Annotated in this window: 90 protein-coding genes and 16 pseudogenes; 54 read left to right on the forward strand and 52 right to left on the reverse strand. The window is 54.5% G+C overall.

What is annotated here, in order from left to right; all coding sequences use genetic code 11:
- A partial coding sequence (locus tag LDL28_RS14785) for an integrase core domain-containing protein (RefSeq protein WP_233059441.1) occupies positions 1 to 320 on the forward strand: 320 nt, incomplete at its 5' end.
- Positions 321 to 786: 466 nt separating this feature from the next.
- Positions 787 to 2,955, forward strand: coding sequence for a glycosyltransferase (locus LDL28_RS15755; protein ID WP_233059442.1), 2,169 nt, complete (start codon positions 787 to 789; stop codon positions 2,953 to 2,955).
- A gap of 374 nt (positions 2,956 to 3,329) precedes the next feature.
- Here the strand turns inward: LDL28_RS15755 and LDL28_RS14795 are convergent.
- Positions 3,330 to 3,829: pseudogene (locus LDL28_RS14795) on the reverse strand (IS3 family transposase); the annotation flags it as partial.
- A gap of 111 nt (positions 3,830 to 3,940) precedes the next feature.
- A complete protein-coding gene (locus LDL28_RS14800) occupies positions 3,941 to 5,089 on the reverse strand; it encodes a Gfo/Idh/MocA family protein (RefSeq protein ID WP_233059443.1) in 1,149 nt (382 codons plus the stop codon).
- Between the two features lie 463 nt (positions 5,090 to 5,552).
- On the opposite strand from LDL28_RS14800, the gene LDL28_RS14805 reads away from it, so the two are divergent.
- On the forward strand, positions 5,553 to 6,578 hold the full coding sequence (locus LDL28_RS14805) for an AAA family ATPase (RefSeq protein WP_233059444.1): 1,026 nt from the start codon (positions 5,553 to 5,555) through the stop codon (positions 6,576 to 6,578).
- A gap of 4 nt (positions 6,579 to 6,582) precedes the next feature.
- On the forward strand, positions 6,583 to 7,479 hold the full coding sequence (locus LDL28_RS14810; RefSeq protein WP_233059445.1) for a ParB/RepB/Spo0J family partition protein: 897 nt from the start codon (positions 6,583 to 6,585) through the stop codon (positions 7,477 to 7,479).
- A gap of 250 nt (positions 7,480 to 7,729) precedes the next feature.
- On the opposite strand, the pseudogene LDL28_RS14815 reads toward LDL28_RS14810, so the two are convergent.
- The 3 genes and pseudogenes from LDL28_RS14815 to LDL28_RS14825 all read right to left on the reverse strand — a co-directional run bounded on the left by LDL28_RS14815 (position 7,730) and on the right by LDL28_RS14825 (position 11,467).
- Positions 7,730 to 8,759 (reverse strand): annotated as a pseudogene (locus LDL28_RS14815) (IS3 family transposase).
- A gap of 127 nt (positions 8,760 to 8,886) precedes the next feature.
- Positions 8,887 to 9,225, reverse strand: a pseudogene (locus LDL28_RS14820) (IS701 family transposase); the annotation flags it as partial.
- 109 nt (positions 9,226 to 9,334) lie between these two features.
- The gene (locus tag LDL28_RS14825; protein ID WP_233059446.1) at positions 9,335 to 11,467 is read right to left on the reverse strand and encodes an HAD-IIIC family phosphatase; all 2,133 of its coding nucleotides are present in this window, start codon (positions 11,465 to 11,467) and stop codon (positions 9,335 to 9,337) included.
- A gap of 134 nt (positions 11,468 to 11,601) precedes the next feature.
- Between LDL28_RS14825 and LDL28_RS14830 the strand changes: the two are divergent.
- Positions 11,602 to 11,811 (forward strand): annotated as a pseudogene (locus tag LDL28_RS14830) (transposase); the annotation flags it as partial.
- An 11-nt stretch (positions 11,812 to 11,822) separates the two neighbouring features.
- On the opposite strand, the gene LDL28_RS14835 reads toward LDL28_RS14830, so the two are convergent.
- A protein-coding gene (locus LDL28_RS14835) for an IS5 family transposase (RefSeq protein WP_233059519.1) occupies positions 11,823 to 12,601 on the reverse strand; the annotation gives its coding sequence in 2 pieces (ribosomal slippage) (positions 11,823 to 12,247 and positions 12,247 to 12,601; 780 coding nt in all).
- A gap of 59 nt (positions 12,602 to 12,660) precedes the next feature.
- Between LDL28_RS14835 and LDL28_RS14840 the strand changes: the two are divergent.
- A pseudogene (locus LDL28_RS14840) lies at positions 12,661 to 12,792 on the forward strand (integrase core domain-containing protein); the annotation flags it as partial.
- 72 nt (positions 12,793 to 12,864) lie between these two features.
- Entirely contained in the window at positions 12,865 to 13,842 is a 978-nt protein-coding gene (rfaD, locus tag LDL28_RS14845) for an ADP-glyceromanno-heptose 6-epimerase (protein WP_233059447.1), read from the forward strand.
- A gap of 106 nt (positions 13,843 to 13,948) precedes the next feature.
- On the opposite strand, the gene LDL28_RS14850 is transcribed toward rfaD, so the two are convergent.
- The 3 genes and pseudogenes from LDL28_RS14850 to LDL28_RS14860 form a co-directional block, all read right to left on the reverse strand.
- Positions 13,949 to 14,071, reverse strand: coding sequence for an integrase core domain-containing protein (locus LDL28_RS14850; protein WP_370636414.1), 123 nt, complete (start codon positions 14,069 to 14,071; stop codon positions 13,949 to 13,951).
- Positions 14,072 to 14,087: 16 nt separating this feature from the next.
- Positions 14,088 to 14,250 (reverse strand): annotated as a pseudogene (locus LDL28_RS14855) (transposase); the annotation flags it as partial.
- 107 nt (positions 14,251 to 14,357) lie between these two features.
- Complete coding sequence (locus LDL28_RS14860; RefSeq protein WP_233059448.1) at positions 14,358 to 15,551, reverse strand: lipopolysaccharide biosynthesis protein; 1,194 nt, start codon at positions 15,549 to 15,551, stop codon at positions 14,358 to 14,360.
- 656 nt (positions 15,552 to 16,207) lie between these two features.
- Here LDL28_RS14860 and LDL28_RS14865 point away from each other — a divergent pair.
- The 4 genes and pseudogenes from LDL28_RS14865 (at position 16,208) to LDL28_RS14880 (ending at position 19,860) form a co-directional block, all read left to right on the forward strand.
- Positions 16,208 to 17,290, forward strand: coding sequence for a glycoside hydrolase family 5 protein (locus tag LDL28_RS14865; protein ID WP_233059449.1), 1,083 nt, complete (start codon positions 16,208 to 16,210; stop codon positions 17,288 to 17,290).
- A gap of 24 nt (positions 17,291 to 17,314) precedes the next feature.
- Complete coding sequence (locus LDL28_RS14870; RefSeq protein ID WP_233059450.1) at positions 17,315 to 17,725, forward strand: hypothetical protein; 411 nt, start codon at positions 17,315 to 17,317, stop codon at positions 17,723 to 17,725.
- An 855-nt stretch (positions 17,726 to 18,580) separates the two neighbouring features.
- A pseudogene (locus tag LDL28_RS14875) lies at positions 18,581 to 19,588 on the forward strand (IS3 family transposase).
- A 65-nt stretch (positions 19,589 to 19,653) separates the two neighbouring features.
- Positions 19,654 to 19,860, forward strand: a complete 207-nt coding sequence (locus LDL28_RS14880; protein WP_233059520.1) for a transposase — start codon at positions 19,654 to 19,656, stop codon at positions 19,858 to 19,860.
- Here the strand turns inward: LDL28_RS14880 and LDL28_RS14885 are convergent.
- From LDL28_RS14885 to LDL28_RS14900, 4 genes are all read right to left on the reverse strand, one after another.
- Entirely contained in the window at positions 19,847 to 21,235 is a 1,389-nt protein-coding gene (locus LDL28_RS14885) for a bifunctional cytidylyltransferase/SDR family oxidoreductase (protein ID WP_233059451.1), read from the reverse strand. The genes LDL28_RS14880 and LDL28_RS14885 overlap by 14 nt on opposite strands.
- Before the next feature lie 96 nt (positions 21,236 to 21,331).
- Positions 21,332 to 22,732, reverse strand: a complete 1,401-nt coding sequence (locus LDL28_RS14890; RefSeq protein WP_233059452.1) for a CDP-glycerol glycerophosphotransferase family protein — start codon at positions 22,730 to 22,732, stop codon at positions 21,332 to 21,334.
- A 378-nt stretch (positions 22,733 to 23,110) separates the two neighbouring features.
- Positions 23,111 to 23,623, reverse strand: a complete 513-nt coding sequence (locus LDL28_RS14895; protein ID WP_233059453.1) for a chemotaxis protein CheW — start codon at positions 23,621 to 23,623, stop codon at positions 23,111 to 23,113.
- Positions 23,623 to 25,005, reverse strand: coding sequence for a methyl-accepting chemotaxis protein (locus LDL28_RS14900; protein WP_233059454.1), 1,383 nt, complete (start codon positions 25,003 to 25,005; stop codon positions 23,623 to 23,625). The genes LDL28_RS14895 and LDL28_RS14900 overlap by 1 nt, the downstream gene beginning before the upstream one ends.
- A gap of 405 nt (positions 25,006 to 25,410) precedes the next feature.
- On the opposite strand from LDL28_RS14900, the gene LDL28_RS14905 reads away from it, so the two are divergent.
- Complete coding sequence (locus tag LDL28_RS14905; RefSeq protein WP_233059455.1) at positions 25,411 to 26,094, forward strand: response regulator transcription factor; 684 nt, start codon at positions 25,411 to 25,413, stop codon at positions 26,092 to 26,094.
- Positions 26,095 to 26,230: 136 nt separating this feature from the next.
- On the opposite strand, the gene LDL28_RS14910 is transcribed toward LDL28_RS14905, so the two are convergent.
- The 5 genes from LDL28_RS14910 to LDL28_RS14930 form a co-directional block, all read right to left on the reverse strand.
- Entirely contained in the window at positions 26,231 to 27,976 is a 1,746-nt protein-coding gene (locus LDL28_RS14910; protein WP_233059456.1) for a flagellar hook-basal body complex protein, read from the reverse strand.
- A 313-nt stretch (positions 27,977 to 28,289) separates the two neighbouring features.
- Positions 28,290 to 29,375 (reverse strand): flagellar biosynthesis protein FlhB, encoded by a 1,086-nt coding sequence (locus tag LDL28_RS14915; RefSeq protein ID WP_233059457.1) that lies wholly within the window; start codon positions 29,373 to 29,375, stop codon positions 28,290 to 28,292.
- Between the two features lie 12 nt (positions 29,376 to 29,387).
- Entirely contained in the window at positions 29,388 to 30,200 is an 813-nt protein-coding gene (locus LDL28_RS14920; RefSeq protein ID WP_233059458.1) for a flagellar biosynthetic protein FliR, read from the reverse strand.
- A gap of 34 nt (positions 30,201 to 30,234) precedes the next feature.
- Positions 30,235 to 30,510: a flagellar biosynthetic protein FliQ gene (locus tag LDL28_RS14925; protein WP_233059459.1), complete on the reverse strand. Its 276-nt coding sequence runs from the start codon at positions 30,508 to 30,510 to the stop codon at positions 30,235 to 30,237.
- 9 nt (positions 30,511 to 30,519) lie between these two features.
- The gene (locus LDL28_RS14930; RefSeq protein WP_233059460.1) at positions 30,520 to 30,861 is read right to left on the reverse strand and encodes a flagellar hook-basal body complex protein FliE; all 342 of its coding nucleotides are present in this window, start codon (positions 30,859 to 30,861) and stop codon (positions 30,520 to 30,522) included.
- A gap of 255 nt (positions 30,862 to 31,116) precedes the next feature.
- On the opposite strand from LDL28_RS14930, the gene LDL28_RS14935 reads away from it, so the two are divergent.
- On the forward strand, positions 31,117 to 31,743 hold the full coding sequence (locus LDL28_RS14935) for a hypothetical protein (RefSeq protein ID WP_233059461.1): 627 nt from the start codon (positions 31,117 to 31,119) through the stop codon (positions 31,741 to 31,743).
- Positions 31,744 to 31,987: 244 nt separating this feature from the next.
- Here LDL28_RS14935 and LDL28_RS14940 read toward each other — a convergent pair whose 3' ends face one another.
- The 3 genes from LDL28_RS14940 to LDL28_RS14950 all read right to left on the reverse strand — a co-directional run bounded on the left by LDL28_RS14940 (position 31,988) and on the right by LDL28_RS14950 (position 35,062).
- Positions 31,988 to 32,956, reverse strand: coding sequence for a flagellin (locus LDL28_RS14940; RefSeq protein ID WP_233059462.1), 969 nt, complete (start codon positions 32,954 to 32,956; stop codon positions 31,988 to 31,990).
- Between the two features lie 373 nt (positions 32,957 to 33,329).
- The gene (locus LDL28_RS14945) at positions 33,330 to 34,208 is read right to left on the reverse strand and encodes a MotE family protein (RefSeq protein ID WP_233059463.1); all 879 of its coding nucleotides are present in this window, start codon (positions 34,206 to 34,208) and stop codon (positions 33,330 to 33,332) included.
- 230 nt (positions 34,209 to 34,438) lie between these two features.
- The gene (locus LDL28_RS14950; RefSeq protein WP_233059464.1) at positions 34,439 to 35,062 is read right to left on the reverse strand and encodes a hypothetical protein; all 624 of its coding nucleotides are present in this window, start codon (positions 35,060 to 35,062) and stop codon (positions 34,439 to 34,441) included.
- 621 nt (positions 35,063 to 35,683) lie between these two features.
- Here LDL28_RS14950 and fliF point away from each other — a divergent pair.
- The 6 genes from fliF to fliP all read left to right on the forward strand — a co-directional run bounded on the left by fliF (position 35,684) and on the right by fliP (position 40,675).
- Positions 35,684 to 37,321, forward strand: coding sequence for a flagellar basal-body MS-ring/collar protein FliF (gene fliF, locus LDL28_RS14955; protein WP_233059465.1), 1,638 nt, complete (start codon positions 35,684 to 35,686; stop codon positions 37,319 to 37,321).
- A 2-nt stretch (positions 37,322 to 37,323) separates the two neighbouring features.
- Positions 37,324 to 38,376, forward strand: coding sequence for a flagellar motor switch protein FliG (fliG, locus tag LDL28_RS14960; protein WP_233059466.1), 1,053 nt, complete (start codon positions 37,324 to 37,326; stop codon positions 38,374 to 38,376).
- Entirely contained in the window at positions 38,373 to 39,122 is a 750-nt protein-coding gene (locus tag LDL28_RS14965) for a hypothetical protein (RefSeq protein WP_233059467.1), read from the forward strand. The genes fliG and LDL28_RS14965 overlap by 4 nt, the downstream gene beginning before the upstream one ends.
- 17 nt (positions 39,123 to 39,139) lie before the next feature.
- Positions 39,140 to 39,502 carry a flagellar motor switch protein FliN gene (gene fliN / locus LDL28_RS14970; RefSeq protein WP_233059468.1) on the forward strand — a complete coding sequence of 121 codons (363 nt, stop codon included), beginning with the start codon at positions 39,140 to 39,142 and terminating at the stop codon, positions 39,500 to 39,502.
- A 2-nt stretch (positions 39,503 to 39,504) separates the two neighbouring features.
- The gene (locus LDL28_RS14975) at positions 39,505 to 39,873 is read left to right on the forward strand and encodes a flagellar biosynthetic protein FliO (RefSeq protein WP_233059469.1); all 369 of its coding nucleotides are present in this window, start codon (positions 39,505 to 39,507) and stop codon (positions 39,871 to 39,873) included.
- Between the two features lie 106 nt (positions 39,874 to 39,979).
- On the forward strand, positions 39,980 to 40,675 hold the full coding sequence (gene fliP / locus LDL28_RS14980; protein ID WP_148299251.1) for a flagellar type III secretion system pore protein FliP: 696 nt from the start codon (positions 39,980 to 39,982) through the stop codon (positions 40,673 to 40,675).
- 34 nt (positions 40,676 to 40,709) lie between these two features.
- Here the strand turns inward: fliP and flgH are convergent, their stop codons facing one another.
- Genes flgH through flgG form a run of 3 tightly spaced genes read right to left on the reverse strand, consistent with a single transcriptional unit; the run spans position 40,710 to position 43,278 of the window.
- Positions 40,710 to 41,414 carry a flagellar basal body L-ring protein FlgH gene (gene flgH, locus LDL28_RS14985; RefSeq protein WP_233059521.1) on the reverse strand — a complete coding sequence of 235 codons (705 nt, stop codon included), beginning with the start codon at positions 41,412 to 41,414 and terminating at the stop codon, positions 40,710 to 40,712.
- Positions 41,415 to 41,468: 54 nt separating this feature from the next.
- Entirely contained in the window at positions 41,469 to 42,491 is a 1,023-nt protein-coding gene (flgA, locus tag LDL28_RS14990; protein WP_233059470.1) for a flagellar basal body P-ring formation chaperone FlgA, read from the reverse strand.
- A gap of 1 nt (position 42,492) precedes the next feature.
- A complete protein-coding gene (flgG, locus tag LDL28_RS14995) occupies positions 42,493 to 43,278 on the reverse strand; it encodes a flagellar basal-body rod protein FlgG (RefSeq protein WP_025811490.1) in 786 nt (261 codons plus the stop codon).
- A 367-nt stretch (positions 43,279 to 43,645) separates the two neighbouring features.
- Between flgG and LDL28_RS15000 the strand changes: the two genes are divergently transcribed.
- The 3 genes from LDL28_RS15000 (at position 43,646) to LDL28_RS15010 (ending at position 47,154) form a co-directional block, all read left to right on the forward strand.
- A complete protein-coding gene (locus LDL28_RS15000; protein ID WP_233059471.1) occupies positions 43,646 to 44,389 on the forward strand; it encodes a flagellar hook basal-body protein in 744 nt (247 codons plus the stop codon).
- Positions 44,390 to 44,494: 105 nt separating this feature from the next.
- Positions 44,495 to 46,039 carry a flagellar hook-associated protein FlgK gene (gene flgK, locus LDL28_RS15005; protein ID WP_233059472.1) on the forward strand — a complete coding sequence of 515 codons (1,545 nt, stop codon included), beginning with the start codon at positions 44,495 to 44,497 and terminating at the stop codon, positions 46,037 to 46,039.
- Between the two features lie 20 nt (positions 46,040 to 46,059).
- Positions 46,060 to 47,154 (forward strand): flagellin, encoded by a 1,095-nt coding sequence (locus LDL28_RS15010; RefSeq protein WP_233059473.1) that lies wholly within the window; start codon positions 46,060 to 46,062, stop codon positions 47,152 to 47,154.
- Positions 47,155 to 47,287: 133 nt separating this feature from the next.
- Here the strand turns inward: LDL28_RS15010 and LDL28_RS15015 are convergent, their stop codons facing one another.
- Positions 47,288 to 47,968 carry a hypothetical protein gene (locus LDL28_RS15015; protein WP_233059474.1) on the reverse strand — a complete coding sequence of 227 codons (681 nt, stop codon included), beginning with the start codon at positions 47,966 to 47,968 and terminating at the stop codon, positions 47,288 to 47,290.
- Positions 47,969 to 48,087: 119 nt separating this feature from the next.
- Here LDL28_RS15015 and LDL28_RS15020 point away from each other — a divergent pair, with 119 nt between their 5' ends.
- The 8 genes from LDL28_RS15020 to LDL28_RS15055 all read left to right on the forward strand — a co-directional run bounded on the left by LDL28_RS15020 (position 48,088) and on the right by LDL28_RS15055 (position 56,772).
- Positions 48,088 to 48,921 (forward strand): DUF1217 domain-containing protein, encoded by an 834-nt coding sequence (locus tag LDL28_RS15020; RefSeq protein WP_233059475.1) that lies wholly within the window; start codon positions 48,088 to 48,090, stop codon positions 48,919 to 48,921.
- Positions 48,922 to 49,049: 128 nt separating this feature from the next.
- Complete coding sequence (gene fliI, locus LDL28_RS15025) at positions 49,050 to 50,429, forward strand: flagellar protein export ATPase FliI (protein WP_255663301.1); 1,380 nt, start codon at positions 49,050 to 49,052, stop codon at positions 50,427 to 50,429.
- Positions 50,429 to 50,848, forward strand: coding sequence for a flagellar FliJ family protein (locus LDL28_RS15030; RefSeq protein WP_233059476.1), 420 nt, complete (start codon positions 50,429 to 50,431; stop codon positions 50,846 to 50,848). Before fliI ends, LDL28_RS15030 begins: the two co-directional genes overlap by 1 nt.
- A gap of 176 nt (positions 50,849 to 51,024) precedes the next feature.
- On the forward strand, positions 51,025 to 51,789 hold the full coding sequence (locus tag LDL28_RS15035; protein ID WP_233059477.1) for a hypothetical protein: 765 nt from the start codon (positions 51,025 to 51,027) through the stop codon (positions 51,787 to 51,789).
- Positions 51,790 to 51,807: 18 nt separating this feature from the next.
- Positions 51,808 to 52,923 carry a flagellar motor protein MotB gene (locus tag LDL28_RS15040; RefSeq protein WP_233059478.1) on the forward strand — a complete coding sequence of 372 codons (1,116 nt, stop codon included), beginning with the start codon at positions 51,808 to 51,810 and terminating at the stop codon, positions 52,921 to 52,923.
- Positions 52,924 to 53,055: 132 nt separating this feature from the next.
- On the forward strand, positions 53,056 to 53,937 hold the full coding sequence (gene motA, locus LDL28_RS15045; protein ID WP_233059479.1) for a flagellar motor stator protein MotA: 882 nt from the start codon (positions 53,056 to 53,058) through the stop codon (positions 53,935 to 53,937).
- Positions 53,938 to 53,973: 36 nt separating this feature from the next.
- Positions 53,974 to 55,980, forward strand: a complete 2,007-nt coding sequence (locus LDL28_RS15050; protein ID WP_233059480.1) for a hypothetical protein — start codon at positions 53,974 to 53,976, stop codon at positions 55,978 to 55,980.
- Between the two features lie 39 nt (positions 55,981 to 56,019).
- A complete protein-coding gene (locus LDL28_RS15055) occupies positions 56,020 to 56,772 on the forward strand; it encodes a flagellar hook assembly protein FlgD (RefSeq protein WP_233059481.1) in 753 nt (250 codons plus the stop codon).
- 75 nt (positions 56,773 to 56,847) lie between these two features.
- On the opposite strand, the gene LDL28_RS15060 is transcribed toward LDL28_RS15055, so the two are convergent.
- Complete coding sequence (locus LDL28_RS15060; RefSeq protein ID WP_233059482.1) at positions 56,848 to 57,828, reverse strand: hypothetical protein; 981 nt, start codon at positions 57,826 to 57,828, stop codon at positions 56,848 to 56,850.
- Positions 57,829 to 57,873: 45 nt separating this feature from the next.
- On the reverse strand, positions 57,874 to 59,946 hold the full coding sequence (gene flhA, locus LDL28_RS15065) for a flagellar biosynthesis protein FlhA (protein WP_233059523.1): 2,073 nt from the start codon (positions 59,944 to 59,946) through the stop codon (positions 57,874 to 57,876).
- A gap of 586 nt (positions 59,947 to 60,532) precedes the next feature.
- On the opposite strand from flhA, the gene LDL28_RS15070 reads away from it, so the two are divergent.
- Positions 60,533 to 62,110: a glycosyltransferase gene (locus tag LDL28_RS15070; RefSeq protein ID WP_233059483.1), complete on the forward strand. Its 1,578-nt coding sequence runs from the start codon at positions 60,533 to 60,535 to the stop codon at positions 62,108 to 62,110.
- A 52-nt stretch (positions 62,111 to 62,162) separates the two neighbouring features.
- Here LDL28_RS15070 and LDL28_RS15075 read toward each other — a convergent pair whose 3' ends face one another.
- Positions 62,163 to 62,945 (reverse strand): transglycosylase SLT domain-containing protein, encoded by a 783-nt coding sequence (locus LDL28_RS15075; protein ID WP_233059484.1) that lies wholly within the window; start codon positions 62,943 to 62,945, stop codon positions 62,163 to 62,165.
- Between the two features lie 551 nt (positions 62,946 to 63,496).
- Here LDL28_RS15075 and LDL28_RS15080 point away from each other — a divergent pair.
- The 3 genes from LDL28_RS15080 to LDL28_RS15090 are packed head-to-tail and all read left to right on the forward strand — an operon-like array spanning position 63,497 to position 65,347.
- Positions 63,497 to 64,576 (forward strand): flagellar basal body P-ring protein FlgI, encoded by a 1,080-nt coding sequence (locus LDL28_RS15080; RefSeq protein WP_233059524.1) that lies wholly within the window; start codon positions 63,497 to 63,499, stop codon positions 64,574 to 64,576.
- A 4-nt stretch (positions 64,577 to 64,580) separates the two neighbouring features.
- Positions 64,581 to 64,919 carry a rod-binding protein gene (locus LDL28_RS15085; protein WP_233059485.1) on the forward strand — a complete coding sequence of 113 codons (339 nt, stop codon included), beginning with the start codon at positions 64,581 to 64,583 and terminating at the stop codon, positions 64,917 to 64,919.
- Positions 64,916 to 65,347, forward strand: a complete 432-nt coding sequence (locus LDL28_RS15090) for a hypothetical protein (RefSeq protein WP_233059486.1) — start codon at positions 64,916 to 64,918, stop codon at positions 65,345 to 65,347. The genes LDL28_RS15085 and LDL28_RS15090 overlap by 4 nt, the downstream gene beginning before the upstream one ends.
- A 51-nt stretch (positions 65,348 to 65,398) precedes the next feature.
- Here LDL28_RS15090 and LDL28_RS15095 read toward each other — a convergent pair whose 3' ends face one another.
- Positions 65,399 to 66,106 (reverse strand): response regulator transcription factor, encoded by a 708-nt coding sequence (locus tag LDL28_RS15095; RefSeq protein ID WP_233059487.1) that lies wholly within the window; start codon positions 66,104 to 66,106, stop codon positions 65,399 to 65,401.
- Positions 66,107 to 66,546: 440 nt separating this feature from the next.
- Between LDL28_RS15095 and LDL28_RS15100 the strand changes: the two genes are divergently transcribed.
- A complete protein-coding gene (locus tag LDL28_RS15100; protein WP_233059488.1) occupies positions 66,547 to 66,795 on the forward strand; it encodes a hypothetical protein in 249 nt (82 codons plus the stop codon).
- 197 nt (positions 66,796 to 66,992) lie between these two features.
- A complete protein-coding gene (locus LDL28_RS15105; protein WP_233059489.1) occupies positions 66,993 to 69,581 on the forward strand; it encodes a hypothetical protein in 2,589 nt (862 codons plus the stop codon).
- Between the two features lie 66 nt (positions 69,582 to 69,647).
- Here LDL28_RS15105 and LDL28_RS15110 read toward each other — a convergent pair whose 3' ends face one another.
- Positions 69,648 to 70,436 (reverse strand): A24 family peptidase, encoded by a 789-nt coding sequence (locus LDL28_RS15110; RefSeq protein WP_233059490.1) that lies wholly within the window; start codon positions 70,434 to 70,436, stop codon positions 69,648 to 69,650.
- 244 nt (positions 70,437 to 70,680) lie between these two features.
- Here LDL28_RS15110 and LDL28_RS15115 point away from each other — a divergent pair, with 244 nt between their 5' ends.
- The 5 genes from LDL28_RS15115 to LDL28_RS15135 all read left to right on the forward strand — a co-directional run bounded on the left by LDL28_RS15115 (position 70,681) and on the right by LDL28_RS15135 (position 76,069).
- Entirely contained in the window at positions 70,681 to 71,094 is a 414-nt protein-coding gene (locus LDL28_RS15115) for a flagellar basal body protein (RefSeq protein ID WP_233059491.1), read from the forward strand.
- 15 nt (positions 71,095 to 71,109) lie between these two features.
- The gene (flgC, locus tag LDL28_RS15120; RefSeq protein ID WP_233059492.1) at positions 71,110 to 71,517 is read left to right on the forward strand and encodes a flagellar basal body rod protein FlgC; all 408 of its coding nucleotides are present in this window, start codon (positions 71,110 to 71,112) and stop codon (positions 71,515 to 71,517) included.
- A gap of 246 nt (positions 71,518 to 71,763) precedes the next feature.
- A complete protein-coding gene (locus LDL28_RS15125; protein WP_233059493.1) occupies positions 71,764 to 72,165 on the forward strand; it encodes a flagellar biosynthesis regulator FlaF in 402 nt (133 codons plus the stop codon).
- Positions 72,166 to 72,517: 352 nt separating this feature from the next.
- The gene (locus LDL28_RS15130; protein ID WP_233059494.1) at positions 72,518 to 73,642 is read left to right on the forward strand and encodes a CDP-glycerol glycerophosphotransferase family protein; all 1,125 of its coding nucleotides are present in this window, start codon (positions 72,518 to 72,520) and stop codon (positions 73,640 to 73,642) included.
- Positions 73,643 to 73,957: 315 nt separating this feature from the next.
- Positions 73,958 to 76,069, forward strand: a complete 2,112-nt coding sequence (locus LDL28_RS15135) for a glycosyltransferase family 1 protein (RefSeq protein ID WP_233059495.1) — start codon at positions 73,958 to 73,960, stop codon at positions 76,067 to 76,069.
- 455 nt (positions 76,070 to 76,524) lie between these two features.
- Here LDL28_RS15135 and LDL28_RS15140 read toward each other — a convergent pair whose 3' ends face one another.
- The 11 genes from LDL28_RS15140 to LDL28_RS15190 form a co-directional block, all read right to left on the reverse strand.
- The gene (locus tag LDL28_RS15140; protein ID WP_233059496.1) at positions 76,525 to 76,911 is read right to left on the reverse strand and encodes a hypothetical protein; all 387 of its coding nucleotides are present in this window, start codon (positions 76,909 to 76,911) and stop codon (positions 76,525 to 76,527) included.
- Positions 76,912 to 76,936: 25 nt separating this feature from the next.
- Entirely contained in the window at positions 76,937 to 77,497 is a 561-nt protein-coding gene (locus tag LDL28_RS15145; RefSeq protein WP_233059497.1) for a chemotaxis protein CheD, read from the reverse strand.
- Positions 77,494 to 77,883: a response regulator gene (locus LDL28_RS15150; protein WP_183481928.1), complete on the reverse strand. Its 390-nt coding sequence runs from the start codon at positions 77,881 to 77,883 to the stop codon at positions 77,494 to 77,496. Before LDL28_RS15150 ends, LDL28_RS15145 begins: the two co-directional genes overlap by 4 nt.
- Before the next feature lie 83 nt (positions 77,884 to 77,966).
- Positions 77,967 to 79,022, reverse strand: a complete 1,056-nt coding sequence (locus LDL28_RS15155; RefSeq protein WP_233059498.1) for a chemotaxis response regulator protein-glutamate methylesterase — start codon at positions 79,020 to 79,022, stop codon at positions 77,967 to 77,969.
- Positions 79,023 to 79,025: 3 nt separating this feature from the next.
- Positions 79,026 to 79,868 (reverse strand): protein-glutamate O-methyltransferase CheR, encoded by an 843-nt coding sequence (locus tag LDL28_RS15160; protein ID WP_233059499.1) that lies wholly within the window; start codon positions 79,866 to 79,868, stop codon positions 79,026 to 79,028.
- Positions 79,865 to 80,326 carry a chemotaxis protein CheW gene (locus tag LDL28_RS15165; protein WP_025811411.1) on the reverse strand — a complete coding sequence of 154 codons (462 nt, stop codon included), beginning with the start codon at positions 80,324 to 80,326 and terminating at the stop codon, positions 79,865 to 79,867. The genes LDL28_RS15160 and LDL28_RS15165 overlap by 4 nt, the downstream gene beginning before the upstream one ends.
- A 45-nt stretch (positions 80,327 to 80,371) precedes the next feature.
- Positions 80,372 to 82,582: a chemotaxis protein CheA gene (locus tag LDL28_RS15170; protein WP_233059500.1), complete on the reverse strand. Its 2,211-nt coding sequence runs from the start codon at positions 82,580 to 82,582 to the stop codon at positions 80,372 to 80,374.
- Positions 82,583 to 82,598: 16 nt separating this feature from the next.
- Positions 82,599 to 82,982: a response regulator gene (locus LDL28_RS15175; RefSeq protein WP_233059501.1), complete on the reverse strand. Its 384-nt coding sequence runs from the start codon at positions 82,980 to 82,982 to the stop codon at positions 82,599 to 82,601.
- 2 nt (positions 82,983 to 82,984) lie between these two features.
- Positions 82,985 to 83,317 (reverse strand): hypothetical protein, encoded by a 333-nt coding sequence (locus LDL28_RS15180; protein ID WP_233059502.1) that lies wholly within the window; start codon positions 83,315 to 83,317, stop codon positions 82,985 to 82,987.
- Between the two features lies 1 nt (position 83,318).
- Positions 83,319 to 84,623 carry a methyl-accepting chemotaxis protein gene (locus LDL28_RS15185; protein WP_233059503.1) on the reverse strand — a complete coding sequence of 435 codons (1,305 nt, stop codon included), beginning with the start codon at positions 84,621 to 84,623 and terminating at the stop codon, positions 83,319 to 83,321.
- 753 nt (positions 84,624 to 85,376) lie between these two features.
- Complete coding sequence (locus LDL28_RS15190) at positions 85,377 to 86,336, reverse strand: glycosyltransferase family A protein (RefSeq protein ID WP_255663305.1); 960 nt, start codon at positions 86,334 to 86,336, stop codon at positions 85,377 to 85,379.
- Between the two features lie 105 nt (positions 86,337 to 86,441).
- Here LDL28_RS15190 and LDL28_RS15195 point away from each other — a divergent pair, with 105 nt between their 5' ends.
- Positions 86,442 to 87,791 (forward strand): O-antigen ligase, encoded by a 1,350-nt coding sequence (locus LDL28_RS15195; RefSeq protein ID WP_233059505.1) that lies wholly within the window; start codon positions 86,442 to 86,444, stop codon positions 87,789 to 87,791.
- 14 nt (positions 87,792 to 87,805) lie between these two features.
- Here LDL28_RS15195 and LDL28_RS15760 read toward each other — a convergent pair whose 3' ends face one another.
- Positions 87,806 to 89,005 carry a glycosyltransferase gene (locus LDL28_RS15760; protein WP_233059506.1) on the reverse strand — a complete coding sequence of 400 codons (1,200 nt, stop codon included), beginning with the start codon at positions 89,003 to 89,005 and terminating at the stop codon, positions 87,806 to 87,808.
- 169 nt (positions 89,006 to 89,174) lie between these two features.
- Positions 89,175 to 89,888 (reverse strand): polysaccharide biosynthesis/export family protein, encoded by a 714-nt coding sequence (locus tag LDL28_RS15205; protein WP_233059507.1) that lies wholly within the window; start codon positions 89,886 to 89,888, stop codon positions 89,175 to 89,177.
- Between the two features lie 417 nt (positions 89,889 to 90,305).
- On the opposite strand from LDL28_RS15205, the gene LDL28_RS15210 reads away from it, so the two are divergent.
- The 5 genes from LDL28_RS15210 (at position 90,306) to LDL28_RS15230 (ending at position 95,003) form a co-directional block, all read left to right on the forward strand.
- Positions 90,306 to 91,634 (forward strand): hypothetical protein, encoded by a 1,329-nt coding sequence (locus tag LDL28_RS15210; protein ID WP_233059508.1) that lies wholly within the window; start codon positions 90,306 to 90,308, stop codon positions 91,632 to 91,634.
- Positions 91,634 to 92,302, forward strand: coding sequence for a hypothetical protein (locus tag LDL28_RS15215; RefSeq protein WP_233059509.1), 669 nt, complete (start codon positions 91,634 to 91,636; stop codon positions 92,300 to 92,302). The genes LDL28_RS15210 and LDL28_RS15215 overlap by 1 nt, the downstream gene beginning before the upstream one ends.
- Before the next feature lie 26 nt (positions 92,303 to 92,328).
- Positions 92,329 to 92,910, forward strand: coding sequence for a phosphatase PAP2 family protein (locus LDL28_RS15220; RefSeq protein ID WP_233059510.1), 582 nt, complete (start codon positions 92,329 to 92,331; stop codon positions 92,908 to 92,910).
- Between the two features lie 151 nt (positions 92,911 to 93,061).
- On the forward strand, positions 93,062 to 93,841 hold the full coding sequence (locus LDL28_RS15225; RefSeq protein ID WP_233059511.1) for a WecB/TagA/CpsF family glycosyltransferase: 780 nt from the start codon (positions 93,062 to 93,064) through the stop codon (positions 93,839 to 93,841).
- Position 93,842: 1 nt separating this feature from the next.
- On the forward strand, positions 93,843 to 95,003 hold the full coding sequence (locus LDL28_RS15230) for a sugar transferase (protein WP_233059525.1): 1,161 nt from the start codon (positions 93,843 to 93,845) through the stop codon (positions 95,001 to 95,003).
- Between the two features lie 308 nt (positions 95,004 to 95,311).
- On the opposite strand, the pseudogene LDL28_RS15235 reads toward LDL28_RS15230, so the two are convergent.
- A pseudogene (locus tag LDL28_RS15235) lies at positions 95,312 to 96,330 on the reverse strand (IS3 family transposase).
- A gap of 221 nt (positions 96,331 to 96,551) precedes the next feature.
- Between LDL28_RS15235 and LDL28_RS15240 the strand changes: the two are divergent.
- Positions 96,552 to 97,883 carry a glycosyltransferase family 1 protein gene (locus LDL28_RS15240; RefSeq protein ID WP_233059512.1) on the forward strand — a complete coding sequence of 444 codons (1,332 nt, stop codon included), beginning with the start codon at positions 96,552 to 96,554 and terminating at the stop codon, positions 97,881 to 97,883.
- Between the two features lie 183 nt (positions 97,884 to 98,066).
- Positions 98,067 to 98,208: pseudogene (locus tag LDL28_RS15245) on the forward strand (transposase); the annotation flags it as partial.
- Here the strand turns inward: LDL28_RS15245 and LDL28_RS15250 are convergent.
- The 4 genes and pseudogenes from LDL28_RS15250 to LDL28_RS15265 form a co-directional block, all read right to left on the reverse strand.
- Positions 98,204 to 99,250, reverse strand: a pseudogene (locus tag LDL28_RS15250) (IS3 family transposase). The pseudogenes LDL28_RS15245 and LDL28_RS15250 sit on opposite strands and share 5 nt — an antisense overlap.
- 68 nt (positions 99,251 to 99,318) lie before the next feature.
- Positions 99,319 to 99,486: pseudogene (locus tag LDL28_RS15255) on the reverse strand (IS701 family transposase); the annotation flags it as partial.
- Positions 99,487 to 99,608: 122 nt separating this feature from the next.
- A complete protein-coding gene (locus LDL28_RS15260; protein ID WP_233059513.1) occupies positions 99,609 to 100,397 on the reverse strand; it encodes a hypothetical protein in 789 nt (262 codons plus the stop codon).
- A gap of 447 nt (positions 100,398 to 100,844) precedes the next feature.
- Positions 100,845 to 101,733: pseudogene (locus LDL28_RS15265) on the reverse strand (transposase).
- A gap of 241 nt (positions 101,734 to 101,974) precedes the next feature.
- On the opposite strand from LDL28_RS15265, the gene LDL28_RS15270 reads away from it, so the two are divergent.
- From LDL28_RS15270 to LDL28_RS15280, 3 genes are all read left to right on the forward strand, one after another.
- Positions 101,975 to 102,508 (forward strand): flagellar basal body-associated FliL family protein, encoded by a 534-nt coding sequence (locus LDL28_RS15270; RefSeq protein WP_233059514.1) that lies wholly within the window; start codon positions 101,975 to 101,977, stop codon positions 102,506 to 102,508.
- 49 nt (positions 102,509 to 102,557) lie between these two features.
- On the forward strand, positions 102,558 to 103,748 hold the full coding sequence (fliM, locus tag LDL28_RS15275) for a flagellar motor switch protein FliM (RefSeq protein WP_233059515.1): 1,191 nt from the start codon (positions 102,558 to 102,560) through the stop codon (positions 103,746 to 103,748).
- A gap of 63 nt (positions 103,749 to 103,811) precedes the next feature.
- The gene (locus tag LDL28_RS15280; RefSeq protein ID WP_233059516.1) at positions 103,812 to 104,546 is read left to right on the forward strand and encodes a DUF6468 domain-containing protein; all 735 of its coding nucleotides are present in this window, start codon (positions 103,812 to 103,814) and stop codon (positions 104,544 to 104,546) included.
- 191 nt (positions 104,547 to 104,737) lie between these two features.
- Here LDL28_RS15280 and LDL28_RS15285 read toward each other — a convergent pair whose 3' ends face one another.
- The 3 genes and pseudogenes from LDL28_RS15285 to LDL28_RS15295 form a co-directional block, all read right to left on the reverse strand.
- Positions 104,738 to 105,073 (reverse strand): hypothetical protein, encoded by a 336-nt coding sequence (locus LDL28_RS15285; RefSeq protein WP_233059517.1) that lies wholly within the window; start codon positions 105,071 to 105,073, stop codon positions 104,738 to 104,740.
- A 301-nt stretch (positions 105,074 to 105,374) separates the two neighbouring features.
- Positions 105,375 to 106,191, reverse strand: a pseudogene (locus tag LDL28_RS15290) (IS3 family transposase); the annotation flags it as partial.
- 106 nt (positions 106,192 to 106,297) lie between these two features.
- Positions 106,298 to 107,221 carry a replication protein RepA gene (locus LDL28_RS15295; RefSeq protein ID WP_233059518.1) on the reverse strand — a complete coding sequence of 308 codons (924 nt, stop codon included), beginning with the start codon at positions 107,219 to 107,221 and terminating at the stop codon, positions 106,298 to 106,300.
- A gap of 827 nt (positions 107,222 to 108,048) precedes the next feature.
- Here LDL28_RS15295 and LDL28_RS15300 point away from each other — a divergent pair.
- A pseudogene (locus LDL28_RS15300) lies at positions 108,049 to 108,955 on the forward strand (transposase).
- Positions 108,956 to 109,728: 773 nt separating this feature from the next.
- Here LDL28_RS15300 and LDL28_RS15305 read toward each other — a convergent pair.
- Positions 109,729 to 109,869, reverse strand: a pseudogene (locus LDL28_RS15305) (transposase); the annotation flags it as partial.
- Positions 109,870 to 110,540: 671 nt separating this feature from the next.
- Between LDL28_RS15305 and LDL28_RS15310 the strand changes: the two are divergent.
- Positions 110,541 to 110,712: pseudogene (locus LDL28_RS15310) on the forward strand (DDE-type integrase/transposase/recombinase); the annotation flags it as partial.

The raw sequence follows: 110,712 nt of genomic DNA on the forward strand, positions 1-110,712 counted from the left end.
CCCGCTTCACCAAAGTATTGGAGGAACGCCAGATGCATATCAGCATGGACGGCCGTGGCCGGTGGCTGGACAATGTCTTCATCGAGCGTCTGTGGCGGTCACTGAAATACGAATGCGTCTACCTGCATGCTTTTGAGACCGGCTTAGATCTCCGTGCGGGTCTTGCGAAGTGGATCGCCCATTATAACGGGCAGCGTCCGCATATCGCACTGGGTGGACGCACGCCCGATGAGGCGTATCATACCGCACCAACGCCATCTGGTCCGGGATTAACCCCGGACCAGATGGCCAGCAGCAATGCCGTCAGCATGGCGGTATGACATTAATCGGGTATAGCTTATTCAACCCCCAAAACTCTCCGAACAAACGGGGCGACTTCTAATTACCAATCATCATTCAATTTAATAAATTAATGGGGCCTGATCTGAGACGATTCCCAAGTCGGGAAGGGCAATGCTTCGGTTCCGAATTGCCTCGAGGCTTAAACAGAGTGCAACAGTCATTAAGACGTCCTTTGCAACACCGCGGACGAAGGCACAATGATGTGCCCACTTTCTGCCGTTATTTCATCTAACAGGCCGATAGCCACAGGTCTCATTACAGGCAGAAGGCTTGACATCGTTCCATCATATTGGAGTGACTTTTTGCGTTTCCCTATCGATAGACATCGCAGCCAAGATATGCTCAAAAGATACCAAAGCAGCATCTACCTCTGAGACGGAGACCAAATGCGGAGTTAGGCTTGCGTCTCGATGTGATGGTTGAAAAAACGGTGAGGTTAAATACGTGGCGTTTTCCTTCGGCAACAAAAACCGCTCCCTTGCTCGGGCTGCGAATGCTCAAAGAGACAAGAATAATTGGGATGCAGCAGCTGAACTTTATCGGGAGTATCTTGGCAGAGAAGGAAAAAACGCACAAACTTTCGCATATATAGTTCAACTTGGAAATTGCCTCAAGGAAGCCGGACGATACGAAGAAGCGCTTGTTGCTTACAATGACGCCGAATGCATTGATGGACGTAATGCTGATCTCTATCTTCAGCGTGGCCATCTTTTCAAGCTGATGCAGAATTATCCGGCTGCTGCTTATGCCTATCAGAAAGCCTATAATCTTGATCCAGGCAATGAGTATGCCAAACACGAGATTGAGGCCGGCGGTGCCTTGGCTATCTCCGGTCTTGACTTGCCGGTAGGCGATCAGAACCTGCGTACCATTTGGTTCGACGTTACTGATTTCATTGAATATGCACGCCACAATGTCAGCCTGAGCGGCATCCAGCGCGTTTGCGCAAACCTTGTCCTTTATGTGGAGAAACTGAAGCTTAGTGGGTTTCGGGTCATTCCGGTATTGCCTGATTATGGTCGGAAAGAAGTTCTTTCCGTAACGATGGGTAGTTTCCTAAAGCTGGTCAATGCCTTCGATGAAGAAGTTGTTAATCATGAACGAATTATCAAGGATGTACAGAAGGTAATTGATAGTAGGACGCTCGTCTATCCGACCAAGGGTGATATATTCATGGTTGCGGGCGCTTTCTGGATATTCGATAATTACGATATGATAATGGATATCCGGCGGGATGGGATTAAATTTGGATTGTTTATCCACGATCTTATCCAAATCCGAGACGAAGATTACGTTATGCCGGATGCAAAAGACCGGTTTCAGGTACATTTTTCAGATGCCATAGATGTCTGCGACTTCGTGTTGACCAACTCCCAATATGTTGCGGGAGACGTGGAAAGATACCTGCAGGAGGCAAAAGGGCGCCACATACCTGTTAAGGCAGTTGTCCTGCCAACTGAATTAAAGGTGACGCAAAGCAGGAATATACCTCGGAATAAAAATATAAAATTTATTGGAAATACAGAGTACGTACTTTGTGTTTCAACTATAGAAGTCCGGAAAAACCATTCTCTATTAATATCTGTGTGGGAAAAACTTTTCGAGGAACTGGGCGACAAGACACCTTATCTTGTTCTGGTCGGCAAATGGGGATGGCAGATCGATGAGTTCCGAAAATACATAGAGGAAAAAGGCTATGTTGGAGACTGGCTATTCATATTCAACGGCATTTCAGATGTCGAAATGGAATATCTGTATAGGCATAGCTTATTCACAGTCTATCCAAGTTTCGCGGAAGGCTTCGGGCTGCCGATTGGTGAGAGCTTAGTCTACGGAAAGCCCTGTATCGCTTCGAATACAACGTCCATGCCTGAAGTAGGCGGTGATTTCGTACGCTATATCGACCCTTTCGACTGGAAAGCCGCGTATCCGACTATTCGCCAGCCTATTTTCGACCGGGCTGACCTTAAGCAGTGGACGGAACGTATTCAACAGGAATTCAAACCCAAACGTTGGGCGGATTTCTGTGAGGAATTCTTTCACGCCGTCGTGGATTGTGCCGAAGAGACGGATAATAACGAGGTTTCTTCGCTCGTTCCACTTCCTCCGAATCTGCTCATCAATGGTGGTGACTACGATATTCTCATTGGAGCTTTAGAAAAAAAGCCTCTTATTACTTTCCGTGCTGCGCGCTTTAATAACTGGCATCCATCAGAGCATTGGGGGGTTTGGAGTTCGGATCGCCGCTGTGAGATCTCTTTTCGTTCGCCTTTTTCCGAAGGGGAAACCGCAGATATTTTTTTCCAACTTCGCCGCGCTCCTTCCCAGGATCTCGATCCATTCGTGATTGTCGATGCCGGATTGGGCAAACAAAAAATCACGCTCACAGAACATCCTACCTTTTATCGCTTCACTGGTGTGGTAGGAGAAAATGGGAGCCTGCATATCCGGTTTCTCGCTCGTGGAAAGTTTCCTGCCAATGATGGAAGGGGTATCTATATTGGCTGGAGCGGTCTCGCCTATTGTCGTCACGATGATCCTGCGGCCCAGGCTGTTACTTTGGCCGCTCTTGTACCGTCTGGCACCTCGCTTCAGACGACCAACCTGAACTGATGATATAGAATAGCGTCAGAATTCTATTGCTGATCTCAGGACCTGTTAATTTATTGAACTGAGCGGGCTGTTGTGATTCACAGTCTTACCAATGGAGGTGAGGCTGTGAGTGACGTGTTTTTTCTGTCTGAGAGCCAGATAGAGAAGATCAGATGGTGTTCTCCTCTGGCTATGGGGTTGCGCGCGTGGATGATCGGCGGGTTATGAACGAGATCGTTTATATGATCCAAAACGGGCGATAGGCTCAGGACTTGTCTTATGAAATCCGGGTCGCTGTATGCGATAAAGGCAGCATTCAGGAGCAGGCCACCTCCTGGATGCTGGAGAGAGTGGGTCCAGTCAGGACAGGTCATAATGGACCACTGACCCTGCCCGGTGCCGTTGTTGCTGACGATCATCATGGGAAAGCCGCGATGTTGCCCGATCCGGTCTGGCTCGCGGGCGAGCCGTTCACCCCTGTCAGCACGCGGAAGCGCCGTCCGTTTTCAGGGCGTCCGAGACAAAAGCCAGGCCCCAGCGCTAATTGGGGCTGTCGGGCAGCCGCATTTGCGAGCGGGTGCCCATGCCCGTTTCCGGTCGCGACGCTTGCGGACCGACAACCCTTCCCCGCAATACAGCCGGAACAGCTTCTTGTGGTTCATGGTCACTCCCTCGCGCTCCAGAAGGATGTGCAGGCGCCGGTAAGCCGAACCGGCGTCGTTCGCCCGCAAGATCGCGCAGCCGACCGCACGCCTCGGTATCATCCGGACGGCATGACGCATAGCGCCACATCTTCGGGTGCATGCCGATCAGGCGGCAAGACCGTCGCTGCGAGTCACGGCGTCACGCCGCAAACCGGGCGTCACGAGTTTTTTGCCAGCAGTTCCTTTAGCGTCTGTCTCCAGTGAACAGATCTTACTTCAAACTCATCTCCACTACGGCAGACTACATCAAGGTCTAACAGGCCCTATGAGAAGAAGTAATTTGTAGACATGAAATACCATATTCATGAAGAAAAATCAAAACTGGTTTCAACCAGATAGTCGTGCCTTCCAGCATGTAGGGCCAATAATACCTCAGTCAAATGCAGCAGGACCTGTCCGGAAAAAAACGGTGTCTGACCAGAATGTATTGCCTTGGCCTGCTCCTGCACTCCCGCCATAAAATTAATCTGGGAGGGATAAGCAGGAAGTTTGGGAACCTCCCTGGGAGATGGATAGGATAGTTTTTTTCCTTTGTACAACCGAAACGGAAGTCGACGACCCGCTCGGCTTTCAATCCCGTCCACTATCCTTTGCCATAAGGAGGGCTTATAATGTTTGGAAAGATTTATAGGGGAACTATTATCCCATAAATCTCGTACGGCTATTGCCCCCTTTTCTCCCAAGATTGTCATTGAACGGTCACGTGGTGCCGCCAGTCCACAGGTGAGGCGGGCTACCACTCCGTTACGAAATACCAGACAACCGACAGAAAAATCAGGTGCAAGTTTTACATTGCGCGTTTCTTTTCCTTTGTCAGGAAAGGTAAGAGCAGAAAAAGCTGAAATGTGAGCCACTGGACCAAACAGGCCAATCAACCAGGTCAATGCGTAACCTGCATGCTCCAATGTGCAACCGATTTCAAATTCATGGGCCCCTGGCCAAGGTGCGCCTGACCGACTTCTCCATTTCTGCCAGTTCGCCATAAAAACAGGACCATCCTCCATTTCCGCATACACCAGGGTTGGACGTCCAATCTGTCCTTTCTTGATCTGTTGTTTTGTTAAATGGAAAGCATTACTTAACGCGTTTGCAGGGGCCCCGCAAATTATCAGGCCTTTTTCTTTAGCCAGAGAAATCAATGTTTTTGCATCTTCTACGGATAAGGCCAGAGGTTTCTCGCAATAAACATGCTTATCCGCATCCAGAGCGGCCTTGTTAATTAAAAAATGACTCTCAGGCGTTGTTAAATTGACAACAATATCTATGCTTTTATCATTCAGGATTTCGTGAAGACTATTGCAAGATCTTACTTTATAGAAAGTGCAGAAAACTTTCAGTCTATTTTGGTCCCGGTCCCACGCGCCAACCAGATGTAAGTCTGGATAGTTCTCTAGTGTCCTCATATAATAATCAGAGACATATCCAGTCCCAATAAAGGCGATATTTGTCATGTAATAACCCCTAATGAAATTCATATATATAAGATTTAATCCTGCCTCTCTGGACTTTTGCATATTTTTGTTACGCTTATTAATACAAAAATGCTGTCCAGGATGCAGAAAATATATGTATTTTAGTAACAAATCTCCAAGGCTGCAATAAACTAGGGCCAGTCCCCAGAAAACCCAAAAACTGCTTTTATCCCATAAGAGTTCGTTAAAGCTTCCGGTGCTCCCGTTTCGCGCGGGTTTTCTGATATAATATAGTGCCCGCACATGCAGATATTCCTCGATAAGATCATTATTGGTGTTGGAAGAACAGAGTACCATACCTTCGGGTCAATGTTGATATATCACAGTTCGCGAAATTTCTGGATGTGTTCCCAACCTGATCCGGGCTGTTGAGTGTTGAGTGTTGACTGTTGAGTGTTGATGGTGTGAAGTCGGGTCATTCTCACGGCATGCGAGGCCCTTTATGTTCGCCTTTAAATCCATTCGCACTCAGCTTGGTTTGTCGCAAACCCAGTTAAAAGATCTCCTTAATGAACGGCTTCAGCGCAATTATGATCGCCATACGATTTCGCGATGGGAGAACGGAAAACAAGCCATACCTCAGGATGTCGCAACCGAACTTCAGGCGCTGGCGGAACGCAAGCCTCAGGACACAAGAGTCATAACGTTTGCAAACCAGAAAGGTGGCGTCGGCAAGACAACCAGCGCCCTTAATATCGGATTTGCGCTGACAAGACTGAATTACAGGGTACTTCTCATCGATGCGGATCCGCAGGCCAGTGCGACTTCGGCTCTTATAGGGAATGATATCGTATCCATATATCGCAATGGCCGTACACTGGATGCATCGCTTCTCAAGGACGTTCCCTTTGCTGACGTGATCCTGCCCAAGGGCACCGAACTCTCATCCGGTCGACAGATCCCCTTTGCCTTTGCTCCCAGCCATATAGATTTGGCCGAAGTCGATGTGCGCCGAGAGCCGGGTACGGAAGGTTTGCTGAGAGAAGCTATTTCTTCGGTAAGATCCGCCTATGATTTTATTATAATCGATAGTCCGCCTCATCTGGGGTTTCTCACATGGATGGCCCTGACGGCGGCCCATGCTGTGTACATACCCGTCCGGACAGAACCCTATGATGTAATGGGTGTAAACCTGATTCTGGATACCATTTCCAAAGTTCACCGCCGCTCCAACCCCAGATTACGAATAGGTGGCGTAATTCCTACGCAGTTCTCCCAGACGCAATATGTTGATATCGGCATCGTTACGCATCTTATTGAGGTATTGAAGGGGCGCACGGAAATTCTGGAGCCGGTCCCCAGCAGTACGGCCTATAGTAATGCTGCATGGGCTTCAAAGATACCTGCCGAACTAACCCCGCGTAATCCCGCCATACAGCCGTATATACGTCTTGCTGAGGCGATTGCGAACGGGACAGTCCCGGTCAAGGCATCTGATATTCTATCCACGACGATCGCATCGGAGTAATTCCATGACGCGGCGGTTCAAGGCTCGCGGGGCTTCCCCCTTTCTTACAGCGCAGGCCGGTCTGATGAGTAAGGTTGAAACACCTTTTCTAAACGCCAGCCGGTTCAATCATACTTTTGAGGTTCCGCTGGATAAAGTCTCAGCGGATCCATCTCAGCCAAGAAAGATATTTGACCAACAGGAACTCGACCAACTGGCTGATTCCTTCAGGCTGCATGGACAGCTGCAACCCATTCTTCTGCGCCCGGAACCGGGGAAAGATGGTGAATGGATTATTGTAGCGGGAGAACGGCGCTGGCGTGCTGCCGTCCAGCTTGGATGGCCCGCGCTTCTTGCAATCGAGCACACCGGCGACCATGAGAGCGCCAGTCTGGTCGAAAACCTGTTAAGAGTAGATCTATCCGCAGTAGATGAGGCTCGAGGCTTCAAGAAGCTTATGGACCATAACAACTGGTCACAGAGTGAAATGGCGAGGCAGTTGGGGCTAAGCCAACCGCGGATCAATAGATCCCTACGTATACTCGAGTTGCCTGATGAATTTTTGGAAAAGGCGTCTGAGTTACGGATCCCTGTGAATGTCCTCGTGTCGATTGTAAGGGAGGAGGACAGCAGTCAACAAAATTTACTTATGCAGCAGGCTATGGAAGGAGATCTCACAGTCTCCGCAGCAAATCAGACCCGGAAAATCAAGTCGGGTCCGGCATCACCCAGGGCCGTGGGATCCGTGCCTTCTGAATGGAAGAAAAAGTTAGCTTCTTCCATTAAAGCAATTAAACGGTTTTCTCAGCAATGTAGTGAAATGCCGCATAGATCGATCATCCTGTCACAGAATGATCGAGATACTCTTGAAGCTGCACGGGAAACTATTGACATTTTGCTATCCGGAACCAGACCTGAATGAGGCCGCTTCTGTCATCTGACGGGAGGGGACACCCGCTATGCAACGTTGCATAGCGGGTTTTTATGCATAGAGGACACAGATCTCATCCATAATAAATTAGGTTCAATTTATAATTGCGAATGGTGATCTACCAGATCCTGTTGGGAATTATGCTTTTTTGAAGTCTTTGGATGTGTTCCAAAGGCCGCATGGATTGCCCGGACCGGCAATCCGTGGCGGGACTGACCCTACTCCGAACGTGCCCTCATTTTTAAGTTAGGGTCTGTGGGTTGTTGTATGTCTTATTGGCGTGTTGTGCGAAAGCCTCTGGCGTCATGCCGTTGGGGCTGGTGTGGGGCCTGACGGCATTGTAATCAGCGCTCCAGGTCTCGATGACCGAGCGGGCGTGGGCGAGGTTGCGGAATAGATGCTCGTTGAGGCATTCGCCCCGGAACCAGCCGTTGAAGCTCTCGACGAACCCGCTCTGCTGCGGCCTGCCCGGTGCGATGCAGTGCCACAGCACCGACCCCGTTTTTGCTGCCAGGACAGGATCGCGTTTGAGGCCATCCCGGTGCCGTCGTCGCCGACGATCATCATGGGAAAGCCGCGATGTTCCTCGATCCGGTCTGGCTCGCGGGCGAGCCGTTCATCTGACAACGACGTATCCGCCACCAACGCCAGGCACTCCCGCGTGTAGTTGTCCACTCCTGCCAGCACGCGGAAGCGCCATCCGTTGTTCAGGGCATCTGAGACAAAATCCAGGCTCCAGCGCTGATTGGGGCCGTCGGGCAGCAGCATTGGCGAGCGCGTGCCCATTGCCCGTTTTCCGGCCGCCACGCTTGCGGACCGACAGTCCTTCCTCGCGATACAGCCGGAACAGCTTCTTGTGGTTCATGGTCACTCCCTCGCGCTCCAGAGGATGTGCAGGCGCCAGGCGTCGTTCGCCCGCAAGATCGTGCAGCCAACCGCACGCCCCGGCATCATCCGGACGGCATGACGCATAGCGCCACGTCTCCGGGTCCATGCCGATCAGGCGGCCGGCCCGCCGCTGCGAGTAATCCCGTCGGTCACCGCCCAGGTCACGGTGTCACGCCGCAAACCGGGCGTCACGAGTTTTTTGCCAGCGGGTCCTTCAGCTTCGCGTTCTCTTCTTCAGGAGCCTTGAGCCGCCGCACTGCCGGCACTTCCATCCCGCCGTATTTCGATCGCCACGTGTAGAAGGTCGCATCGCTGACCCCGTACCTGCGGCACAGATCGGCCGCCGTGGCGCCCGCCTGATGCACCTTCAGGATCCCGATGATCTGGTCCTGTTAAAACATGCTTTCTGCATCGTCTGTCTCCAGTGGACAGACCTTACTCCAAATCGAGGGCATGTCAGGGGGCAAGGTCACCCGTATAATACTGTTGCCCCACATCGCAGGACGCCTAGCCTTTCTTCAGAAAACCGGTCTTCTCGATGACCAGCACGCTATCTTCAGTGCCCAGATGCTCGATCACATGGTCCCTGACGACATCTCGAAGGGCATCGGCATCCCATAGCCCGCGACCAAGAGCTGATTGTTGCCGGCATGGAACTCGATCTCCTGCTGCTTCCTCACGCATTCATCCTGTCTTGCGCGGTTCATTGCCAATCAGGACATCGAAAAAGGCACGCGCAGAAGCCGCAACACGCTTCTGCGCATACAGCGGTATAATCCGCTCCTTGGCTACCCGAAGCCCAGACGCCCACAGTTCCAGCGTCTCTTCAATTGACGCCCCGCCATTCATGAAATCCTGAATCTTGGTGACCCATAGCGGCAGAGCTCATCATAAAACGCAACTGTATTCAAGACCTAATAAGACTTGATACTGAGAAAGTTTTCACTATTTAGAATAATCATATAAGCTCTTTAATTATAAGATTAGACGTAACAAAATTATCTTCAGAAAACCACTTCCGAAGTTCGTGAACCATATCAATTTCTACCCGGCATCCGTCCGGTATAATTAAATCCTCTCTTGGTATATAAATTTTAACTTCTTTATACTCATCGGGTAGTAACATCTCAATTTCGCCGACTCGGTTTCCATCCCACAGTATAACAGAACTATTTCTATCACGTATATGATAGGAAATATTAATTGGATATCTGTCTGATGCCCAAATATCATTGCTTGCATTGTGAATAATACAGTCAAGAACTATATTTTTAGATTGAATATAATATTTTTCAACTTTCACGGATCCTGATGTAGAGAAAATGCTCTGAATCCAATCCGGATGAATAGGGGCAACTACTGTCTCAAACCAGCCATTACCACAGTCTTTAAATCCTGATTGTGCAAAATAAGAATGACAGGTGTGGTTTCTACCGGTATCAATAATATTAGCGCGTACGACATTGTGCTGAAGCAAAATATATTTCGTGGCAATGCGTAACATCGCAACTTCCACAGCGAATCCAAACACTCGACATGAAAGAACTATCTGTAATATATTTTCACCACTCACTAACACGCAACCGATCAATCCATTATCGACAAGTCGGTCCACCATAAAGGCACAAATAATAACCCCACCACTTTCAAATAAGTTATTAATTTCACTCGTATTCCATCGTTTTCCTGTCGTATTGAATTGGTTTGTCTTATTTATTAGCTCGACGGCACGATTAAAATTTGGGTGTGTAGACGAATTTATAATGATATGCCGCTGTCGTATATTTAATGAATGGACCCATTCCTCCCGAGACATAGAAGCTTGTTCCTCGCGACGAGCAATCGATGCTTGAACAGTCTGTGTGCGGGTACGGGATTCTGCCGAGATTTTATCAACCTGGGTTTCCGGAGATGTTAAAATTACTCGACGCCAATCATAATGTTGCCGCGACAAGGTTCGAATAGCAGGAAGGATGCGTCGAACCTCTTCAATTTCTCGGGGGTTGTCATCTATAAATAGTGTATTTTCAGGCAAAACATTTACGGATTTAAGTATTGATGTTATATTATTAGACTTACTATCAAAATTAATCGCAACAGCCGCAAAGTCGCTTAGATTTAATTCCCTGCCTATAATATTCTCAAATCTTTCCTTTGTTTCTTGTTCGTTGTTTTTGCTACAGATCGCCAACAATCCACCACGGGCTTTAAATATAAGTAGTGATTCGATTAGCCCCATCGGCCAACCTTCTATATATTCCCATGGTTGTTTGTTACTATCAGCAGCAACCCCACGCCACAATGTATCATCAAGATCAATAATGATTAGCTTAATAGTATCTTTTTTTGAAATAATAGCAAATGCATCTACAATTCTATCTGCAATAATGCTTTGTACCATCGCTGTTGTCTCAACATATGGGTACATGGCACTAGGTGGGGCTGAAATTTGTAAACGCTTTCCATCGTCTTCATAGACAATGAAATCATCAAAGATATATGAAGCGTGCCCTATATGAAAGAGTATGTCATCTTGCGTGGCAATGCGTCCCACCGTATTAAGTGCCTCATTGGTTTCAATGTAATATCCTTGCGGCATTTCCGAAATTGCGGCTTCTAAAACGCGATTAAGTTCTCTTATAAAGAAAACCGGATTATCAAGTGTATAATTTTTTGCTAGGATACCAAGGTAATTCTGTCTTGGTTCAATAAAACTCAAAAAAAAGCAGGGTATTTTATCTGAAATTTTCTGATAGTTTTTTATTTGATCTCTGATATAATCTGCACATGTAGAAAAATATTCATCCATCTCCGGGCGACCGATTAGTTTTGCCCATTTTGTCTCGCCCCCGGAGAAACTAAGTATATGTCGTAAAGTAATTGCAACTATGGCTCCATCATAGGCAGTGAAATCAATTTCTGGAAGCATCGAGGATGGAGTATTTTCCATCAAATGGTGATGGACTTCCCAGCCATCTGGGAACTTATCGCCAAGTGGCCAAACCGAACATTGCCCAAGAAGAAGCAATTTATGAGAAGGCGTTTCTTGATGGAGAGATTCGGCAGATACGCAAGGAAATGGCAAAACCATTATGTCATCACCATGATATTAGATAACAAAAATTGAGATTGTGTGGGGAATCTAGACTGATAGCTCGACTAGGTCTAGGGTCTGTTAGACCTTGAATGACAGAACGGACTGCATAGCTGTTTATGATGAGCATGATGCAGTCTGTCTTTTCTGATGCCGCCTGGTCCGTCTGGGAGCCTTTGATCGAGGAAGTCCGTCCGAAGGGCAAGACCCCACCGAAAAACCTTCGACGGACGATCTCCGCGATTTTCTGGCGCCATCAGAATGGCGCGAAATGGCACGCCCTTCCGCCTGAGTTTGGTCCCTGGTGGATTGCCGCACAATTGTTCATTCGCTGCTCGAAGCTTAGGGCCTGTTAGGCCTTGATATAGTCTGCTGTAGCAGCGATGAGGATGACGGAGAAGAAGGATGCGGCGGTCTTCTCGTATCGGGTCGCGACAGCCCGCCATTCCTTGAGTCTTGCCCAGAGATTTTCGGCCAGATGCCGGTGTCTGTAAGCCCATTTGGGACAGGCGACTTCTGGATCATTCTTCCTTGGCGGAATGACAGGACGAGATCCCCGGTTCCAAAGATACTCACGGAACTTGTGTGAGGCGTAACCACGATCGCAGACGACATAGATCGGTGGGGACGGCAGATCGTCGAGCAGGGCATAAGCGGATGGCAGTTCGTGTGCCTGTTCGGGCGACAGCGTGAAAGACAGTGCCTTGCCATGTCCATCCGCAGCTACGCAGACCTTGGTGCCAAAGCCTCCACGTGAGCGGCCAAGCGCCTCACGATCTCTGTAGCATTCACCGTATCCCCTTTTTTGGCGGCCCCGGCCGCCTTGTGATGGGCACGGATCGTCGTGCCATCGAGAAAGATCATGCCCAATGCCGGGTCCGCGCCTCTTACCTTTTCAAAGAGGCGCTGCCACACACCGAGTTTCGACCATCGAATGAACAGTTGTGCGGCAATCCACCAGGGACCAAACTCAGCCGGAAGGGCGCCCCGTTTCGCGCCGTTCTGATGGCGCCAGAAAATCGCGGAGATCGTCCGTCGAAGGTTTTTCGGTGGGGTCTTGCCCTTCGGACGGACTTCCTCGATCAAAGGCTCCCAGACGGACCAGGCGACATCAGAAAAGGCGGACTGCATCATGCTCATCATAAACAGCTATGCAGTCCGTTCTGTCATTCAAGGTCTAACAGACCCTAGATCTCCGTGCGGGTCTTGCGAAGTGGATCGGCCATTATAACGGGCAGCGTCCGCATACCGCGCTGGGTAGAGGCACGCCCGATGAGGCGTATCATACCGCACCAAAAAAATCAGCGAGGAGTGAGAAATAGAATACTAGTATTAGATAACACAATAGGTGATAATCTGATTTAACTATCATATATTCTCTATGGAATCTTAACATGATCGTTATTACAGGTGGAGCCGGTTTTATCGGTTCATATCTTCAGGCCAAATTTCATGCACTCGGGGAGGAGACTGTTGTTGTGGATTGGCTTGGGCATGAAGGAAAATGGCGCAATCTGCAGTATCATGCACCCTCATGTATTGTTGCTCCCGAAAATCTGGATGCATTCCTAGCATCGGAAACGAACATAAAAGCTGTTTTTCATATGGGTGCAATAAGTGAAACTATTGCCACGGATGGTGATCTAGTCTGGCATACAAATGTTACACTATCCCAGAAACTCTGGTCATGGTGTGCTGAACGGGATATAAGTTTTATTTATGCATCATCTGCAGCAACTTACGGTTCAGCCTCGACGAAAGTAGAATTTTCTGATGATCTGTCGAATCTTGATAAGCTACGCCCTCTCAATCTTTATGGTTGGTCCAAGCATGCATTCGATCTGTGGGTTGCAAAGCAGGTTCAAAAGGGAAGAAAGACACCCAAGCAATGGGTCGGCCTCAAGTTTTTCAATGTTTATGGCCCCAATGAATATCATAAAGGTAAGATGATTTCTGTTATAAAAGTAAAATATGACGATATTGTAAATGGTAGCCCTGCCAAACTCTTTAAGTCAGCTTCCGTATCTATACCGGATGGTCAACAGGCACGTGATTTTATTTGGGTTGGGGATGTAGTAGATGTAATGATATGGCTGTACGAAAATCCGCATGTCAATGGTCTGTTCAATTGTGGAACGGGGGTTGCCCGAACATATCTTGAACTCGCGTATGCCATATGTGATTCTCTTGGAAAGCCCCGGGAGGTTGATTTTATAGATATGCCTGCTAATCTTTTAGGTAATTATCAAAACTTTACCTGTGCTAATATGAATAATATTCGTAAGTGTGGATATGATAAATATTTTACAACACTAGAAGATGGTATAAACACTTACATAGATAAATTTTTAAAAGGTTCCATTTACTTTTGAATATTCCATTTAACCGTATGCCAAATTTATCGATAGAGGTGGTCCCGTTTGTTAGGACAGTTTTTAGGGTTGAATAAGTGACCCTGCTCCGAACGTGCCCTCATTTTTAAGTTAGGGTCTGTGGGTTGTTGTATGCCTTATTGGCGTGTCGGGCGGAAGCTTCTGGCGTTATGCCGTTGAGGCTGGTGTGGGGCCTGACGGCATTGTAGTCAGCGCGCCAGTCCTCAATGACCGAGCGGGCGTGGGCGAGGTTCCGGCACTTCCATCCCGCCGTATTTCGATCGCCACGTGTAGAAGGCCGGCATCGCTGATCCCGTGCCTGCGGCACAGATCGGCCACCGTGGTGCCTGCCTGATGCTCCTTCAGGATCTCAATGATCTGGTCCTGTGTGAAACGCGCTTTCTTTATCGTCTGTCTCCAGTGGACAGACCTTACTCCAAATCGAGGGCCTTTCAGGAGGCAGGGTCATAGGGTCAATTAATTCATTTTCGGTCAGACTCTGACCCTTTTCCATATTATGTCCGGGATGAGCTCCTGAACATACCATAAAAAACCATGGCCAGCGCGATAACCTGCATGGCCTGTCCAGCCATTGTTCCTGCAATTACAAATGGATAAGGTAAGAACAGGATAACGCCTGCCATGGCAACACAGGTGGCAAAAGCACCGAGGATATCTGTGTACGCCAGGGTTCGGAAGCGTCTGGCGGCCAGAAGCGCGCAACTTCCCCCGCTCAGAATACTACCAAGAATAACATTTCCGCCCCATAACAGGATAAAATTGGCTGTGTTGGCATAGTTCCCATGGTACAGAAGCCGTCTTAAAAAATCCCAATTTACGAAGACCAGAATACTCCAGAGAAAGCTTCCGATTACGGGGATCAGCGTCCCGGCAGCAAGAAATTTCCAGAACTGACGGTACCGATTTTCCGCCCACATATGGGCGATGCGTGGCAGGGCGGTCGACGTCCATGCGGCGCTGATCATCCATGCAGGGCGCAGGGCAATCTGTGTGGCGCTCAATACGGCAAGACCATTGGCACCATAATGCCATGCGGTCACGAAACTGAACAGACGGTTGGTTAGTTCGGACGAGGCCGCGCCAAGCAATATCCATCCAGAACTATGTAGATAATGCAAATAGGGCTTCATCTCCTGCCACTTCAGGGGCAGGCAGTGTTTCTTCATGAGACCTATCACAAAAACCAGTGCGCTCCCCCCATAGGCCAGACCGGAAATGAGCAGCCCGTCATTGGCGGTGGGTAAGTGGCCCGTGGTGTGATAGACGCCGATCATTACAAGAGAAAGAAGCAGGGCACAGCCGGTCAGACTGGCCGCCACCATGGTGCGCTGACGTGAAAAGGCAAGAGCCCTGGCATACTGGAACAGAAGGAAACCGGGGACGAATAACACGGCTCCCTCGGCACTGAAGATATTGCCCGCGTATGCCATTCCTTGGGAAAAAAGTTCCGTCAGGCAGGTCAGACCGATGATGAACATAATCTGTATAGTCAGAAAAAACTGTTCAGGCTTTTTGCGCTGTTCCGGATCAATATGGGGCAGGCTCATAAGATGGGAAGTTACAAGCGTTGACTGTGCCGTGCCTGCCATCCAGGCAATGGTCAACCAGAATGCATATACCCCATAGGCTTCGGGATGGCCGTCCCGCGCCATCCATATATTGACCGCGAAAGTGAGCAGAGCACCCATGGCTTGTTCAATGAAGGAAGTTAGGAAGCGCATGGACCATCATAGCTGTGAAAAAGATATGGCATATGGTGCATTATGCCTGTGATCTGCGATAGGGAAAATCTGGGAAGGGATTTACGATAGAAAACGTAAGCCCATAGCGGCAGGCCAGGAAAACATCCATAATGGCACAAAGATGAAGAAATTTCCCTGTTTGGGGTGAGCAGGGCAGATCATGGGTCCGACCTCACGCGAAGCAGGAACCGGAAAAGAGATAACGGCTGGTGAACCGTATTTTTAGCAGAAAACTCCAGATGTTGGGCGGGGCAGTCAGTTTGTGCATGCTGTTATGGAGTTTTCCCCTTCATGCTGATGAGCAGAAATGCGAATGGATATGGAATTGTACAAACGGGCCCTGTCGGCATATTCCCCAGTGCGAGCATAATTATGATATCGTGCCCCCGGAACCCATGGAACTCCCTCCAGTCTCCCCTCTGGATATGGGGTCACAGCCAGCGGCTCTCTACCCTCCTGCGGGCAATGAGACCTGCGTTCCCCAGCATATCTGTGACACGGCAGGAAACTGTGAATGGCAGACAAAATGCTGAATCCCGACCACATCGGGCCTCACCAGTATGGGCATATAGTTAAAAAATTCATGATCGAAGAAAGATAAAATGGTTTTCACGCGCAGGCAGATATTATCCGGAAGTACAGGGGCTGTATTAGCAACTTTTCTGGATAATCGCACAGCATGGGGTCACAGGACAAATACTGGTGACTTTACCTGCGGAATAAATTGTTCTGGTTTGGAAGATATACCCCCCGGCATTCCGACAGCGGCGATGCTCCATTACTATGCCAGCCAGGGTATAAGGCATATCCGTCTGCCGGGGTTATGGGAACATTTCCAGCCAAGACTAGGAGCAGATCTGGATACAGATTACTGCCATATTTACCGTTCTGTCATTGAACAGTGTAACACATTGAAAATAAGTGTAATTTGTGAGCCTTGTCATAATTATGGTCATTATCGGTCTATGGGACAGGATCTCTGTTTTGGGGATGGAAATCTGAAAGCAGCCCTGTTTGCCGATTTTTGGAAGAGATTTATTGAATTTTTTGGCGGTTTTTCCAACATCGCAGGTTGGGATCTCATGGGGGAGCCGTCCAACCTTCCCGGCGCTTCGATAGCGCAGCAAAGCTTTGCATGGCAGGAGGCTGCCCAGACTGCCATTATTGCAGTCAGACAGGCGGGAGATAGAAGACCTGTCTGGGTGGAAGGTTATGGGCACTCCAGTGCAGCATCATGGCCGGTCAATAACCCAACGCTTCATCTGTTACAGGATCCACTCAGGCGGCTGGTATTTTCAGCTCATTGCTATCTGGACCGTGATAATTCGGGCTCTCATTATTACTGGGATGAAGAAGTTTCGATAGGAGACCAGCTTTCAGGCAGCGCATTAACCACGGATATTGGCATAAAACGCCTCACACCATTTCTGGAGTGGCTGCGCACCCATAAACTCAAGGGGAATATTGGTGAGTGTGGGGTCGGGCGACAGGATCACCTGGGCACGCAGGATGATACGGGATGGTTAACTGTTCTGGAAACGACCATACGCTTTTGCTATGATCATAATATTCCATTTTATTACTGGGGAACGGGAAAAGATCTTGGTCCCGCTTATCCGTATGGATTGGAAGTGGATAATGGAAAAACTGCTCCTCAATGGAATATTCTGAAAAAATATCTATAAAATATAACTGAGATTCAACCAGATATGCTTAAGATGTTGAACTTCATGAAGAGTTGTTTTTCGATATCGATCACCGGAATTTTCCTGATTTTCCCGTTGGCATGCTCGGCCCGCTGCCTTGGTCCGGCCCGTTTCCAGACATGCGATGATCCGCAAAGTGGCGCACATATGGATATTTCCCGCTTTGGTCATGAAACGGTTATTTATGGAGTAAGACCAGAAAGTGGGGAGACTTATCAAGAATTTTCCACAGAAATCGGGCATATGACTTATATGGACGGAGTGGATAATCAGGGCCGTCCGCAGTACGAAGTGCTTGAAAACTTCAGTCATAGTTTTACAGATAGTTACGGAACAAATGCTAGCGGAAAGCCATATTCCCATATGGAAGATATGCCTCCAGATGAAAAATCCCGAGAAGAACGTGGTAATTAATATCTTGATTTGTAACGGTTTTATGCCGGTCATCTGAGCGTTTTAAGCTCGTATTAGGAAACCGACGAGGGCATGAAGCATACGGAAGATTTCAAACGCGAGGCCGTGAGGATCGCGTTGAGCAGTGGGCTGTCACGCACGTGCGTTGCGGCCGACCTTCCTGACCGGACGATCGACTGTCAGAGCCCGCTATCGTTCGATATCATCCTGCCAGGGAAGGCGGTCGTCCCCCTCCTTTCCCTAACTGACCCTGCAACTCCGGATGTACCGTTGCGGGGGATGGACCGCAGGCGTCACGTCCCTGGTCGACAGCCTGAGCCGAGGATCTGAAGGCAATCTCCAAGGCCATCCTACTCCAGACTACCTGCCGACGGGGCGCTTCGCCCTCGGCTCCCGGCTGGACAGGCAGGATGCTCCCTCGTCACAGCCTGACGCCCCGCAGGAAGAGCCGACCTGACCCGCATTAACTCTCCCACACGCGATAACCGTAATTATCATTCCTAGGGAATGTCTACTGCTGCATCTATCACGACGTTTTGATCTCTTATCACCTGTATAACTCTGCAAATTTGCCGGTCTCTATTCTGGTTATTATAATCTTGCTTCCCGGCGTGTCCTCTGTGCTGAGTTCGGGTCTGTGGATTGTTGTATGCCTTGTTGGCGTGTCGGGCGAAAGTCTCTGGTGTCAGCATCCAGAAGCGCCGTCCGCTGTTCAATGTGTCCTACACGAAATCGGGACTCCAGCCGCTGGCTTGGACCGTCGGGCTGCATCATCGGCGATGCACACAGGACTTGTAACGGTTTTGTGCCGGTCATCTGAGCGTTTCAAGCTCGTATCAGGAGACCGACGAGGGCATGAAGCATATGGAAGATTTCAAGCGCAAGGCCGTGAGGATTGCGTTGGGCAGTGGGTGTCAGGCATGCGCGTTGCGGCCGACCTGGGTATCGGCAAATCCACTCCGGGCAAATGGATAGTAGATTATCGTCCGACCGGGCCGGCATCCGCGCCTCAGGCTGATCTGGCGCGCGAGAATGAACGTCTTCGGCATAATAGCCAATCGAAAGGCTGTGCCAGGTTTGACGGGTCTCGGCACGGGGTTACCGGGCCTGGACATCCCGACCGACCTGCCAGCGCCAGCGCACCGACCTGAAGGTGCGGGCGCATATCCGTGAACATTATGCCCTGAGCAACGGTTCCTACGGCCGGCCGCGCATGAGCATGGAACTTAGGGAAGCCGGACTTGATGTCGGGGAACGTCGCGTTGGCCGACTGATGAGGGATAACGGGATCCGAGCCGTGCGCACCCGTCGCCACAAGGTCACGACCGACAGTCACCGTCAGTCTGACATTGTGACCAACCTTCTGGATGGTAATTTCCTTGCCAATGGGCCCAACCGGAAATGGGCGGGAGATATCAGTTATATCCGGACTACCGAAGGCTGGCTCTGCCTGGCTGTCGTCATCGATCTGTTCAGTCGTCGCGTGATCGGGTGGGCCGCAAGCGACCGGATGAAAAGGGATCTGCCCTGGATATGGCAGTGCAACTGCGTAACCCGGCGCCCGGATGCATTTTTCACTCTGATCGTGGCAGCCAATATGGCTCTCATGATTTTCAGAAGAAACTGCTGGTCCACGGACTGCTGGCTTCAATGTCCAAAAAGGGAAACTGTTTTGACAACGCCGCCGACGAAACGTTTTTCAAAAGCCTGAAGGCGGAATGGCCCTGAAGGCAGAACTGGCCAACCCGTCGTCAGGCTACCGTCGCTATCTTCCAGTATATCAATGGGTTCTACAATCCACGTCGACGCCATTCATATCTGGGCAGCAGCCGCCCTCCCGCTTTCGAAGCTGGAGTGGCATAATCACTTCCAGACCGGTATAAAACCGTTACAAGTCCAATCTGCTGATCCACGGGATCCTGCCGGTCATTCCATCACGTAAAGGCCGCAGCGCGCCTCAGAAAACAGACTGGCGGCGTTACAGGGACCGTAACTGCATTGAGCGGATGTTCAGCAAGCTCAAGCAGATGCGCCGTATCGCAACCCGCTACGACAAGACCGCCGTGTCCTTCATGAGCTACCTCAACCTTGTCGCCGTAAGGCTGTGGATCATATCTTTTGTCAACGTGACCTAACATCAACTATTAATCCTGATCTATAAAGCAAAGCTGCCTGTAATGTTTTTTGTGCAACAATTTTAGGATCAAGCAGCGTTGACGGTTCTTCATCTCCAAAGTTCTTTGTTCGCATAGGTGTTTGTGTGCGTTCCGGGCAAATACATTGGACCTTGATTCCGTCTACCTCCCATTCTTCTGCCAGAGCCTGTGAGAAATTAACGATCGCGGCTTTGGTCGATGAATACACGGCATAAAATGCACGACCCCTCGTATACGAGCTGGATGAAAAATTTATCAGGCACCCTTTTGATTGAAGCAGATACGGTCGGGCTGCGGTTGCAACGTTAATCACCCCCAGATAATTGGTGGCAATCATCTCTTCAATCTGTTCCAGAGGGGTAGAGGCGAAGGGTTGGCGAAACATCACCCCCGAAGTATTGATAATAATGTCAATACATGTTCCATATTTCGTGATATCTTCTAAAAAACTCGAAATTGTATTGATATGCGAAACATTTACAGAGTTTTCAGAGCGACTGGCTGAGAAAACTTCGGCACCGTAGTCTTTTGCCATATCGCAAATCGATTTACCAATGCCGCATCGTCCCCCAAAAACAACAACTCTCTTTCCGCGCAACAAAGAGAGGTCTAGGTCTACATCCTCGTCAACTCCCATTGCTCCCGACTGAATTAGTTTTTCAGATAAAAATAAATCTATGGGCGTTGTTATTTTTATATTACTATCAGAACCGTCCACAGCTCCTATGGAGATTCCAGGAAGACCAGCCAGCAAAACACTACAATCACATGTAAATGTTTTTCTATTATTCTGTTTTATAATAATATTTTCATATGCTGTCTGCAATATACCAAGACGGAAACCCTGTGGTGTCTGTCCTCGGCGCAGCATGCTACGATCAGGAATATCAGAAACAAGATCTCCTGACACTTTGACTATTGTATCTGCTGACGGAACAACAGTGTCGACTGCCGGGAATATATCGAGAGCCAGCAAACATTCAGATAATATTTTTTGTGTTACGAACGGACGCACCGCATCATGGATAAGCAGTTTTGTGTCAGGCTGGTAGGATGACATAGCGTTCAGAGCCGCCTGCGTCGATTCTATTCTATTTTTACCGCCGACAACGATCTGTTTTAATTTTTTCCAACCACGGCTTTCCGATATATTTCTAATGAAATTAACGTATTCGGATTTAGTGACAATAATAATTTCATCTATATCATAAAAATCTTCAAATACATCAACTGTATATTCCAAGACAGTACGGCCAGCCAGCTTTGTAAATTGTTTTGGGATCGTAGCCCCGAAACGAGTACCATCACCCGCGGCTAGAATTACACCGACGGCACTTGTTAAACGTTCACTCATTGCATATCCTATCATTCCTACAATTATCTGAAACCATAGGGACGATCCTTCTTACATAAGATACAACTGAATATTAAATATTTATATTAATGGAATTCATGATACAGATCCTTCAACTTTTATACCCAATCCATCAGCAATATTTTCAAGTATAATTTCACAGGATGGCTTTGTATCAGGAAACAATATACTTTTCAGATGCTCCCGATCAGGATTATGAGTATCCTTGATAGTTTTGTTTTTGTAACCCAGGGCCGTCTGCTTCATATCTTCAAATGTATATACGGTATCCGCGCATGCTATGGCTAATTTCCCAACACTATTTAGCTCTGCATGTACGCCTGAGTTGAAGAAAATCAATGGCTTATCAAATATGGGATACTCAATGAAAAAAGAAATGCCATCCGTTATCATAAGGTCGGATGCCGCGAAAAGTCCCCCATAACGTTCATTTTCGTAAGCGCAATTGGGAAGACTCAGCCATTCTTTCAGGAAGCCATCAACATCCTCCTGCTGCATGACCTTACGGTTGACGACACTCTTGAACAGTTCTGGATGAGGCTTGAGGACGAATTCTATATCCGGCGTCTCTCGCGCCCATGCAACAAAATCCTGATATATCCGATGGAAGACGCCAAAATTGAGCCATGGGTTATCACTGCTATGATGTGGTGCCCATATGACGCGAAAAGCTTTTTTGTCTTTAGGTTGTGCATCAAACGTCGGCCATGAAGGCGCTTCATTCAGGAGACGTTGTAGTTTTGGATACCCTGAAAGAACAAGTTTTTCCGATGGGGCATGACTGAAAGATTCAAAATACTGCAATGCGTATCTATTTTCACAAAAAATTCGCCAGGCTGCTCTATGATAAGGCGTATCGCAGGAAATCTTATTCACACCCTCCTGCTCGGCTTGCATGCTCATGTATTTTTCCAGAACAATAATGCCATATGGAACAACACATAACTTTGCAAAGCTAAGATAATCAGACGAGAATGCGGGCGGATAAAGGTCATCCCACTGCGATTGACGGAAGATAACATCTGGAGCCAGACCCCGAAGAATATTCAATCCGGTAAACGAATCTTCCATATCAAGGCGAAGATGGGGGATATTTAGCTTGTCCAGACCATCGCTGGCTCTTTTTTCCCCACTAAAATGAGTATCGCCACCGAAACGACGATTTATTGTCGCGACAAATGGCTCAAAAATATCACTTTCCAGCATTGCTTGATAAACATCAAACAATGAGTCCCATAACTCTATGGAATTAACAAGAAAGACAGCTCTAACCTTACGCCCATTAGGCTTTAAATGTGACGCTGAAAGTGCCTGTACAGACGCACGCGTCTGTTTCACCTGCATATGAAGATCGAGTACAACCTGAGACAGGCTTTTTAAGATCTTTTCTGTGTAGGTCTGTCTTTCCAGCAGATTCGATAAGAGTTCTGCTGTCTCACGATTAAGATCTATGGTGTGTTTCTTATTCTCAGACATAAAAGTTCCTTGCTCACCAAATCACCCACCATATCGACCGGCTTTTAATTCTGGCTTCTTTTTTACACGATGATGGAGGCGTAAGACAATGAACAGCGACCTTCAAGAAACCTCTGGGTCAGAGGGTTATATCGTGTTTCCGAACGGGCATTGTCGGGCAGAAAACCAGAGATGACACACATGGGGATATCAGGCGTTCATGGTCGCCAGACCCCACATGGACGGGCTAAAGACGTTCAAGGTCCATATTATTTTAGCTGAGTGAAACGGTGCAGCAAATGATTGCAGCATTTCCGGCGCATAACGAAGAAAAGTGATGCCGCCGCCATCCGGTTGACGATGGGCCTGCTCCTGTCCTGGATGCAGGCCCGATAATCCTTAAGAGAGTACGGCTTCAGAATTGGTCAGGCTGGGTAATTCAATCCATCTGCTGAACGCATCGATATCGAGATGCCCGATAATCCGGTCTTTTATCGTTATGAGACCGCTTAAAATCTTATGGGTTTCCTGTCCCGCCGCCGTGGGAATCGGCTTGATATCATCATAGGTCAGGGTGACGATATCCTGCACTTTATCGACCAGCAGGCCAGCGGGCTCTCCACGCAGTTCAACAATAATCACCGCAGCGGGGACGCCACGCTCATTTTCGGCCTTATGTTCTTTTCCGGTATCGAAAATAACATGCATATCGATGACAGGTATCATCGCGCCCCGCAGATTCATAACCCCCTTGAGATAGGGCGGCGCAGATGGAAGCGGACTGCCTCCCGTCCAGATACGGATTTCCATGACATAGAGAATGGGGAGCGCATAAGCCTCCCCATTCACGATAAAGGTGAGTACCTGCAACGCCTGTTGCTGGTCACCATGCCGATTACTGGAAGCAAGCATCAAAAATCAGCCGCCCACCCATCTAGAGTTTCAGGGACTTTGGCCCCAGCCGAGAGCTTCTTCTGGGAGGTCTGGGGCGCCGCTATGGTTTTTGGCCTGTCGGACGCTCCTCTCATATGGAAGTGACTGACCACCATCATCAGGTTCGAAGCCTGACTTTTGAGATTATGCGCGGCCGCGGCCGTCTCTTCAACCATTGCCGCATTCTGCTGGGTGGTCGTGTCTATATGGGAGACGGTCGTATTGATTTCCTTAAGGCTGGCGGCCTGCTCCCGTGCCACGGTCGCGATTTTCGAGACATGGCCGCTAATGGATTCCACCTGGGATACAACGGTTCTGAGCTCTTTATTGGTCTGTTCAACCAGCTTCACACCATCGGTGACATGGCGCTTGGAAATGCCGATAAGATCGCGGATCTGCTTGGCCGAGTCAGCGGATCTCTGGGCCAGGGAGCGCACCTCGTTGGCGACAACGGCAAAGCCACGCCCGGCTTCCCCCGCGCGGGCTGCTTCCACGCCGGCGTTCAGTGAAAGCAGGTTGGTCTGGAAAGCGATCTCATCAATCATGCCGATAATCGCGGCGACCTTCTCGGAAGATGCCGCGATTTCCTCAATGGCGACCATGGCGTTCTGCATGACGTCGCTTGAGCGCTGGACAGAAGAATGCGCCACATCAGCCGAGCGGTTGGTTTCAAGGGCCGCTGTCGCCGTGTTTGAAACGCCGCCAGTGACATTATTGACGGATGCAGCCGTCTGGCCCAGTGCGGCTGCCTGCCGTTCCGTTCTCTGGGCAAAATCATCCGAAGCCTGAGCGATTTCCACCGCCCCGTTCTGGATGAGCGACGATGCCGATGCAACGCGTGTCATGGCGTCGGACAGAGAGATGAGCGCGTCGTTGAAGTTCAGACGAAGCGGTTCAAATTCCTTGGCGAAGGGCGAAGAGAAATGGAATGTCAGGTCGCCATCCGCCAGGGCCTTGAGGCCACGCCCAAGATCGGCAATCAGAGCATTCTGCTGGATCTCGCGCTGGCGGGTCTGCTCCGTAAGCAGTTCCTGTTCCCGTGCGCTGTCGGCTGCCTGCTTCTGGAGCTCGATCTGGCGCAAAAGTGCGTTGCGGAATGTTGAAAGCGCATTGGCCAGTCGTCCCGCGCAATCGGTCCAGCTCAGGAAAGGTATGTTTTCATTCAATGTGCCCGCCGCGATCCGCTCGGTAAGGCCCGTGATGGTCTCGAATGGCTTGGCGACACGATCGATCAGCACCCAGCGGATGCATACAACCATTACCGAACCGAAGAGAAATTCACCCAAGGTGATAATTCTCTGATTCTCGATGGAGAGCTGAAGCTCAAAGCAGACGACCTGAACAAAGATCTGAAAGATCATGTAGGCCTGAAGACAGGCTGTAACTACGGTGATTTTTTTTCTTAGAGGCGCACGCTCAGTAAACCAATTTAACATGTTACTGTACCATTTATGTTTGTTGCGCGCAGATAAAGCACGGTAATGACGCAGCGCAGCACTGTTCTGATGGGAAAATTATCGGCCAGATATTCTACTATTGGCAACGCATTCAGAGACCATCATCCTATAAGCCCGTTTCTAGATTGCGTCACGCAAATGGAAAAGAGGGCCGTACACATGGCTGCTATTTTAGCAGTCACTTGTCTTGATAGTTTCCCTAATATATTCCGATATTGAGATATATGCGCATCACAGGCTTAGCATCGGACGTTACTACTCTAGGTTGAAAGTAATACACTCATGACGGGAGATGGAACGGATGCTCATGTGCTGCTGGTTGAGGCTGAAAAGACGACCCGTGATCTCTATAACGCCGTTCTGCTTGGCTCCGGGTTCGCAACGGATCTGGCCACCTCGATCCTGGAACTGAAACGGCGTATCCGTTACAGGAAATTCGATATTATCCTGCTTGAATTGCAGCTACCCGATGGCAACGCGCTGGAGACCATAGCCGAGCTACGACGCGATACATCCGCCGGGATTATTGTTGCGACATCATGTTGTACAATGCATGACCGTTTGCGCGGACTGGAAAATGGTGCGGATGATTATCTCGAAAAACCGCTGCATCCACGGGAGCTTGTCGCACGTGTTCGTAATTTGTCGCAACGCCTGAACATGGCGGTCCGGCCAGGTCAGGAAGGGCTGGTTTACCATTTTGCAGGATGGAAGATCGACCTTGCCACCCGCAAGATATGGTTACACAACAATATCGAGATACACCTGACGGAAAACGAATTCCGGCTGCTGGATACCCTGATCCGCAATGCGCCCAGGCCGGTACATCGTGATCGTCTTCTTATGCTGCTTGATGAAGATATTACAGTTCGCGCTGTTGATAAGGCGATCTACAGGATGCGTACGAAACTACATGCCGTTCTTGGCAAATCAGAACCATTCGTCGAAACCGTTCATGGTTTCGGCTACAGGCTTGTCGCCAAACGGTTATGATTACGCTTCTTTTCTAGAAAGATTCGATACAGGAGTTCCAGGCCTCGCAGGCTGGTTCTTGGATCGCTATGAAAGCAACCCATCCATCCGGATGAAAAGGACCGGTCTGCTGTATCATGGCAGACCGGTCAGATCATTATGACTGCTTCATCGCAATCGTGGTCTGGAGCAGTTCATCGGCAGTTGTAACCACCTTCGTATTGGCTGAATACGCTTCCTGGGCAACGATCAGGGAGGACAGGTCGCTGGTCAGATCCGTGGTCGAGGATTCAACATAACCAACCGACAGGGTTCCCGTGCCATTGTCGCCAACAACGCCCGTTTGCGCAGTGCCGGAGTTTGCCGTGGCGGTATAGGCCTGCCCGTCAACAGCATTCAGGCCATCGACATTGGCAAAGTTGGTCAGGGCGACCTTGCCGATCAGTTGCGTGTCGCCGTTATCGAACTCGGCCATGATGGACCCGTCGCTTTCAATCTCGGCGCCTTCATAAGTCCCGCTCGATACACTGTCGGAAGTCAGTGACGTGGTATCGGTGGAAAGCGCTGTGGTTGAAAGGGAAGCACCGCTGAGATCCATGGTGTAGGACGAGCCGCCAACGGACGCCGTCAGGCTGCTTAACCCTGATACCGTTGTCGAGGGATTGGTCAGATCGGTTACCGATGCAACCGAACCGTCCTTGTTGAAAACGACGCTGTAGGAGTCGGAGCTGACCCCCGAGGATGAGGAGCTGTCATAAGGATTGACCGCCGAAACCGTCCACGTCGCGGGGGACGCGGATGTCTGGGTCCATTTGACGGACACAGGCGTGGTTCCGACATCCGTCGGTGCCGTTACATAGGACTGGTTCGAACCCGTGGTCGTGCCCAGCATGGTGTTGGCGGCCATCGAGATGGTGCCGGGTGTTGTTGTCGTATCGGCCGTCAGGGCCGTGACTTGGCTTGTGCTGACAGCGCTGCTACCGGCTGCGGCCATGGTAGTGCCGCTTGTGCCGCCGATTGTACCGAGGTCAAGCTGCATGGTCTGCGTTATCCCATTGTAATCGGCCGAAATGGGAATTGAAACAGCAGAACCGGTAGTCGTCGAACCGACGGTCGCGCCCGTGTCCTTATTCATGACAGAGGCCAGTGTGCCATCACTGTTGAACGTGACCTGATAGTCATTCGCCGCGATCGAACCCGTTCCCCCCGCATCATAGGCGCTGACATCCCAGACCAGTGGGTTGCTTGAACTCTGGGTCCATGAAAGGCCGACCTCATGGGGCTCGGCATCCGCGTCATATGTCGTGACCGGGGCGGTCGTATATGTCTGGGGTGTATAGTTCGTGCTGTCGGTCGGCAGGCTTCCGATCGCAGCGGACTGGGTCAGGGTTGTTGTTTCCGTGGGACGGAACCCGACATTGGCGATATTGATCTGGGTCAGGTTGTTATCGAGCTGCCCGGTCTGGCTATTGACCATGTAACCATCGAGATAATAGCCGGCGGTGTTGACCAGATAACCGTCCTTGTTCTCGTAGAATTCGCCGTTGCGGGTATAGTACTGCTCATTCTGGAACTGGGTCGTGCCAGCCGTGGTCGCGCCGGTTTCCTCGGAGACGTCGAAGAGGCCACTGCCTGAAATCGACATGGCCAGGCTGTCGGTGCTGGCAGAGGCCGTGCCCTGCTGGTCCACATGCTGCACGGTCAGGGCGGAGACGGAATCCGAAATGTCGTCGGATGCGGAATTGCCACTTAACGAACCTGCCACAAAGTCCTGAAAGGCTGTGGAATCAGCCTTGTAACCTACCGTCTGGCTATTGGCGATGTTGTTACTGAGGTTCGTAAAGGCGGTCGACTGTGCGTCAATTCCGCTGACAGCCGTAGAAAGGGCATTAAAAATCGACATGAGCTGTCCCTGACCCGAGCGCGCTGTTGTCTGTCCCGTCCGCCATCAGGCAGAAAAAAACCATGGTTTCATCATGCCGACGATACCGCATGACGCTATCAGCCCACCGTTTCCGGGAAGGCAGACATAAGCCAATGGCTTTTACGGGCATGGAATGGCGGCCGAAACATCCCCAGCGCGTCACCTGTGCCTATGTTTTTTCTGACTAGCATGCACATCATGAAATGCAAGGATTTCCTTCAATGCGCCCTCACGGTTACCCTTTGTAACCCGGGAAAGCACATATTCCGGCACGTTGGCGGGTTCCGCCTGCCTAACGTAATGACGTGCGGGAGCCGGGGGTCTTGAGCTTCATCACGTAGGCTATGATGGCCGCAACAGGCTGGAAATATTCCGGGGGTATCTCGGAATCCAGCGGGACTGTGTAAAGCGCGCGCGCCAGTGGCGGGTTCGCGACCACGGGAACGCGTGCGTCTTCCGCCGCGTGGCGGATGCGGGCGGCAAGATCGTCCGTTCCCTTGGCGATGATCTGGGGCGCGCTGTCCACGCCACTTTCATACAGGAGCGCAACGGCATAATGCGTGGGGTTCGTGACCACGACCGTGGCTTTCTGGACTGCCTCGATCATACGGCGCCGGGCGCGTCTGCGGCGGATCATCTGCAGGCGCCTTTTTACAAGCGGGTCGCCCTCGGTCTGGCGCGTTTCTTCCTTGATGTCCTGAAAGCTCATGCGCAGCCCGCGTATTCTGTTATAGCGCGTCCACAGGTCATCAAGCAGGGCAATGCCGCACTGCACGACAAGAACAATCAGCGTGGCATAGGCAAACCATGAGATGAGTTCTTTGGTGAGGCGGGTAATCGTCCATCGCTCGGCTTCCGGTGCGATCTGGATCGTTCCCTTGGCCACGCCGTAAAGAAGAAATCCGAACACGATGAATTTGGTGCAGCTTTTCAGGATTTCGACCAGGTTGCTCAGACTGAAAAGGCGCTTGATGCCCCGCATGGGCGACAGACGCGTAAGATCGGGCACGAGCGCTTCGGGCCGCCACAGGAAGCCCGTCTGAAGCAGACCGCAGATGGTAACGACCACAATGCTTACACATACGAGCGGCGTTGCAAGCAGCGCCCCTTCAAGCCCCATTTGCATGGCAACCCGGTAAATGGACGGCATATCCTGCGGAATGCTGTCAAAATGGCTCATGATGCCGCGCATATGCTCGATGAACCTGTGACCCGACTTGGCGGATGTCAGGCTGAAAATGATCAGAAACGCGCCCAGGGCAAGCAACATCTGCAATTCGCGGGACTGGGCGACATTTCCTTCCTCGCGCGCGCTCTGAAGCTTTCTTTCGGTAGGGGCCTGACTCCGTTCGCCGCCACCGGATCCTTCATCAGCCATGGGGCTCTGTCCTTAATGCCGCGAGACGCCGGCGCCTATTCCCGGCAGGCCGATGAGCAGGTCACTCATCCGCTGCTGCCAGAAGCTGGTCATGACCTGAATCAGCATGGCCAGAAGCAGCACACCGCCCAGCAACTGTGCCGGCATGGCCAGTGAATAGACCTGTATGGCGGGAAGCAGCCGGTTCAGAACGCCCAGCATCGCAGGCCACAGCGTGCCGATCAGGACGAATGGCGCGGCAAGCTGGAGGGCAAGGGCGAATGTCTGCGATGTAGCTTCCGTGATGCTTCGGGTCATGTCACCTACCAGTGGCATATGCCCCGGTGGAAACAGATTGTATGAACCCGCGATTGCCGCCAGCGGCAGCACATACAGGCCCGTCATCAGGAAAATGACCGGGATCAGCGATGAAGCCATATGACTGATCGCCGTGCTGCCCGCGCCCAGGTCGGCATCCGGCTGGATTACACTGGCCAGCCCGGTGAAAACGGCGATGATCTGCATGGCAATCGCAAACGCCATCGCCAGCAGCCGGGCCAGTGATCCGATGAATACGCCACACAGCAGCTCGCCCACGATAATCGCGACCGCCAGCGATGGTATATGCAGTGCCTGCCCCGATACCTCCATGATATGGTCCTGCACCACCGGCAGGATCATGACCGTCGTGGCGAGTGCGAGCCCGGCCCTGACCACCATCGGGGACGTAGTTTCCCCCAAAGCGGGGGCGGTCATGATCAGGGCGCTGACACGGCACAGAACAACAAGGAACATAGCGGCCAGAACGGCGATGGATCCGCCAGGAAAGGACGGATCGTCCATCATTTCGCTAAAGCCGCCTGCCGGACCGGGTCACTATTCATGAGCCACCGACCATGACCATCTGGTCAAAAATCGTCTGCGCGTATGTATGTAATGTGGAATACATGAACGACCCTGTCAGCAGGAGAGCGCCCATGGCGGCAACGAATTTTGGCACAAAGGAAAGCGTGGCCTCGCTCACCTGCGTCATGGCCTGAAACAATGAAACCAGCAGCCCCGCGCACAGGGACGCCAGCAGGGATGGCGCGCCCATCTTTACGGCCACAATCAGTGTCTGGCGCAGTATTTCATGAATATCGACCGTATGATGCATATGACGATCTCAGATCGACATTTTCATGACGTCCTGATAGGCCTGAACAACCCTGTCCCTGACCGTTGTAACGGTTTGCAGGGTCAGTTTGGCTTCCTCGACAGAGGTGGTTATGTCCGTGAGATTGCCCTTTCCGGACAGCCCGGCGGCGGTCTGGGCCTCGGCTGTTTTGCCGGTATTGATGGCGCCCCTGACTGCATTATCCAGCGCCGCGGTAAAACCGGAGACGGGATCCGACGACTGTGAACCGCCATCAGTATCCGTATTGCCGGTGGTCGACTGCGTCGCCTGCTGCGTCAGGCCATAGGCGTTGTTCGCATCGAGACTGCGTGTGGTGATATCGCTTATCATCGTGTCCCCGTTCCGCCCCGCATGCCTGTCAAGGGGTGAAAGCGCATTCCTGCCAGTTAATCATCTGACTGATAGCCCAGCGCTTCAGCCACGACAAGTCCTGCGGTCCTTATGGGCTTATCGCATCGTGTCAGTCATGTCCTGATCGAGACAGCCATGGCAAATAGGATTGCCATGGACTAACAATCAACCCGGACCTTCGCATGGGGGTGGATCATCTCCTGGTTCCCTGTCTCCGGGAAAGGACGTAATTGAGTGAGTGACCGACGGAATATGACTTTCGTGCATGCCGGTATGGGTGCGGCCCTGTTCGCGGCACTACTTTCCGCAGGCACCTGCAAGGCAGCCAGCCCGGCGGCCGGTAAGGCCGCAGCATCCCATGCCACCGGGGAACAGCAGTCCACCAAGATGCCGGGTACGGATGGGGGCGGCATCCAGTGCACGAGCGGACCTGTTTATGTTGTAGAGATACATGCCGTCAGCACCAGCGGCGATGACAATGCCGGTGTCGTCATCGGGTCGGCCTCGACAGAGATCTGTTCGACCAATGCGACCAAGTTTTCCGATATCGTCATGTCAGGGACCATAGCCGACAATACCGGCCCGGTCGCCGCCAGCGTGAAGACCGGCGTGGAAGGAGCGGTGCAGATACATGGGCGCACCGTGGATATGAATGCAAATATCTATGCCCCACCTAGTGATCTGGATATGTCGCAATGCGCGCAGCAGGATAGCGGCAGCACATGCAAACCTCACCCATTCGCGGTGAATTTCGTCCGGACATGGGTCTTCACACCGGGGAAATGGATGAACTTCCGTGCCGGGACGGATGCGACGGGCAATTCCGTGTCTCTTCTGGTCAGGCTTTCGGACAGCCTGTGACATAGCGGGAAAACCGTATGTCCTGACTTCGTTCGGTCATGTCCCTGGGAGCCATTGAATCGGTTTCGATCGGGTGCCGACATGGTCATCCGCGTCGATCAGAAAACAGCGAAGAAAAACCCGGAGCCGGTTCCACAGGGCCGCACGGGGAAAAGGCATATTTGCAATATATGCTTTCGGACAAAAAAATACCCCCGGCCGAAGCCGGGGGTACCTGTCGTCAAGGCTTTGCGTCCGAAGCGGATTAGCCCTGGAACAGCGAGAGAATGTTCTGCGACTGGCCGTTCGCGATCGTCAGGGACTTGATCGCCAGCGACTGCTTGGTCTGCAGGGAGGTCAGCTTCGCGCTTTCAGCGGCCATATCCGCATCGGTCAGGGCGCCGACACCAGCCGTCAGGTTGTCGGAAACGGTCGCACCATAGCTGGACATGCTGGACAGCAACTGGGTATTGGCGCCCAGGCGATCCGTCACGTCCGTCATGGCCGTAATGGCCTGCTGGACCTGGCTGATCATAGCGCTGACATTCACGGTCCCGCTCGTGTTGAAGGTGCTGGAGATCGTCGAGCTGCCGGCGCTGCCGGTAAAGATGTTGGAGGTCGGGTTCTGCCCCGCCGTGCCAGACTGTGACAGGCCAAGGGCATCCGTCATGGTCGTACCACCGGCCCCTGCCACCTTCACCGAAGCGTCATTCTTAATCAACGAGTTGAAGCCGGTAATGGTCGCCGTATCACCCTGCAGACCGGTCACATAGTTGAGCGAACTCGCGGTGATGGAAAGACCGTCACTGGTGCCACCGGACAGAAGATTCACACCGTTGGTTGTGGCATTGCGGGCAATGGTATCAATCTGGGTGAGGTAGTTGGTGATTTCATCACCGATCCCGGCGATGGACGTCGGGCTGCCCTGGTTGTCACCCAGCGTAGTGACCGCGGACTGGATTTTATGCAGAACACTGATGATCTGGTCGGCGGCACTCGTGGTGCTGCTGACAACCTGAGAGGCAAAGGACAGGCCATCATTCACCGCGCCCTGACCGGCGATGTTGCCGCTCATCTGGGCCGCGATGCCGAAGGCGGCGGGGTTGTCAGCGGCCGTCGAGACCTTCAGGCCGGTGGAAACGGCATTTTCCGTCGAGCTCAGTTCGGTCTGGGTCGCGTTCAGGGTTTCAAGGGCGACCATCGCCGAGGTGTTGGTGTTAATCGAAAGTGACATTGTTTTTTCTCCGTCTCAAACTGGCTGTTCGCCAACGCAGGATCAGTAGAGCTTCAAATGGCTAAGAGAAGGTAAGGCGGACGAATATTTTTTCAAATATCATGAAAAAATATCGGATGGACGCAGCAATTGGAAAAGCATGAAACAGAATGCTGCCACCGCAACGATGACCAACAGTCCTTCCGTCAGAAGCATGGAAAGAAAATGCCCGGACCATCCGGCATTCCTCTTTCTCCCCCCTTCGCGGAACTTCGTTTCATACAGTAAAGCCACTGCGCGATGGGCCTTGCAGGCCGTGCTGCCGATCGGCTCAGTAAGCAGTCCGGAGCGGTTCGCCCGATCGTGGCGGAAAGGCTGTATGAAACAGCAGGAATTACTGGCGTGACGGTGTAAGGGGGCCCTGTGCGGGTTGTTGCTGGACGGAGCCGGTGTAGGACAATGTACCGGCTTCCGTTCCCTGGTCCGTCCTGCCATCGCTTACCGCCGAAACCCGGATGGGGCGGAAGCTGCGGACACCAGCCAGGAACTGGGAGACAAGATTTACACGTTCCGGCGTCATGGTTCCCATGATGGCGGCTATCTTCCGCGGGTTCATCTGGCTGGCGATGGAAACCAGCACGTGAATATCCATGATATTGAAGACCGCCGCCGCCTCCTTGGGGGGCATGTCTTCATATATCTTCACCAGCCTGTCGGTTTCAGCCAGCATGTTCTCCCGGTGGGCGGCCTGCTTTTCCGCCAGTAGCGCCATGGACGCGTCCAGATCATGCATCTTTTCATTAAGGGCGGTCTTGGCGGCATCCAGAACGTGCTTCTGTTCGGCCATATCCTTCTGCTCACTGTCGATATCGGATCGACGTGCGAGGATATCCTTGACGAGATCCGCTTCGGCCTTGCTGACTTCCGGGTCGAAGTCTCCGCCGAATTTTCCCGTCGTTGGCTGCATGCTGGCACAGGACAGACCTTTCGGGCAGTCCCCATCCGCCGTGCCCTGCCTGGCGGCTGAAGACTGGGGCGGTGTCTGTGCTTCGCCACCACCGGCGTCATCCGACTGAAGGAGTGGAATCCACCCCTCGATCGCGTTCCTGTCTTCCTTGGTGCTGACATGCTGGGGCGGAAGGATAGACGCGGTATCGGCTGGCGGCGCATCTTCCGGCGCGCCCTCCTGCACCTGTGTTTCGTTCACGACGGGCTGGGCGGTCTTCTGTGTGCTGTTATCCTTCAGGTGTCCGGCAAGTGCATGCATATTCATCGCCAGTAACAGGGTCATCAGGCTGGATGAAATATGTACAAGTTTCCCGAATGACAGACGGGGCATACGCATTACACTTTGGTCCACTTGCGGTTTTCTGATGGTCGCCACAAGCAATGTCTCCGGGAAAACGCGGAGGCATGTATAGTCATATGAACCAGAAGCGGGCCATCAGGCGGTGCCTTTCCGGTGCTGGTCCATGCTGCTTGTACCCTCTGGCTTATTTCCGGTTATTCCGGATCCTGACCCGGGTCCACAAGAACCACATGGCCATCCGCTGTCGCGGCGGAATGCAGGGCTTCATCCATATTGTCCCAGTCCGTTACCGGGGCCGGCTTGCCCGCGTCATGGGGCTGCTGGGCAACCATATCAGTGGAACTGTCAGGAGCAGGGGTTTTGGAAGGCGCCGGCTGCGCATCGGGAACCGCCGCGGCCACGGGCGCCGCTGCCTTGCCGACATTTTCATGTTTGGCGGGGGCGGTGCCTGACGTTACGAGCCGGATCTCCCCGGTCAGGTCGGCATCCTTGTGAATGCCGCATCCGGTATGCCCCTCCAGAACAATGGTGCAGTTTTCCACTTTCGCGGTAGCACTGGCGTAAAACCGCTTCGTACGGATCACGGCTTCTTCCACCCGGCCACGGATGATGACTTCATCCGCCAGGAGTTCGCCGGAAACGATGCCGGATTCAAGAACATCGACAGTCGGTGCGCGCAGCCGGGCGTTACGGACACATCCACCTACGATAATGGGTGTGTCTGTCTCGCACTCCAGATTGGCGACATTCAGCCCCTGGGCAAGTATGGTCTGGGTTGGCTCAGCAGCCTTGCCGAACACGTTATCACCGTCGTTCATACTGTTTTCCTTAGGACTTTCCTGCCTGACCATGCCTGCACGTCCGTTCCTGACGGTTTGGCCCCATTCGCGCCCTGCACGCTGGCTGTCCGTAAGCCGTTTCGTACCGGTTACTCATGTGCCCTGAAAGTTCCAGACGCCGCACAGAGTGTTGATGCTGTGAAGTAGCGGCTTGTGTCAAGCCATGCAATAAATTTGATCCCCCGGAAGGGAACCTTTTTCTGTCTGGTGTACACTAATAGCCTCAGTATGGGGCATGTCCGGAATAAATCCCTGCCCCTGCCCGCTGATGAACCGCCTGCATGCCATAGGAAAGCCGGGACGCGGCAGGCCCCGGGGCAGCGGGGAAAAGAAACGTATCGCTGTGTAACGACGGCACGATTAAAATATAGTTAATCAATCGCGCGCCCACCGGGTTGCTTTTTGTCCCGGACGCTCCTTTTCTGCCTTACCTTATGGTGCAGGCATCGTTATCATAAGCTCTGAGTACTCCCGTGCTGCTCTGACGGGCATGACTGAATGTAGTGGCAAGGCGAGATGCAGGGGTATCGAATGGTTAACGCGCTGGAGGATTTTTTGGCTTCCTGTTCTCGTGTTGTAATAAAGTAGCGCTTTAGCCTTATGCAGAATATATTGGCGAGCCTGAAGGGTCTCGGGCGCACGCGGTTGGCCGCGCTGGGGATCGCGGCCGCGGTTCTCCTCTCGACGCTCGGGTTCCTTGTTTTCCGTAGCAGTGGCCAGTCCCCGGCGCTGCTTTACAGTGATATCGACCTTGGTGAAGCAGCCGAGATGGTTGATGAGCTGGGAAAGGCCCATATCTCCGCTACCACCAGTCCCGATGGAACAAGCCTTTACGTTCCCCATGACAAGGTCGCCAGCGCAAGGCTGCTTCTTGCAAAGGAAGGCCTCCCCACCGGGGGCGCCATCGGTTACGAACTGTTTGACAAGAGCGGCACCCTCACCAGCACGCAGTTTGAACAGACGATCAACGAGACACGGGCGATGGAGGGAGAGCTTGAACGCTCCATCCGCCTCCTGCACGGGGTGCGTAACGTCAGGGTCCACCTTGTCCTGCCGCACCGTGACCTTTTCTCGACCCAGACCAGCCCATCCCAGGCCAGCGTTGTCCTCGACATAGGCAGGACGGGCCGTTTCAGCCCCGACGGCATCCAGGCCATCCAGAATCTGGTGGCCGCCGCCGTTCCGGGTCTGCGCCCGCAGGGCATATCCATTGTGGATACACGCGGTGACGTTCTGGCCCGGCCCGGCGACCCCGATAGCGCGGCGGGCCAGGAATCAACGCTGGACAAGCTCCGCTATGCCGAGGAACAGCGGCTGGCGCAGGCCGTGGAAGACATGCTGACCCCGACCCTGGGGGCAGGTCATGTGCGTGCCCGTGCGGCGGTCACCATGGATACGGACGAAATCCGCGAGACGGATGAGAGCTACGACCCCAACCAGCAGGTCCTGCGCTCCCAGCAGACCAGTTCGGACAAGACCGTCAATACCGAGGCGAACCCGAATACCACGGTGGCGAATAACCTGCCCAACGCCAACGCCAATCAGGATAACAGGACCGGTTCGACTGGCGACCGGGAAGATGAGACCAACAATTACGAGATTGGCAAGCGTGTCCGTGTCATAAGCCAGACACGCCCGCGACTGGCCCGGATCAGCCTTGCGGTCATGGTGGACGGCTCGTTCACAAAGGCCAAGGACGGCAAGGAAGTCTGGCAGCCGTTCGACAGCGCCAAGATTGACCAGATCACGACGCTCGCGAAGACGGCGATCGGTTATGACAAAAGCCGTGGGGACGAGGTCAATGTCGTTTCCATGCCGTTCATGCCGGATGCCGAAGGCGGCTTCTCGACGCCAGCCACCAATCTGTGGAGCCGCGATACCCTTATCTATATCGCGGAATGGGTCATTCCCCTTCTCCTGGCCCTTGGCGCCATCTACATTGCCATCCGGCCGATGCTGCGCCGTGGCGGACTGGGCGGGCTTGCCCTTGCCGGTGGCCAGATGCGTGAAGGGCTGGCTGGCGGACCGGCGGGCGCTGCGCGTATAGGTGGCGGCGGGGCGCTGGATTCCGCTGAAATCGCTGATGATGGAACGATCAGCGTTGAAGGCGTCGACGGGAAAATGCGTGCGGAAGCGATCACGAAGGTCGCCGACCGTATCGAGGAAAGCCCCGAAGAGAGCATTCTTATCATCCGGAACTGGCTGGCCGCGCCAGAATCCCCGGCGAAGGGAAGCTAGACATGGCCGAATCCGCTATAACCCCGGTTGCTTCCGCCAACCCGCCGCCCTCTGTCAGCGTGCATCTGACCGGCAGGCAGAAAGCCGCCGTTCTCATGCTGGCCGTCGGGCGCGACCGGTCCGCGAAGCTCCTGAAATTGCTGCATGAGGATGAGATCCGCGATATTTCCATCACCATGGCGGGTCTGGGCCTGGTGCGGGCCGATATCGTGGAAGAGGTCTGCCACGAATTCACGCGGAACTTTGAATCATCCGACGGTCTTGTCGGCACCTACGAGACCACGGAAGAAATGCTGCGCAAGGCCCTGCCGGAAGAGCAGGTGGAAAAGATCATGGACGAGATCCGTGGTCCGGCCGGCAGGACGATGTGGGACAAGCTCGGCAATGTGCAGGAGACGGTGCTTGCCAACTACCTGCGCAACGAATACCCGCAGACGGCCGCCGTCATCCTGAGCAGGCTCCGGCCCGCGCACGCCGCGCGCATTTTCGCATTGCTTCCGGAAGATTACGCAACGGACGTCATGATGCGCGTCCTGCATATGGAAACGGTGCAGCGGGAAGTGCTGGACAGCGTGGAGGCAACGCTGCGTTCCGAGTTCATCTCGTCGCTTGGCCGCTCGTCGAAGCGGAACAGCTACGAGCTTCTGGCGGAAGTCTTCAATAACTTCGACCGCAAGACCGAGACGCGCCTGATGGCGTCAATGGACAAGCGTAATCATGAGGATATGGAAAAGGTGAAGGCGCTCATGTTCACCTTCGAGGACATCAAGCGCCTGCCCCATGTCTCCCTCATGCGGATTGTCAATGAGGTCAACCGTGAGAAACTGCCGCTGGCCCTGAAGGGCGCTTCGGAAACGGTGCGGAAGATGTTTCTGCAATGCATGTCCAAACGTGCCGGGAACATCCTGCTGGAAGAAATCGAGGCGCTTGGTCCTGTCCGCGTCAAGGATGCGGACGCCGCACAGACGGAAATCGTCGGCACCATCAAGAACATGGCGAATGCCGGTGAAATCGACCTGGCCGAAAACGGCGGCAATGACGAGATCATACCGTGACAGCCGCACCGGTCCCTCCTTCCGCGCCAGATGGACACGCCACGGCGGATAAGACCTCAACCACACATGCGGGCATGCCGATCCGGGATCTGGCGGATATCGAGGATTTCGGCGTTGTCCCCATGACGGTGGCCGACAGCCTCGCCGCGAAGGCGGCCGCACAGCCGGAAACGCCCGAACCCGACCCGAACCTTGTCACCATGACCCGCGAGGAAGCCGATGCCGCCCGTGAGGCCGCGTTTCGCGCCGGTTTTGAAAAAGGAAAGCAGGACAGGGAGCAGGCGCTACAGGAACATTATGCTGGCTGCCTGTCTTCCCTTACGGACATATTCAAGGCAGAAAATGAGCGGCGGAACCAGGTCATGATGGGGGCGGCGAAGGCCTTTCTCATGACGGTTGTGGATATTGTCCGGACTCTTACGGCCCTGGATGGATCCGTGGTGGCCGGTATGCAACGGGATCTGATCCTTGATGCGGTTGCATTCGTCAAGGAATGTGATGGCCCGGTGAAAGTACAGTGCAATGCAGCCGATGCGCAGCGCCTGACCACCCTGCTGCGGGGAAATCCGGCCGTCAGGATAGAGGCCACGAAGGGTTCCGCAGAGGATACAATACGTATTACATCAGCAGCGAACACCATTGTCATTGATCCCGGGCAGTGGCGTAAAGCTGTTGCGGAAAAGATTGTTGCCGCCGTTACAGCCCTCGCGGAGCAGCGAGGGGGGCGGACCGTGCAGAAAGCATAGAGCAGGCGGAGAGAACCATGAGCACAGGCAACGCGGATATCGGGCTTGAAGATTTCACTTCCACCCCTGCGGAAACCCCGCCCGCGGCTGATGCAGCCGCATCGGACGCAAAGGAGCCGACTGGGGCCGCCCAGATGGAGGCGGTCTATGATATCCCGGTAAAGATCACGGCGGTCATCGGCACGGCCACCATGCCGGTCAGCCAGCTTCTCCGGCTCGGGCGCGGCGCTGTCGTGGAGCTGGACAAGAAGCTGGGGGAAGCGGTCGATATCTATGCGAATAACCGGCTGATTGCCCGTGGTGAGGTCGTTGTCGTGGACGATAATCATATCGGCGTCACGATGACGGAAATCCTCTCGGCCTCCCCCACGTCCAGCTAGGCATGGGCGCAGTATCCGCGACAGGAGTTTTTGCCGCGCCCCAGTCAGGCTCTCTTGCACATGGCGCGGGAACGTTCGGCACTGCATGGCTGACATGGATTGTGTCGTTCGTAATCGTCATCGCGCTCATTCTGCTGAGCCGCTATGGACTGCAATTGCTGGAACCCTACCTGTCGCGGCGGCGCCAGACACGCAATCTGGCCGTGGTGGAAAGTCTGGCCATAGATCAGCGCCGGCGTATCAGCATCATAAAATGCGGTGAAAAAAAGGGACTGATCCTGACCGGGGGCGGCAATGACGTATTCCTGGGCTGGATGGAAAATGAGGATGCCGCACGCCCTGCCAGTTTCCTTGATACCCCACCGGATTGATGCGAATAGTGGAGCTAACGCGTTGACATATCCGTCTTTTACGGGACGTGCCGCCAGAGCCGGGGCTCTTTTTGCCTGTATCGGAGCTGTTGTTGCCCTGGCGGCCATGCCGACGCTTGCACATGCCCAGTCCCTGACGGTCGATCTTGGCAAAGGGATGGGGGACGCGGGCACGACCAGCCGCCTGATCCAGCTGACGGCGCTCATCACCATTCTTTCGCTGGCGCCCAGTCTTCTGGTCATGGTGACCGCGTTCACGCGGATCATCATAGTCCTGTCCCTGCTGCGCGGTGCGATCGGGGCGCAGGGCACACCACCCAATACGGTACTGATCGGCCTTGGACTGTTCCTGACGTTTTTCGTCATGCAGCCAGTTCTCGAACAGTCATGGGTTCAGGGAATTTCCCCCATGATGGATGGCCGTGTAAGTGAAATGGAAGGTCTGGCAGCGGCGGCGGAGCCTTTCAGGGGGTTCATGCTGGCGAATGCCCGGCCTGCCGACCTCACCACATTCCTGCATCTTGCGAATGTGGCGCCACCAACCACACCGGCCGCCATGCCGTGGCGCGTGCTCATTCCGGCGTTCATGATTGGTGAACTGAGCCGCGGCTTCGAGATGGGCTTCCTGCTCTATCTGCCGTTCCTTGTCATCGATATTGTTACATCCAGCGTTCTCATGAGTCTTGGCATGATGATGCTGCCCCCCGCCACCATCTCGCTGCCATTCAAGCTGATCTTCTTCGTAATGGTCGATGGATGGCAGATGGTGGCTGGCGGACTGGTCAGAAGTTTCGGGGGGTAAATAGCCCGCGCCAGCCGTAAATCACGCTTTCGGATCAGAACGGAAGAACGCTATCAAGCACCTGCTGGCCATATCGTGGCGTCTGGATCTTGGTAAGCTGGCCACGGCCGCCGTACGAGATTCTCGCCTCGGCAATTCTGTCGTGGGTGACGGTATTATCTTCCAGAATGTCCTGTGGCCTGACAACACCGCTGACCAGAAGCTGGCGCAGCTCGCCATTGATCCGGACTTCCTGACGGGCGACAACGACAAAGTTGCCGTTCGGAAGAACCTGGGTAATCGTCCCGGCCAGGGTAAGGGTGACGGTCTCGTTCCTTCGGATCGAGCCCGCGGCAAGATTGGCGCTGGCGCTGCTCGTGCTGAGTGCATCCGAGTTGGTGAGGTGCGATACCCCCTTGCCCTTGAAGCCGAAGAGGCTGGGAATCCCGAAATCCTCCGATCCGCTGCCGCTGGCGGATGTATCGTCCGTCAGGGCGGCGTTATCGGCAATCTCGACCTTGATGGTAAGGAGATCACCGGCCTGGGAGGCCCGCTGGTCCTTGAAGAAGGCCCGGCTTCCCGGCCGCCACAGGCTTCCGACCTCGGTCGGCGGGGCCTGAAGGGGGGGCATGGGCATGGTCACGGGACGATAATCAGGCGCCTGTGTCGGGTCGGATGTCTTGGTCATGCGGGGCGGGTGGCCCATCTCGCTTATTTCCGACAGGCCTGAACACCCGGACAGGCACAGCAATCCGGTCATTATCGCGCCAGACAGGCGGTGTTTGGTCAAGGGAGTTCTCCAGATCATTCTCGGTTACCGGAGCGATAAATTCGCCCGCGTATTTGCGCGGCTGGATGTGGCCAGGCGGCGTAACATGTTCGGATCGGAAGGAACCGCGGCCGATCCGGTCTCGATCTCGATCTGTGATGGCCCTGCCACCCGGCCGGTAACCACCATATTGCTCGACAGATTGAGGGCACGTACGTATTGACCGGCCCCGCCATCTTCCAGGGCCTTTCCCGTAGCCGTCAGGCGAATTCCCGGCACAATGAAAACGATCAGGATGGGATCGCCCTTATGCATGAGTATGGTCCGATGCAGATCCCGGTCCAGAACGGGTTCCCCTGCGGTGACATCATGCAGGAGCGTCATGCCATCCACCTCGGTTTCATCGGTGAATATTCTTCCCGATGTGTATTCGGTGCTGGACTCCCCGATGCGTACGTCCTGTGGTGAAATCACCGCCCCTGCGGCCAGGGGGTGGGAGAATACAAGCGTGGTCTGTGAGGCATGCACGGTCCCGATCAGGAGGAATGAATCCTGCGTGACATCCCCGATAGGATGCGTCCGGTAGATCGTGGCGGAAAAGCGCCCGGATTTCTGGTCCCAGTCAATATCCGTCATGATGACCGGATTGCGATCATCCGGCGCGACGATCAGGGGATGAAAATCGACAAGATCAACGGAAACGGGACCGCTTCCGACGTCAGGCACGCTTTTCCTTATGAGATCGATAAAGAAATCCTTGTCCAGAACCCGGCCTGAACGTGTGATTGTCGCAAGAGCCGATGGCGACTGGTCCAGCCAGTCAACGCCATACTGATCGGCAATGGCGATCAACTGCCGACCGCCCACATGGATGCTGCCACCCGGGGCCGGGGCCGGCCCAAGCACGCGGTCCTGACCGGGGTCCAGATCAGCAAACAGATCCGACAGTTTTACGTTGTCGGTGGTGACGACAGTGGTGTTTCGCAGCGTTGCCGCCGATCCGCCCGAAATGTGTAAAGTCACGATGCCCGCGGCGATCGCTACGGCGATTGCTGCCCGCACGCGCATGTTATTTCAGGTTTGTCAGCGTCTGAAGCATTTCATCGGAAGCGGTGATGACCTTGCTGTTCATTTCATATGCACGCTGGGCGGTGATGAGATCCGTGATTTCGGTCACCACGTTGACGTTGGATTCCTCGACAAAGCCCTGACGGATCGATCCAAACCCCGTACTCTGCGGCGTGCCGGTAATCGGATCACCGGATGAGGTCGTGGCTTCGAACAGGTTCTGACCCATGGCGGCCAGACCATTTTCATTCTGGAAGGTGATAAGCTGGATCTGACCGGCAACCTGCGCCGTCGTCGTGCCCGATACGGTGTACTGAACCTGTCCGGTCTGGTCTACCGTGATGTTTTCGGCATTGTTCGGCAGGGAAATATCGGGGCTGAGGGGATAGCCGTCAGCCGTGACGATCGTGCCATCATCCGAGAGGGAGAAAGTCCCGTCACGGGTATAGGCGTACTCACCCGAAGGCAGCGTCACACGGAAATAGCCCCGGCCTTCGATAGCCAGGTCAAGCGCGTTGCTGGTCTGCTCCAGCGTGCCCTGCTCATTGATCCGGTAGATGCCTGCGGTGCGGACACCCAGGCCGATCTGCGCGCCAGCCGGCACAAGGTCACCGGTATCGGAGCTCATGGTTCCGACGCGGCGGAGATCCTGATAGATGAGATCCTGGAACTCGGCGCGGCGGCGCTTGTAGCCTGTGGTCGTCATGTTGGCGATATTGTTGGAAATCGTCTCAACATTCGCGGTCTGGGCCTGCATGCCCGTACCGGCGATATCAAGGGAACGCATCATGGGCGGACAGGCCTCCGGGGTGTGCTGCACTTATCATGGCCATCCATCGCGATCAGCGGCGATAAAATGACATGCCATGCATATATAGCCGGATCACATCCGCGCCATGCATGCTTGAGATACAGGTAAAACCACGTTACGGTCATGGCAAGGCATTTTCTGAAAAGATAGGTTACCGGACTGGCGCCGGCAGGGTATGGATATGCATGCATGCGTGGAATCTTGCCGTTGCGACGCTGATCCAATATTATCGGACCGATCGCCGGACTTTCACGGTGCGCCCGTCATGGGGCGATGGCCGGGACGGGCTGGTGTGGTGACCGGCCGCTTGTCGTAAACGCGTGCCCTTGCTGGAGACAGACACTTGGAGAACACGACATATATCGCCCTGTCGCGTATTGATACGCTGACACGTGCTCTCGATGTGGCCGCTTCGAACCTGGCCAACGCCAATACGGACGGGTTCAAGGCGACACGGCAGATTTTCTCGGATTACCTCGTCCACCAGAAGGGCACTCATGAAGTGCCCGGAGGCCGGGAAGAGGCATTCACGCAGGATAAGGCCACCTACCAGGATCATCTGCAGGGGGCATTGCGGCAGACGGGAAACCTGACAGATTTCGCCATCAATGGTGAAGGCTACTTCTCCGTGCGTACGGCGCAGGGCGTACGGTTGACCCGTAACGGGCAGTTTCACCGCCGGGTGGATGGAACGATTGTCGACGGGGCCGGAAACCCCCTTCTTGACCGGCAGGGCCAGAATATCGTCGTCGCGCGGCAAGATGACATCGTGTCGGTTGCGTCGGACGGAACGATGTCGACCGAGGATGGACGAATCGCGAATATCGGTATCGTAACCGTTGACAACCTCAACACCCTGCAGCCGGAAGGGTCCTACCTGCTCAAGCCCACGACCCGTACCCATGCCGTGGCCCAGACGGAAATACGGCAGAGAATGCTTGAGTCCAGCAACGTGAATTCCATCAATGAGACCACGCGGATGGTCGAGATCCAGCGTGATTACGACCTGAATTTCCAGCTTGTACAGACGGAATCCACCCGTTACATGAATGCGATCGACAAGATCACCGCCGAACCGAGTTCCTGAAACACCACCAGAATGCAATAGGTCTTGTAATCACCCTTAACGCCCGGCATACATTGTTCTGGTTACATGGGAATACATGGCCGTGACCGGCGTGCGGGGAAAGACATGGATCTGGGATCATCGCTATCAATAGCCAATAGCGGACTGAGCGCGATTGATTACGAGCTGTCCGTAACGTCCCAGAACGTCTCGAATTCGGGAACGTCAGGGTATGTCAGCGAGACGGCGAATGTGTCCTCGGCCGTGGCGGGTGGCAGCGGGACAGGCGTCCATGTCGCCGCGACGACGTTGAACGTGAACAATGCCCTGCAGACCGCCCTTTACGGCCAGAATGCCCAGGTCGCCGCATATACGGCGACAAGCAACTCGCTGGCCGCCGTATCGGCCCTGCAGGGGTCGACATCGGCGGATTCAGGCAGCACGGATACGCTTTCTGACCTGCTTGGTAATGTGCAGAGCGCCCTGACAACACTGACCTCGACCCCGCTGGACAGTTCCGCCCAGGCCGGTGTCGTCTCCAGCGCGCAGTCCCTGACCTCCTCCATCAATACACTTTCCACGACCTACACACAGCAGCGCCAGACCGCGGAAGACAATGTGGTCTCGACGGTCTCCACCATCAATTCCGATCTGACGAACATCGGCGCGCTGTCCAAGCAGATCATGAGCCTCAAGGCGACTGGCGCGGATACGGCCGATCTCGAGAACCAGCGCCTCGGGATCATGACCGACCTGTCATCCGAACTGTCGGTGACATTCTCTGAAACATCGAATGGCGACATGATTGTCCGGACGGCGGACGGGACCGAACTTCCGACCCGCCCGGACCAGATGGGGCAGAGCGATACGAGCGTCACCCTTCCCAGTTCCACATGGCCCCTGTCCACGTCCGATGTTTCCGTCACATCGGCGGGTTATTACAGCACCGGGGATTCCTCTTCGCAGATTCCCGGGATTACGCTGGGGGGCAAGGATATCACCTCCCACCTTACGGGCGGGACGCTGGGGGCGAATATCACACTGCGTGATGTGACCTATCCGCAGATGCAGGCCCAGCTTGACTCATTCTCCTCCACGCTGGCCACGCGGTTCAACAGCGCCGGGCTTGACCTGTTCACGGATGGGACCGGGGCGGTGCCGTCGACCAATACGACGCAGGAAACGCCGGCTGGCATTGTTGGCCTGTCATCAACGCTGAGCGTCAATTCATCTTATGTGAATACCCCTTCATCGCTGACAACAGACAGCAGCACAGGGGCGACGGGCGATGTAACAGCCGTGACCAAAGTTCTGAGCACGGCATTCGGAACCAGCACGGATGATGTGAGCGGCAGCCTGGCGGCGCCGTCTTCCGATCTGGGGCCGACAGGCTCGCTGTCCACCGGATATTCAGGTACGCAGGGTCTGCTTGCCCTGGCCACGTCCCTTACTTCCAATCAGGCTTCAACCATTGCGCAGGCCAGTGATGGTCTGACCTCTTCCACATCGGTCCAGACGACGTTGCAGACCAGTGTCTCCAATGTTTCCGGCGTGAACGTGGATGATGAAATGTCCAAGATTGTCGCACTGCAGAATGCCTATACCGCCAATGCCAAGGTCATAACTGCCGTACAATCGATGTTCACCGCACTACTCGACGCTATCGACTGAGCGGACAGGGGAAGACAGTCATGAGTACTTCTATAGGGCAGTATGGTGATTCCGGCGCGTTTCGTATTCTCGACGCCGGGATCGATAGTATGACACAGACCCAGGAGAACCTTTCATGGGAGACGTCAGCGGGGACGCTGTCGGAAACCTATGCCGGGCTGGGCTCGAACCGGACGTCCGCCCTGAGCATCACGCCCCAGATTACGCAGGTTGAAGCCTGGCAGAACAACGTCACCAATGCGCAGAACAGCCTGACCGTTTCAGCTACCGCAGTCCAGCAGATCGTTTCCCTGGCCCAGAACCTGAACACGAATATCCTCAGTATCACCGGGTCATCCTCAAGTTCCACGATCTCGGATATTGCGACCCAGGCCCAGTCCGCGCTGACGGACCTCGGTGCCACGCTCAATACCTCAGACGGTACGGGGTATGTTTTTGCCGGACAGGATTCAACCGAACCCCCGCTCACCAATGCCAGTTCGCTTGCAAGCGGGTCACTTGCGACGGCGATCTCTGCGGCCGTCAGCACGCTCGGCACTTCTGGCGCATCATCCGTCATGACCGCGGCTACAGATGCGGCGAACAGCAATATAGGTTCGGTTTTCTCCTCCAGCCTGACCACCCTTTCCGGGGATGAAACGATTGCCGAAAAGGCGGCCTCGCTCCAGAAATCGGTCCTGACAGGCAGCAATACAGCAACCGAAGTGGGGATAGTCGCGACACAGGGGAGCGGTCTGACTTCGACCTCGCCCTCCACCGGATCTCCCATCTATGACCTGATGCGTGATATGATGGTTGTCTCTTCCATGTCTGGAATGTCGAGTTCGACCAGCGGCTATTCCGATCTGGTCAGTCAGTTGCACACATCCCTGCAGAGCACGATTGCACAGCTGACGGATATGGAATCGTCCGTCGGTGTGACGCAGGATAACCTGACTTCACAAACGACCCTCCTGTCCAGCATGCAAAGCATGATGACAACGCAGCTTTCCAATGCAAGGGATGCGGATATTGCTGCGGTCGCGACGCAGACATCCGCCCTCAACACCAGATTGCAGGCATCCTATACCCTTGTTTCGGACATGAAGAGCATGTCGCTTGCGGACTATATCTGATAATCCGGCTTATCCCGTTTCCTGATCAGAAAGGGAACAGGCGGCCAAGGATTTTCAACATGGCGCCCCCTCCCGCATGGCCGGAGAGGGGCGTAGGCACCGGACAGGCTGATTTTCCTTCCGGGTGCCTGCTTTACCAGTATCCACCGATCACATGGCGTGGCTGGTTTCCGCCCGGATCGGCGTTGGAAGACCATGCGCTCCAGTCCCACAAAGCCGTATCCCGCCTGTTTTCTGCCGCCATCTCCCGCAGATCCAGCAGAAACTGTGCGGATTTCTTCCCTTTCGAACTGGACGCGCTGACCAATCCGGTCAGCGTCCGGTACGCGGCTTCCGATCCCATATAGACGCAGCCACATCCGATTGGATCAGCGTAAAGATAGATCAGCCCCGTGGGAGAAGGACGATATGTAACCTGCCCCGGGGGCAGCGTGTTCATCATGGCATAGCGCGCGGTCGTATCCGCCGTATGGGCAATGAACCCGGCCCGTGACAGTGTCATTCCCTCGTCCAGATAGGGTTTTGCTGGCGCCCCGCAACCCGCCAGGCTGATGGTGAGTAGCGCTGCCATGGCCGATGTCATGTAGCGCAGCGGTTTCCCGGCCAGGCTGTCGGAACACTTCTGTGGTTTGGTCTGGCTGTTGGGCATGCGGGAAATGGGCCTTGATCTGGTCGGCGGGATCGCTGTCAGGAAACAGGCATCTGCTCCCACGACATGGGCTGGCAGGATACGGTAGTGGAGAATGAATAAAAAGTCCTGTCTGGGCGCGGCATAGGGGCAGGCCCGCTCCCCGCCGCCTGTGATTGCCGCCATGCCTGAGGTCTGTGTTCCCCTGGCGCTGACTATGTGATAGGAACAAATAAAATTTGCATGCTGAATTTTCGCCAAAGCGTCGGGTACTGCGTGCGGACCACGAATGAAGGATTGAACTGATGAGCATCAGCAATGTCTCTCCGGTGTCCCTGTATCTTACCGCCGAGAAGGATGAGGGTACTGCGGCAGCGACCTATGCAAAGACGGATGCCACGGTTACCCACGAAATCTCCAGCTTCGAGAAGGAAGCGCCCTCCATCACATCGGCGGATGGCCTTCTCAAGAATTATTCGGCATTGCAGGTGGTTCTTGGCGCCTATGGTCTCGGTTCCATTTCCGGGGAGACGGCGCTGGTCAAGGATCTGCTGACACAGGATCCCACCTCTTCCAAATCGCTTGCGAAATCATCGGGTAATGCCACCTGGCTCGCTTTTGCCGATGCGTTCAGCACATGGGGATCAAATGGCGGAACGGCGAGTGCGACGCCGTTTACGTCGGATACGATCAGTTCGATCGTATCAAAGTTTGAATACACCCAGTACGAAGACGACGATCAGAATCAGGATAGCGGGGTAGGCAACGCGCTCTATTTCACCCGTACGATGACCAGCAGTAAAACGCTGTCACAAATCATGTCGGATCCGACACTGCTGAAGGTGGTGGAGACGGTTTCCGGTTACGATCCTGACCAGTTTGGTGTGCTTGATTATAACGAACAGGTCGCCCTGCTGAAGAACAAGGTCAACCTGACGGACTTCTCCACCCCTGATGGAATCCAGAGATATGCCGAGCAGTATCTCGCCATGCTGCAGATCAATCCGCAGACACCGGATAAGCCGACAACCATGCTGGATCTGTTCGGTGGGGATAACAGCGATGAAGGAATCATTGCCTTGTTTAACACGAACGGTTCCTCGTCCTCATCCGGCAGCATGTATTCCGGGCTCTTTTAAGTTTTGAATTACGGGACTGACATACCCGGACAGGGATTTGCAGGCTTCCGGGGCAGGCACGCCCCATGAGTGAAGAACCAGTCGCCGCATCTCCATTTGCCGAGGTAATGGCCGGTGTTCCCGGTATTATGGAAGCCATCCGCGGCGCCGTGGCCACGCCGCGGCATGATGTGCCCGTCGGGGTGCTTGAAGGTCAGGTGACCGGGCTTTCCGGCTTATCCGTGTCTCTCAGCGGCCTGGCGGACTTTACCGGGGTGGGCGATCGCGTATCCATCCTTGGTCTGGACGGGCGTGAAACCGATGCGGAGATCGTCGCCTTTCGTGGTGAAACGGCCATTGCCATGCCGTATGGATCGCTGGAAGGGGTCGGTTCCGGTTGCCGGGCAACATTCAGCCTGTTCGATCCGGCCGAAAGGACACGCCGGGCCGGGGGCACCCTGCTTGTCAATGATGGCTGGCAGGGCCGGGTTATAGACCCGATGGGCCGCCCCGTGGATGGAAAGGGGCCGCTGCCCCCGGATGGAACGCCGCAACGGTTGCATGCCCCCCCGCCCGAGGCCGCGCGTCGGGCGCGGCTTGGCCCACGTATTGACCTTGGGGTACGCGTCCTCAACCTGTTTACAACCTGCCGCCAGGGACAGCGGCTTGGGCTGTTTGCGGGCTCCGGTGTGGGCAAATCCACCCTGATGGGCATGCTGGCCCGGTATACGGCCTGTGATGTCGCGGTTATCGCCCTGGTGGGTGAACGTGGCCGGGAGGTCCGGGAATTCATCGAGGATGATCTCGGGCCCGAGGGGCTGGCCAGATCGGTCGTTGTTGTCGCGACCTCGGATTCATCCCCGCTGATGCGCCGGGAAGCCGCCTATACCGCCATGGCCACGGCTGAATATTTTCGCGATCAGGGCAAGTCCGTACTCATCCTCATGGACAGTGTCACCCGGTTCTGTCAGGCGCTGCGCGAAATTGGCCTGTCATCGGGTGAGCCCCCGGCTACCCGTGGTTATCCCCCAAGTGTCTTTGCCGAACTGCCCCGCCTTCTGGAGCGCGCGGGCCCCGGTGCCGTCGGCCCGGATGGAAAGGCCGGGCAGATCACGGCCATGTTCTCGGTTCTGGTTGAAGGTGATGACCACAACGAACCGGTTGCCGATGCGGTGCGCGGTATTCTTGATGGCCATGTCGTCATGGAACGCCGGATCGCGGAAGCAGGCCGCTACCCGGCGGTCAATGTCCTGCGCTCCCTGTCGCGAACCGTGCCCGGATGCAACTCGACCGAGGAAAACAGCCTCGTGCAGGAAGCGCGGGCCGACCTTGCCACCTGGGATGAAATGCAGGACATGGTCCGTCTGGGCGCCTACCGTGCGGGTAACGACCCCAAGGTGGACAAGGCCATTCGCGTGGCACCCGCCATTGAGGATGTGCTGAAGCAGAACCGTAACGAAAGAGCCACGCTGGCCGAAAGCTTTGATGCACTGGCCCATGCCCTTTCACCGCCATCCCCGGCATCGTAATGGACGCCAGAACACGGGCGTTACAGGCCCTGATCCGGCTCAGGCAGACAGAAGTGGATCAGGCGAAAAGCGCATTGTCCGAAGCGATGGGTAAGGAAAATGCAGCCATCGCCCATGTGGAAAGACAGCGCGCACTCATCGAAAGCGAGCGGGTCAAGGCCGCTTCCGGGCAGGTCTCGATGGATGATTTCCGCGTATGGCTGCCATCGGGAAAGGAAGCCGTCCAACAGGCCGAACATGCGCTGATCGCCGTCCGTCAGGTATCCGACCAGGCGCGTGAGGCGCTCATACAGGCCAATGCGGCCCAGAAAGCCGCCCAGGCGATCATGGACAGGCGGCTGGAGGAAGAAAAGGAAACCCTTGCCCGCCGCGAGCAGGCCGAGATCGACGATCTTTCCCGACGCAACAAAATGACCTAACCGCCAGTCCTTTTCCCGTTCCCACCCCTTAAGGCTGCCTTATTGCGGCCCCCGACTGGTTTGATCCTTGAGAAAGTGGAAAGCGCCCGCTATCGCTCTCTTAAAAGAGAGCGCAATATAATCGTATTTGGGGGCAATCCGATTATATCGATGGCCAGGAGCAATTGGGAAAGTACATGCAACAGACACAGCAGCCGGATGCGAAGATATTTATCGCCACACCATGTTTCGGTGGCATGGTCACACAGGAATACATGGAATCCATAGTCGCCTGCGCCAGCGTATTGCAGGTTCCGATGACCCTCTCCCTGCTGGGTGACGATGCCATGATCTCCCGGGCCCGTAATACCCTGCTGCACAAATTCCTGGTGCTGTCCGACGCCTCCCACATCCTGTTTATCGATGCCGATATCGGCTTCCCGGCGGAAGCGCCCGCCCGGCTTCTGGCGGCCGACAAGGATCTCATCGCCGGCCTGTATCCGATCCGGGACCGGTTCTGGGACAAGGCGACGCAGGAAAACATGCTGCATGGCGAATCACAGGAAACCGCTTCCCTGCGCTACGTGGGTGAGACCGAAGCCATGCACCAGACATGGGAGAAAGGGCCCCTGGTCAAAACCCATTACGCCGGGACGGGCTTCATGATGATCAGCCGCAAGGCGGTCTCCATGATGGTCAAAAGCTATTCCGAAACCGCGTACCGGCGTATCGACGCCCCCGGCAGCGAGGGAGACGGCCTTTACCATGCCCTGTTCGATGGCAGCATCGACCCCGATACCGGAACCTATCTGAGCGAGGACTTCACCTTCTGCCGCCGCTGGCGCGAAATCGGGGGAGAAGTCTGGGTGGATACTTCCATCTCCCTGACGCATGCTGGACGCGCCTCATTCCGTGGCAACCCGTCATGTCGTGTAGGTATGGCACAATACAAGGGCGCATGAGACTGCGGATAGCACCACATGGCAAAAAACGATAACCATCCCGTCATAATCAAACGGGGTGATGACGAAGAACAGGGCGGGCACCACGGGGGCGCATGGAAGATCGCCTACGGTGATTTCATGACCGCCCTCATGTCGTTCTTCCTTGTCATGTGGCTGCTCAACGCAACCACCGACGAGCAGCGCGCGGGCATCGCGGCCTTCTTCAATCCCATGGCGGAAAAAGGGGCGCATCTCCAGTCCACGGATGCGATGCTTGACGTTGATCCTTCCCCCCTTACGGGGGGGACTGTCGTCCGGCGCGTCATAGATGGCAAGACGGTGGAACCGGAACAGAACGGCGACAAGGGGGGCCGTGACTCTCAGCAGACCTCGCTGCCGGGGGGATCGGATTCCGATGACATCACGCGCGGCCTCAAGACGCATCTTACGCCTTCCTCCCCCGCGATCATACCGATCGGGGGACCACAGAGCGGCGCCGCCAAAAGCGTAGGCTATGTTGGCGCGGAGAACCCGGTGGCGGCGGCGTACGAACAGTCCAGGATCGAGCAGATGGCCGCGGGCCTCCAGAAAGCGGTCCAGGAAAATCCTGAACTCAAGGCATCCGCTCCCAACATGTCCGTTCATGTCGAACGTGATGACATCCGCATTGAACTGCATGACGCCAGCAACGCGCCGATGTTCGATAACGGATCGGCCGCCCCCAATCGTCTTGGCAGCCAGATGCTGGCGCAGATCGGCGCCTGGCTTGCGTCCATGCCCGAACGCATATCCATTATCGGTTATACCGATGCCGCACCCTACCGGGACGGTAGCAGCAGGTGGGGCATGTCCAACTGGACCCTCTCCGCGCTGCGGGCCGATCATGCCCGTGAAGTGCTGGTGCGCTCCGGCTACCCGGACCGTAACATTCTGGATGTGTCAGGCCGCGCGGACAGGGATCTGGCCATCCCATCCGATCCCTCGGCCGCCGGGAACCGTAGGGTCGTGATCATCCTGCACAAACGCTACCCGGACCCGGAAGCCAGTATTACGCCCGATATCACTCCCAGCCCCCTTCCGGCACCGGCACCGGCACCGGCACCGGCACCGGCACAGCCTGGCGCGAACGCGGGCGCGGGAACGCCAAAATAAACAGGGCCGACACCCGGCAACATGGGGGTTCCTTACTATCAAAGCCGAAAAATGTTGCGTAGAAAGACTGTAAACCGCCGTTGGGGGAACCTCTGCCATGCGGCCCAAGTGGATGAAAGTGGAGACTGCTAAATGCTTTTCCTCGGGGGGCTCTTCTTTGCGCTACTCTGTGTCTTCGGCTCGTTTGTAGCATCCGGTGGGGCACTGGCGCCCTTAGCCAAGTCAATGCCCTTCGAATTGCTGACGATCGTCGGCGCGGCCCTTGGAATATTCGTGATGGGCAATTCCAAGGAGGCGCTCAAGCAGGCGCCCGGCTACCTGAAGCTGACACTCCACGGCGCGCGGTATGACAAGGCGGCCTATCTTGAACTGCTGGTCACGCTTTTCCGTTTCACGCGCCTTGCGCAGGCCAAGGGCAACATGGCGCTGGAAGAGCATATCGAGAACCCGGCGGAAAGCAGCATCTTCGCCATGTCCCCCAGCGTTCGTGATGATGTGGAAGTCCGCAACATGATCTGCGACTATCTTCGTCTGGTCAGCCTCAATATGGGTGACGCCTACCAGCTGGACGAGGTGATGGCGCGTGAACTCAAGAAAAACATCACGGAAAAGCTGCATATGTCGGAATGCCTGCAAAGCATCGCGGATGCCCTGCCGGCACTGGGCATCGTGGCCGCCGTGCTGGGCGTGATCAAGACGATGGCGTCAATCAGCAAGCCCCCCGCCATTCTGGGCGCCATGATCGGTGGCGCCCTGGTGGGTACCTTCCTCGGCGTGCTTCTGTCCTATGGTGTCGTGGCCCCACTGGCGGGAAGGATGCGCGATGTGATAATGCAGGATGGGCGTTATCCGGATATCATCAGAATCGTTCTTGTGGCCCATCTGCAGGGTAATCCGCCACAGGTCAGTGCTGAAATCGGGCGCAAGGATATACCACACGCTTTCATGCCCACGTTCAGTGAACTTGATTCCATTCTTTCGGAATCATCAAACCCGCCGACAGGAACAGCCTGACCGGATGGGGATGCAGCCAGGAGCACGGAGTATCTGATGGGTATTACGGTGGCGAAAGCATCGAGCACTCCCAACCCGGCACAGGAAACATCCCTGTCGTCCCGGCTGACCACCCCGACATCGCAGAAATCGGGAACCATGACGGCTTCCTCTTCCTCCACATCCAAAAAACGGACCGGGAAGGAGAAAGATACCTTTGGCGCCATGGTCAGGGGGCTCTCCGGCCAGGGGGATGGCGAAGGACAGGAAGCGCACGGTCGCACCAGCGGAACCGGCAATGCCGCGGTGATGACATCGGACCAGTCAACGCAGGGCGGTAACGTAAAATCCTCTCCTACCCGCGTCGGCCAGGACAGTGGCGCGCAGGGAAAGGATGATACGCAGGATAGCGCGCCCACCCCGGTCGCACAGTTCTCCCTGCCTGCCCAGACGGATGAATCCCCTGCCCCCACGCAGGCAAAGGACACCACGTCGGGCCGTGATGGAGACAGGGAACAGTCACAGGCCGACACCAACCCCGCGGCGGATATGAGCCTGCAGGTGCAGACCATGCAGACATGGCCCGCACTTGCGCTGGCCCAAACTGCCATGCCCGTGCAGATCATGGCCTCGCAGGGGCAAAAGTCGGCCGGAACATCCAGTCTGTCAGCCACCGGCACGGCCGGGGCCTCCACCATGACATCGGGGAGCGCGCAGGCAGGCACCATGCTGCCCGCTACCGCTGCGGCACTGGATACCGTACTGGCCGCCCTGTCTTCAGCCAGCCCGGCGCAATCCGTGCCATCCGTCCAGACCATGCCGACTGTCACGCAGTCTTCCCTGCTTCCGGCTTCCGCCGTGGGCAGCAGTGTCACCCCGGGCGCGAAGCAGACGCAGACATCAACGACCTCTGCTCCGGTTGCAAACAACACCCAGGCTGCACAGAATTCGAGTAATGGCACCGATACAGCGGCCTCGTCCCCTACGGGAATGGACAGCCTGCTGGCCGCAGTCGGGCAGCAGGCCGCCGTTCCGGTGAACGCTTCGGGAAGTGCGGCGTCCTCTCCCCTGCTTGGCAGGGCTTCTCCTACGGCCCCCTCGACACCATCATCTTCCACCACCAATGCCGCACCGGCCCAGACCGCGCAGGATAACGACAGCATCACCACGCCGCAGCAGCCCCAGACAGCAAGCGTAAGCAATATTACGGTGCAGACATCCAGCCGCGCGGACAGCCGCGACGGACTGGCGTCCTTGTCCACATCGGCGGACTACACGGCATCGTCTGGATATAATGCCGTCACAGCCCCGACAGGTGAGGCCGGAATCGTGGCGGGCGCGGAACATCAGGGGGATAGCCTGTCCGACCATTCCGGAACGTCCGAAGGTGACAGGGGCGATGACGCGCAGCAGATGGGAACTGCGACACCCGCCTCCATAACCCTTCCCACCGATCTTTCCGCCCCGAGCGCATTTTCCATCGAGCATGCGGGGCAGGCTGCGGATACCCAGCCAGTCCAGGCACAGAACCAGACGGATGGGGAAGATGAAGCCGGAAACCAGATCCTCTCCTCGCCTGGGATTTCCCGATCCCCCGATGGCCAGACCTCTGTTTCCATGACCATCATGACGGCTGATTCCACGCCGGTTCATGTTCGTCTCGAAGGGACCGACGGCATTACCACAGGTATCGTCCTGCAGAGTGAGGATGAGGCAACGGCCCGCCATCTTGCCACCAACCGGCATGAACTGGTCACGGCGCTGGGCGCAACCGGCATGGAAGTCAATAACCTGAAGATCGATGTCGTCGCCGCTACTGATAATGGCGCCAACCTTACCGATCAGGGAACCAGTGGTGGAACCGGTTATGACGGAAGTGCCTCGGGGGGTATGTCCGGCAACGGGGCGGGACAGAATGGGGGCCAGTCATTCCAGGGCAGTGCATGGGGGAGTGGTTTTGTCTCCCCAGGTCAGGCAGGAGTTGACATTGAAGGCAGCGCCAGCGATGCAACCACAGGGGCTGGCCGCACATATGCCGGAAATGGGATCAATATTACCGCATGACCCGGGTCGTGGGAGTGGTAACAGGAAGGGAAAGAGGTAATGACGACGTCGTCCATCAGCAGTGAGAGCCAACTTCTCCAGGCGGCGGAATCATCTGCCAAAACTTCAGCCAACACAGCCGCGGCCAGCGCCAGCAGCAGTACGGGCACTTCAGCCAGCAGTTCCTCGTCTGCCCTGGCCTCCCTGGCGGATAATTACACCACATTCCTGACCCTGCTGACGACGCAGCTCAAGAACCAGGACCCCAGCAGCCCGATGAGTACCGACACCTTTACATCGGAACTCGCGCAGTTTGCCGGGGTGGAACAGCAGGTCGAGACGAACCAGAACCTCGCCACCCTGATTTCCCTGAACGAAGACAGCCAGATGACGTCGGACACCAGTCTTGTCGGCCAGACGGCAACCGCGGATTCGACGACGCTGCCCCTCCAGAACGGCTCCGCCTCGCTAAGCTTTAACGGCACATCCGGTGAGACGGTCGCCATCGCCGTGGCGAATGCTTCTGGCACCATCGTCAAGGACGCCGTGGTCACGGCGAATTCCGGCACCAATACCTGGACCTGGGATGGCACGGACAACAGCGGCAACACACTGTCGAATGGTGCCTATAGCGTGGCTGTGGAAACGATTGATTCCACGGGCACCACATCTGCCGTGCCGTTCACGGTAAACGGCACCATAACCGGCGTGACGAAGGGAACGTCCGATATGGAAGTGGAGATGGGCACCGCGGATATTCCGATGTCCGAGGTGACAAATATCTCCGGAACAGGCAGCAATACGGGATCCTGATCATTCATGCACGGGGCCACAAGCCGGCAACAGGCTTCTGGTCCCGTATTATGATCCCATCCCCGGCCCCAGCCTTCAGGCAGGCAGGGTCAGGAGCCTTTTGGCAAGCATGGGGGCGCTAAGCGTGGCAAGCCCGCCCACCACCGCCGATGAACACCCGGCATAGGTCAGGGTCAGCCCACATGCGGCGGCCGTGACGATACCGCCAATCCGACCGGCCTGATCCATTCTGGTCGCAATCATCGTCAATGCGCCGGACTGGGCGAAGGCCGCGCCGATATCGGCGGATTCCTCGGCATCCATTCCCGCAGGCAGGACTAGTGTAAGCTCGGCGCCGATGCTTTCCACCATCCGCATCATTCTGGCCATGCTGACGGGGGAATAGACGCAGACCCCGGGCAGGTCGAGAAGCAATGGCTGCCCCTTGCGTCTCTGGCTTACGGCATCCACAAGCGCATCGGGTGTCCCGACCTGAATGACGGGTATCCTGAACGGTTTGAGAAGGGCCGCAAGTTTCTCGAAATCCCCGGGGTTCTGGTCACAGATCACCACGTAGGGAAGCGGCACATCCTTGCCCTGGCCGGCCATGACGTAGCGCGCCACGATCTTCGCAAGCGCCAGCGTCTTTCCCCCACCCGATGGACCACCAAACGCCAGGGGAGCGGGCCTGTCGATCGGCAGGGTTCCGAACGACAGCAGCTCATCCAGTCCGTTGGCGAGATACCCACCGGACAGGGCGGCGATCAGGGCCTGCGGAATTGCGTGCCACCGCAGAACGTCCTCCACCGAAGGGCGGATCGGCAATTCCACCCCGGCGGCATATGTTTCCGTATTGAGGGAACGCTGCCCCACCCGTTCCAGCATGCTGCCGCTGGCCGCACCGGCGCGTGTTTTCCTGCCGCCCCCGGTGCCCGAAACGGGCATGGCGTTCCGGCCGGTATCCTGCCGCGCGTCGGACGGTCCGGTGTCAGGGACCGGGGCGGACGCGGCCAGTATCCCGCCCTGCGGGTCCGCGCTGGCCTGTTCTGTATGTCCGGGGTCGGTTTTTGGGGCCATGGCCTGCATGCTCTATCGGTCTCTATACTGCCTGCGGTCTTGCATTCATGTGATTGTCGCAACCGTCTTGATGCGGGAACGTGGGTATATCTCGGACTGCGAAAGAACGGAAACCGAAGGCCGCACACGCTCGACGATTGAGCGCATGGCATCACGTACCGGCGTTGAAACGACGATGACCGGCACCTCTCCGGCGGTGGAGACGGTGTTGAAGACTTCACGCAGTTTCGCGACAAACGTGTTCAGCATGCTTGGTGGCATGGCCAGACGCCGCTCTTCCGCCGGGCCGGTGATATGCGATATGAAATCGCTCTCCCATTCCGGTGACAGGGTGATCATAGGGATATATCCGGCCGGTCCGATCAGCGCGTTGCATATCTGCCGGGACAGGCGAATACGTACATGCCCGGTGAGATTCTGCACGCCGCGCAGGCCAAGGCTGCACCCTTCCTGAATGCTTTCCAGAATGGTCGGCAGATCGCGGATGGAGACGCGTTCGGCCAGCAGCGCCTGCAGGACACGCTGGACCGTACTCAGCGGAACCTGTGAGGGGATCAGGTCATTGACCAGCTTCTGCTGTTCACGCGGGAGTTCATCCAGCAGGGACTGGGTAGCGACATAGGTCAGGAGATCAGGCAGGTTCTGCCTGACCATTTCGCTAAGATGGGTGACGATAACACTTGGCGGATCCACCACGGTACACTTCAGCGCAATGGCCTTGGCCTTGAGCGACGGCGCGATCCATACGGCGGGCAGGCCAAATGCCGGTTCCGTCGTCTTGTCACCCGCCAGGGGCGGCGCCCCACCGGATGGGCTTATGGCCAGCAGTCGCCCGGGCTTTACCTCCCCGGCGGCGACTTCAATCTCCTTGAGCTTGATGACATATCGCTCCGAGGGAAGATGAATGTTGTCCTGTATGCGCACGGGGGGGGTGATAAAGCCCATCTCGGTTGCAACGGTTCGCCGCAGGGCCTTGATCTGTTCCGTCAACTGCGGGTTTTCACCGCTGGTCAGGGGCAGCAGGCCAAAACCGATTTCCAGCCGCAGCAGATCAAGCTTCATGACCTCGGAAATTGGCGCGACGGCTGGCTGGGCCGTGACTTCGGTCACATCGCCATCGGCATCCTGAACCGGGGCCTTGTAACGCATCCATGCGCCAAAACCCGCGGCAACGGCAATGACGAGAAAGGGAAAGGCGGGCAGGCCCGGCATGAAGGCAAAAAGGGCCGAAAGCATACCCGCGATGGCCAGCGGTTTCGGATTGCCGCCCAACTGCCGGACCAGCGTGACATCCGCCGAGCCATCCGTGCCCCCCTTGGTCACGACGATACCGGCGGCGGTCGAAACCAGCAGGGACGGAATCTGCGAGACCAGCCCGTCACCAACCGTAAGCGTGGTGAAGGTGCTGGCCGCCTCGCTCAGCGGCATACTATGGCGCAGGATACCGATCGCCAGACCACCGACGATGTTGATCGCCGTAATGATGATGCCCGCGATCGCGTCACCCCGCACGAACTTGGCCGCGCCGTCCATGGCGCCGTAGAAGGAACTTTCCTCTTCCAGTTCCTTGCGCTTCTGGCGCGCCACCCGCTCGTTGATCGCCCCCGAGGAAAGATCCGCATCGATGGCCATCTGCTTGCCGGGCATGGAATCAAGAAAGAAGCGTGCCGCCACTTCCGCGATGCGGCCCGACCCCTTCGTGATGACCATGAAATTCACGACCAGCAGAATGCAGAACACGATCCCGCCGATAACAACGTCGCCCCCCATCAGGAACCCGCCGAAAGCGGCCACGACGTGACCGGCGGCGTAGGTGCCCTCGCTCCCATGGCTGAGGATCAGCCGCGTGGTCGCGATTTCAAGCGAAAGACGCAGCAGGGTCGTCAGCAGGAGCAGGGTGGGAAACGACGTGAAATCCAGCGGCCGCTCAAGGAACAGCGCCACCATGAGAACAAGCACCGATGACGTGATCGACAGGGACAGCCCCAGATCGAGGATGAACGTCGGCAGCGGCAGGATGAGGATGGAAAGGAGCAGGACAACGCCAAGGGCAAGGCCGATGTCGGTGCCGGGGATCAGTGAACGCCACGGAAGGGCTTTCCACCCCCCCTTACGCAGGGCCTCGGCCGACCGCGCCAGGGTGTGCGAGGCGGACGAAAGCTTCTGTCGCGCTGCGGTAGTCCTGTCAGTCAGCTTGCTGTCTGGCTGCTTCTTGACCGAGGTGCCATCGGCAGTATTCAAGGACTACGTTTCCTTTCGCGCATCTTGGTAACGTGGCGTTTCCGGCGCAGTCTGTCATGGCGATGACCTGTGCGGCCAATATATCATTCCGGTCGTAAGGCCGTCTTTGTGGGGAGAAAGTAACCGTTATCGTCAGTGTTGAGCAAGGCTGGAAAACAGGTGTCGTACACGAAGCGGTATAGCCGGGTGACGGTCCCGTACACCAGTGCCCATCCGGTATTTTTTCAGGGATCCGCTCCGTATGGAGCCCTGCCGGATGAAGGGAGGTCCGTAATAACACGCCCCTTCAGTACATCCCGCACATATCCGGCTCCGCCCCCGCAATTCCGTACTATCAGACGACCATCCTTCACCGGGGATTTTCTCCCTTTTCCGCTTTAAGCGGTAGCGGGGCCTGATATCCCCCAATACACTTGCAACAGAACGCGGGGCCCCGGTCTCCATACCAACCATAGGAAACAAGATGCAGAAAAAAGACCTGGCGGCATTATGTGAAAATGGGGCCCTGGAGCGTCTGGACGTCGATGCCAGGCGGAAGGCCCTGCTGGCGGACCCTACCCCGGCAAACCTGGCCCTGACGGGTGAAGCCCTTTTCCTGCGGGGGCAATGGCTCGATGCCCTGCGTCTCGCGCTTGAAGTTGTCAATGCCAACCGGTCCAACACGCCCCTGGTCATGGTCGCGGCGGGAATGATATCCAAGCATACACCGTGCCATGATATTGTCATAACACTCATGCGCAATGTCCTGCTTCACGAACCGGATCACCTCCAGGCCCGCCTGACGCTGGCGGACGAACTCGTAGCCCAGGGCGACATTGCCGAGGGGTGTCGCCTCTACCGGGACATCATGTCCAGCCACCCCGAAGAGGGCGGCAGCCTGTGCGAGCATATCTCCATGTCCCTGCTGGAGACCGGCTATGCCATCGAGGGACTGCAGATACTTTCCTCATGGCTCGAGCATATGCCCGAAACAGTTGCGCTGCTGAACAACATGGCCTGTGCGCTTGAACGCACGGGACATTCCGAAATGGCCGTATCATGGTACAAAAAGGCGTTGGAGATGGCTCCGAACGAGCCGATCATCAGGTTTGGATATGCCATCGCCCTTCTCAAGGCAGGCCATTTCCGTGAAGGCGGGAAATATTATACCGAGCGGACCCCATTAACCAACGGCATAGTCTGGTGGTTCATGTCCCTGCCACGCTTGCGCCACGGGGATGATATAGCCGGGAAGAAAATCGTTCTCTATCAGGAACAGGGATTGGGAGACACCATCCAGTTCATCCGGTTCGTTCCGTACCTGCTGGAGAAAGGGGCGGAAATAACAATTGCTACCCTCCCGCCGCTGGTTCGTCTTCTCACCCTTTCCTTTCCCGATGTCACCGTAACGCAGCTTACGCACTTCGACAGGGCGGAAGGCTACAGCTATGCCGTCCCCATTCCGGATCTGCCTTTTGTCGCGGATATCGGCTGCGAAAGCGATATTCCGGCCCGGATCCCCTACCTGCGGGCCGATGAAGGTGATGTCCAGAAATTTGCCGCCATGCTTCCGGCCCGTCGGCCACGTATCGGTCTTGTATGGGCGGGCGAACGGCGCATGCAGGCCGAATTCGTGGCGGCTGACAAACGACGTTCCGCCACCCTGGCCGATATGGGCGCCGCCCTTACCCCGGTGGACGCGACACTGATCAATCTCCAGTTTGGCGCTCCCTGTCAGGAAATCACGGCATGGCAGGGCCAGCCCCTGTTCGACCCGATGGGTGAAGTCCGGGACATGGCGGATACGCTCGCCCTGATGGAGAGTCTGGATCTGATCATATCCGTCGATACATCGCCCGTACATCTCGCCGGGGCGATCGGCAGGCCGGTATGGCTGGTCAGTCGATGGGATGCCTGCTGGCGCTGGGGAGATGAAGGCGAGACATCGGCATGGTACCCGAGCGTACGCATATTCCGGGCACGGGAGAGAAGTTTTGTTCCCGTCCTGAAGGAAGTCGGCGCCGCCCTGCAGCAATGGGTCAAGGACTGGAAGCCGGACTGAGCCCGCCCGGCCTGACGCGCCATCGCGTACAGTCGGCCCCGATGCCGGTCGATCAGTTGCCGTGCATGGCCAGCGCCACGGGCGCCGCGCGATAGGACGCCAGCGTCCGCCCCCGCATGCCTGCCATTGCAGGTTTGCGCACGGCGGGTTCATCAAAATGCCGGCTCCCCTGGAAGGGATGGAACATGCGGGGCGGCGCGTCGGCCGCTCCCCCCTTCCCATCCGCGGGAGCCGCGATCATGACAGGTTTGTGGCGTCCCGTGCTGAGCGCCGTGGAAGGAAGGGAAGCCTGCGCTCCGGAAGGCAATGCTTTCTGACCATTTTTCTGGCTGGATGCCTGCGCCTGCGCGCCACGTTCATCCTGCGGAACGGCCCATGTCTCCAGCACTTTCCACTGGTATGATGAACCAATGCCCGGTGTCTGGGAATGATAGGCCGCCGCCGCCCGGGGCCAGCTTCCTGTCCTGTCGTGCATCTGGAGCAGGAAGTTGCCTGCATAAAGCGCGTTCCGCGCCGGGTCGAACGCCTGCTCCAGGGAGGAGAAGGCATCGGGGTGCTGTTGCAGGTTGACCTGCATGCACCCGACATCAATCGACACGATACCCTGGCGGTGAAACATCTGCACGGCCGCTATGGCCTCTTCCCGCGTGGCGTAATGGTGCCCGGCGCCAACCGCGTTGACCGTCCACGGCCATGCGGAAATGACCCCATACGGTTCCGTCCTGCCACTCTCCACCCGGCTCATGGCGGACAGGAACCCGTCAGGAATATGCAGCGCCCGTTCAGCCTGCGTCGTGGCTTCCGCGCAGAGCGAAGCCTCTGGCGACCGGGCCATGGCCCCCGGTACACAGGAACCCATAACAAGCAGGGCCATGAAAGCCAGACTGGATGGACGACAGGACAGGATCATGCCGTCAAACTGCCGTACCGTGGCGCGATCGTATAGTCGTGCCGGGCAATACGCCTGTCATTAGTGCACGCGCTGCCTGATTTCCTTTGTGCATCATGTGACCCTGATAACATATCTGGAGATTTTTTGGCCTCGGCCAGAAGATGGGAAAAAAATCGTAGTCCCATATCCCAGTCCCGGATCCCCATGAATACGATTTTCGCTACTGCCGGGCATTAATGCCGCGGGGTGTGATGAGCATTGAATGTCATGGCCAGCCAGCGTATTCTACAGGACGCAGTGGCTTGTCCCGGAAAAGACATTGGCTGAAACGCATAAGGTGACCAGTTCTATGAGGAATCGCCTCCAGGCGAGCATTGAGTGTGGCGACCATGCCCGCCTGTAGCCATGATGGAGGCCTCTCTTCGTTTTATGACGCGGGAAGGAACGGGGCAGGGCTGGCACGACGGGTCATCTCCCTGTTCGCAACCGCCTGCATGCTTGTCGGCATGTTCGTGGCCACCCCGGTCGAGGCCGCGACGGTGCGCGTCAAGGATATCGTTGATTATGAAGGCGTGCGGGACAACCAGCTTGTCGGGTATGGTCTCGTTGTCGGCTTGCATGGCACCGGCGACCGCCTGACCAACACGATTTTCACACGTGAAACGCTGATCGGCATGCTCAACCGTCTCGGGGTGAACATCCGCGATCAGGAAATCCAGCTTCAGACACATGATGTGGCGGCCGTTATGGTCACGGCCACCCTACCGCCCTTCTCGCACGGGGGCGGCCATATCGACGTGACCGTTTCCGCCGTGGGTGACGCGCGTGACCTGACCGGCGGCACGCTGCTCGTCACCCCGCTGCAGGCGGCGGATGGCGAGGTCTATGCCGTAGCTCAGGGGTCTCTGGTCACGAACGCTTTCTCCGCGACTGGCGCGGCCGCCAGTGTTACGCGGAACATTCCCACCAGTGGCCACATCGCCAATGGGGGCGTGGTCGAACGTGAGGTGCCCGTGGCGCTCGGGGCCACCGGGGTCATCCATCTTTCCCTGCACAACCCCAATTTCACGACCGCGACACGGATTTCCAACGCCATCAACCAGTATATCAGCCGTGGGCTTTCACGGGTTGATGACCCCCGCACCATCGCGGTCAACCTGACGGGCCGTGACCCCGCCCAGACACTGTATCGTATCGGGGATCTGACCATCGAGCCCGATACCATGGCCAAGGTTGTTGTCGATGAAGCCAGCGGCACGATCGTGATGGGCGATAATGTGCGCATAAGCACGGTCGCCATCGCCCAGGGGAACCTGACAATTCAGGTCACGGAAATGCCGCAGGTGGTCCAGCCCGCGCCTTTTTCGTATGGGACAACCGCTGTCGTGCCGCAAACACAGATCAACGCCAGCACCGACAATTCGCATCGCCTGGGGATACTGCGTGAAGGCCCGACCCTCGCCAGTCTCGTATCTGGTATGAATGCCCTTGGGATGGGACCACGCGATATGATCAGTATTCTACAGGCCATCAAGGCAGATGGCGCCCTGCAGGCGGATCTTGAGGTAAGGTAAGAATATGAGTGTAGGAAGCATCACCAGTTCCCTGGCCGCTGCCAACCAGCAGGTATCCACCACGCAGTCCAGCAGGGAAACCGCCCTGGCGGAACAGGCGCGCAAGGCCGCCACTGATTTTGAAGGGGTGGCCATTACCGAATTCCTTCAGCCGATGTTCGATACCGTCGATACATCGAATGGTCCCTTCGGCGGGGGGGCTGCGGAATCACAGTTCCGGTCCCTTCAGATTCAGGAAATGGGCAAGCAGATCGCCAAGAATGGCGGGATCGGCCTGGCCGACAGTGTTTACCGCCAGATACTGGCCATGCAGGAGCAGGCAGAGGAGCAGGCCAGATCATGACCCGCGCACCGGATGAAACGGAAGCCCGGCTTCTGGGCTGTTTTGAGAATGTCTGTGCGGTTCTGGAAAAAGAGAACGATCTTCTGATCGCCACCAGGCTGGAAGAAGTGGCTGATCTTCTGCCTGCAAAACAGAAAGAGATGCAGGCGCTTGAAGACCTGCTGGCGCCTGGCGAGGACGCCATGACCCCGGCCGAAGCGCGTCAGCTCCTGCTGACTCCCAAAACCGAAGAAGCGGCTAGACGTTTTGGCGCCCTGGTACGCACGAACCGCAAGCTTCTGCAAAATGCGATCGAGGCGCAGAATGCCCTTATCCGGCTGATTGTGGTGGACGCCGCACAGGAATCATCCACTGGTTACGCCGCGTCCGGTCGGTATGCCGTCAACAAGGTCACACAGGCCGCGCTGACATTGCGTAGCGACGTCTGATCCAAAACGTCCAAACGTCCCTAAGCCCCGGCTGGCCTGAAGTGTCACGGGTTACAGGATATCCAGCCCGCCAGACGGCACCATTTTAATCCCCGCCGTAACCGGGATGCTGGATTCCCGCGCCGCAGGGTGGACAGATCCGTCAATACCGTTCATCCGGGCACCCAGCGGGATGAAGGCGTCCTCGTTAAGGCGGTAACCAATTCCCCATAGCGTGGTGAATGGCTCCTCAATTCCCATATTCCGCATTTTTTTGCGTATCTGGCAGATCATGACGTCAATGACCTTGCCATGCGGCTCGCTCTGCCCGGCGTAAAGATTGTCGAGAACGGCCTCCTTGCTCAGCACCTGCCCCTTTCGCAGCGCCAGCAATTCGACAATGTCGTATTCCCGTTTGGTCAGCGGGACCGGCTTGCCATCAATATGGGCTTCGCGCCTGTCCACGCTTACCGTCAGCCGCCCGATCTGCAGGGTAAGGCTGTCATGCCCGCTGGCACGGCGGATGATGGCGCGCAGGCGGGCCAGAAGCTCCACGGGATCGACCGATGCTGGCACGCAGTCATCAGCGCCGACGGACAGGACCTCGGCCACGCCCGCGGCGGTTATGTCGCGGGCAATGATCATGATGGGCGTCGGGACGCGGCTGTTGCGGATATGGCGTAACAGCTTCACATCCGGGGCCACCTGCTGGATGACCGCGATGTCGTACTGGGAGCGGCGCAGGGTTTCCACAACCCCTTCCGGCCCCGACATCGTCATCGATACGGCCCCTTCTATCGCGGCTTTCGATAATCCTGTGCATGGCCGTCCATCGCCATGGATCGAACTGTCACTGATACACAGTATCCGCATGCTCTCTTCCGTTACCCATCCTGAAAGCCATTCACGCACGGAGCATAGACCCGCTCGCGCGCATATCCATTTCTACTGCGCATCGGCAGGGACGCGCCAGACCCTGCCCATGCGGGCGTGGACGGCCGTGTCGAAATTCCCCTGCCACTGGTAAAACAGTATCAGCCTTAACATCCTTTTACTCCATGGCCAAAAAACACCTTGGCTAAGCCATGGTCATCCCATAATCTGATAACGGTATGGTTAGGTGGTGTCTGTGGGCCTTCCACAAGGCGAAGACCATGAATCATGGCAGCGGCTGGTCTTTTCCCTGGCCGTGTTTTTTCCGGGTTTGAAGGACGATAGAGATGGCGGATACTACAGCGGCTGCGGCGCTTGCTTCGAGCATGCGCACAAATACGACAGAAATTACACATGCGGCCCATCGTGCCACCCAGCCCGAAAACGTGGCGAGCAATGGCCTGAACATCGCCTCCAGAAGCATAGACGGCTCCAAATCATCCATGCAGTTCGATGCGACGGGACAGATCATTCCCACCGGGAATTCGGAGAAAAAAGGCTCCGCCACGCAAAGCCTCGTCAACCTGCTTGCCTGAACACGATCCGGCCGCGATGAAGGCGGTTGCATTGTGCCCCTCATCCAGCCCGGCACTTCATGGGACCAACATTGAAAGCCTGCGGAACATATCAGGATGCCATGCGCTTGCGCCCGATCATTTCACGACGCGATAGGGTGGCCACCGCATCCTTTCCTCAGGACTGACCATACGTGTTTTCCAGCAGATCCTCAGGCGTGAGACGCTATATCGCGCTTCCGGTCATCATGCTTCTATCCTGTTCAGCCATCACGCCCGTCGTGGCGGCGGGGCAGCATGCACGGCCGCAGCCGCATGGGAAGCATCAGGGCAGGACAGGCAAACCGCCTGAGCCGACCCAGCCCGTTTCCGCGCCCGTTACCCAGACTGCAAATCCGCCCCAAAACACCAATCTCCCGGCCGGGATGCTGCCCACCGGGCTTCCGGCTTCATGGCAGGCCACGGTTCTGGATACCCTCGTGTCGCCCCCGCCCCCCGCGCCGGCAACCGGCGGCGCCACAACCACTCCACCCGCGACCGCGCAGAAGGCGCCCGCGTCCACTGCGGCCCAGCCCCCCACTTCTGTCGCGGCGGGACCGGACCAGAGCGCGCCCTCCACCAGCCGCATCCTGATCCCGCTCCCGCCCGACATGGGGATCGCGGGGTTCCAGAGTGGCAACAGTTTTGTCATTGTCGTGGACAATGCCGAACCCATGGATACCAGCGCCCTGCGCGGTGATGGCGTTTTCTCGACACTCACGGTCAGTACGCTGCCTGATGCAACACTCATCCAGGTTCGTCTGCCCGATAACCGCCAGTTCTACCTGTCGCAGCAGGCCGAAGGCTGGGTGCTGGGCGACCAGCTTCCACCGGGGAACGATTACGGAGACAGGCGCGTCATCAACCCCCGGCCAACCAGCGATGGGCTGCTGTACCCGATGCGCCATCCGGGGCGTGTCCTCTCGATCAAGGATCCGGCTTCCGGCGTCCCCCTGCTTGTCGGCACATCCGCGACGGATGATGGCGGCATCCTCTCCCCCCGCAAGGGAGACGGGTACGATGTATGGCCCACGACGGAAGGTGTCGTCATTGCCGTCAAATCTCCCGACATAGGCATGCGGGCGACATCCGAGGGCGCTCTGCTGAGCAATTCCGGCAAGGCCATTTCCGATAACGGAGCGGCCGTCTATGCCAGCGATGTTGACCTGAAATGGCTCGGGCTGCGGAACCTGACGGACCAGGCCCTGGAAAAACGTTTTCATAACGCAATCATAGCGGCCGCGGATTCAGAGCCCGCGCAGCATTTCGCCCGCCGTCTCGAAGCCGCGCAGGCGGCGTTCAGTCTCGGGAGTTTCGTGGAAGCACGCGGGATCCTGACCGTCGCCCTTGAGGACGATCCCGAAGAAATTTCACGGCCTGATGTCAAATTCCTGCTCGCCGCGTCCGAACTGCTAAGCGGCAACACGGATGGCGCCTCCCTGCTCAAGGGACCATGGCCGGACAACCAGCAGCGCGCGACACAGGTATGGCGTGGGCTCTATTTCATCGCCACAGGTGGGCATGACGCGGAAGCGGCCCATCTGCTGGCGCGCGATTTCACCCGGCTGAAGAATTATCCCCTACCCGTAAGCGAGACGATCCTTCCCACCGTCGCCGAGGAGATCGGGCGCTACGGATCGGAAGAGGATCTGACGGCGTTAAATGAGATGCCGTCCGGCTCTCCTTACCAGCTTGCGACGGCATTTCGCGAATTGCGCATGGGCAAACGTGATCTTGCGCATACGGCTTTCCACAAGCTGGCGACGGACAAAAACCCGCTCGTTGCCGAAAAGGCGCTTGAGCAGGTTACCTCGCTCGACCTGGCGGATGGCAGCATTTCGCCCGCCGCCGCGGCCAATGCGCTTGATTCCATCATCCCCGATGCACGTCTGGCAGGCCGGGAGGCGACCGTACGCCTGCTTCAGGCCGATGCCTACCTGCAGGCAGGTGGATGGAGCGACGCCCTTGCCGCCATCGACCGCGCGCAAACGGCCTATCCGCCGGCATTGGGCAGTGTGGCCACGCCGCTTCTTTTCCAGACCCTGGCCAAGATAGCCAGCGCCGGGGCGAAGGAAACGGATAAGGATAATCTCCTGCATGATGCCGCCATGCTGAGGCCGCATGTGCCCGAATTGCCACCGGGGACACAAAAGGCTGAAATCCTGCTCGCCTACGGAAAGATGCTGCTTTCACTCGGATTGCCTGATGAGGCCGCCCAGGCCTTCTCCGATGCGATCCCGATGCTTGATTCCCCGCCCCTGCGCGCCCTTGCCGGAGAAGGGCTGGCCAATGCCGACCTCGAACGCAGGCAGCCACAGGACGCGACAGAGGCACTGGAAAGAACGGATGATCCTACGCTTTCCGATGATATAAAAGGGGACAGACGCAGGCTACAGGCCCGGATCGCCCTGACGAATGGAAATCAGGCCGCGACGCTTTCCCTCCTCAAGGGGGATACGAATGTGGCCTCTCTCGACATGAGCGCCCGTATCTATGAAGGCGAGGGTCAATGGGGTGCCGCGACAAACGAAGTGCGCAGGATGGTGGAAACCGAAATCCCGCAACAGGGCGTGCTGACAAAGGCGCAGCAGGCCCTGGCCCTGCGGCTGGCGTCGGACGCCACCCAGGCGGATGACCTTTCCACGCTGGACTGGATCGCCAACCGGATTGGCAACCGGCAGATGGATGATAGTGGGCCGGTATTCAATCTTCTGACGAAACGTGACGGTGAACCGCTCAAGGTGACATCGAATTCAGAATTTCAATAAGAAGCTGTCAGAAGGTGTTTCCCCGGCAGTCCTTTCATGCCGGTCCTTCCCGACATCGGCGGCAGATCAATACCCCGGAATAAAGTATTTCCACCCGGACAGATGGGGCATGTTCTGCGCCAGCAGGGTAAGCGCCAGACTAAGCGCGAATGAAGGGCCCATGGGTTGAACCCAGGCGCTATCGGGTCCGTGGAGATAGACTGGCCGTGTCGCCTGAATCCGGAAATGGCGCATGGCGATACAGAACAGCCAGTGCAGGAACGCGGTGATAAGGAGAAAGGTCGATATGTTCTCGATCCCTACCCACGCGCCACAGGCGGCTGCCATGGTGATGTCTCCCCCCGATAAAAAATTGGCCCGCAGGGAGATGGAAATGAATGCAAGCGCAAGCGACATCACCACCCATGCGGCTGTCGCCCCAAGAATGGCCCCATTCGGGTTGCCCCGCATCATGCTGACCACCAGCCCCGTCAGAAGCATGGGAATCAGGATATAATTGGGCAGCCAGCCTTCCCTGCGGTCCAGAAGGGCCGCCAGACAGGCGAAATTGAGCGCAATAATATCAGCCAAGGCCGCAAGCGGGGGCATGGAGGCCAGAAGGGCAATGGCAAGGGACGCGGTAAGAAGGCTACCCGCCGTTATTTCCCGCGTCCACTGGGGCACCACGGCAGTCGGCCTGCCCCGTATTCCACCAATAACCGGGAGCCAACGCAACAGGGTCCGATAAAGCAGTATCGATACCGGAAACCAGATCGCCACACCGATACCGGCAACAGACACCCCGCTATCGCGCGCCAGAATACTCCATATGATCATGACCACCATCGCCGCGGCAGTCAGGAGCTTATCGCCCATATTGGATCGCCAGTCCCCATTACCGCTCATGCTGATGAGCTGTGTCAGTTGCGAATATGATTAGCCATAACGTCGGGATGGCTGAAAGTCATGGCTTGATGGCGATGAATTTGACGATAGTCTTGCGTCTTTCAGGAAACTATGGCTATCAGATCAATTGGTCGCTACCTTGGCGACAGGGTCAGCATGTTGTGCCGATGCCATCGCGGGCATCAGATTGGAACGGAAAAGGAGCCGACATCGTATGCTGGAAGCATTGTCATCCGCTGCGGGATCAGCCCATGGTGGAACGGATCTGTTCAATCTGGCCGAACGCAGGCTGAGCTGGCTCGAAAGCCGTGAATCCACGCTTGCCGGCAATGTCGCCAATGCCAACACGCCCGGCTATGTGCCAAAGGACAGCGCCCCGTTCCAGGGCGTCCTGCAGACACAGATGACCATGATGCTTGCCCAGACTGAACCGGGACATATGGCCGGACATGTGGAAGGCACCAGGTCGAGCCGCTCCGATGGCAGCACGTCGCCTGACAAGAATGAGGTCACGCTTGAGGACGAGCTTGAAAAGATAGCTTCCACCAACGACGATCAGCTTTTCGCAACGACGGTGTACACGCGTTACATGTCGATGTTCTCGACGGCGCTGGGAACGTCCTCTTAATAGCGGGAGCGGAATATGGACTTCTCAAATACCCTGGAAGTATCCGCCGATGGCATGCGCGCGCAGTCGGAGCGGCTGCGTATTGCAGCAGAGAACCTTGCCAATAAGGACACGACCGGCTCAACCCCCGGAGCCGACCCGTATCGACGCAAAACGGTTACATTCAAGGAAAGCCTGGACCACGCAAGCGGTACCTCCACCGTGAAGATCAAGGAAATCGGGCACGATAACACCCCCTTTGAAACCCGGTATGACCCCTCGCATCCGGCCGCGGATTCAAAAGGCTACGTCAAGGTATCGAATGTGAATTCGATGATGGAAATCATGGATACCCATGAAGCCCAGCATTCATATGAAGCCAACCTCAATACCCTGCAGATCACCCGCACCATGATGACGCGCACCATCAACCTCATGAAATAAAAGGGAAGTTCACCCGCTCCCTTATTCACAATACCCGTATGGCAGGTTTCAGGGCCGCATGAAGCATGCCAGCGGCAGAGATGCTATTCTTGTATCTTTTTGATACCATCAAAAACTATTCTTCCAGCATTTATTGTCATAATATTGCATTAATGATTTAGCGCAGGGCTGGTCATGATTGTCGGTCAGGTATAAAATACCCGTCGCGTGTAACACGGTATTCCATAACGGACGGCAAATGGTGCGATGATGATTCACCCCGCGATGAAAGCTTATCAGAGCATTGCGCAGTTTTCCCTAACGGGACGCGAAGCCGACGCAGCATGTTTTAGAATGCTGATCGATGAGCTTGAGGCGGCGGCTTCAAGTCCAGACCAGAATGTGCGCAGAAAAGCTCTCTCCAAGCATCAGAACCTATGGTCGATGATCATGAAGGCGAATACCCTGGATACAGGCGTTGTATCCTTGGAGGATCGCGAGCTTTTCGTTGCCCTGGCGGATAAAGCCCAGAAATACGGTATTCTGGCTACCCTGCACCCGCAACTCTCCCTTTCCCCCCTTATCCAGATTGCACAGGATATTCTTGAAGGTCTGGAATCCGCTCCTGCCGAGAGTGAACCGGTATTTGGCACAGACACCATGTTTTAGGTGCCAGATCAGGGATGACCATCCCTGATCGTTATTGCCAGAGCGTAGTCGCTGCATGATGAATCCATGAATTGATGGTTCTGTCAGGTTACCCAACGAGCGGACCTGAAAAAGGATTAATCAGTTCTCCCACCGAGTGATTTGGTGATGACTGCAGGATTCAGCCTTGGTTGGGCTCAACACTGCATGCAATGGGTATAATGTTCTTTTTATGTTCGCGAATCTCCATGTGAAATTATCCTGCCTACTGGACCACAATCTTATAACAACCTATTCCAGATAAACGGTCTCCATTAATCCGGGACGCTCACAACGGTTCACCTCGTCGATAGAGAAGGCTATTCCCACCATTATGAAAGTTGCATTTCTTTACATTGCAGAAGCCTACCAATGCTATCATGGTGCATCAATAGCATCTGAACTGTCCCATTATCCGGATATTGAGATTGTAATATACTACAATGATCCAGCCTGTTTGCCTCATTTGAAAGCTCTCGAGCGAGGAGCGAATACAAGAAATATAAAATATAAAAGATTGCGTAGATCCCCTTTTATTACTATCGCACAATCTATAAAAAAAGCTGGGCTTCTTAAGCCCCATATTATGAAATATAATGCTGAGGAACTGAACCAATACGATGCCATAGTTGCTGTTGAATATACGGCGGCATGGCTGCGTGATTTTGGTGTTACGCATCCCAAGCTCATCTTAAACCCACATGGCTTTGGTGATCGCAAGAATCCAACGGATGCACTCATGCCAGATTTCGATCTGGTTCTCGTTGCTGGACAACGGATGGCTGCTGATTTCCTGAAGCGCAAACTCATACGACCTGATGGCTATGCCGTTACAGGTTACGTAAAATATGACATGTGCGAGGGGTGGCACGATCAGCGCAAGTCATTATTTCCCAACAAAAAGCCTATTGTCATATACAATCCACATTATGAGACTGGGTTCAATTCCATGCCAAGGTTTCTTGAAACCATGCTGGAAGATTTCAGGAAACAAAGTGATTTCAATCTGATTGTTGCGCCCCATATCAAAATGTATCGACGCAGTTATGGTATTGCGCCCAGACTGCTGGAAATGAAACGCGGACCAAATATACTGATCGATACGCGGTCAAAAAACCTACTGGATATGACATATACGACTGCCGCAGATATTTATGTGGGTGACCTGAGTAGTCAGGTCTATGAATTCCTGATGCGGCCACGTCCTTGCGTGTTTCTCAATACCGCACAGGTTAAATGGCGCGACAACCCCTTCTTCCAACACTGGCAGTTAGGTGATGTGGTTGATGACCCGAAAGATCTTATGGCTGCAATAAAGGCAGCTCCATCGCGCCATTATCTTTACCGGAATTTACAAAAAGAAATGGCTGAACGTACGCTAGGCCAGATGGAGACAGGTGCATCACGGCGATGTGCCAAAATAATAATGGATTTCCTTCATAAAGAAAAATCTACATAAATATATATCTATTACTGTACAAAATCATGAAAATTATTTCTCATGAGTCCAATCGAAGTATTCCTCCATAGCGCGACGACCGGTGGCTATCCGATCGCATGGACCTTCGCCACGATCAGGCCCCCGTTGCGAAAGTCTACAGAGCAATGCGTTAGGGTGACGTGATATACTTCGTATACTTATCATAACGCAAGATGATGGGTTTTTTCAATGTGGACAGAAGGTCACGTTGACCTGAAGATGTTTGTAAATATTTATTTATATACTATTTGATATTTTATTGTATATTGATGAAAGCCGCTAGAGGAGCATACATTGATTCAAGGTTCCATGCCAACGATATTTTTGGATATTTCTGATTTCATGCAATATGCTGAAGGTGGGAATATTACAGTCAGCGGCATTCAGCGGGTTATTGCAAACCTTGTCATTTATCGAACGCTGTCTGCATATAATGTTGTTCCGGTAATGCTGGAACGCGATGCAGAAAAAATTTATGCCGTTGATATGCCGCTTTTCCAGTTGCTCGTCGAGGAACTACTTTCGGGGTCATCTACCGGAAAGTATATACAGTCCCTGGAAAAAGAAGTTCGGCAAAATATGACGCCGATTACAACATCCGTTGGCGACATATTTGTAATGGCAGGGGCCTTTTGGATTTATGATGATTACTTATTCCTGAAAAACCTTAGAGAATGCGGTGTAAAAATCGCCCTTTTCGTTCATGATCTAATCCCGATCAGAAATCCAGAATACGTTGACAATGGCGTAACGATAAAATTCGAAAAGTCGTTCCTTGATGTTCTATCTGTAGTAACGCTTCTTCTGACAAATTCAGATTATGTTCGAGATGATGTGAAAGACTACATCAAGACCCGTCTGGATATAGTTATCCCTGTGAAATCCATAAAGTTACCAACGGAGCTATCAAATAAAAACTATACGTACGAGAAAATACGGCCAGAGATAAGGAAAATTTCCTTGGAACCGTATGCTCTTACCGTATCAACAATAGAAGCAAGAAAAAACCATATATTATTGCTAAAAATATGGAATAAACTTCGTCATAACAGAAAATTGCAGATCCCAAATCTTGTTTTTGTTGGCAAGTGGGGATGGGAAATAGAAGAATTAAAAAAATATATTCATGAATGCGATGGTCTGGATAAATGGTTTTATATATTAAACGGTGTTTCAGACGAAGAGCTTAGTTATCTTTATGAAAATTGTCTTATAACTGTCTATCCAAGCTTTGCAGAGGGATGGGGGCTGCCTGTGGGCGAGAGTCTTGCCCATGGAAAGTTGTGTGTCGCATCGAATACAACATCCATTCCAGAGGTTGGAGGAGAATTAGTAAAATATATCGATCCTTATGAATTTGAAAAATCATATAATTTATTCAATTCTTTGTTTAAAAATATCAATAAAATTAAAAATAACAATAATTATATAAAAGAAAATTTCGTACCAAAAACATGGCGCAATTATTCAAAAGAATTCTACGAATGCGTAGATGCACATTGCAAAAATGATAAAATATCCAGAAACATGAACAATATATATTCTTCTGGAGAAATATATTTTCTTGGGTCTAATGATGTTGAAGAGCAGTGCAAAAAACCTGATCTTCTAATCACAGCAAGGATGACCCGTGTTTCCGGTTGGCATTATCTTGAAAATTGGGGCTGCTGGGCCTCCCAATCTGCTGCCGTCCTGACATTACCTACGAATCTGATGCCAGGTACAAAAATATCCATTTATATAAAAGTACAGGCCCCATATACGAAAGAAAAAATGTGGCTTTCCTGTAATGCTGGGGGAGAGAATTTTATATATGGATATGTATCTTCGATATCATCATTTATAAATTTTGATGGCATCGTAAATGAAGATAAAAATATAAAAATTGTTCTTAATTCAACCGGGGTTCATATGCCGGATGGACAATTTCCTATCCTTCATATCGGGGTCAGTGCTCTTGGGTTTATTGAAATAGGCAATTCTGCCCAATACATTCCATTCATGAATAAAATTCTGAATGTTCAATCAAAGAACATAGATGATCATAAATCCAATGTTAAATCTGATGGAAGTGAGGATCTTCTGTTCAGGATATTGCTTGGAAATGCAGAAAATACACAACTTAAAATGGGGTTCCGCGGAAAGATATTAGATAAAGTATCACTTTCGATTGCACGTAAATTTGCAAGAAGGAAAAAGTGGGAGAAAGCAGAAAAATTTTATGCATACATGCTGAGACGATACATAAATCGTCCTCTCATACTTACCCAATATGGTCACATACTGAAGGAGCAAGGTGCTTACGAAGCCGCTGCGGCGGCTTATCGCCTGGTCTTAAAGCTTGAGCCTGAGAATAAAGATGTGCGCTTTCATCTGTCTTTCATAATTAATAAAAAAAATAAATGAATGTTTTTTATATTGAACAATATATATTCGGTTGTTGTCGTCCCCAGCCCTGAGGTTATCCCCAGATCAGACGGTATCGGCATTATATGATACGCTGATCGAGCATGTGTCCGCTTGGTGCCGAGTGCGGCCGCATTGTAGTGTTCGAACCCCTGCCTGGCCTGACAGGAATACCGCCAGCCTTCCTGGCTGTATTCCTGATAGTCGGTGCATCAAAGCGGCATGTTAAACGATGCCTCGGGCACAGGTGAATTACTGGGGATGATGATCTGTCGTAAACCAGATTTTCAAGAAACATGGCTTCTGTCGTCTACCCAATATTGAAGGCGACAAACAGATACAGAAGCACTTCAGAAGTTATTTCAACCTGATACTCTCATAATGAGAGGGGGAAAATTCATATGCGTTCATCAACTCACGATAAAAACATCAAGCCCTCACCAAAACACACACCTTCAGAACAGATCGATTTCACCGCATTGATGCATCGTATCTGTTTGCTCTTCGCCAGCTAATATCCGTACGACTTCGCTGAGTTTGATCCCGTTGGAAAGAGTAGCCACATTCACCCTGTCTGACTTTCCGGCATCAGAATGGGCTGTCAGGTTCTTCAGGGCAGTCGCCAGGGCTTCTACTGTCTGTGTTGCCGAATCAAGCTTCTGCAGATTATGCATCTCGCCTTCATCCAGCATGTGGCTTTGTACGCATTTATCCATGGCCTGCTGGGTATCCAGCAGTTCCTCGTGAACTTTGTCCATAACCTGAATGACCCGGATAAGGGCCTCATGAACCGTAGTTACCTGCCCGGATTCCGGTACAACGGCGGAGTGCATTTCCATCATGTCTCTCTATTATATATTCAGGTAATCAGAAGGGCTCGACACGAAAACCGGATGCTGTCGCCCATTTGCGCTGGGTATGAACCTCTTCCCGACTGTCAGCGACTTCCTGATAACCAATATTCTGTGCGTCATGCACCAGATTCTGTTGCACCCTGCCGGTGGTCGGCCAAAATCGTACCCGCCGGGCCTGATTGCCGCCGAGACTCTGCGAAACGCAGGGAATTTCCTTATCCGCAAGATACTGCATGACGAAATGGATATTCTCCTGCCCGATACGACCAAGAGAGGGAACCACCGTTGCCCCGCCAAACGCCTTGCAGAGCAGACGGCTGCGCTTGCCACCTGCCTTGAGTATCCCGCTTACCAGCATCCCCATTGAATTGACCCCGAAGCGCATTGCCATTGCATCGTGGCTTTCCCCACCTTCTGGCAACAGAAAATGGTTCATGCCACCGACACCGGCAACAGGATCGAACATGCAGACCGAGATGCAGGACCCCAGAAGGGTACCCAGAATAACCGCAGGGTCGTTGGAGATGGCAACCTCCCCCTGCACTATCATCGCGACTGCGGGGATATGCGTCACGTTATGGGTCCGAATACCTTTTCCAGAGCCTCGCGCAGTTTCGCTACGGTGTAAGGCTTGGCAAGGAAATTGTTCACGCCCGCCTTGACGGCTTCCTGAACGAGATCCCTGCTCGCCTCACTGGTAAGGATAATGAACGCGACTTTCTGGGTTTTCGGGTTGCCCCGGACGGCGCGCAGCAGGGCAAGGCCATCCATGACAGGCATGTTGAAATCTGAAATCACCAGATGTGTCGGATTTTGTTCAAGATACTCGAACGCTTCCTTCCCATCCTTTCTCTGCGCAATATTTACAAACCCGATCTGCGCCAGACTATTGGCCAGAATCTGACGTATAGAGGACTGATCGTCAACAACGAGCGCCCTGATCTGTGAAGCGGCTGGCATGGTCTCCCCCTTCTTTCTTTTTTCCAATTCCGGTCAGTCGCGCCGGCGTCAAGCATTAATTTCAGTTTTGCTAATATGTCACATCAACGCGCATGGATAGCCATGGCGGCCGCACTGATCTGGTTAAGGGGAACCACCTGACAGACCGCCCCGATTTCGTCCGCAACCCGCGGCATTCCATAAACAACTGCCGATGCCTTGTCCTGCCCGATTGTCTGCGCCCCGGCCTGACGCATGGCGAGCAGCCCCTGGGCCCCGTCCCGGCCCATGCCGGTAAGGATGATACCCAGCGCATTCCTGCCGACCTGACTGGCAACGGATTCAAACAGAACATCAACGGACGGGCAGTGCCCGCTTACCGGAGCGGAACTCACCAGTCTCGTCACATACTTGCCATCCCGCCGTTCGACCTTTGTGTGCTTGTCTCCGCCCGGCGCAATGCGGACGACACCGGGTGTGAGCACCTCACCGTCCTTTGCTTCGGCAATCGACAGGGCCGGAATTTTCAGGTCGAGCCGACGGGCGAAACTTGCCGTGAAAAGGGCTGGCATGTGCTGGCAGACCACCATGGGCGGGCTTTGCTGCGGGAACCCCGAAAGCACTTCCTCCAAGGCTTCCACGCCCCCTGTCGAGGCGCCGATCGCCACCAGTTCAATCCGACTGCCCCATGTTTTCTGCAATAGGGAGGAAGACGCCCTGGGGGGGGGCGCAGCGGGCGCACGCTGCCGGGCCAGGGCGGCGGGCCGCGAATGGGCCGCCTGAATGACTAGCCTGGCCAGTCCGGCAAAGGCATCAGCCCCGACCACACAGGCCGGCTTGGGGAAACAGTCGAACGCACCCATCTGGAGGGCGGTGATGGCCGTGTCCGCTCCCCGCACCGTCAGGCTGGAAACCATCACAACCGGAATGGGACGCAGGCGCATGATCTTTTCAAGGAACTGAAGGCCATTCATCCCCGGCATTTCGACATCGAGCGTAATGACGTCCGGCTGGTCCTTGATAATCAGGTCACGGGCCTCGATCGGGTTTTCCGCTTCACCACAGACGGTAATACCGGGCTGATGCTCGAAAGACCTTCTGATAAGGGCCCGCATGGTGCGTGAATCGTCGACGATAAGAACCTTTACAGGTTTCTCCATGGCTCAGTGATCTTTCCTGTAAATGGTGGGAGCTACCTGCTCCAGGCCACACTGGCTTTTGGTCGCCACCCTTTCGGAGTGACCGACATAGAGAAACCCTCCAGGTTCAAGCTTGTCGGCAAGACGGCTCCACAGATGTTCGCGTGTGGCTTCATCAAAATAAATGACGACGTTGCGGCAGAAGATGGCGGAAAATGTTCCCTTCATCGGCCACGTGGCGTTGAGATTGAGAACGCGGAAAGCCGGCAGGCGGCAGATACTCCCGCCAAAACGGAGATCACCACGGCCGTAAGGCTCCATGAACTGGGACTTCTTGGCAGGTGGAATGGCCTCGGTTTCTTCTTCCGGATAGATGCCGGTTGCGGCCTGTGCCACGACCTGGGAGTTTATGTCCGTTGCCAGCACGCGCACATCATGGGCGGCGGCATCGGGAAATGCCGTCATGATGGACATGGCGATGCTCCATGGTTCCTGCCCCGTTGAACAGGCGGCGGACCACACCCTTCCCCGTCCCCCCGCACGGACCCGGGCGGCCATAGCCGGTACCACGACTTCTTCCAGATGCACGAAATGGTTCTTTTCGCGAAAGAAATTCGTAACATTGGTCGTCAGCGCACAGATCAGGTTTTCCATCTCGCTTCGGCCTTCAGGCGACTGGACAAAATCCAGATAGGCCTTGAAGGAAACCTGGCCAGTTTCACGCACCCTGCGGGAAACACGTGAATAGACGAGTGTGCTCTTGGATTCAGGAAAATGTATCCCGGCTTCTTCCTGCGCAATGCGCCGCACTCTCTGGAAGTCAGCCTCCGTAAAATCAGGCTCGTTGGCCAACTGCGTACCCCTCATGCGGACACCATTCCCTCAACCAGTTTGGAAACGACGGTTTCAAGACGAAGGACACCGATCATCCGGTTGCCGATCGTCACAAGTCCGCTGAGGCTGCTTCCCTCCTCGGGTACCGACTGGATGGTGTCTATATTGACATCGGCCATGTCGATGACCCGATCGACCAGGAGCCCGTATACAATGCCATTTTTCGATTCAACGATCACGACAACACGGCGTGGATTGTTCGGCTGTGGCTGAATATTGAGATAGACCGCCAGATCAATCACCGTAAGGATGATACCGCGCAGGTTAATGGCCCCGCATACATAATGGGGGGCGAAGGGCAGAGCCGTCGTTTTCTCAAATCCCCGGATTTCCCGCACGCTGAGGATCGGGATGCAGTATTCCTGTTCCCCGACGGTAAACACGATCATTTTTACAATCTGAGCGTCTGCGGCCTCTGCTGTTTCCGTCACGTCCGGTTCCCTACTTCAATACTGATCGCCATAATCGTGGTTCTGCTACGCTGCCAGCCCGTTACGGGCATTGGGAGACCTGGTGTCGATATTCCTGATGGCGGAAGCAATCAGCGCCGGGACGTCCAGAATCAGGGAAACGCTGCCATCGCCAAGGATGGTCGCCGCTGATACGCCGGGTATCTGCCGGTAGTTCTTCTCGATGCTCTTGATGACCACCTGCGCCTGATCACAGATCTTGTCCACGACCAGGGCAACCCGCATGCCCGCCTCGTTTTCCACAATCAGGATAACGGCGTCTTCCGACGGTTCCTCGGATGCGGAAAGCCCCAGACGGGCACCAAGCGGTATCAATGGCATGCAGTTGCCACGGATCGAGACCATGCGGCTCCCGTCGGGCAGGGAATAAATATCCGCAGGGTTGATCATCATGGTTTCGACCACGGACGAAATCGGAATGACCATGGTGGACTCACCCGCGACAATCAGCATGCCGTCAAGGACGGCCAGCGTAAGCGGAAGGCTGAGGCAGAATGTAGTGCCTTCCCCCTGTACGCTGTTAATCGTCACCCTGCCGCCCAGGCCGAGAATGGCCTGCTTGACGACATCCATGCCCACGCCCCGCCCCGAGAGGTCGGAAACGGTCGTCGCCGTCGAGAAACCGGGCGCGAAGATGAGATTATTGATCTCGTCATCGGTCAGCACCGCATCCGGCGCCACAATGCCACGTTTGACCGCTATCGCCAGCACACGCTCACGGTTGATCCCGCCGCCATCGTCCTTGATCGTGATCAGGATACGACCGGATCGATGGCCCGCTGAAAGAAGGATATGCCCTTCCGCCGATTTGCCCGCCGCAAGACGTTCCTCCTGGCTTTCAATGCCGTGGTCAACCGCATTGCGCAGCATATGGGTCAGCGGATCCGTCAGCTTTTCCACCAGCGTTCGGTCAACCTCGGTATCTTCGCCTTCCAGCGTCAGGGTGATATCCTTGTGGGTCATGCTGCAGGCCTCGCGCACGACACGCTGCATGCGCTGGAACACACTGCGCACTGGCTGGGCCCGGACGGCCATGACGGCATCCTGGATATCCCGCGTCAGGGACTTCATGCTGGTGACGCTTTCCACCATCTCCCGCTGTGCCGAGTTGTCGTTGCGGCGGCATAGGGATTCAATGGCCGCCTGGGCGATGAGGAGTTCGCCCACGAGATCCATCAGATCATCGATCCGGTGAAGATCCACCCGGATCGACGCCTGTTCAGGCCGCCGGACACCGCGCGCATTGACGCTGGTAACAGGTACCGCCGGAGCAGCCACGGCCGGCGCGGCTTCCGGGGCTGGCGGTGGGGCAGCGGAAACTGCACTGGCTTCCGATGTTGGGGCCGGAGATGGGACCTCAAGCGTTTTTTCGGGCTCCGATCCGGCATCCCCCCCAGTCCCGGCTTCATCGCCCTGCGGTTGCGGGTCATCGCCACGGGAAAGCGTGAAGTCGCAGACATCGCTTACCCAGTCGAACACCGCGTTGACACTATCGTCCGATACATCCGACGGAAGGACAATGCGCCATGACAGGTAGGGTTTGTCCGGAGCCAGCTCATCAAATGGCGGCAGACCCGACATATCGCAGGTGACGCTTATTTCCCCGTCCTGAACGGCCTTTGCCGCATCGGCGAGACCGATCAGGATATTCCTGGCGTCATCCCCCCGCTCATACATCGCTTCGTGCGGTCGGAACGTGACGACCAGCGGTTCGACCGGGGAGGCAAAAGCGTCATCAAACCCGAAATCCACGGGTACCGGCTCGAAACTTATGGGAACCGGTACGAAATCCTGCGGGGTGACGTCTTCCGTCGTCTTGGATGTCTCGTCCTTGCCGATGACGGTCTCAAGCTCGCTCTGACTTTCCGCGATGCGCCCGGCATCTACGGACGGTCCCCCACGCGCCTCGGCCACCAGATCGCTAAGAACATCCATCGCCTTGAGGAAAGTCTTGATGATGTCATGGTTCGGGACGATGCGACCCGAACGCAGGCCATCAAGAGAACTTTCGAATACATGCGCAAAGCGCACGAGGTTTTCCAGACCGAACGAGGCCGCGCCGCCCTTGATCGAATGCACGGCGCGGAAAACGGCATTGATGGTCTCATGCCCAGCGTCGCCATCCGAAAGAGCCGACAAACCGCGTTCAAGTTCCTGAAGCTGTTCGTCACACTCTTGGAAGAAAACCTGAAGGATATCGTCCATGTCACCACTCATTCTGGTGCCCTCCCTTTCAGGCAGTAACCCGGCGGATCGCCGCCACGAGACTGTCGGTGCTAAAAGGCTTGATGATCCACCCCGTGGCCCCGGCCGCACGGGCCCTGGCCTTTTTCTCGGGATCGCTCTCGGTTGTGAGAACGATGATCGGGATGTGCCTGAACTGGTCCATTTTACGCACGGCCTCAATCAGTCCGAAACCGTCCATACGTGGCATGTTGATGTCGGTAATGATGGCGTCGGGAGGTGGGTTTGCCGCCTGCAGGACTTCCAGGCCGTTTATACCGTCGTCCCCCTGAATGACATCATATCCCGCACCTTCCAGGGCCTTGCGCAGCATGCCCAGCATGGTCCGGGAGTCATCGACGGTAAGGACCCGTATGGTCCGCTTTCCCACCATATTCATTGCTCCCCGGGAGACGTGAGCGGTTCCGACAGAAGTTCACTGACCCCGAAGATAGCATAAGCTTCCTTCATCTGTTCTGACGGTGCGACAAGGGTGCATCCACTTGCCAGAAGAAGCTGGAGGCACAGCCCCCCCACATAGGTAACCCCCGAGGCATCCAGGGAAGGCGTATCGGTTCCGGCCTTCGCCTGACCAATCAGGTCCTTGAGGGCAAAGGCGGCGGACGTATCCAGGCGCTCGGGTAATGTCAGGCAGGAAGCCGCATCCGGGGCGCCATCAATCCGCGAAGATGATGAATCCAGACCTGCGTCCTGTAAGGGATCGGACATCTCAGAACTCCTCCCATCCCTTGTCGGACGATGTTGTCGGCAGATGGTTGGCCAGCATGGCCACTGTTGCACGCGCGGTCTTTCCCGCACGCGGCGGCGGGGGTGTGAACGTCGGCACGTCGTCCGCCACGGCATTGATGGCCGGTGCCCTTTCCCGCCTGTTGCCGATCTTGAACCGGCTGAGTGTCTGCGCCAGCGTTCTGGTCTCGGCCGTCAGGTTATGACTGGCGGCCGTCGTTTCCTCGACCATGGCCGCGTTCTGCTGCGTGACCTGGTCCATGTCACCGATGGCGGTCGTGACTTCCGACAGCCGCTGGGCCTGCTGCTGGGTGGAAACGGAAATTTCCTCCACCCGGGTGGCGCTGTTCTGCGTGCTTCCGGCGAAATCAGTCAGGTAATGACCCGTCTTCTGCACCAGATCGACGCCCTTGGTGACCTGATCGGCCGAAAGTGAAATCAGGCGTTTGATCTCGCTTGCCGATTTGGCCGACTGTTCCGCCAGGGATCGGACTTCCTGTGCCACCACGGCAAAGCCGCGACCGGCATCACCCGCGCGGGCGGCTTCGACGCCGGCGTTCAGAGCCAGGACATTGGTCTGGAATGCAATGCCATCGATAACCGAGATGATTTCACCAATAGCGTCGGATGACTTCTTGATCTCATCCATCGCCTGCGTCGTCTTGACCATGATCTCGGTGGCCGCCGTCACTTTCTCCAGTGCCTGCTTTGTTTCCTTGCTGGCTTCGGAGCATGCGGTTGCGGTGCGCTGCACGCCTTCTGTAATGGTACGGACCGAGGCCGCGGCCTGACCAAGGTTCGATGCCTGTTTTTCGGTCCGCTTGGCCAGATCGTCCGAGGCGGTGGAAATCTCGGTGGCACCGGTGGCGATCAGGTCGGAATTGCTGGCTACGGCACGCAGGGCCTCGTTCAGCCGCAGAGCGGAATGGTTGAACGCATCTCGCAGCGGCGCGAATTCTCCGTCGAAGATGGTATCGGTGATCCGCGCACGGAGATCTCCCTTGGCCATCACGGCCAGAGCCGCCCCAAGCGCCTCTATGGCTTCATGGGTCTGCCTGTCACGTTCCTGGCTGCGCTTGAGGGCTTCCCTGATTTCTTCCCCCATCGCCTCCTGGCGCGCCTTGGCTTCGGCCTGTTCCTCCACACCGCGGGCGAACGCGACCATCACGCGGGCCAGACGCCCCGTGCAGTCCCGATTATCCAGGAACTGCACATGGCTGTCGTTGCGGACTTCCCCCCGCCCCAGCTGCTCACCGATGGTGGCAAGCGTTTCAATGGGTTTCGTCACCACAAAGGTCATTGCGGCCCAAAGGGAGAAGACGATTACCTGTCCGATTCCAAGGGCGCACATATTCATAACAAACATGTGGCTGACAGGCTCATGAATGAAATATCCAACAGCCTCGATAATGATCTGGAGTATGAGATACATCTCCAGACACAGCATCGCTACCCTGATCTTGACGCGGAGCGGAGCGTCCTTGTTCAGCCACTTCAACATGCCGATGCAACTTCCCTTCATGTTTCACGAGATATCGCGCATGGAACCGTCCGCGCAGCAAAACCCGCCTTGGGCGGCACACCTGGCACCGGTAGCCTTTCCGCCCCCCGGTGAAGCAGGATGGAAGGTACATGGCACATCCCTGTGGAAGGAGATGCTTCCATGCACCCTGTCCAACTGAAAACCGGGTAGTTATCTCTATGTCCGAACGGATAGCTACCCGTCAATACCTGCACCATGACTGCATTGATCCAGTCCGAAGAAATCGTTCGGAAAGTTATGAATATATTAAGACTGAAAATAAGCGTGGGATTCGAGAAAAGCGTTAATAAGATATTTCAGCCGTCATTTTATAGACGCCTGACATTCAGGGGCATAATTTCAAAAGCGATAATGCGAATGAAAAACAACCCCGTCTCCATGCTGCCATGCATATGTGTCAGGACTTCCGGCAGGCTGGCAGGTTTCATCGCCCTGCATCATGGCACCAGCCCTGCATGGCCGGGACGCTGCCGCCGCTCAGGTTGCTTTTGCCGGCCATCAGCCCTGTGACCCTGTCCCGCTTTCACGCTCCGGGATGAAATCCAGAGATCCGACGCCAAACTTTCCCAGTGCCTTGCAGATCTGCAGGTAATCCCCCGGGCGCCTGCGGAATAACCACATCCCCCCATACACGACCATCTGGGCAAGGGCGACCGCGTAAACCCCCAGACGGGTCGCCACGGGATTAGGACTGATGGCCAGTCGCACCATAGCCGAATGCCTCGAGCTGCGTTGGACGCGTTTGCACATATAGGCAAATGTCATGCGCCCCGCCTCGTTAAACTCCCACACCCGCGCATTGGCGCACCACACGAAGCGGCGCTTTTCATGTGCAAGTGTAAGCAGAAGGAGGGTATCTTCACCTCCACAGCGACCCAGTTTTTCATCAAAGGGCGCTTTTCCTACCAGGCAGGTGGCGCGGCGCATCATTGAATTGCCGGTTCCCAGACCACGCGGCTGGGGCGGAAACCAGCGGAGCGGATAAATCTCCGCGTCCTGCTTCATCTGGAAATCAGTTGTATAAAAACGACCGTCCGCATCCCAGTCAGGTGCGGATCCCCCCGCGAAAACAGGATATTTCGGCCCGAAACTGGCATCCGCCCCCGTTCTGTCCAGGCAGGTGAAATGAGCCGCCAGCCAGTCAGGCTCCGGTGCTTCATCATCATCCACGAATGCAATGAAGGCACCTTTCGCGGCGGCTACGCCACAGTTGCGGGCATGGGCGATATTGCGTACACCTGCGGGAACATGATGCAGGGGAACCGGGCTTTGTGGCTGCAGGCGGGTCACAACGTCCCGCGCCATCCGTTCCGGATGATTATCCGCCACCATAATTTCCCATGTCAGCCCGGCAGGAACGCCGGTCTGGTTCATGCAGGCCCTCAGGGTTCGCTCCAGCAGGTCCATGCGGTCATAACATGGAACGACAATGCTTACCGTCACCGGGCATTCCCGCATAGCAACCGCCGAGGAATTATGCACAAATGCCGTCCTTGTTCTGGCTGTATAACCGGCTGGCAGTAGAGCATATTTTTTCGGGCCGTTACAGTAGGGGCATGCAGGATGGCTGAGCAGGCGGATTCTCTCCTGGGAAGGAATATCCAGCAGACCGACTGGGTCAGCCGTCTTTCCACCATCCTTCTATGCGCCATGATGCTCTTTTCGATCGTGAGCGTTCCGGACTTCAACCGCAGCGCCTCGGTCGCGGCCAGCACCGACCATGTCAATCCCATCAACCGGTTCGTATGGCTTGGGCTGCTGAGCATGGCGCTTCCCCTTATCCGGGCGCGCTGGGCGCAGATCCTGCGGCTGATAAAGGCATCATGGCTGCTGATTGGACTTTTTCTTTATTTTACATGCAGCACGGTATGGGCGCTTGACCCGCCCATATCCACCCGCCGCATCATGTTCGCATGGATCGAGATCATTCTCGCGGTCACGCTCACATGCACCATGAAGGACCGGAAATATCTTCTGAAATTCATATTCATTTCCTGTCTGGTCGCCGCCATAGCGGATCTGATCGTATGGATCCTGATGCCGGGTTATGCCATGACCAGCGAGGGACTGGCAGGAATACAGAGCCAGAAGAACCAGACCGGCCTGATCATGATGTATGGCCTTCTGGCGGGTGGCCCCCTGCTGCTCTATCGCCCCCCGAAACGGGAGCGTTACAGGATACTGGCGGGGATGGGGCTGTTATTCCTGCTGCTTCTGGCCAGCCGCTCCAAGACCTGCCTGGGCATTATCGTGATCATGCCGGTTCTGGTCCTGCTGTTTTTCAAGCTGACCCACAGCCGCATGTCATTATCCGTGGCTATTGTCGTTTCAATTTTCGCCATCCTTATCTGTACCGTCTTTGGATATTTCATATGGTGTGAAATTACGAACGTCTCTCCCTTTGCCCTTTTTCAGGACATGACCTTCACCAGCCGAACCGATCTGTGGTCCTTCATGTTCCAGGAAATCCAGAAGCGTCCCTGGTTCGGGGCAGGATTTTATTCATTCTGGTCCATTGACCCCTCGGTTCAGCCCAGCCTCAAGACATCCATGTGGTTCGGCAGTGAGGCGCATATCAACGAAGCCCATGACGGTTATCTGGACCTGCTGGCCACCGGGGGCGCGGTGGGATTTATCTGGGGCCTGTCGATCATCATCCGCACATTCACGCTGGCGCTTGAGGCACTGGGCAGAGCCGGGCGCCCTGACCCCAGCAGACCGACCGTCCTGAGCTACCCTCTGGCCTGCTTTCATGTGTCTTTTCTATGCGCCCTGTGCATTCACAATTTTACGGAATCAAACCTGTTCTGTAATAATGGTATGCTGGCCGTTGCCCTGTATTTTACAATTTTTGATCTCGAAGACCGGCAAGGAAACGACGACCAGCCCCCTTCGCAGAGGGGGATGGCATAGACCGGGCTGGCCATTCAGTCCCTATCGCGAAAAGGCATGCCCCAATCCGGTCGGGTTGGGCGTTTCCCCATCACCCAGCGATAAATTTCCATGATCTGTTCCGCCTTGCGGGACCAGGTGAAAAAGGTGTTCGCCCGCGTCCGGCCATTGCGCGATAAAGGCACGAGCTGATCGGGTTGCGCCACGATACGCCCCAGAACGGTCCGGAGTGCACTGACAAACGCGGGACGCCCGGCCAGGGGGACCAGAAACGCGCAGTTGGGAGAGGCCAGTTCCGCCGGGCCACCATAATCCGCAATAACCGGAACCACCCCCATGGCCATGGCCTCCAGCACCACCGCCCCACCAAATTCCCGAATGGAGGGAAAGGTCAGGATATCAGCCTTGCCGAGGTATTCCGCGATCTGATGATGGTCCAGTGCTCCCGTAAAATGTACCTTTTCATCAATCCCGAATTGACTGATCTGCTCCCGCAGTCTGGCTTCTTCCGGACCAATCCCGATAATCGTCAGGGTCATCCGCCCTGACTGCAGAAAGGGAGCTGCTGCCTCAATCAGCATGTCGCATCCCTTGTAGGGCACCAGGCGGCCGATATAGATGGCGTGGACCGGGCGGTTGGCATAATCCTGCGCCGTACGCGCGCGCGCCAGCGGGAAGCGGCGTGGATCAAACCCATTTTCAGGGATATAGAAGGTCTTGCGCCGCCATTTCGCGGGGATTTCCCGCCAGGCGCTCATTCCCCCCGCGATAATGGCCGATGCGGCGTTGCGGGTGGACCTGTATCCCGGCACGAACCTGAACAGGAACCGGAACCGGGACAGCCACTCCCCTTCCTGTTTCTGTAAATCAGGAAACTGGGGAGGCCATGGCAGGCCCCCATTGATAGGCCCCAGAACGAATGGCACCCCGGATGCCCGGCACCATGAGGCAAACGGGCTGGGTACGGCAGGGCTGACCGGCGTGACCCGGTGCACCAGATCAAACCGCTTCCCCTTCAATGCCTTGCGGAAGCGCTGCCAGACAATCCATTCAAACAGCAGATAGGACGGAATGGTAAGCGCCGTCAGGACCGCCCAGCCCTTGTTGGGGCCGCTTATCCAGTTGACCAGACGCACCATCGGTTCAAAGATGAACTCGGTGTCAATGGCCGTGTAATCACGCCCTTCCTTCAGACCCGCCCGGTCCAGGGCCGCTCTGTTACGCTGACGTGTCACCAGATGCACATCAGCCAGACGGGCAACGGCCTCGTAATGCGACCATCCCACAAGGGGGACACTATACCATTCCGGATTACAGGATTCCGCCAGCATTAAAACGCGCGGGCGGGAATATTTTCCTGTCACGTCCGGAAGGGATTTTGCTGCGACGGGCTCCATGCTTGCTTTAATAGAACATTCCGGTTCCGACATTGTAGTTCAATGTCCGGTTGAAGGGGATGGCCTTGTCGATATACTGCTCGATAAAGAGATCGAACGAACCGGCTTCCGTCTTGGGAATATAAACGACATCTCCCGGGCGCAGGGCAACATTATCGCGACTATCCGCCGTGTTGAGATAGCGCCGCAGGTTGACGACCCGCATCATCGGGCGGCCATCGGCCCGGCGGCGGATGAGAATGGTCTCGCTCATTTCAGCGGCATCAATCGCGCCACCCGCCGTAATGACAGCCTGCATGGCGTTGGTCGGTCCCACCATGGGGTAGATCCCCTGCTTCTTGACTTCACCACCCACATAAATCTGGGCCGCGTCATAGGCATGGATCAACACATCGGGCGAAGGCTCCCGCAGATAGGCCGTATAGCGTTCGGTGAGCAGCCTGCGCAGGTCCTCCACGGTAATACCGGCGGCCTGCACCGTTCCCACCAGTGGGGCGGACATGCTACCATCCGGCGCTATGGGGATATTGGTCTCGTTCAGTTCCGGGTTGAGAATGAAACGTAATCCTACGCTATCCCCCGGTGCGAGATGATAGGGGACGACATCATCCGACCACGGCACAAAGTGCTTGGCCCCATGGGGCCGGGGATCAAGATGCTCCACGCAACCACCCAGAAGCACCACGCTTGCGAAGAGCAGGAACCAGGGAAAGAAGCGCATAGATTCCAGACAGTTCGGATTGCAAGATTCACTTTTAGGTTCTAGTAAACTTTTTCGAAGTCCCATGCAACAGGGGGTCTGGCCTGATAGAGCCGGATACACACCGCCAGACGGTAACATATTGCAAAGGTCGGTCATGATACATTTTCTGGTTTCCGTAACATTAACAGATGCCTAAAATATAAAACCGCAATATGTTCTGCAAAATGACTGTAACTGGCGCCCTGAATGACTGAAAAAACCAAGCCATTTCTGATCGCCAGGTCCGCTTCATACCATAAATGGAGCATAAGGGACATACTGACGTCATTTTTCTACTATCAGAATGTTATAACTATAGCGTTTGTAATTCCATGCGTTCTTGGCTTCCTTGCCAGCCTTACGGCGCGCCCCAGCTTTACCGCGCATGCCCGGCTTTTGGTTCTGTACGGGAATGAATATGTCTTCCACCCCACGGACCAGCAAAGCGGCAGCAGCATCGTGCTGGACCGCGACCAGATCATGCAGGGGGAACTGGGGATCCTGAACAGCCCGACCCTTGCCCAGGAAGTCGTCAACGATGTGGGGCGGCAGACCCTCTATCCGGGAATGAACAGTTATAACGCGGAAACACGCCAGAACGCCGTAACGCGTTTCAGCCGGGATCTGCGCATTACCATAGTTCCCCAGTCCAACCTGATCGAACTGTCCCTTCGCAATCTCAACCGTAATGTCGCGCGGCGCGCGCTGGAGGTTTTCGTCCAGGATTACATCCGCTACCGGACCGAGGTTTTCAACCGCCGGACCACGGATGCCCCAAGCACCCTGCACCAGCAGATGGTCACCGCGTTTCATGATGCGGAAAACCATCTGGTCACTTTCGAGCTGGAACACAACATCAGCGATCTTCCACAGCAATATTCCCTGCTGCTGCGGCGGGTCAGTGACCTGGAAGATGAAAAAACTGGTATTGTAAGCGAAATCAATAATCTGGATGCACAGATCAACACGATAGAACATGCCCTGGGGGTGCTGCCGAAAGTCGTTGAACTCTACGCCGATACCGACGAGAGCGACCGTGCGAAGCTGCTGACCAGCCGACTGGGCCAGCTCATGATCCAGAAGGCAGATGTAGGGGGACGTTACAAGGATAACTTTCCTATTCTTCAGGACATAAATAAGCAGATCACCGATATTGAAAAAAACCTGCACCAGATCCCGACGCGGGAAAAGCAGACCACCCGGCAGGGCATCAATTCCGTTTACAACGAACTGTACCAGCAGAATATCCTGTTACGCTCCAGGACAGAGGGCCTTCGCGCCAAAGAGACCACCATTGCCGAAGGCGCCGACAAACTGCATGCCCGCCTTCATGAACTGGTTTCCCTGTCGGCCCAGTATCGCGCCCTTCAGACCGAGCGCGATGTCATGGCGGCCAGCTATCAGGCCATTACCCAGAATGCCGAGGAAGCCCGGCTGACAACGGTTGCCAACCAGCAGGCCAGCGCCAATATCCGCGTTGTCCAGCCCCCCGAAACGCCCCTGCATGGAACGAGCCTGCGTCTTCCCCTGCTGGTTCTGGGTATCTTTGCGGGGGCCATTGTGGGGGCCGCCGTTCTGGCCCTGTGTGTCACCACGCAAAAAATATTCATAACCGTCCGGGACGTGGAAAGCATGCTGGGCCTGCCTGTTCTGGCGGCAGTGACCGACAGGAACCCGCCACCGCCACGTCAAAATTCCTTCCTGTTCTGGAAAAGAAAACCCTGATGGCTACTGCCCTGACGCCAGCGACCATAGCCAGCCAGCTCCATAGCCGCTTTCTCAGCGAGCAGGATGCGACCCGGCTGTTCTATCTGCTCCCCCACCAGCAGCAGAAAGCCTTTGCCATACAGTTCCTGGCGCCTGACCCCGGTGCGGGCACGTCCAGCATCACGCGGGATTTCGCCGTGGTCGCCAGCAACAGGCTGGGACTGAACATACTGCTGATTTCCATCAGTGAGGCAACGGGCAAGGCCGCATCCGTCATACACCACCGTTATGCCCTGCCCCTGCAGGCCGTGACCGATCTGGATCTGACCTTCAACGGCAATCTTTCGGCGTTCAGGGTACAGCAGATCCCCCTTTCCATCGTGATTCCCAACGAACATGTCGGCAGCCGACTGCACCAGAGAGACTGGATCAACTTCGTAACAAGTCAGGAAAACAATTTTGATCTGATCCTCATAGATTCACCGGCGGCCAGCGCATCGCATATGGGGGCGGGCCTTTCCGCCAATGTGGATGCCAATATTATTGTTCTCGAAGCTGAAAAAACCGATTATAACAAGACAAGATATCTTATAAACTGCATTGAAGAAGTGAAAGGTTATATACTTGGAACAATACTGAACAAAAGACATTTCTACATACCAAACTCAATTTACAAAAAGATCTGATTGTTCATATTGATTCGGGGGTAAGCGTGAGATTTATTACGGATTTCGGAGACGAGGCGACCATCATTCCGTTGTTTGTGGTCACCATCGTCCTGTTCATAGCCATGGGCTGGAAACGTAACGCGGCCATATGGGGTATTGGTATATTTCTTACCTTTGGCTGTATCGTACTGAGCAAAATGCTGGGCCTGCTCTGGGCCCAGTTTTATGGCTATGACGGCCACCCTTTCAGCGCCAGCGGCCATGTTGCCTCCAGCTCGGCCGTTTATGGCAGCCTGATCAACATGATCTTCCAGCCGCGCTTTCATTCCTGGCTAATGGCCATGCTGCCACCTGCCCTGATTGCCGCACTGATTGGCTATACGCGCATCATGCTGCATGCCCATACCCCTATGGAAGTCGTGGCCGGAGCTGGTATCGGTACGACGGCGGCCACGCTGATTGCCCGTGTCCTTCCGCCTGTCCCGACCTTTCTCGTTCACTGGTTCGCCTTTGCTCTTGTACCCGTCATTCTATTTTTTCATGGATATGTCATGGAGGCAGAACCCGTTCTGAAACAGACATTCTATACATCCTATTATTTTCTTAACCAGAATATTGGCTGGTAGATAAATGTTTTTCAAAAATTTAATGCATTTCACATAATGATATAATCTATAACGAGCAAAATAGATTTATAAACTATATACTATTATGTGTTTCCTTTTTCAGGGCATTTAACCGCCATTTTGTTACAGAGGCGAAAGTTCGATATCGTCGATGAGAAAACATCCGACTGACTGCACTCTTCCTCCTGAAATTTTCGGCCTACATTTTTCTTCCCTTTCAGAAAGGGAAGTGGCCACATTGATTGGCACGACCTTCCGCTCGGAACAGGAGGGCGTAGGACTGATCATTACCCCAAATATCCAGCATATCAGCCTGATGCAGCATAATCAGAAGTTTGTACAGGCCTGCCGGCACGCCGCCATCCTGACGTGTGACGGCTTCCCCCTGCTCTATTACGCAAAAATGCGTGGCCAGAAGATTGCCGGGCGGGTTACGGGACGGGGCATTGTCGCGGATCTCATGGCACGGCCCGATCTTCTGGCGCGACATCGCATCTTCATGGTGCTTGATAGTGAGAGAACCGTTGCCGCGGCACGGGAATGGGCGCAGCGGCATGGCCTTCAGGATAAAATCGCCTTTGCCGTTCCCCCTTATGGGTTTGAAAATGACCCGGAATATGCATCCCATCTGGCTTCCAGCATCCGTCATCACCAAATCACACTCCTTTTTATGGGGGTCGGGGCGCCCCGGAGCGAGATCTTCGTGGATCAGTACAGAGACGTTCTGCCTCCCTGCTGGGCACTGTGCATTGGTCAGGCGCTTCTGGTTGCGCTGGGTCTCACGCCCCAGCCCCCCCCTCTCGTGCAAAAGCTTAATGTAGAGTGGTTGTGGCGCATTGCTCTTGAACCCAGGCGACTTCTGACTAGATATATCTATTCAGCCTGGGGTTTCCTGTTTGCGGTTTTCAAGGATATGAGACAACGTGGCTGAAATGTCTTCCTCTCATTCCGCCGATCCGTCAGGTGAGGAGACAGCCCGCCCCACCAGGCAGAAGATGGATGCAAATCTCCCGCCCATGTCAGAGATACCGCCATTTCCTTCTCATTTCCAAGGGAAGAAAGTGTTCCTGAAAGACCTATTCAAAACAGGCCTGCCCTACATGCGCCAGCGTGTTCTCGTGCTAGGTGGGGGATTGGAGGGCGAAAGGATTGTCACAAAACTTCTGGAAGAACCTGATCATTGCGAGGTTATCGGTATATTTGATGACCGCACGAAGCGCCTGAGACATTTCCATCATAGCGTGCCTGTTCTTGGCAATATTGATGACATGGTTGCCTTCTGCCGCAGAGATCTGCCAGATATCATTATTATTTCCACTGTCGATGCCGGACGCGAAAGATTGCGTGCGCTTATTCGCAAGATTATCGTGCTGCCAGTTAATATTTATCTGGCCATGGATAACCAGCGAATAGATGGTCCTGACGGCATAGAGCAGCAGTATCCTGACATCATTCTTTTCCCTGTCAGCAAGGTTCCCCTGGCGGGAAGTCATCTGGCGGTGAAATGGCTGGAAGATAAGATACTGGCTCTGGTTTTTATAATAATTCTATCGCCAATAATGGCGATCATAGCATTACTTATAAAAATAGATAGTCATGGAACGGTATTATTCATACAGGATCGTTATGGTTTTAATAATAAAATCATAAAGGTCTTTAAATTCAGGACCATGCATATTAACCAGGCTGATCCCACAGGCGCACAGCGAACGGTACGGAATGATCCCCGTGTTACCAGAATAGGCCGATACCTGCGTAATTTCAGCTTGGATGAACTCCCGCAGTTTTTTAACGTGCTATTGGGCAGCATGTCCATTGTTGGTCCCCGTGCCCATGCCACTGCCATGCAGGTCAATAATGAACCTTATGAAAAAGTCATAGACTGTTATTCTGCTAGACACATGGTAAAACCTGGAATAACCGGACTGGCACAGGTTATGGGATGCAGGGGAGAAATAAAAACGAAATATATGGCACAAAAGCGGTTAGACTATGATCTGTATTATATAAAGAATTGGTCTTTGTGGATGGATTTGAAGATTATCTTTAAAAGCATACACATAATTATCTTCAAAAGAGAAAATACTTTTTAACATACATTTCTCATAATCGTGTTGGTGATCTTCGTATACTAGTCGCTATCGATATATCTGTTTTGAACTACGGTTTCAACCGCATGACAATGAATGAAGTTACATGAAATACGGGCCGCTGTATGCGACAAAGGCAGCAGCCAAGAGGTAGTGACCTTGCCCCCTGAAATATCTTTGTTTTGAAGCAAGGTCTGTCCACTGGAGACAAACGATGATGAAAACGCGTTTCACGCAGGAGCAGATCATCGGGATCCTGAAAGGACAACAGGCGGGTGGACTTGTAACGGTTTGTGCCGGTCAGGAAGTAATTATGCCACTCCAGCTTCGAAAGCGGGAGGGCTGATGCCGCCCAGATATGAATGGCGTCGACGTGGATTGTAGAACCCATTGATATACTGGAAGATAGCGACGGTGGCCTGACGACGGGTTGGCAAGTTCTGCCTTCAGAGCCATTCCGCCTTCAGGCTTTTGAAAAACGTTTCGACGGCTGCGTTGTCAAAACAGTTTCCCTTTCCGGACATTGAAGCCAGCAGTCCGTGGGCCAGCAGCTTTTTCTGAAAATCATGAGAGCCGTACTGGCTGCCACGATCAGAGTGGAAAATGCAGCCGGGCGCCGGGTTACGCAGTTGCACCGCCATATCCAGGGCACGGATGGGCAGATCCCTTTTTATCCGGTCGCTTGCGGCCCACCCGATCAAGCGACGACTGAACAGATCAATGACGACAGCCAGGCAGAGCCAGCCTTCGGCAGTCCGGATATAACTGATATCTCCCGCCCATTTCGGTTGGGTCCATTGCAGGGAAATTGCCGTCCAGAAGGTTGGCCACAATGTCAGACTGGTGGTGGCTGTCGGTCGTGACCTTGTGGCGACAGGTGCGTACGGCTCGGATCCCGTTGTCCCTCATCAGGCGGCCAACGCGACGTTCCTCAACATCAAGCCCGGCTTCCCTGAGGTCCATGCACATGCGCGGCCGGCCGTAGAAGCCGTTGCTCAGGGCATAATGCTCACGGATATGCGCCCGCACCTTCAGGTCGGTGCGCTGACGCTGACAGGTCGGTCGGGATGTCCAAGCCCGGTAACCCCGTGCCGAGACCCGTCAAACCTGGCACAGCCTCTCGATTTGGCCATTCATGCCGAAGACGTTCATTCTCGCGGGCCAGATCAGCCTGAGGCGCGAATGCCGGCCCGGTCGGACGATAATCCACTATTCATTTGCCCAGAATAGATTCGCCAATACCCAGGTCGGCCGCAACGCGCGTGCGTGACAGCCCACTGCCCAACGCAATCCTCACGGCCTCGCGCTTGAAATCTTCCGTATGCTTCATGCCCTCGTCGGTTTCCTGATACGTGCTTAAAACGCTCAGATGACCGGCACAAAACTGTCACAAGTCCATGCGATCGTAATGCGTCCTGAGACCGCAATCATCAATTCGCGTTAATTCTCAACATACCTTGTTAGAAAAAAGAATTGTTGCCTTAACTTAAGAAGGATCTTATGTAATATATAATAAATTTCAATCAAATTTACGTACATAGGCACAAAAAAATGAATAACTTAGAGAATAGTAAAAAATATAGAGTTTGTATAGATGGTTTTAATCTATCTCTTATGAAAGGAACAGGCATTGCCACATATGCTCGTACCCTAAGCCATATTATAAAATGCTTAGGTCATCCAGTTGATGTTCTTTATGGATTAAACATACATAAAGATGTACCTGACATATTAAAGGAAGTTATGTTTTTTGAGAGCCTTTCTAAAACCGAAAAAAAAACACCAGGAAAAGAAAAAATAAAACAGTGGATACGATATAAAGTTTTATCAGAAAAAAAAGAAAATTGTTTTTATATTAACTTAACTGGACGCGTAAATCCGCGTGATTTTATTGAACGTATGCCAGCATATGACCATATCTTAAATTCTCAAAATATATTCGAAAAAGCCGGAAGACATTTCCGGATTACCGGTAAATTCCTACCGGTTGAAATGGTGCAACCTCCTCGTATTATGCATTGGACATACCCTTTCCCTATAGAAGTGAAGGGAGCAATAAATATATATACGATACATGACTTAATACCCCTTCGTTTTCCTCACACAACCTTAGATAATAAAAATTATTATTACAATTTAATAAACAAAATATCTAATATGGATGTTCCGATATGTACTGTTTCAGAATCATCTAAAAAGGATATTATTTCATTTTTTCCAAATTCAAATGGTAAAATATATAATTCTTATCAGTCCTCATTGATAAATAATGTCTCGACAGATGATATTATGCGACCAGAAAATGAAATAAAATCATTGTTCAATCTGGATGCTGGAAGCTATTTCATGTTTTATGGATCTATAGAGCCAAAGAAAAATATTGGCAGAATAATAGAAGGATTTCTAAAAAGTAAAACAAAACGCAAACTTGTTATTGTTGGAGCCATGTCATGGAAGAGTGATAATGAACTCAGGTTAATGGATTATGGTATAAAAACTGGAAGAATAATATTTATAGAATATCTACCACAAAACATACTATATAGCCTTCTTTTAAATGCACGATGTCTATTGTTTCCATCAATTGCAGAGGGGTTTGGATTGCCAATAATTGAATCTATGTCTATTGGCACTCCTGTATTGACATCAAATGAAGGTAGTTTACCAGAAGTTTCTGGAGATAGTGCAATAATTGTGAATGCCTATGATTCATCATCAATTGCTTCTGGCATTAACTCTATAGATAGCAATGATGAATTGTATGAAAAATTAAAGGTAAGTGGATATGCGCAAGCAGAAAATTTTTCCATGGATGCTTATAAAAAACGAATTTGTATTATATATGATAAGATATTAAGAAAGTGGGAATCTAAAATAAATTGATATTTAATATTTTTGTAGGATCTGGATTTGATTAAAAACCTGCATAGATCGGGGGTACAGCGGAAAGGATAACCGCTTTTTCATTGAGGCTGTCTTGACCCTGCCCCCTGAAATGCCCTCGATTTGGAGTAAGGTCTGTCTACTGGAGACAGACGATGAAGAAAGCACTTCACACAGGACCAGATCATCGGGCTCCTGAAGGAGCATCAGGCGGGCGCCACGGCGGCCGATCTGTGCCGCAGGCACGGGATCAGCGATGCTGACCTTCTACACGTGGCGATCGAAATACGGCGGGATGGAAGTGTCGGAAGCGCGGCGGCTCAAGGTGGACTTGTAACGGTTTTGTGCCGGTCAGGAAGTGATGATGCCACTCCAGCTTCGAAAGCGAGAAGGCGGCTGCGCCCAGATATGAATGGCGTCGACGTGGATTGTAGAACCCATTGATATACTGGAAGATGGCGACGGGTTGGCCAGTTCTGCCTTCAGGGCCATTCCGCCTTCAGGCTTTTGAAAAACGTTTCGTCGGCAGCGTTGTCAAAACAGTTTCCCTTTCCGGACATTGAAGCCAGCAGTCCGTGGGCCAGCAGCTTTTTCTGAAAATCATGAGAGCCGTACTGGCTGCCACGATCAGAGTGGAAAATGCAGCCGGGCGCCGGGTTACTCAGTTGCACCGCCATATCCAGGGCACGGATGGCCAGATTCTTTTTTATCTGGTCGCTTAAGGCCCTCCCGATCACGCGACGACTGAACAGATCGATGACGACAGCCGGGCAGAGCCAGCCTTCGGCAGTCCGGATATAATTGATATCTCCCGCCCATTTCCGGTTGGGCCCATTGCAGGGAAATCGCCGTCCAGAAGGTTGGCCACAATGTCAGACTGGTAGTGGCTGTCGGTCGTGACCTTGTGACGACGGGTGCGTACGGCTCGGATCCCGTTGTCCCTCATCCGTCGGCCAATGCGACGTTCCCCGACATCAAGCCCGGCTTCCCTGAGGTCCATGGTCATGCGCGGCCGGTCGTAGGCGCCGTCGCTCAGAGCATAATGCCCACGGATATGCGCCCGCACCTTCAGGTCGGTGTGTTGACGCTGACAGGTCGGTCGGGATGTCCAGCCCCGGTACCCCCGTGCCGAGACCCGTAAAACCTGGCACAGCCTCTCTGATTGGCCATTCATGCCGAAGACGTTCATTCTCGCGCGCCAGATCAGCCTGAGGCGCGGATGCCGGCCCGGTCGGACGATAATCCACTATCCATTTACCCGGAGTGGATTCGCCGATACCCAGGTCGGCCGCAACGCGCGTGCGTGACAACCTACTGCCCAACGCAATACTCACGGCCTCGCGTTTGAAATCTTCCGTATGCTTCATGCCCTCGTCGGTCTCCTGATACGAGCTTGAAACGCTCAGATGACCGGCACAAAACCGTTACAAGTCCACATCCATCCTGTCTTGCGCGGTTCATTGCCAATCAGGACATCGAAAAAGGCACACGCAGAAGCCGCGACACGCTTCTGCGCATACAGCGGCACGATCCGCTCCTTGGCTACCCCAAGTCCAGACGCCCACGGTTCCAGCGTCTCTTCAACTGACGCCCCGCCATTCATGAAATCCTGAATCTTGGTGACCCATAGAGGCAGAACTCATCATAAAACGAAACTGTAGCTTTAATAATAAAAACAACAAAATTCATTATATATAGTAATAAAGTGTAATACGCCAATATAACTTAGCGTCGTCGCGTAATAACCAACCCAACTGACGTTACCACATATTTTTCGATTTCCAGACGAATATGAGGAAACCCGTCATGGAAAGGTGGTAAATCAACAAAACAATCTACTGCATTCTGACTATTCGAAAAAACGACTTCATCAACTTCATGACCACGCTGACGCAGCCTGAAAGCCAATTCTTGTATATCGCGTTTTCTATAGATAACCGTTGGACCTTCTTCGAGCGTATGTTCATTCGAAGACAGATTAAATTCCGTCGTATGGCAGGCGACACCACCTAATTTCAGAGTTTTTTCGACACTATTAATAACAAAATCGATTCCGCGCTGAATATTTCCCAAATGCTCAAAACAGCATGATGACCAGCAAAAATCAAAATTATTAAATTTATGATTTATATTATTCATGTCACAATGATCGTGTGACACAAGATTGAAAAAATCTTCTTTGTTTACTATATTTTCCTTATAAATACCTTCAAGATTATCACTGTGCTGATTAGTATCAGTCCATCCAGAATCTTTAATAATATCAACCGGAGCATCTGTCGCGACAACACGAACACCGTGTTTCGCAAATAAAGATGGCAATGGTTCGGTTCCTACGCCAAACACCAAACCACGTTTATTTGGAAGGATCATGTTCTTCCGGCGCAAGTGATGTATAATAAAAACCCATTCCCACAACTTGCGATGATACATTGGATCGTAGTCAATTTCACGGCAGATTTCAACGAATCTCTGTGCCTGAAAATCTACGGAGGAACAATCAGCGTGTTTCATAAAATCTTTGTTGGTTTCATCAAAACCAACTGGTGGAAAAAAAGACGCCTTCGGAACTCACTAGTATCCATAACATCCTCTGTCAAAATGATAATTTTTACTAAGCTCTTCTATGTTTGTCAACTGTTGTGCTTCACAGTCTTACCAATGGAGGTGAGGCTGTGAGTGACGTGTTCTTGCTGTCTGAGAGCCAGATAGAGAAGATCAGATGGTGTTCTCCTCTGACTATGGGGTTGAGCGTGTGGATGATCGGCGGGTTATGAACGAGATCGTTTATATGATCCGAAACGGACGATAGGCTCAGGACTTGTCTTATGAAATCCGGGTCGCTGTATGCGATAAAGGCAGCATTCAGGAGCGGGCCACCTCCTGGATGCTGGAGAGAGTGGGTCGAGTCAGGACAGGTCATAATGGGCCACTAGCCCTACCCCGAGCGTGCCCTCATTTTTAAGTTAGGGTCTGTGGGTTGTTGTATGCCTTATTGGCGTTTTGGGTGAAAGCCTCTAGCATTATGCCGTTGAGGCTGGTGTGGGGCCTGACGGCATTGTAGTCAGCGCGCCAGTCCTCAATGACCGAGCGGGTGTGGGCGAGGTTTCGGAACAGATGTTCCCCGATCCGGTCTGGCTCGCGGGCGAGCCGTTCACCTGACAGCGACGTATCCGCCACCAGCGCCAGGCACTCCCGCGTGTAGTCGTCCACCCCTGTCACGCCGTCCGTTGTTCAGTGCGTCCGAGAAAAATCCAGGTTCCAGCGCTGACTGGGGCCGTCGGGCAGCGGCATTGGCGAGCGGGGGCCCATTGCCCGTTTCCGGTCACCACGCTTGCGGACCGACAGCCCTTCCCCACAATATTGCCGGAACAGCTTCTTGTGGTTCATGGCCACTCCCTCGCGCTCCAGAGGATGTGCAGGCGCCGATAGCCGAACCGGCGTCGTTCGCCCTCAGGATCGCGTAGCCGACCGCACGTCCCGGCATCACCCGGACGGCAGGACGCATAGGGCCACATCTTCGGGTCCATGCCGATCAGGCGGCAGGCCCGCCGCTGCGAGTAATCCCGTTCGGTCATCGCCCAGGTCACGGCGTCACGCCGCAAACCGGGCGTCACGAGTTTTTTGCCAGCAGGTCCTTCAGCGTCGAGACGTCCATCACGCTCTCCGCCAGGAGCCGCTTCAGTTTCGCGTTCTCCTCTTCAGGAGCCTTGAGCCGCCGCGCTGCCGACACTTCCATCCCGCCGTATTTCGATCACCACGTGTAGAAGGTCGCATCGCTGATCCCGTGCCCACGGCACCAATCGGCCGCCGTGGCGCCCGCCTGTTGCACCTTCAGGAGCCCGATGATCTGGTCCTGTGTGAAGCGCTTTCTTTATCGCCTGTCTTCTGTGGACAGACCTTACTCCAAATCGAGGGCTTTTCAGGGGACAGGGTCAGCGATCATGTTACAACAGAAAATAAAAGGGATAGATCATCCTAAATCATAAAATACGCGAGCTTCAATCCGTCCGGCCATTGAGTAGGGGGGACTGAGTAGCTAAACTGAGTGGCGAATATATTTATCCAACCATTCCGGAGCCACACCAGATATGAGCGAGACTGTGACCGGCGGCGCACCCGCCTCCCCACGGGGGGATGCCGGGAAGGAGACTGGAGCCGCCGGGGCTGAAGCAGCTCGCAAGGGTACGACCAAGAAATCGAAGTTGAAGCTGGTGATCGGGGGGCTTGCTGGCCTGATCCTTCTCATTAGCGGGGTCACCTTCATGGAGAAGGACAAGCTGTTCAAGACCGCCGGGGAAAAAGCCAATGAAGTCTTGCACCCGCCCATTCTGGTGGGGATCCCAACCATTGTTTCCAATCTTGATAGCGGAGACGGGCATCCGGTCTATGTGAAGATCACCGCCAAGGTCGAGATAGCAGGCGCAACCGATGAGGCCTCGCTTCAGAGTACCATTCCCGAAATCCAGGATGTATTCCAGACATATCTGCATGAAACGCGCCCGCAGGATATCCGGGGGAACGGAATATACAGGCTGCGTGAAGCGATCATACGTCGCCTGAGAACAGATCTGGCCCCCCTCCAGGTGACGAACGTGTATTTCGTCGAGTTGCTCGTCCAGTAAGCAGGCAGGCTTCTGGAACACCTACAAAAGCACTGAGTTGGGAATCGTGGTGACAGACGACATGCAGGATGCAGACGATACGACAAAGGGGACCGAACAGCACGAGACGGTCACCGAAGATCAGCATGGCACGCCGCATGAGGATATTGCCGACCATCATCCTGCTGCCGAAGGGATTTCAGACGCGGCCGAGCATGATGACGTGATTGGCGGGCAGGTACTGGACCAGTCCGAAATTGACAGTCTTCTGGGCAATACGTTCGGCGGGGCGCCCCCGCGTGAAGCGAACGGTATGGAGCGGGTCATCAAGGCTGGCTTCGTAGCTTATGAACGCCTGCCCATGCTGGAGATCGTATTCGATCGCCTTGTCAGGATCATGTCGTCCACGCTGCGCAGTTTTACAAACGACAACGTCGAAATCACGATGGAGAGCATCCAGTCGATGCGCTTCGGCGACTATATGAACGCTGTGCCGTCGTCGTCCATGTTCGCGGTGTTCAAGGCCGTGCAATGGGAGAACTATGGCCTGATCGTGGTTGATTCCTCCCTGTCCTATTCGATCATCGATATTCTGATGGGTGGTCCGCGTGGGACCGGCCATGCCGGCGTGGAAGCCCGACCCCATACAGCGATCGAAAGGGCGTTGATCGAGAAACTCATTGCCCTGACGCTCAATGATCTTTCGACCGCCTTCAGTCCTGTATGCGCGATTACCCTGTCGTTTGAACGACTGGAGATAAGCGCCCGTTTTGCCGCGATCGCACGGGCCTCCAATGCAGTAGTGATGACCCGACTGCATATTGATATGGAGGACCGGAGCGGGAATATGGATCTCATTATCCCCTATGCGACGCTTGAACCCGTGCGTGATCAGTTATCCCAGCAGTTCATGGGAGAGAGATTCGGGCGGGATTCCATATGGGAAGACCATCTCATTTCCGAGATTCTTGAGACCGATGCGCAGGTTTCCGCAGTATTTGAGGAAAAGGTCGTTCCCCTTTCGGAAGTTCTGAACCTTCATCCTGGTAAACAGATAACCTTCCCTCATCGCAGTGGCACACCGATCCATGTCAGGCTCCAATGCGGTCAGACGCCATTGTTTGAGGGACGGCTGGGGAAGTTACATGGTAAAGCGGCTGTGAAAATCGAAAGAAGGCTGGTTCCGACCGATAACTCCCACCCGAAGAATGCGGCGGCTTCTCCCCCCGCCACCCCCGATGCCGCAGCCACCGAGACTTAAAATCACGTCCTTTCCATCCCCAGCCTGTGGTATCGTAACCGCGGCAAGACTGGAGACCAGCCAGTGCTGATACAGATCCAGATGATCATCGAGGTCGTTCTGTCGTTTTTCCTGTTTTTGGGAATAATCTACAGCTTCTACCTTGGTCGGGTTCTGTCGAACCTGAGGCGGGACCGGGCCAGTCTTCTTGAGCTTGTCGCGAAGCTGGAAAGCAGTGTGCGAAGCGCGGAAGATGGGGTTGAAAAGCTTCGTGTCGCTGGCGAAGTCAGCGGGCGTCCCCTCAGCAAGATGATCGAACAGGCCAAGATAACGGGAACCGAGCTTGGCAGCATGGCGGGGCAGGCCGATACAACGGCTGACCGTCTCCAGCTACTGATTACTCAGATGCTTTCCCAGGAAAAGCAGCTTAAAATTCTGATCGAGCAGGCTGAAGATGTCCGGATGGAGATGATCGAGAAGGCTGCCAGTATCGGATATTCCGCTAACGGGGTCGAAGAGGCACCGGAAGTCTCCTTGCAGGATAGGGCGGATCAGGCCACGGGAGATCCTCTCCCCGGAGATAACTCTCATGATGACATGAGAACCCCGGATCAGGATCCAAAGGGAAACAGGGCTGATATCCCTGTGCCACAGGCTGATTCGGACAGTCCCGGCAAAAAGACCATGTTTACGGATACGATAAATGTTCCGGCCCCCGCTTCGGTCACGCGCACGCGCCCCTATATGAGAGCGCTGGGAAAAACATTTTTGGCCGATCCCGCCGACCTGGTCACGGTTTGGTCCGACCAGCCAAGATAATATGTTTCCGGTCGGAAAAGCCGACGAAATCTTTTTCCGGATCTGAAAGATAATTCAGAGTTGTTTATGGCAAGGCTCGGCTATCATATTTGGGGCTGATTATCGGCCCTATGTATCCTGACCCGACAATGTCAGATATTTTTATCAAAATATGAATATCACCCATTCTGGAATCAACGAAGGGTCTATCCTTATGGAGTATAGCTGTTCGTTGGGGGAATCTTCTTGACCTGCATGTTCAGCCGCTGAGCATTCTGGTCCTGCGTCAGACCTGTTGGACCTTCGGCAACCTCGCGGGCGACATTGGGCATGAGATCAGGCCGGCTCCAGCAGTCTACGCCGTTCCAGCTCTGCGTACAGTAGGGCTGCGGCACAGGCGGTCTTTCCGGGGGGGCGCACCAGTCCTCACCTTCCTGGATATAGCCGGCACTACATTCGCGTCCCGTGATGCGGCTGGCAATGTGATCCGGAGCACAACCAGCAAGCGCCACGATGAAGAGTAACGAAGTCCCGCGCTTGATCTTCATAGATACCCGCTTCCGCCCATCAAGATTTGGCATGCCGCATGCCTTGTATGATAAGTTCAGGCCTATATGATAGACCTTTGCCATTCATATCATACAATCTTATCTTCACTGCCACCAGCCGTGTATGCAGCACGAACTTTCAAAAAATGCCTTAACAATCATCCGGAATGAGAGGCATTCTAATAGGGCATCGAAGGAAGTCTGTTTCGGTTACCAAATTCATCATGAATATATTAGGGCAGGAAGATAGCGTCGACAGCAAATGAGCCTACCCCGACGTGCTCTCAGTTTGAATGAGGGCTTATGGGTTGTTGTATGCCTTATTGGCGTGTCGGGCGAAAGTCTCTGGCATCATGCCGTTGAGGCTGGTGTGGGGCCTGACGGCATTGTAGTCAGCGCGCCAGTCCTCGATGACCGAGCGGGAGTGGGCGAGATTGCGGAACAGATGCTCGTTGAGGCATTCGCCCCGGAACCGGCCGTTGAAGTTCTCGACGAATCCGTTCTGCTGCGGCCTGCCCGGTGCGATGCAGTGCCACGGCACCGACCGTTTTTGCTGCCAGGACAGGATCATGTTCGAGGTCATCCCTGTGCCGTCGTCGCCGACGATCATCATGGGAAAGCCGCGATGTTCCCCGATCCGGTCTGGCTCGCGGGCAGGCCGTTCACCTGACAGCGACGTATCCGCCACCAGCGCCAGGCACTCCCGCGTGTAGTCATCCACCCCTGTCAGCACGCGGAAGCGCCGTCTGTTGTTCAGGGCGTCCGAGACAAAATCCAGGCTCCAGCGCTGATTGGGGCCGTCGGGCAGCCGCATTGGCGAGCGGGTGCCCATGCCCGTTTCCGGCCGCTACGCTTGCGGACCGACAGTCCTTCCCCGCGATACGGCCGGAACAGCTTCTTGTGGTTCATGGTCACTCCCTCGCGCTCCAGAGGATGTGCAGGCGCCAGTAACCGAACCGGCGTCGTTCGCCCTCAGGATCGCGTAGCCGACCGCACGCCCCGGCATCATCCGGACGGCATGACGCATAGCGCCACGTCTTCGGGTCCATGCCGATCAGGGGGCAGGCCCGCCGCTGCGAGTAATCCCGTTCGGTCATCGCCCAGGTCACGGCGTCACGAGTTTTTTGCCAGTAGTTCCTTCAGCGTCTGTCTCCAGTGGACAGACCTTACTTCAAATCGAGGGCATTTCAGGAGGCAGGGTCATCAAGACCTAACATATCCTAATTATGCACTTATGCGTTTTGGTTTGACCGGCGCAGGAGAGGGCATAAGCACAACTCCTTCATCTGTAATCTCGACCCGAGCGTCTGGATATACCGCCAGAGCCAAAGAAAGGGGCTTCTGCCATTTAGCTTTAAAATGGAACAGTTCTTTATAACCTGATCCAAATTGTGCTTTAAGTGCAGACCACGTTACAAGTTTCCGACCTTGAAGGACATGAAGACGGTAAGCTAGCCAAACATATACATCGAGAGCCGCTGAGTTATTGGAAATTGCCCTGACTGCCGCCTCATGAACAGGAACAGGATGCTTCCGTAACTGTTCGTAATAACCCTCTGAAAGCTTTGCAACTTCAATACTGGTAGAACCAGACCCACAATTCGGCTCATCTATGAATAATGCTCCGTCTACGATGGCCTGATTAACAAGGGCATTTGCCCCTTTTCCATCATTGATATGAAAACTGAGCCGACACCGACTTATACGTTCAGCCTGATCTTTCACGGACCGGGCAGCGGATCCGCTAGGGGATATACCAATACGCTTCATCCATTGCCGTAAGCTCTTCCCGAGTTCGATTTCGCGTGAGTTGGTACGAATAGCCTCTGTCTGGAGAAATAACAGTATAAGTCTTCCATGAGCGCCAAAGGGCACGCCAACATGCGCCAGTTCCCCTGTTTGCCCAACAGGTTTAATCCCTGGTTGGATAATAAGGCGAACCCTGTCCGATGCCATTTGCCACGGTTCGCTCGGTTTTAATCGCCGATGCGGAAGAGCACATTGTGCCCAGCCGGAATAGATAAACCCAAGGCCGTTTTCTTCGTCAGACATATAAGCTGACGCAGCTTCAACAATGTCACGATCCAGACCAAAATCCAAAGCATGCTGTTTGCCGCGAGTTTCTAACAGATCGTGGATTGTAGCCATACGTACTTTCCCTTTGGGCTATCTATTTTTTGCATGTCCCGAAATAAATGTCAGTGTGTGATTTAGTGAGATGTGTTTTACGATCAGGATATGGCCATCATGAACGTACCCAACGTCCATGCGCAAAAGCGAACCGGTCATCGCCCTTTTCTGATCCATCGTACTGCTTCGCTGAAGCAACCCGCTAATCGGTTCTTAGCCTAATAGGCCTTTTTCAACGTACCCCAAGCTGTTCTACATCGCTCTATGGGCTTCTGTTGAAGGGGATGCACGGGCTATCTGACGGCGTGATATCTCACCAAAAATCTATGGCACGCATAGTTAGGAACGAAGATCCTTCTATACCTTGCGGATCTCCTGCTTTACGAAGCTGAGGGTATCTATCTGGGCAGCAAGCGGAACCAGGACGATTGCCGCAAGCAAGCGGTATAAGAACAGATGCACACTGCTCATTATCACCATAACACATTGAAATGTAACTATATTAAACCAACTATGAAAGTCTTCATATTATGTGTGTTTTGGTGATAACCCCCATTATGAATGGCTTTCATCGAGTCCTGTAGACCAACATTTTCGCATCAAGATATAACTTTATAAGCCGACCAGATTTATCCTGCCTCGCGGGTAGATGGCTGCGCCGCAAATGCAAAAGCGTCATCATTGAACAGAGTTTGCAACCTTTATTGCATTCAGCGGCCTGGATTTCATAAGGCAAATCCCAAGCCTAAAATACCCTTGACCCTGCCTCCTGAAATGCTCTCGATTTGGAGTAAGGTCTGTCCACAAAAGACAGGCGATAAAGAAAGCGCTTCACACAGGACCAGATCATCGGGCTCCTGAAGGTGCATCAGGCGGGCGCCACGGCGGCCGATCTCTGCCGCGGGCACGGGATCAGCGATGCTGACCTTCTACACGTGGCGATCGAAATACGGCGGGATGGAAGTGTCGGCAGCGCGGCGGCCCAAGGCTCCTGAAGAGGAGAACGCGAAGCTGAAGCGGCTCCTGGCGGAGAGCGCGATGGACGTCTCGACGCTGAAGGACCTGTTGGCAAAAAACTCATGATGCCCGGTTTGCGGCGTGACGCCGTAACGTGGGCGATGACCGAACGGGATTACTCGCAACGGCGGGCCTGCCGCCTGATCGGCATGGACCCGAAGACGTAGCGCTATGCGTCATCCCGTCCGGGTGATGCCGGGACGTGCGGTCGACTGCGCGATCCTGAGGGCGAACGACGCCGGTTCGGCTGCCGGCGTCTGTACATCCTTCTGGAGCGCGAGGGAGTGACCATGAACCACAAGAAACTGTTCCGGCCGTATCGCGAGGAAGGGCTGTCGGTCCACAAGCGTCGCGGCCGGAAACGGGCAAGGGGCCCCCGCTCGCCAATACTGCTGCCCGACGGCCCCAGTCAGCGCTGGAATCTGGATTTTTCTCGGACGTACTGAACAACGGACGGCGCTTCCGCATGCTGGCAGGGGTGGACGACTACACGCGGGAGTGCCTGGCGCTGGTGGCGGATACGTCGCTGTCAGGTGAACGGCTCGCCCGCGAGCCAGACCGGATCGGATCGGGGAACATCTGTTCCGAAACCTCGCCCACACCCGCTCGGTCATTGAGGACTGGCGCGCTGACTACAATGCCGTCAGGCCCCACACCAGCCTCAATGGCATAATGCTAGAGGCTTTCACCCAAAACGCCAATAAGGCATACAACAACCCACAGACCCTAACTTAAAAATGAGGGCACGTTCGGGGCAGGGTCAACCTCACCAAATCACATAGAAGGAATCATAGAACTCCTGTTCTAAGAAGGTAACCGAAGCCTTTACATACTTCAGGCTTTTGAAAAACGTTTCGACGGCTGCGTTGTCAAAACAGTTTCCCTCTCCTCCCTGAGAATCCGGTTCTCCAGACGAAGACATTCATTTTCGCGCGCCAGATCAACCTGAGGTGCGGATGCCGGCTCGACCGGACGATAATCCACTATCTATTTGCCCAGAGTGAATTTGCCGATACCCAGGTCGGCCGCAACGCGCGTGCGTGACAGCCTTCTGCTCAACGCAATCCTCACAGCCTCGCGCTTGAAATCTTCCGTATGCTTTATGCTTTCGTCGGTCTCCTGATACGAGCTTAAAACGCCCAGATGACCGGCACAAAACTATTATAGGCTCATATTTCGATCGCCACGTGTAGAAGGTCAGCATCGCTGATCTCGTGTCTGCGGCACCGATCGGCCGCCGTGGCGCCCGCCAGATGCCCACTATCTGATTGCGGATAAAGGCTATGACAGCGCCCACTTCCGTGATGCTTTCGCCTTGCGTGGTATTGTGCTCTGCATTCTATCAACAAAAACCCGAAGGAAACGACCGCCTTACGATCAGTATCTGTATGGCAAGTGACACAAGGTCAAGAACCTCTGTGGAAAACTCAAGGATTGGTGCAGTATCACGATACGTTACGATCGTTATGTTCATACCTTCTTCTCGGCGATCTTCCTCGCAGCTATCGTCATCTTCTGGATGCCATAAAGAGTCCTGAGCCTACTTGGCCGTTCGTGACCTTTCCGACAGAATCCGTATACTGGCGCCCCACATCGCAGGACGCTTGGCTTTTCTTCAGAAAATCGATCTCGTCGATGATCAGCACGCTATGTTCAAGGTCCAATAGCTCTTAGCGTCGTATTACAATCTACTAACCCAATTCCTACGCAATTTCCTGTAAAATTTTCTTCATTTTAGAATGTTCTAAAGTATTTCAACATATTGAAAGTTTTATGTTGATGTCAAATTTTAGCTGCATTGAGTGATTTGGTGAGATATCCGTGTGGTCTGGTGAGGAAACTAATCTAATAATAGTTATATATATTAGTTTCCTCACTAAAACACTCAGGATAACAGTCTGCGTGTAAGGACTGCCCGTGTTACTTACTCACCAGATCACACGGATATCTCACCAAATCACATATTTCATGATATTTTTTAGGCTTGGCCGATATTCAGATTTCTCGAGTGACATGAGATTTGTCTCATATGTTATAATATTTGATTTAAATGAAATTCAGGTTATTTTCTGGTGCGCTGAGGGGGCTGTTGTGATTCACAGTTTTACAATGGAGGTGAGGCTAGGGCCTGTTAGGACTTGTTGTAGTCTGCTGTAACAGCGATGAGGATGACGGAGAGAAAGGATGAGGCTGTCTTCTCGTATCAGGTCGCGACAGCCCGCCATTCCTTGAGCCCCGCCACAGGCTTGCGATCAGATGCCGAAGCCTGTAAGCCCATTTCAGATAGGCGACTTCTGGATCATTCATCCCCATGAGGTGAGGCTTCCTCTATCTCGAGACGATCATGGACTGGGCAACGCGCAAGGTTTTGGCCTAGCGCCTGTCGAACACGATGGACGTCGAGTTTTGCATCGTGATGCTCCGGGAAGCACTGACGCGCTACGGCTCACCGGAGATTTTCAATACCGACCAGGGCGCGCAATTCACGGCGC

Source organism: Komagataeibacter sp. FNDCR2 (assembly GCF_021295395.1).
Classification (GTDB): domain Bacteria; phylum Pseudomonadota; class Alphaproteobacteria; order Acetobacterales; family Acetobacteraceae; genus Komagataeibacter.

Bases quoted from the DNA above. Each gene is read 5' to 3' on its own strand.
- LDL28_RS14860 (WP_233059448.1), bottom strand. From the start codon at position 15,551: ATGGGTGCTCTGCTCACTTTCGCGGTCAATATATGGATGGCGCGGGAC.
- LDL28_RS15080 (WP_233059524.1), top strand. From the start codon at position 63,497: ATGCTTGTCGGCATGTTCGTGGCCACCCCGGTCGAGGCCGCGACGGTG.
- LDL28_RS15190 (WP_255663305.1), bottom strand. From the start codon at position 86,336: ATGCGGGAATGCCCGGTGACGGTAAGCATTGTCGTTCCATGTTATGAC.
- LDL28_RS15115 (WP_233059491.1), top strand. From the start codon at position 70,681: ATGCTGGAAGCATTGTCATCCGCTGCGGGATCAGCCCATGGTGGAACG.
- LDL28_RS15270 (WP_233059514.1), top strand. From the start codon at position 101,975: ATGAGCGAGACTGTGACCGGCGGCGCACCCGCCTCCCCACGGGGGGAT.
- LDL28_RS15150 (WP_183481928.1), bottom strand. From the start codon at position 77,883: ATGCCAGCCGCTTCACAGATCAGGGCGCTCGTTGTTGACGATCAGTCC.
- LDL28_RS14925 (WP_233059459.1), bottom strand. From the start codon at position 30,510: ATGCATCATACGGTCGATATTCATGAAATACTGCGCCAGACACTGATT.
- LDL28_RS15260 (WP_233059513.1), bottom strand. From the start codon at position 100,397: ATGAAACACGCTGATTGTTCCTCCGTAGATTTTCAGGCACAGAGATTC.
- LDL28_RS14920 (WP_233059458.1), bottom strand. From the start codon at position 30,200: ATGATGGACGATCCGTCCTTTCCTGGCGGATCCATCGCCGTTCTGGCC.
- LDL28_RS14930 (WP_233059460.1), bottom strand. From the start codon at position 30,861: ATGATAAGCGATATCACCACACGCAGTCTCGATGCGAACAACGCCTAT.
- LDL28_RS15075 (WP_233059484.1), bottom strand. From the start codon at position 62,945: ATGGCCCGGTCGCCAGAGGCTTCGCTCTGCGCGGAAGCCACGACGCAG.
- LDL28_RS15130 (WP_233059494.1), top strand. From the start codon at position 72,518: ATGAAAGTTGCATTTCTTTACATTGCAGAAGCCTACCAATGCTATCAT.
- LDL28_RS14895 (WP_233059453.1), bottom strand. From the start codon at position 23,623: ATGCTTGCTTCCAGTAATCGGCATGGTGACCAGCAACAGGCGTTGCAG.
- LDL28_RS14975 (WP_233059469.1), top strand. From the start codon at position 39,505: ATGGGCGCAGTATCCGCGACAGGAGTTTTTGCCGCGCCCCAGTCAGGC.
- LDL28_RS15030 (WP_233059476.1), top strand. From the start codon at position 50,429: ATGGACGCCAGAACACGGGCGTTACAGGCCCTGATCCGGCTCAGGCAG.
- LDL28_RS15040 (WP_233059478.1), top strand. From the start codon at position 51,808: ATGGCAAAAAACGATAACCATCCCGTCATAATCAAACGGGGTGATGAC.
- fliF (WP_233059465.1), top strand. From the start codon at position 35,684: ATGCAGAATATATTGGCGAGCCTGAAGGGTCTCGGGCGCACGCGGTTG.
- fliN (WP_233059468.1), top strand. From the start codon at position 39,140: ATGAGCACAGGCAACGCGGATATCGGGCTTGAAGATTTCACTTCCACC.
- LDL28_RS14825 (WP_233059446.1), bottom strand. From the start codon at position 11,467: ATGGTTTTGCCATTTCCTTGCGTATCTGCCGAATCTCTCCATCAAGAA.
- LDL28_RS14945 (WP_233059463.1), bottom strand. From the start codon at position 34,208: ATGAATATGCATGCACTTGCCGGACACCTGAAGGATAACAGCACACAG.
- LDL28_RS15225 (WP_233059511.1), top strand. From the start codon at position 93,062: ATGAGAAAACATCCGACTGACTGCACTCTTCCTCCTGAAATTTTCGGC.
- LDL28_RS15125 (WP_233059493.1), top strand. From the start codon at position 71,764: ATGATGATTCACCCCGCGATGAAAGCTTATCAGAGCATTGCGCAGTTT.
- LDL28_RS14805 (WP_233059444.1), top strand. From the start codon at position 5,553: ATGTTCGCCTTTAAATCCATTCGCACTCAGCTTGGTTTGTCGCAAACC.
- LDL28_RS15230 (WP_233059525.1), top strand. From the start codon at position 93,843: ATGTCTTCCTCTCATTCCGCCGATCCGTCAGGTGAGGAGACAGCCCGC.
- LDL28_RS14890 (WP_233059452.1), bottom strand. From the start codon at position 22,732: ATGTCTGAGAATAAGAAACACACCATAGATCTTAATCGTGAGACAGCA.
- LDL28_RS15090 (WP_233059486.1), top strand. From the start codon at position 64,916: ATGACCCGCGCACCGGATGAAACGGAAGCCCGGCTTCTGGGCTGTTTT.
- LDL28_RS14885 (WP_233059451.1), bottom strand. From the start codon at position 21,235: ATGAGTGAACGTTTAACAAGTGCCGTCGGTGTAATTCTAGCCGCGGGT.
- LDL28_RS15205 (WP_233059507.1), bottom strand. From the start codon at position 89,888: ATGCGCTTCTTTCCCTGGTTCCTGCTCTTCGCAAGCGTGGTGCTTCTG.
- flgH (WP_233059521.1), bottom strand. From the start codon at position 41,414: ATGACCGGATTGCTGTGCCTGTCCGGGTGTTCAGGCCTGTCGGAAATA.
- LDL28_RS15015 (WP_233059474.1), bottom strand. From the start codon at position 47,968: ATGGCGGCAATCACAGGCGGCGGGGAGCGGGCCTGCCCCTATGCCGCG.
- LDL28_RS15295 (WP_233059518.1), bottom strand. From the start codon at position 107,221: ATGGCTACAATCCACGATCTGTTAGAAACTCGCGGCAAACAGCATGCT.
- flgC (WP_233059492.1), top strand. From the start codon at position 71,110: ATGGACTTCTCAAATACCCTGGAAGTATCCGCCGATGGCATGCGCGCG.
- LDL28_RS15110 (WP_233059490.1), bottom strand. From the start codon at position 70,436: ATGGGCGATAAGCTCCTGACTGCCGCGGCGATGGTGGTCATGATCATA.
- LDL28_RS14865 (WP_233059449.1), top strand. From the start codon at position 16,208: ATGGTTTTCACGCGCAGGCAGATATTATCCGGAAGTACAGGGGCTGTA.
- LDL28_RS14950 (WP_233059464.1), bottom strand. From the start codon at position 35,062: ATGAACGACGGTGATAACGTGTTCGGCAAGGCTGCTGAGCCAACCCAG.
- LDL28_RS15175 (WP_233059501.1), bottom strand. From the start codon at position 82,982: ATGGTGGGAAAGCGGACCATACGGGTCCTTACCGTCGATGACTCCCGG.
- LDL28_RS15160 (WP_233059499.1), bottom strand. From the start codon at position 79,868: ATGAGGGGTACGCAGTTGGCCAACGAGCCTGATTTTACGGAGGCTGAC.
- motA (WP_233059479.1), top strand. From the start codon at position 53,056: ATGCTTTTCCTCGGGGGGCTCTTCTTTGCGCTACTCTGTGTCTTCGGC.
- LDL28_RS15285 (WP_233059517.1), bottom strand. From the start codon at position 105,073: ATGAAGATCAAGCGCGGGACTTCGTTACTCTTCATCGTGGCGCTTGCT.
- LDL28_RS15100 (WP_233059488.1), top strand. From the start codon at position 66,547: ATGGCGGATACTACAGCGGCTGCGGCGCTTGCTTCGAGCATGCGCACA.
- fliP (WP_148299251.1), top strand. From the start codon at position 39,980: ATGCCGACGCTTGCACATGCCCAGTCCCTGACGGTCGATCTTGGCAAA.
- LDL28_RS15055 (WP_233059481.1), top strand. From the start codon at position 56,020: ATGACGACGTCGTCCATCAGCAGTGAGAGCCAACTTCTCCAGGCGGCG.
- LDL28_RS15155 (WP_233059498.1), bottom strand. From the start codon at position 79,022: ATGGAGAAACCTGTAAAGGTTCTTATCGTCGACGATTCACGCACCATG.
- LDL28_RS14940 (WP_233059462.1), bottom strand. From the start codon at position 32,956: ATGTCACTTTCGATTAACACCAACACCTCGGCGATGGTCGCCCTTGAA.
- flgK (WP_233059472.1), top strand. From the start codon at position 44,495: ATGGATCTGGGATCATCGCTATCAATAGCCAATAGCGGACTGAGCGCG.
- flgG (WP_025811490.1), bottom strand. From the start codon at position 43,278: ATGCGTTCCCTTGATATCGCCGGTACGGGCATGCAGGCCCAGACCGCG.
- LDL28_RS15010 (WP_233059473.1), top strand. From the start codon at position 46,060: ATGAGTACTTCTATAGGGCAGTATGGTGATTCCGGCGCGTTTCGTATT.
- LDL28_RS15140 (WP_233059496.1), bottom strand. From the start codon at position 76,911: ATGATGGAAATGCACTCCGCCGTTGTACCGGAATCCGGGCAGGTAACT.
- LDL28_RS15085 (WP_233059485.1), top strand. From the start codon at position 64,581: ATGAGTGTAGGAAGCATCACCAGTTCCCTGGCCGCTGCCAACCAGCAG.
- LDL28_RS14900 (WP_233059454.1), bottom strand. From the start codon at position 25,005: ATGATCTTTCAGATCTTTGTTCAGGTCGTCTGCTTTGAGCTTCAGCTC.
- LDL28_RS14870 (WP_233059450.1), top strand. From the start codon at position 17,315: ATGCTTAAGATGTTGAACTTCATGAAGAGTTGTTTTTCGATATCGATC.
- LDL28_RS15060 (WP_233059482.1), bottom strand. From the start codon at position 57,828: ATGGCCCCAAAAACCGACCCCGGACATACAGAACAGGCCAGCGCGGAC.
- LDL28_RS14800 (WP_233059443.1), bottom strand. From the start codon at position 5,089: ATGACAAATATCGCCTTTATTGGGACTGGATATGTCTCTGATTATTAT.
- LDL28_RS14910 (WP_233059456.1), bottom strand. From the start codon at position 27,976: ATGTCGATTTTTAATGCCCTTTCTACGGCTGTCAGCGGAATTGACGCA.
- LDL28_RS15050 (WP_233059480.1), top strand. From the start codon at position 53,974: ATGGGTATTACGGTGGCGAAAGCATCGAGCACTCCCAACCCGGCACAG.
- fliG (WP_233059466.1), top strand. From the start codon at position 37,324: ATGGCCGAATCCGCTATAACCCCGGTTGCTTCCGCCAACCCGCCGCCC.
- fliI (WP_255663301.1), top strand. From the start codon at position 49,050: ATGGAAGCCATCCGCGGCGCCGTGGCCACGCCGCGGCATGATGTGCCC.
- LDL28_RS15240 (WP_233059512.1), top strand. From the start codon at position 96,552: ATGAATAACTTAGAGAATAGTAAAAAATATAGAGTTTGTATAGATGGT.
- LDL28_RS14915 (WP_233059457.1), bottom strand. From the start codon at position 29,375: ATGGCTGATGAAGGATCCGGTGGCGGCGAACGGAGTCAGGCCCCTACC.
- LDL28_RS14810 (WP_233059445.1), top strand. From the start codon at position 6,583: ATGACGCGGCGGTTCAAGGCTCGCGGGGCTTCCCCCTTTCTTACAGCG.
- rfaD (WP_233059447.1), top strand. From the start codon at position 12,865: ATGATCGTTATTACAGGTGGAGCCGGTTTTATCGGTTCATATCTTCAG.
- LDL28_RS15170 (WP_233059500.1), bottom strand. From the start codon at position 82,582: ATGAGTGGTGACATGGACGATATCCTTCAGGTTTTCTTCCAAGAGTGT.
- LDL28_RS15070 (WP_233059483.1), top strand. From the start codon at position 60,533: ATGCAGAAAAAAGACCTGGCGGCATTATGTGAAAATGGGGCCCTGGAG.
- LDL28_RS15035 (WP_233059477.1), top strand. From the start codon at position 51,025: ATGCAACAGACACAGCAGCCGGATGCGAAGATATTTATCGCCACACCA.
- LDL28_RS15215 (WP_233059509.1), top strand. From the start codon at position 91,634: ATGGCTACTGCCCTGACGCCAGCGACCATAGCCAGCCAGCTCCATAGC.
- LDL28_RS15180 (WP_233059502.1), bottom strand. From the start codon at position 83,317: ATGTCCGATCCCTTACAGGACGCAGGTCTGGATTCATCATCTTCGCGG.
- LDL28_RS15095 (WP_233059487.1), bottom strand. From the start codon at position 66,106: ATGACGATGTCGGGGCCGGAAGGGGTTGTGGAAACCCTGCGCCGCTCC.
- LDL28_RS15195 (WP_233059505.1), top strand. From the start codon at position 86,442: ATGGCTGAGCAGGCGGATTCTCTCCTGGGAAGGAATATCCAGCAGACC.
- flgA (WP_233059470.1), bottom strand. From the start codon at position 42,491: ATGCGCGTGCGGGCAGCAATCGCCGTAGCGATCGCCGCGGGCATCGTG.
- LDL28_RS15020 (WP_233059475.1), top strand. From the start codon at position 48,088: ATGAGCATCAGCAATGTCTCTCCGGTGTCCCTGTATCTTACCGCCGAG.